We start from the raw sequence: 100,358 nt of genomic DNA on the forward strand, positions 1-100,358 counted from the left end.
ATCGGTGGTGTCCTTCAGGTTGGATCTAAGCAACCCGACCCTACCGGAAATCACCGATGGCTATGAAATCCAGCTACACCACGCGCTGGGACACGATCCGCTTTGTTGCCAGATGGCGCTTTCACGGCTAATTGCATGGCTGCAGTAGGAGTGAACTGGATCCGAATGAAAGAAGACTCACATGATCGTGCTTCAGATCGACCGGAGCGAGGTGTGAGGCCGACGGTTTTCCTGATTGGCTTCAAGCCGTGGAAGACGTTCATGCCTCGTTGGCTGCCGGAAAGCCGCGTGATTCGCTGCGTGACCGGGGTACTGTCCTTGCCCGACTTTCTCAGACGGATCCCGCAGATACTACGGGGCAGCTCCTCCAGCATTTGCGTCTGGAGCTATAGCGCACCTTGGTACGTCGAGTTTCTTTGTCGCTCTTACTCCGTACCTCTGGTGCGGGTCGAGGACGGGTTTCTCCGCTCTGTCGGATTTGGATCGGAGCAAACGCCACCACTTTCGCTCTGTTTTGCCGAAAAGGCGCTCTACTTCGATGCGACCGTCGAAAGTGATCTGGAGCACATCCTCCAGACGTACGATTTCAAAAACAACCCGGAGCTGATTGGTCGTGCGCGCCGGGGAATCTCCACCTTCGTTTGGTCGCGGCTCAGCAAATACAACGCAGGCCGAGCTACGGACGTGCAGGTTCTCTACGGACCGAAGACGAAGCGTCGCATTCTGGTCGTCGGGCAGATCGAAGGCGATATGTCCATGATAAAAGGCATGACGCGGCGAATGACGAACAATGACTTCGTCCGCGAGGTGGTCGGGGAGAATCCTGATGCCCAAGTGATCTATAAGCCACATCCAGAAGCCCTAAAGGGTCTTCGCAGGCGACCGCGTCAGTCAAATCCGAACGAGGTCCGGGATATCTGTCTCGTGCTGGACGAAGACATCGCATTGGCTGACGCGTTCGAAACCGTCGATCGCGTCTACACGATGACCTCTCTCTCCGGTTTTGAAGCTCTCATCCGGGGTATTCCGGTGACCTGTTTCGGGTCACCGTTTTATTCAGGCTGGGGGGTCACGGAGGACAGAGAACATTGCCCCCGCCGCACGGCGCGCCGGTCAGTCGAGGAGATATTTGCCGCCGCCTATGTTCTGTACCCCCGTTATCGACATCCGATATCGGGCGAGCCCCTCGAGTTTGAAGGAGCCCTTGACCTCTTGCAGCGAATGGTGGCGGACGAACGGAGCGGGACCGCCTGAGAAAGCGGAGCAGGAGACCTAACACGACACGTAGCAGAGATGCCGTCGTCGTCAGCTCTCAACTCTTTGCACGATGCTCCATGATCATCTTGATGATATCAAAATCCAGTTCTTCATCGACATCGATCGAGCGATCCCGCGGCATGACATAGAGCTTCGTGTCCGGGTAGAAGATACCCGGATCCACCCGCAGAGCCTCGCGCCTCCAGCCATAGACGGAGCCGTTCATGTCGAAGCACTCCGGGCTGTCCTGACGGCGCAACACGGGGTCTGGAAGTTGTTTGCTGAGAGAGATGCTACCATCCTTGGCTCGCTCCAGCAGATTAAAATACGGCGATCGATGGGCGGGATAGCCAGTTAGCACGCAACTGCATCCGGTTTCGGTGAGAATATCGGCGCACGCCTTGATATCTTCAGGAAAACGAAGCGGCGACGTGGCGTCCAGATCGATCAGATAGTCCGCCTCGAAACCAAGCTGACATTCGACTTCTGCGAGGGCGTGCAGGATTGCCGGCAGCTTGCCGGATTCGTCGGTCGCCAGTTCATCCGGACGCCGGATCAGGATATCGGCACCGTATTGCCCCGCAACTTCGAGGATCTCGGGACTGTCGCTGCTGACCGCTACCGCTTCGAAAAGGCCCGTTGCCTTTGCCTGAGCGATCGAGTGCGCGATAAGCGGCTTGTCGACCAGCATGCGGATGTTCTTGCCCGGGACGCCTTTCGAGCCGCCGCGAGCGCAGATCGTGCAGACGAACCTGGGGGATGAACTAGTACTGGTCATAAAGATAGTATCCTGTTGATAGGCCATGCCGCGCTCACGCGAACTGCATGATTTCTGTGCTCGTCAACGCTCGCTGATCGCGTGCCGTGAAACATGCTCAGGCGAGCACCTGCTTTATCCAGGCGTCGGCCAGAAGCTCGTGCCCGACCGGGGAAAGATGCATGCCATCCTTGTTCAGTGTACGAGCCACGTTGTTCTGCCACATCAGCCGGTCGACGTCCAAGACATTGGCCCCGACCTCTGCGGCAACGTCCATAATCGCCAAATTGTACGTGGTGAAGTTGTGGCATACGCCGGGCGTTGCCGGCCAAAATTTCCAAGGCACGACGATGACTGTCGTGAAGGTGAGGCTGGCCGCGCCTGCATCGTACGCGATAGAGGCGATGCGATGTAGATTGGCACGGTATTGTGCGACAGGGACATAACAGAAGCCGGGAAAGGCGTTGATGATTTCTCGGCGATACTGGCGACTGAATGCCAAGATCTTGTCGGAAATCGGCGGCGGCAGTAGCGCAATGGCTAGCCTCTGGTTCTCCATGAACATGCGTAGTGCTGCATCATTCAATCCTAGATGCAACAAGACATGGGCGTCTGCGAGGACGTCTGAATTTGCCTGGAGCAGTTCCACTGCGTCGTTCGTCGTGAAATATCGCTGGCAATGCGCCCAGACACTCGCCTTCTTATTCTCCTCGGGAACCTGCAGGCGGTTCAGCACGATCCCGGGATAGGCTTGATCCAGACACGCGGGAAAACTCTCCATCTCTTCCGGACGCGGCAGGGCCAGAGAGTCTCCGATAATGACCATTCGGGTGGTGGCGTCATGGGTTGCTGAACGCTTTAACAGGGCCTCGTGGCAACGCTCGGCCTCCTCGGCGATGCTCTGCATGTTCGCGTCGAGGCGCAATTTCAGCTTCACCGCGGGCGCGGAAGTGGTCAAGAGCGTGCGACAAAGGTCAAACCACCGAACGGCTTCATCGAGGGCACCAGCTTCAGCAGCAGCCTTGGCGGCGTCGATGGCGAAGTCGATCGAGTCGGGATGGCCCATATCTGAAAAACTCGTCCGCGTCATCTCGTTCATTCGGTGGGCTCCAATCCAAGCACGGCGCTGCTGGGAATGTTGACCAGCCGCTGCTCGATGGCGCGGGCGACCGGCAGGGGCATGGAGGGGCTTGTTTCGTACATTGGCAGGTCGCACATCAACGCCCAGCAGGGGCGGGTCATCAGGCCGGCATCGTTGGTGGCGGCCAGGAAGTCGTCGCGTTGCGAGGCCTCGTCGAGGATCACGGCATTCAGCCAGTAATTGCTTTTCGCGTTCTCAGGCTCGGTGAAGAAGCGGAGCCCTTCCACACCCTCGAACGCCTGCCGATAACGTTCGGCCAGTCGACGTTTGGCGGCGAGGAAGATGGGCAATTGCTGAAGCTGAGCGCAGCCGAGTGCCGCATTCAGGTTCGGAAGGCGGTAGTTATAGCCAAGCTCGTCATGCCAAAAGGCCCAGCGGTGCGGGCGTTTAGCCGTCGTGGTCAGGTACTTGGCGCGCGCGCCGAGCTCCTCGTCGTTGGTCAGGACGGCACCGCCACCGCCGGTGGTGATGATCTTGTTGCCGTTGAAGCTGGTGATGCCGAGCTTGCCGCGCCCACCGAGCGGGCGTCCGTTCGACAGGCTTCCGAGCGATTCCGCTGCGTCCTCCACGACGGGAATGCCCCATTTTTCGCTGACCTCGAGCAGCCGGTCGATCGCCATCGGATGGCCGAAGGCGTGCATCGGCACGACGGCGGCCACGCGGCGGCCGGTCTTCCGGTTGATCGGACCGTCTTCGCCCGGTTCGGCGATTTCGGAAAGCCCGGCGTCAAGCGCGTCCGGATTGAGCCCGAGGGTTTCCATCGAGCCGTCGACGAAGTGCGGGATGGCGCCGCAATAGGCAACGGCATTGGCGGTCGCGGCGAAGGTCAGCGCGGGAACGAGAACCTCGTCGCCGGCCTTCACGCCTGCGAGCATCAGTGCGATGTGCAGGGCGGCGGTTCCGTTGACCGCGGCTACCGCGCGACGAACGCCGAAGGCGTCGGCAAGTTCCTTCTCGAAGCGGTCGACATAAGCGCCCACTGACGAGACCCAACCGGTGTCGAGGCAGTCCTTGACGTATTCCCACTCCGCGCCGGCAAAGCGCGGCTCGTGCAGGACGACGGACTTGCCGTCGGGCGCGGCCGTTTCGCGCAACACTTGGACGGCACGTAGGATGTCGAGGTTTGCCATTTCAGATCCCGTAGGTGTCGGCTTTGTACAGAGCTAGGTTGGCCGGGTTGCTGAACCAGTCAATCGTCTCGCGAATGCCGCGGGCGAAGCCGTCGCGGCCCGAATAGCCAGGATTCCAATCAGTGAGGCGCTTCGCCTTCTCGATACCAGCCCAGAGGCGATCGACTTCGCTGAGTTCAGGACGCTGACGCTGTTCTTCAGAGACGATCTGCGCGTCCACGCCCATGATGTCGATGATGGTGCGGACACTCTCTTCGATCGAGATCTCGAAGCCGCTGCCGAAGTTGACAACCTCGCCGAGAACGTTGGGGCTTTCTGCCATGGCCTGGAAAGCTTTAACCGTATCGGCAACGTAGGTGAAGTCTCGGGTCGGGCTGAGCTTGCCGAGATGGACTTCTTTCTTGCCTGCCGCAAGCTGGGTGATGATTGTTGGCAGGACCGCACGTGTCGACTGGCGCGGGCCGAAGGTATTGAACGGGCGGATCACGGTCACTGGTGTTCCGAAAGAGCGGTAGAACGACAGCGCAAGCTGGTCCGCGCCGATCTTCGATGCGGAGTACGGCGACTGGCCGACCAGTGGATGCTCTTCGGTGATAGGCACGAATTGAGCGGTGCCGTACACTTCGCTGGTAGAGGTATGGACGATCCGTTCAGTTTTCAGCAGGCGGGCCGCCTGGAGCACGTTGAGCGTGCCCTTTACGTTCGTGTCGATATAGGTGTCGGGCGAATGATATGAATAAGGAATCGCGATCAGGGCTGCCAGGTGCAGTACGATATCGCAGCCGCGCATGGCGGTTGCGACCCCGTTCGGATCGCGAATGTCCCCGCTGAATACTTCGAAAGAACCCTGCACGTCCGGCGCGACACGGTCGAGCCAGCCCCAAGTGCCGAAACTGTTGTAGAGCGAGAAGGCGCGAACCTTGAGGCCTTGGCGCACCAGATGTTCGACCAGATGCGAGCCGATAAAGCCGTCGGCACCGGTCACAAGGATTGTTTTGCCAGACAGGTTGCTCATGACCGGTTTTCTCCTTCGGATTTCGGACTGTTTCCGTCGCGTATGACGGTATAGACTTGGAAAGTCTTGGCCTGTTCTGACAGGCGCATGAGGCGGGGATCTGGGTTGCCGGATAGAAACGCCTCGGTTTGCCTGTAGAGGCCGGGCTTGAATTCTCGATCCAGCGCGTCGTCAATGGCGACCGGTTCAACAGCGAAACTGCCCTGATGCTGCAAGAACAGCTGCTCCATCGGTTGCAGGATGAGGCGGCTTCTGGGGGTCATCAACTCGACGCCCCAGCGCCCTGGGGCAAGCCAGTTCGCGTGATAGGAAAACGTTGCACCCCGGTCGGTCGTGCCGGAGCCGGCGAAGACCGCGCCCGACGGATGCCAAGCCAGACCGCCACGGCTCTGGGCAAAGATCGTCTTCGGGTGGCCGCCGAGGAAGAAGGCGAGATCGATAACGTGGGTCGAATTGCCGTAGAGCCAGCCCGCAAGTTCGGCCGGATCCTTGTCCAGCGCTTCGATGCGCGTGCGTGCCTCGGTGAAGTCGAACTTGACCGACAGCACGCCGCCGTCGGCGTCGATGATCTTCCGCGCGGCCTCGACCGACGCGTAGAAACGGCGGTTGTAGGCGACATGGACTTCGGCGCCCGCATCTCGTGCGAGGGCGTCCAGCTTTTCGGCATCGGCCTGATTGAGGGCGACTGGCTTTTCCACCAGCAGTCGGCGCACGCCGGCCTTGATGAGTTGCGCGGTTGCTTCGGCAAGGTTGACCGCGCTGACGGCGACGATCGCGGTTTCTGGAACGGTATCAAACCTTGCGATCTGCTCGGGCAGTGGGCCGTGGCCGGCCTCAACGCCCCATTCCTGGGCAAAGGCCTCGGCGCGCTCTGCGCCGCGGCCCGCCGTGACGAAGGGCTGACCGAGCGCTTTGAGCACCTTGGCATAGGCGCCCGACATCGCGCCGGTGCCGACAAGGAGCAGGGGGGTCAGCTGATCGGGCAAGGCACGTCCTCCGATGTAGAAAGGCCGAGGCGTCGACGGAAGGCGTCGAGGAACAGCGCGTGCTGCGCCGCCGACTGTTCGTAGGGCGTCAGGCGACATCCCTTGCCGTCGAGGATTTCGGTGTAGAGATGGGGCATGCCGCTGACGAAGAGGGTTTCGAAGACCTGTTCGTCCTCTTCTCCGGCCGCATTGCGATGGATGAGCCTTTTCGCGCCTTCCTCGACGCGCCAGCTTTCTCCGTCACCGAAGAAGGTGATTGAAACCGGGGCGCCGGGCGCGCGATCTTGGGTGATGGCGATCGTGCCGCCGCCTGCCAGTTTGCCGCGCAGGGTGCCGAAAAGGTCGACACACCCTGCAATGCGCGCCGGCTCGGGCTTGGGGTTGAGGCCGGTTTCGTCGAGCGTAACGGTGTGGTCACCGAGGACATGCTCGGCAAGGTCGATGAAATGGATGGCATTGGAGCCGAGATTCCAGCCGGCACCCATGACGTCCATCGACAGGCCGCGCCGGCCTGCCAGCCGCTCGCGCAGCCGGTCATAGGCGGGAAATCCGCGGCGACCGCAATTGACGAAGGCGGGGATTGCCCGCGCCGCCAGCAACTGGCCGACGGCGTCCAGGTCGGCACGTGTCGTGAAAAGCACCTTTTCGAAGATCACGGCCTTGGGCGCGCAGCGCGCAAGCAAAGCCTCGAAGGCCGACCGGCGATGGGCTGCCGAGGTGGCGATAATCGCAAGGTCCGCGACGTCCGGCACTCCGTGCATGTCGGCAAGCACCGTCGATCCTTCAGCGAAGGGAGCAAGGAGTGCCGCCGCCTGGGCACGGGCGGCTTCGCCCGGCTCGATGCCGATGACGCGCAGCGGCCGGTCAGCCGCTGCAAGCGCTTCTATGTGTCGGCGTCCGATATTGCCGCAGCCAACGATCAGAACTGTTGGTATCACGCGGATATGACCTCGCTCATGAGTGACTGGAAGAAAGCCTGCTCGGCCTGCCAGTTGTGGCGGCTGGGCCAGGATCCGGTATGGCGCTTACCATAATAATGCGAGACGGCGGAAGTATTGCGCTCGAGCGAATAACCGAAAACCTGTCCCGGAGACAATTTTCTTCCAATCTCGCCCTGCACCCAGGCGAGCCCGATCAGACCGGCGCTTGGAGAGGCGTCCAGGGCGGCAAACAGGTGCCGGTACAGTCGCGTCGGCACCAGTTCGACGGGCAGTCCCGCCTGCACGTGGGGCTCGAGAAGCTGGAGGCCGTTCGAATACCGGTTGCGGATGTTGCAGCCGGTCAGGGCGATGAGCCGGACCGCGGGCGTCTCGCATCTCGGTACGTGGGTGAATTCGGCCGGACGGAACCAGATGTCCGTCCGTTCACCGAGGTCGACGGATCCCGGCATCGCGGCGTGATTGTTGAAGCGAGCGACCAGTTGGTGCGAATCAATCGTGCCGCCGAGGCGAGCGCCCAAGAGCGAAGGGCCGTTTGCGACCACGGCCACGTTGCCGGAAACGGCGGCGGTCATCTCGGCGAAGCGGCCTTCGAAGCGGGACAAGTAGTCGGCAACGGTACGTGCGCGGGGCGCCTGCGGAAGCTCTGCGGCGCCGGCGTCCGCCGCAGCCAGGATGAGGTCGACGTAGCCCATGGAGGCAAGCGCAGAAGGATCACTGCGGCCGACCCGGGCAAGCAACGCGAACGCCTCCGTCGTGTGCCTCGCTTCATTGGCAAGAGCGGCCGCGCGCAAGAGCAGGCGGGGCGATTTCTCGCTTTCTCGGACGAGATGCGGAAACCAGGCCATGGCCGTCTCGGCCCCCTTCCGTTCCCACAGCAGGTTGAAAAGCTGGATCAGCGCCCGGCGTGCCAGCGCCGGCGGTGCCTTGGAGATCACGTTCCGGAGCAGGGGCAGGGCGTCTTCCAGGGGCAGGAGGCCGAAGCGCGAGAGGTTCGCCACCTGCAGCGTCAGCTCCGAATCGTTGGGCGCGGCGGTCAGCGCATCGCGAAGGGCGAGCGCCGCCTCCTCGAACTCCCCCTGCTCGTAGAGCCGGAAATATTTCTTGCGCTCCTGCCTGCCGGGCGCACCTTCCATCCACCAGCGCACGGTCTGGCCGATCCTGCGCAATCCATCCTCCAGGCTACGTTTGCCGGGTATTCGGGGGTAAGTGGGAAGCATGTGGTTCGGGTTGTTCCTGTGGCCTTTGCTGCGTCTCGCGACGTTTTGAGGCGCCGCCTTTCTGACGATCAAAGGCTTAGTGGATGCATCGTTGAGTGGCAAGTTTCGAGGGCTTGTAGCAGGGGCTGTTCCCGCGGCGCCCTGGGGGTCAGAACCGGCCGCGCAACAGTATGAAGGCTTCCGCCGCTCTGGTTCCCGACGCGGCTCCGCGTGTCATCGCCAGCGCTCGGATGGCCTCGAGGCTGCGGGGGAAGGGGAACTCACCGATCTCGTCGTTGAACATCGTGGTGATGCGGAGCTTTTCCTCCAGCTGTTCGCTGATGTCTACGAAGATGTTGGGAAGGAAAGGATCGCTGGCGAACAGGCCGGCATCGGTCTCGGACAGGGTCTCGTAGACCAGGGTCCAGCGTACCGAGGGATAACGGAACCATTTTGCGCAAGCCGTTGCCGCCGCATGGACCACGTGGTGGTCCGAATGGGCGTCGCCGCGATGCGGAACGAGGATGATCTCCGGCTTGACGGAGTTGACGACCTTGCCGACGCCGCCGATCACGTCGCCGAGCGGAAGGGTTTCGAGCTTGGCCGAGGGCAGGTCGAGCCGGTGGACGCCGGCAAAGCCGAATGCCTTGGCGACTGCGTCGATCTCGGTTTCGCGACGAGCCACTTTCTCGGCCGGCCAGCCCTGTTCGGTGGTGATGCCGGTGACGATCAGCCAGTGGATCGGCCGGCCGGCCGCGCGCGCGCGCAGCAAGAGGCCGCCGGCGCCCAGCGTTTCGTCGTCCGGATGGGGGGCCACGACCAGAATCGGTCCACGTCCGCTTTCCAACAGCATTATCATACTCCCTGAACCCATTTCTTATCGAGCAGGCCGCGGCCCAGCTCGACCGTGCGCAAGACCTCGGTAATCCGCTGCCCGGCCTTGCCATCTCCATAGGGCGTTCGTCGCTGCGCCACCAGGGCGCGGAAGCTCTCGTCCGTTGTGGCCCTGGTGATGGCCGCGGCGATTTCCCCGGCGTCGTACTCGGTAAAGATCACGTTGTCGCCATGCTCGCGCCCTCTCTGGCGGATGCCGATATTGACCACAGGCAGTCCCATGCTGGGGGCCTCGAGAATGCCGGCGGACGAATTGCCCACCATTACGCGCGCGTGGCGCAGCATGTTGATGAACACCTTTCGCTCGAGGAAGGTGAAGGCTTTGGCTTTGGGGCAGCGCGCAATCAGTGCATCGATCTCAAGACTGATCGCCTGATTTCCCGGATCGGAATTGGGCGCCATAACCGCGATATTGAGGCCGCTCCCCTCCAGCACGCGTGTAATCGAGGCCATGTGAGCTCGTGCCTCGGCAAAATCGGTGATCGTCGGATGATAGAGCAGGACCGCAAAGGGCTCACCGTGCCACACCACACCGAGTGCGCTCTCAAGGTCGGCTCGCGTCATGTCGGGGGTCGCTATGATCCGATCGAGACCAGATGCGCCCGTGACGTGGATACGCCAATCTTCCTCTCCCAGTTGCCGCAGACGGTTGCCGCTGAGCTCCGTAGTGGCCATGTGCAGGTGCGCCATCTTCGACACGGCGTGACGGACAAGATTGTCGACATTGCCGTCATCGGCGTGGTCGCCACCGCCGACGTGCACGATCGGTATGTGATGATAGATGGCCGCCACGGCGCCGGTCATCACCTCCTCGCGGTCCCCCATCACGACCAGGAAGTCTGGCCGCTCGCGGGCGAACAGGTCGGTCAGGCCGGCCAGTTGCAGCGCCATGCCTTTCACTCGTCCGCCCAAGCCATCGGAGGCAAGCAACGAATCGATGCGTGCGGCGATGCGATAACCGTCGGCTTCGATCTGGCGCACGGATTGGCCGTGCAGATCGGTCAGATGGGCTCCGGTGACGATTACGCCGGCCTCGAGATCCGGTTGCGCATCAACTGCCGCAATGATCGGTGCGAGAATGTCGTATTCGGAGCGAATTCCGGTCAGGAAATGGACTGTTCTGGTCATATTGCTTTCATTCAGTATAGATCGGAATCCAACATCGAGAGCCGCCATAGCCGGCTGTCGGTCAGGTCGGCTGGAAGTGTCTTGAATATCCGACCGCCGAAATACGTCACCGGCGCAGCCGCCTTGAAGCCGGCCACTTCCAGCGGCAGGCGATGAACATCCGCCGGAAGGCACCAGGTTGCAATTCGCTTTCGACCTTCGGCTGCCGCACGGGCAGCGATCGTATTGATCAGTGCTCGGGCCGCGGCGCCGTCGGCACAACGCATTTCCACCAGATCGATCATGTCAGTGCCGTAGAGCTTGGTAATCGCATAACCGGCAATGTCCTCACCATCCTCGAGCACGAAACGGGTGTAGGTATTGTCAGGATTACGATCGACTCTCCAGGAGAGGATATCAGCGCTTCGGTGGGCGATGATGGGTAAGTCAGCAGCTACCCTCGTGTTGAAGCGGTCGAACCTCTCGTCGATGCGGTTCGCGACGCAGACGGACGAATCCTGTCTTGGCGAATGGCGTGCAGTCTCCACGTCAAGGATCAGCGTCGGAACTTCATAGGTGTCACGCCAACCCGCCCGCATGAGGCGAAGGGCATGGACGGCAGCATTGGGAAAGCCATAGACTGCCGATATTCCGCTCCCGGGAAGGGTGGCGTAGAACGCTTCGGCGGTTCTCTCGAACAACCGTCGGCCACGCCACTCCGGATGAGTCATCGTGGTCATGGAGAGGGCCGCTGGATAGTATTCGCCGTGAATGCTCAAGGGAGCATGACTGGCTGCATAGTGTCCGACGAGCGTGTCGCCGGCAAATGCCAACATGACCAACGGGCCGCCGGCAGGATGGTCAAGAAAGCGCCAACGCCAGAAGTCAAGGCTCATCGGCCGCCCGAAGACGTCCTGAAAGAGAGCGGTAATCGCCGGCTCGTCACCGGCACGATATGGTCTAAACTCGAACATCATCTACCCCGCGGTCGAGGTGCCATGGGTTCGTCGCGACGCTTTCAGTTGCGTTCCGTCGCCCAGATCGTTGACGACGGTGGTCCCCGCGCCGACAAACGCACCCTTGCCGACACGGATACCTGGCACGAGTACAGCGCCGGCTCCTACGAAGGCATGCTCTCCAACGTGTACGCCGCCGCACAGTATCGCACCGGGAGCAATCATTGCGCCCGCGCCGATCTCGCAATCGTGATCCACTTGGGCTCCGGTATTGACGATCACCGCGGGACCGATCATGGCGTCTGCCTGGACGATCGCACCTGCCATTACGACTACCCCCGCCTCGACCCGAGCCGAGGACGAGACGACTGCATTTGGATGGACGAGCGACGGAATGCGCGCCCCGACAGCAGTAAGGCGCACGAACTCCCGCCAACGAACCTCGCTATTACCGATGGCGGGAAAGAGGTCGTGTTCTTCGAGCCAACGCGGATCGGCCGTCAAATCGCGACCGTCGCCCAACAATGGGGCATCGAGATTGCTTCCGCCTTGTCCGCTCGCTGGCGCAAGAAAGCCGGCAACGTGCCAGCCCGTCGAGCGGGCAAGCTCGGCGACCACCTTCGCGTGCCCACCGGCCCCGAGCAGGATCAATCCGATCGATTGTCTCATGCCAGATCCTCGAACGCGATCAGCGTATTCACGGAGACCGGCCGGCTCAGAACGCGACCGACGAGTGCACGCTCCATCCGGGGAGCGAGGCCTGTTCCCGGCCGCAGTAAAATGAGATCATCGGGCGTCAGCCTGTGTCCCGCGGGTAGGTCGCGACTGACTGCGACGCTGCGTCGTCCGAGCTGCCTAGCCGAGGTCTCGCAGGGCTGAGGCGCTTTGACTGGGCGACCGAGTGCTCGCTCCACGTTGCGGATGCCCGACACCATCGCGGTGAACTCGTCAGGCTCGAGTGACGCCTTGTGATCGGGGCCAGGCAGGTTTCGGTCAAGCGTCATGTGTTTTTCGATTACACAGGCGCCGAGAGCGACGGCAGCAATCGAGACGGCAATGCCGTCGGAGTGGTCAGAGTAGCCGACCGGCAACCCGGTAATATCCGCAAGCGCCGGAATGACGCGGAGGTTCAATTCCTCGGGCGGTGCCGGGTAACAACTCGTGCAGTGCAACAGCGCGATATGCTCGCTGCCGGCATTTGTCAGTGTCTTGACGCCAAAGGCGACCTCTTCGAGATCGCACATTCCAGTCGACAATATGACTGGTCGCTTCTTGGAGCCCATGCGTTCTAAGTAAGATTGCGAAACGCAATCGGGCGAGGGGACTTTGAAAACCGGAACATCGAGCCTGTCGAGCATATCGATGCTGTCCAGATCGAAGGGCGAGGAGAGGAATATGATGCCCTCTCTGCGGCACTGCGCCAGCAATTCGAGATGAGCTGCTTCGCTGAGTTCCAGTGCGGCCAACATCGCGTGCTGATCGGTGAGGTTGGTGTTGGCTTTCTGGTATTCGGCAGTGGGTGTCGCACGAACCACTAGGCGATCGGCGCGGAAAGTCTGAAACTTCACGGCGTCGGCCCCCGCGTTCCGGGCGGCGGTCACAAGCTTAGCCGCGAGGTCAGGATCGCCGTTATGATTGACCCCAATCTCTGCGATGATGAAGCAGGGGCTGTCGCGGCCGATGGTCTTGTCGGCAATGGAGAAGGACTCGTTCATACCAGATATTCTCGGAAAGGAGCTGTCACAAAGAGGGAGGAGGGGAGTTCGTCGGTGGCGCGGATTCCTTCGCGGCCCTTTGCAATGACATCTTCGACGGCGGCTGTCAGGTTTTCAAAAGTCGAATTGTCGAAAAGATAAGGGTTCTCCGCCCTGAATTCTCTCGCTGCGGAGCGCGCTTCGTCCTGCAGTGTCAGTGCTTCCCTGATCACGGCCGTTGTTTCCTGTTCCGTACGGCAGAATGGAACACCAAGAATCTTGTCGTACTCCATCGGATAGGGAACGTCGAGGCGCCCAACGATCACGACGTTGCGTTCGAGAACGGCTGCTTCGAGGGCCGTCACGCTGTAGGTTGTTAGCACCAGTGAGCTCGCGATCAGCAAGTCCTTTATGTCCAGGTCTGCGACGTAGCAAAGTGCTCCGGCGTCTTCCTCGGCGATAATCTGCCGATAGCGGTCGATGTGCCCCGGTCCCTCTTCCGGATGGGGTTTAAGAATGACGCGTACGGGACGATCGAGCGCCTTGGCAGCACGAATTATCATGCGCCATACAGCAAGTATGTGATCGGCTGGCATTGGCTGCGTCGGCACCGCAATAACTGGCGGGTCGCCGTCGTGCAGCCCGATTCGCCGGCGCGCTTCCCGTCGCGAGGAAACCGGGTCGTAGCCTATGGGGCGCAGTACTCGCGGTGAACCGAACGGATAGCAGCGGTCTTTCGGTATGCCGAAATACCGGTCGTATTCCTCGGCGAAGTATTCTGAATAAACTGCCGCATAGTCGCTCGGGACAGAGCCGTAGCGGCAATAGGCTGCGTTCAAGCAGTGAGGTTCCACGGCTAGGCTGGGTATTCCTGCTTCTCGCGCGAGGGTAACAAACTGCTGGTTCCGAGGAGTACGGATCGGCGATATGGCGACCGCCGAGTACTGCTGTCGCGAGAAAAGAGCAGCGATTGCTCGTGCATTCGCTGCGGTGCTCAATACGGTTTGAGGAAGCCCGTCGGCCAGCAGGAAGTCGATTGCACAACGGACCGCCTGGTCATCCCTGCTTTCCCACAGCAAACCCCGCACGGTCGGGCCCACAGCCAAATAGAAAAGCTCGCAAAAGGCCGTTTTAGCCGCCGAGTTCGGAGCCGGTGCAGCCAGTTTCATGTAGGACGGTTGGCGCCCCCTGTTCTCCTTCCTCAGGTAAGGGTCCTTTTGGGCGGTCGCCAGGGTCTGACGAAGTCTGTCTACGTTGCCCATCGTCAGAACGATATCGACGTTGAACCGTGCATGAAGGTGTGTTGCCATCTGCACAGCCGTGTAGCCATAGGCTCGCCCCTCCTGTGCGACGAACAAAACATCTGGCCGATCTGCAACCTTGCCGGTGTCCACCAGCTGCGAGACATTGGTTGCCGCTTCCAGATATTCCCGTACTTTGCCCGGTACATGGTCCCGATCGATCGTCTTTTCTCTTTCCTCGATAGCAGCAATGACATCGAGGACCGGCGCCACACTTCCGACGGCTGCTCGACGCTGCATCTCGGCAATGCGGCTGGCATACCTGACGGCGGTTCTTATTTTGCGGGATCGGCAACATCCCTTTACGCGAGGATCCCTCCAGAGCCGCGCGTCCGCGAAGAAGAGCCGGTATAATTCGAAGTTGTCTCCGAACGAGACCACGACGCTATCGAAATCCGGGTCCAGGGCCGCCCTTCGCACACTCTCCAGGCGGAGGGCCTTGAAAAAGAGCTTGTCACTGAGTTCGAAGGTCAGATCTTTTTCGAATCCTTGCATGTCGGATAGGAATTGTCGGAGCCAAGGAGAGCCTTCAATGAAGCGCGTGGAAAGCGCTTCTGCGGCATGAAGTGTCTTCTCATGAAGTTCGAAATACCGTCTATGAAAGCGATCGACTCGAGAACGCGCATGCTCGACTACGATCTCGCAGTCCGGGATTTCGTTCTGAATCGATGACAGATCAATCCGGCCGTAGAGGTCGTTGCATTGCAGCAACGTCAGTCTCCTGGCACCCTTCGCAAGGCTCTTGATCGCTGCAGGAGAGAGCTCTTCATCCATCACGATCAGGCGATTTCTACTGTCGCCTATCTTTTTGTTCACTGTCGAACCGAGCGGCTGGCTCTCCATGTTGAGGTCGGAAAGGGAATGGGGAACGAGGGAAAACAGCAGCGCAGACCAATCCACCGCCTGTTTACCATTTGCACTCCCGCTGTACTGTTCGACGACCTCAAGGGCCAAGTCGACATCACCCCGGGAAACGAGCGCGGAGACGAAAGAGGCGGATGTGTCGGCACTCTTTGCCGAACTCGCGACTAGACGCGGAAGGGCCTGGGCGACCGCAGCTTCGCCTGGACGGTCAAGACCTGTGGACGCCAGCGCAATTTCGTAGTCCTGCGGGCGCGGACGTGAACAGAGGTAGTTCATCGCGAAGCGATCGGCGCCCTCCTTGCCATATCTCTCCAGGATCTTGTTGTGCAGCCAAATGAAGCGCGCTCGCGTTCGGCGTACGATGGGAAAATACGAAAAATAAAGTTCGGTGATTCGTTGTCCGAGAAGCCGCAAAAGAAGTGCAAGGGACACGCGCGTGACGTGCCGCTCAATCATTCCTGCAAGGTCCAGCAATGACTTAGGCAGAACTTTGATTTTACGATACATCAGGAGTCCATAGTTTAAATGAAAAGGAGATATCCGTGCGTATTGCTAGATATGCGAAGTCATGCCTTCTTGTGTCTTTTTTGCCTCTTCGCCGACGCAACTGTCCTCTGTGCTGCATCAAAACACGGCAAGTCTTGCAATTTCGCTGCGAGCGCGTTCGAGATCCGATACCTGACCGATGTCACACCAGTATTCGCGCAGTGGGAAAACTGCAGCGGCGCTCGGGTCCTTCTTCATAAGGCCATCGAACAGCGATGGCATATCGAAGTACCCGTTCTCGGGCAGCAAGCTCAATATCGAGGCATTCAGGACATAAATGCCACTGTTAACGTAGTGGCGGTGCATAGGCTTCTCCTCGATTCCGACGAAACGGCCTCCGTTTTGTTCGACGACACCGTAGGGTACCTGGACGGTATATTCCCGCAGGCACATCGTCGCCTCGGCGCCTGTCTCGAGGTGGTAGTCTGCAATTGCTGCAAAATTGGCCGCCGTCAGGAGATCCCCGTTCATCACGAAGAATGGCCCCTCCAGTTCATGCGGCAGTAGACGCAGACTTCCGGCCGTGCCCAGTCGTTCCGTTTCCTCAAGATAGTGAATCTCCGCCCCGAAAGCTTCCCCCGTGGCAAAATAGTCCTTGATGACGTGCGAGAGATAATTGACGGAGACATAAAAGCGCTTGAAGCCTTGGCTGACGAAGCGCCGGATGATGTGCTCCAATATAGGCCGGCCACCGACGTCGATCATTGGTTTTGGAATAGTGTCGGTGAACGGGCGCAGCCGGGTTCCAAGACCGCCCGCCATCAGGACGACCGGAAAATCACGGGCGAAGTGTTCATCGAGGAGATCTTCGGTACGGTAAAGGCCGACGACACGGCCTTGGGCATCGATCGCCGGCAGACGTGTAATCCGCTGCTGCCCGAGCAGTGTTTTCGCAAGTTCGTCATATGGCGCAGGATACCTGCACACGACGGGGGTTCTGTTCAGAATCTCGTCAAGGGGAGCGGAGAGTTCGATTCCGCGCAATATGGCTCTGCGAATATCGCCATCGGTAACGACACCGAGAAGCCTTCTATCTGCATCAACGGCCAGCGCAATTTGCTGTGTTCCGGCATCGATAGCGCGAATTGCGTCCAGGATGGTTGCATCGACGCTGACGAAGAACGGTTCGACCGAGTGTACAACGGGTGCGAGGTGCTGTGTGTCGTACATGGATGTCCTCTGGTGAACTTGCTTCAACGAACCCAAACGGAAGACTCGTGCTGCATGGCTCTTTCTCTTCTCTCGCTGCGAGAGATTACTCGATCACTGTGACGGCGGCTCCCGATGGAGAAGAGTTCGTCATTGTTCACAACCGCGGGTCGTCCTTGTTCGGCAATGAACCTCCGGATTGGTTTAATAGTCCGTTTTCGTCGTGCGTCAAGGCACGTTCCCGCGTCTGTGGCCATGCGGCTCCGCCACTCCTTCATAGGCTATGGCACCGCCCGACCTCAGTTCGGAGGATCTCAACCGGTGCAGCAACTCCAGCGCCTCTTCAAGCTCCACTTTTCTGCCACTCCTGATGTCGAAGTAGCGAGGATAAAGAATATATGCGGCGGCGAAGATCTCCAGCGGGGAGCGAAGCGCAGTTCTGCGGGGAACTGGTTGACGATCATCAGTTGCCCCCCACCCGGCGTAGAAGGGTGCGCCGAGACAGGTGACCTTGATACCGCGGACGAGAGCCTCAAAGCCCGCGAGCGACGTCATTGTATAGACATGGTCGATAGTCGCGAACGCGTCAGCAAGCGCGATGTCTTGTTCAAGTATCTGACAGATATCGCTAACGTCATTGGGATCAGACTGCGGTGGTTCTGTGCGTGTTCGATGAAGAACCTCCGGATGAGGCTTATAGATTATATGCGCGCCGGGGTTTTCACGAACGGCGATACGGACCAGTTCGTTGTTGTCGATGGTGTGTGTTAGGCCCTTGACGAGAGACATGTCGCCTTCAACCTGCCCCAGGACGAGTATTCTCTTGCCCTTCTTCGGCCCGTATATATCAAGAACGTCCCTTTCGGGCGATGCATTGTACTTGCTGAATCCCTGTTCAATAAACTGCTTCAGGCAACGTTCGGCCCGTTCCATCAATGCGTGATCAGCTTCAAAATTATAGGATTGGATAATGCTCTCGAGATCCGATGGGCGAGACGGGTCGAAATAGATTCCTGTCTCGTCAAAGCAAATAGAGAGCGGCGCCACACCTTGGCGTCCAAGATAAACAGAACGAACAAACCCGTCTTCTAGCCGAATAAGTCGAATTCCGAACTTCGAGCAAAAAGTATCGATGAATGGCGGATGCTTGAAACCCCATACATAAACGTCAGCCTTTCGGTATACGCACAGTATGCAAGCCAACAAGAGAGATGCGATGGTGCTTTTGTTGCCAATCCGATAGATTCGTCTATTCGGCAGCCAAGGCTTCAAATTCCGTCGCCAAGGGCGAAGCCCTACGACGAATGCCGTCGGCATAGCCCTGTCACCGCTGTTGTTAGCTTCGGTGGAGGGAAACGGAGTTGTGTGGGGAGAGGTGCGCTTCTCAGTTTCGATGATTTTGTTACTTGAAAGCCATTTCAGGCGATCTCGCAAGCTCCAGTCCGACGTCACGGAAAGTTCTTTATCGGGCTGAACGCCGTGCGTGTTGCTCCGACCTCCCGGAGCATTCCTGCCGCGACACATATCCTTGGTTCCGCGACTCAGTTTCGATCCCGAATATTATAGTACCCCATAACGATGACGCTCCATACGAGCAGTGCGCCGAGGAGTACGAGAAGAGAGTTGGTCAAGCGGCTGGGGTACTGGGCCCATTCAGAGAGGGTGGGCTGGATGAATACTGCGAGGTATCGCTGCTTTGCGCTAGCCTCCAGTCTCGCCTTCTCAAGGCCCGCAAGGGCAGCGGTGTACGCTCGTTCTGCAAACTCACGGTCCGTCTCCAGCGTCTCGTACTGTTCTATGCGCCCAGCTACATCCGACACCGATCCGGTTCCGTTGCGGGCCTGCTTGGTTGACGTGCCGCTGCCAAACCTCGCCTTCTCCTGTTCGATCTGCTGCTCTAGGCTCGCGATCTGCGAGCGCATCAATCGTATGCGAGGCGTATCACCGTCCATCTGCGATAGCGCGGTGGAAAGTTCAGTTTTCAATACAACCAGTTGCTTCTCCAGCGCAGCAACCAATTCCATCGCGAGCTTTGCGCCTTCGACAGGATTGGCTTCCTGCGATATATCTCGGTACATCCGAACGGCCTCTCGCGCCTTCGCCAAGCGTCCCTCTGCCGTGCGAACTTCATCTTGTGCAACACTCAAGACTTCGTCCCGCGCCGAAAGCGAAAGGTCATTTATCAACTTCTCGCTCTGAGAGATGACAAACGCGGAGATGTTCTGGGAATCTTCAGGCGTGAACGATCTGACTTCCAAATTTATGATGCCGGAAGTAAGGTCGAAATTCACGGACACCATGTCCCTCCAGTATCGAACTTTGTCTTCGATGGGTAGACCTGCGTGCAACCCATAGTAGTAGTCCAGGCCGCGGGGTGCGAAGATCGTCTCCAGACCGAATGTCTCGTCCACCATCTGTGCCATCCGCTCGCTCGATATGAAATCGAGGAGAACGTAGGAGTCCGAAACCGTGCTGCCACTCGACGTTTGCGCAAACATGCCAAGGATGTCGGCGGGCTGCGCAGAATTCATGCTCCGAACTGAGAAGGACGATGAGCTGTGGTATTGGTCGGCGGCAATGAACGCCATGTAAAGAAAAGCCAACATCGCGGGCACAGCGACGATCGCTACGAAGCTGCCGCCGATGATAAGGTGGCGGAGACGCAGTTTGCCGAGCTTGCCAGAGACCAACTTTCTTTTTGTTGCTCCCGGTGCAATCTCGTCGATACGGACAAGAGGGTCTGCTTTGGAGTAGACCTTCAGGAAACGCTCCGGCAGAGAGGGTTTCTTGGATTTCGGCGAAGCCCTTTCGGGACTTACTACGCGAAGATTGGCGTTCACGTCTCCGGTTTTCTTGTTTGGAGCCAGCTCGGTCACGTTCATCGCCTTTTCAAATTTTCTTCGTGGACGACTATCGCATCCTCGATGTCGTTATAATAGGTGAGTTTTCCGTTCTCGAGAACTATTCCTGACTGGCAATAGTCCCGGAGCGTTTCTGGGCTGTGCGAAACCATGATGACGTCTGAGTCGGCCAAGCGATCTGTGAATACCTGATGGGATTTCCGCTTGAAGTTAGTATCGCCAACCGCGGTTATTTCATCAACCAGATAATAGTCGAACTTCACACCCATACTGACTCCGAACGCAAGCCGCGCCTTCATGCCCGACGAGTAGGTCCGTACTGGCGCGTTGTAGAATGCGCCGAGTTCCGCGAAATCTGCAACATAGTCAACTAGTTCGTCTGTGTCGACGCCGTAGATCCTGGCGACGAAACGGACGTTTTGCTCACCGGTGAGGTTGCCCTGGAAACTGCCCTGAAAGCCGAGTGGCCAAGATACCTTGCCGCGGCGTATCACCCTGCCCTTGTCGAGGTCTAGAGTCCCGGCGATGATCTGCAAGAGTGTCGACTTACCGGCCCCGTTTCGTCCCAACAGACCGACGCTCTTTCCGCGTGGTATCATAAATGAAACGTTATCGATAATTGTCTTCGATACGCCTTTCATTCTCACGTGCTTAGTCGCTCTCTCCAGCTTGATCATCGACCTCTCAACACGCTTCGCGAACTGGTGAAGACAAACATTCCGGCAAAAAGGACAGTAAACGTCACTCCGTAAAGATATGCGGGATTATACGCGAGGGCGCGATACTCTGGATAAAACCCCTTACGAAACAACATGAGAACATGTGCAAGCGGATTCAGGAGAATAACTTCCTTGGCAGGATGCGGCAACGAGTCTGGCAGATAGAACACGCCTGACACCATAAACAGTGGTCGCATAATGATCTCGTAAAGCTTCTCGTAAAGAGGATACTTCGCGAACAACACGTTGTTCGCAAGACTGCTCCCTAACGCGAGCAAGCTGGCGGCGAGGGCCGCCTCGATAATGAATGGCCAACGGATGGTCAGAGATGACCGCAACCCCAGTGCCAGCACGGAGAACACGCAGATGCCAACTACGGCTGTTGTTCCAAGTTGGAGAATGTAGCGTGCGACCACAGTGTCGATTGGGGCGACGTTTGGATAGGTGAGGAGCGCTCGGTTAGCATTGACGGCCCCATTCAAGTAAGTCGCCATCGCTTGATAGAACTGAAAGGCAATATAGCCCGTCGCGAAGAACAAAGGGAAGCTCGTGCCCAGTGCTGGCATATGGGCGATGGTCATGAAAATCAATGACAGGAACGCGATATGCGAGGCAGGGTCCAAAAACGCCCAGATATACCCGCCGGGCTTGGTCCCAAACCGCGTCGACATCTCGCGGATCACGAGCGCGGCGACAACACGAATGTGGGTTACGAAATAGTACACGTGTCCTCGTCCAGCTGCTGGAGATCGACTCCGAGAGTCCTTTTAGCAGCTTTCGTGTCAAAAATATGCACCCAACCGTATCCGTCGCCGTAATGCCGTCCGTGGATGACTTTCAATCTTGCCGGAGACGGCAAGGTCCTGCAGACGGGAAACGACAGCTCATGCCTATTTTGTCTCTCTTCCGATCCCTGTCTGAAGTCAAGACCTAGCTCCCCTTTTTGTGGCGATCGCACGAGGTGCGCATTCCATGAGAGCAACCCTGCCTCACCCGTCACAAGTCCGGGACAGTCGCTCTACTCCAGCCGTCTCCGGAAGAGCCAGGCGGCGGCGGTGAGTGTCACGCAGGCGATGGCGAGGAGGGGGAGGGTGTTGCGCACGACCTCGCCGAAGGGAATGTCCTTCAGGAAGACGCCGCGGACCACCACTAGGAAATAGCGCACGGGATTGATCGCCGTTACCGGCTGCAGCCAGCCCGGCATGTTCTCGATCGGGGTCGCGAAGCCGGAAAGCAGGATCGCAGGCACGATGAACAGGAGGGCGCCGAGAATCGCCTGCTGCTGCGTCATCGAGATCGCCGAGATGAAGAGCCCGATGCCGACCACCGAAAGGAGGTAGAAGAAGGCCGTGCCGTAGAGATAGAGAAGCGAGCCTTCGAGCGGCACATGGAAGAAGAACACCGCAGCGAGCACGTAGACGGTCGTGTGAAAGGCGCCGATCAGCATCGGCGGGATGACCTTGCCGATCAGGATCTCGTGGGTTCTGAGCGGCGAGACCATCAACTGGTCGAAGGTGCCGAGCTCGCGCTCGCGGGCAATCGACAGCGCCGTCACGACGATTCCCATCAGCATGGCGATCACCGCGATGAGATTGGGTACCATGAACCATTGATAGGTGAGGTTCGGATTGAACCAGTTGCGCGGCGCCACCTCCACCGCACGCGTCTTCGGCCGGCCCCCGGCCGGGATGTCCGCCGAGAGTCCGGCGACGATCTCTCCGAGATAACCGGCGACGATCTGCGCGGCGTTCGAGCGGCGCCCGTCGAGGATGACCTGCAGGTCGGCGGGCCTGCCGCCGTCGATGTCGCGGGAGAACGTCGGGCCGATCACCACTGCCGCGATCGCCTGCTGCCGGTCGATGCCTTCCCTGATCTCCGCCGGCGTCTCGACGCGGATGATCTCTCGGAAGGACGGGGCGCCGTCAATGCGCTGGACGAGCTCGTATCCCCATCGTCCCGCGTCCCGGTTCAGCATCAGGACATCGACGTTGCGGACCTCGAGCGTTGCCGCATAGGAAAAGACGAAGAGCTGGATGATCGGCGGGCCGATCACGATCGCCCGGCCCTTGGGGTCGCGAAGCACCGCAAGCAGTTCCTTGACGATCAGGGCCTTCAGTCGGAGCCACCACATGTCAGGCGATCCTCTTGCGGGTGCTGCGGGCGGCGAGCACGAGCAGGACGGCCCCGATGAACAGCATGATCGCCATCGAACGCAGGAACATCGGCCAGATGTCGCCGGCGAGAAAGACGCTCTCCAGACTGGGGATCAGGTAGCGGGCGGGCACGATCGCCGTGATGAGCCGGATCGGCGCCGGCATGGAATCGATCTCGAACAGGAAGCCCGACAACAGAAAGGCCGGCAGGAAGGCGGAAAGCAGGGCGAGCTGGGAGGCTAGGAACTGGTTCTTGGTGGCGGCGGAAATGAGGAGCCCCTGGCCGAGCGCGGGAACGAGGAAGCTCGCCGACAGCGCATAGAGCGCCACGAGCGAGCCGCGGAAGGGCACGCCGAAGAGAAGGACCGCGACCGCGACGCAGAGGCTCATCGCGATGAGGCCGAGGAGGAAATAGGGGACGACCTTGCCGGCGAGCAGTTCCAGCGCGCCGACCGGCGTCGCCATCACCGCTTCCATGGTTCCGCGCTCCCATTCGCGGGCGACGACGAGCGAGGTCAGGAGCGTGCCGACCAGCGTCATGACGATGGCGACCGAGCCGGGCACGAGGAAGTAGCGACTGCTGAGCTCCGGATTGAACCAGAAACGCTGCTCGACGGTGATCTTCGGGGGTGCGAGCGCCGTCTCGGCCGAGCGGATCGCCGCCCAGGTGGCGACCACGCCTTTCGCATAGTTCTGCACGAAACTCGCGGTATTCGGATCGGTGCCGTCGACGATCACCTGTATCCGGGGGTTGTCGCCGCTGGCGGCGTCGAGCGTGAAGGTCGAGGGGATCACCAGAATCCCCCGCACCCTGCCGAGCACCAGGTCCTCCTCGAAGGCGCGGCGGTCGCGGTCGATCACCGCATCGAAATAGCGCGAAGCCCTGAAGCTCGCGGCGAGGTCGTCGGCAAGCGGCGTCGAGGCTTCGACAACCACGCCGATACGGGCGCGGGTCGCATCGAGCGACACGCCGTATCCGAAGATGAAGAGCAGGACGAGCGGCAGCACGAAGGCGATCAGGATGCTGCTCGGGTCGCGGACGATCTGGTAGGTCTCCTTGCGCATCAGTGCGAGGAAGCGGCGGTGCCGGCCGGAGGCGGCGGACGGGGCAGGGTGATCCGTCATGCCGCGTCCTCCAGGTCGGAATTGCGCACCAGCGTGACGAAGGCATCCTCCATCGTCGGGTCGGGATTGTCGGCGCCCGCCACGCGCGCCTTGAGCTCGTCGGGTGAGCCGAGTGCGATCGAGCGACCGCGATAGATGAGCGAGATCCGGTCGCAATATTCGGCCTCCTCCATGAAATGGGTGGTCACCAGAACGGTGACGCCCTTCTCGACGAGGCCGTTGATATGGGTCCAGAATTCGCGCCGGGTGATCGGGTCGACGCCGGAGGTCGGCTCGTCGAGGAAGAGCGCTTCCGGCTCGTGCAGCGCGGCGCAGGCGAGCGCCAGCCGCTGCTTGAGGCCGAGCGGCAGGTCCTTCGCCGACATCTTCAGGTGGCTGCCGAAATCGAAGATCTCCGTCATCAGCGCGATGCGCTTGCGCCGCCTCTGGCCGCCGAGGCCGTAGACGCCGGCGAAGAAATCGAGGTTCTGCGCAACGCTCAGGTCGCCGTAGAGGGAGAATTTCTGGGCCATGTAGCCGAGGCGGTTGCGGGCTTCGGCCGTGTCGCGGCGGAGGTCGAAGCCGGCGACACGGCCGTCCCCGCTCGTCGGCCTGAGGAGGCCGCAGAGCATCTTGAAGGTGGTCGACTTGCCGGCGCCGTTCGGCCCGAGGAGACCGAAGATCTGGCCGCGGGGAATGCTGAAGCTGATGTTGTCGGCGGCGGTGAAATCGCCGAAGCGCTTGGTGAGGCCGCGCGCCTCGATGATCGGGTGGCCGTCGGCGGCTGGAAGTGCTGTCGTCGCCTCGGCGAGCTTCGAGCGCCCGTCGGGTCCACCGCCGAGAAGGTCGACGAAGGCGTCCTCGAAACGCGGCTCGGCCGGGTTGAGGCGGGCGCCGGCCCCGGCGATCTCGTCCACCGCGGGCGGCACGTCACTCGCAAGCACCAGACGGATCGCCTCGCCCTGGATGACACCGTCCACCGTGCCGGGCCGTTGCAGGACGCGAGTCAGCACCTGGCGGCGGCGCCCGTTGACGTCGAGAAGCCTGTAGACCCGTCCGGCGACGCGGCCGGTGAGTTCGGAAGGAGGCCCGCTGAAGAGCAGCTTGCCACCGTTCAAGAGGAGGACGCGGTCGCAGGCTTCCGCCTCATCGAGATAGGCCGTCGACCAGACGACGCCAATCCCCTCCATCGTCAGGTCCTCGACCATCGTCCAGAGTTCGCGGCGCGAGATCGGATCGACGCCGACCCCCGGCTCGTCGAGCAGCAGCAGGCGCGGTTTCTTCAGCAGCGCGCAGGCGAGCCCGAGCTTCTGCTTCATGCCGCCCGAAAGCTTGCCGGCGAGCCGCCCGGTGAAGCGCTTGAGGTCGGTGAAGGTGAGCAGCTCGTCGAAGGCGGACGGCCGCTCGTCTCGCTGCAGGCCGCGGAGATCGGCATAGAGGTCGAGGTTCTCCTGAACGGAAAGATCCTCGTAGAGCCCGAAACGCTGCGGCATGTAGCCGATCAGGTCTTGGATACGCTGCGGCGAGCGGGCGGTATCGACGCCGAGCACCTCGACGCGGCCGGTATCCGGCAGCATCAGGCCGGTCATCAGCCGGATCAGTGTGGTCTTGCCGGCGCCGTCCGGGCCGACGAGTCCGGTGATTTCGCCGCCGCCGATCTCGCCGCTCACGCCGTCAAGGGCGGGCGGCCCCTTGCCGAATCCTCGGGTGACGTTCTCGAAGCGGGCGAGCGTCTCACCCATCGTCTCACTCCGCCCGCTCGGCCGCGGGGATGCGGACGGTGACCGGCATGCCCTGGCGCAGACCGGTGTCGGCGTCGTCGATGATCACCCGGAGCCGGTAGACGAGGTCGGTCCTGAGTTCCGGCGTCTCGACCGATTTCGGCGTGAATTCGGCCACCGGCGAGATGAAGCCGATGCGGCCGGCATAAGGTCTTTCCGGTGCGCTGTCGGAATGGACCTCGACCTGCATTCCCGGACGGATCAGCCCGAGCATCGGTTCGGCGATGTAGGTCCGGACCCAGACCGGCTCGGCGAGTGAAAGCACGTAGACGGTGTCGCTCGGCGAGATGATCGATCCCGGCTCCCGGACACGGGAGAGCATGATCGCATCCGCCGGAGCCTCGAGCTCGGTATCGGCAAGCGCGGTGCGGGCGCCGGCAAGGCTCGCCTCGGCGGCTTCAAGGTTTGCTCGGGCGACGGCGATGTCCTCAGCACGCGACCCCTCTTCGAGGAGACGCAGCGATTCCCGCGCGGAGGCGAGACGCGCCGTCGCTGCGGCACGGTTTGCCGCCGCCTGATCGAGGTCGGCCTGCGAAATCGCGTCCGACGGCCGCAATTGGCGGGCGCGATCGAAGGCCTGCTGAGCGAGCTGCAGTTCGGCGGTTCGTTCCTCGTGCACCGCACGGGCCTGATCGATCTCGGCGGGCCGCGGGCCGGCGACCAGCTTGTCGAGCGTGGCCTTCAGCCCCGCCACCTGTGCCTCGGCAGCGCGCACGGAATCCTCGTAGGGGCCGGCGTCGAGGCTCGCGAGCGTCTGGCCGCGATGGACGGCGTCGCCTTCCTCCACCTTCATCGCGGCAATGCGGCCACTGACGCGGAAGCCGAGTTGCACCTGGCGGATGTCGACATTGCCGTAAAGCGTCAGCTCGCCGGCCTCTGTGCCCGACCAGTCGAGCCCCGCTGGCAGGTCCGTCCAGAAGGTGGCGGCGAGACCTGCGGCGATGACGAGTGCCAAGGCGGGGATGACGAGGGACTTATTCATGGCCTTGCCCTTTCCCGAACGATGCTGGCGGCCAATTCCCGGGCCAGAGCCTGGACGGCTTCAGTCTCGCGTGTTCCGAAATCCTTCCAACCGAGGTGAGCCTGCACCGCTCCCTGTCCGACACGGAAGATGATCAGCCCGCCGACGAGCGACAGGGCTCTGAGCCGCACGTGTTCGGATGCCGCGTCCTCACCGAGCAGGCGCGCGACCAGCTTGCCGACCACCTGGAGGATGGGCCTCATCGCGTTCGTATAGACCCGCTCGAAGGCCTCCGTCGGAGCCATCTGCTCACGCACCATGAAGCGCACCCACACCTCCGATTCGCGGCTGGTGAAGAGCCTCGCCATCGCGGCGAGGATGTCGGCGAGCATGGCCCGCGTCTCTTCTTCCGAGGGAAGAGCGCCGGAACCGTCGGCCGCCGCGAGGCGGACCTCGAGGCTCTCGCGGACTGTTCCGACATGGATCGCGACGGATTGCGCGATGTGGTCTGCGGCGGCGAGATAGAGGCCTTCCTTGCCGCCGAAATGGTAGCCGATCGCCTGCAGGTTGACGCCGGCAGCGTCTGCGAGCGCACGCGTGGTCGTCGCATCGAAGCCGTAACGGCCGAAGACGTCGATCGCCGCCGCCAGCAGCCGGTCGCGCGTCGCGTCCCCGCGCTCGGGACGTTTGTCTCGGGGGGAGGGCTTTGTCTTCTTCATGAAACAAAATTAAATCAAACGAATGAATTAGTCAATGTCGCGACGAGAAGAAGACGACAGGCCTTCAAACCCTGACGAGTCGTGCTTGCTCGAGAGGGAGTGCGCATGCATCGTGGATGCCGAGACGAGGTGAGTGAATGCCGAAGAGATCCGCACCCCAGAGGCCGCCCAGTTCCTTGCTGAACCAAGCCCCGCCCAATGAGGCGAGATCACGTCACGTGACCCTCTCCGAGACTGCGGAGGCCGCGCCGCCGCGGGCGGTCGCGACGGCGACGGCCGAACGGTGGCGGCGTGAAAACGCTGACGCGCTTGCCAGCTCGAACGCATGGGCCAGTCAAAACGGCCTGCCTCTGGATCGATATCGACGGTTCTGAGGGGCCAATTGAATCCGAAGCCCGCGCTGGTCTTGTCGGTCTTCCCTCCTAAACCGCTAACCCACACCCCACCTGATGCGGGTCGACGTAGCCACGGCGGCGTTTGACGCGCTCGAGGCGCCGATAGGCGCGGTGGGCGTCGTCCGGCCGGTCATAGGTCTCGACCTTGACCTGGCCGCTCGTGCCGATCCGGCCCCAGTTGCGGATGAGGGAGACGCCGCCGAAGAGGGTCGGCTGGATCGCGAGCAGGTAGAAGCGGGCCATGTTGCGTTCAGGATCGATACGGCGCAATTCGGTGGAGTGGGTGTCACAATGGGTCATGGCGGGACTGTCGCGAAATCGATTCGCGACGTCCAACGACTTTGTTGAATCGGTCCGGGTCGACCGATTCATTTTAGTTATGAATGGCTTGACGGCGGAGGTGAGAGGTGTGCCGCCGTTCGGTCGGGTGAGCGACGGCAGGCTCGACGACGGCATCCCGTCACACGATCGGGGGAGGGGAGCTGCATCCCTCCCGCCCCTTCGTGCGAGGCGGGGCGCGCAAACACGCTCTCTGAAGAACCGTCAGCAGTCGGCCGGACGAGCGAGATCAAACGCCGGGCGGGCGCCCCTGAGCTGCGAGAACTGTGTATCCTGCATGTCGGAGAAGAACGCTACGTGGCCCGTTAGTTGTAGTCCTTGCCGGCGGGGTCTGCGCGTTCGTCGGAAAAGAAGCGGGAGGCGGCTTCGGTGCGGTTCTTGACCTTCATCTTCTTGTAGATGCTGCGGATATGCGCCTTCACCGTGTTTTCGGAGAGGTGAAGCAGGTCGGCGATCGTCTTGTTCTGCGTCCCCTGGCAGATGAGATTGAGGATCTGCACCTCGCGCGTCGTCAGCACGGAAATCCGGTGATCATGAACGGTCACCTGCCCAATGCTCTCGATGAGGCTGCCTGTCCGGGCCGTCCCGACAAGAGGTGGTCCGACGTCGTGGAGCCGTTGCAGGAGGGCCGCCGGGAAATGTTCGCCGCCCTTCGCCAGCAGGTCGATGGCCGCGAGGAAGACGTCGAGCCGGAGGCTGAGCGGCAGGATGCCGTCGATCGCACCGGTTGCGACGAGGTGCTTCAGGTATTCGTCATGGACATTGCCGCCGTCGAGCACAATCGCGATCGAAACCTCGGGCGCTTCCTTGCAGGCGTCCTCGACGATCTCGTGAATATCTGTCTCGGCGAGGTCGTAGAGGAGAAGCAGCCTGACAGTCTCCCATTCCTTGCGCGTGATCTCGCCGGCGCTGCGATAGACGGTGATCTCCGTCTCGGGAAAATGTTTCGACAGAACCTCGGCGAGGCATTCCGACAGGAGATCCTGCTTGGCCACCATGACGAACAGATTGGGCGGGGAGCTGCGCTGTGTTCGGCGTGCAGCATCGTGTAGGGCAGATTCGGTCATTAACATACAAGGCTCCCGTCCGTTTTCGACGCAATACAGTGATATTCCCGGGAGAGCCCGCGATTGCCCCAGGTCCTCATCTGACGGATGATATTGTGCCAAATATGTTAGCTCTTTGTGGCGCGAAAGAAAATAACCAGTTCGGGTTAGGGTTGCGAAAAGAAATCGCACTTTCGTGTGAAGGCAATGCATCGATATACTGTAATTATTCTACTAAACCACCAATTTTCCATAATTGACGCAATGCACTCTTGTCGGGTGATCCTTCCCTTCCTCCTGTTTTTGCGGATCTTTTGCGGTCGGTAAGAGAAGAGGGGTTGGTCGCATCGCCGCCGGACAGCGGGGACTAATCCCATTTCGCGGCTAGGAACGTTGCCGTTTTTGATGTTCAGTTCTGTTCCGCACTGAGGCTCGACGGGATCGGGAATGACGATCCACTCGGTTTCGCAGGTCTCATGCGAATTGCACGAAAGAAAGAATGACTGATCCGGAAGCGAGTATTCGCTTCCGGGAATGGAGAATATTGCCTCTTTCGAGGTTTCTATTCTCGAATGACTTGCATGACTTGTGACGGAGCAGATGAACACGTGAAGCGTACATCTGTGGATTTCAACAGCATGGAGCAGGCGAGAAAAGATCCCAGTCGAGATGAGAGGGATTTCGAGGCTGCTCCTCTTTTTTGGGAGAGTTAGAAATGTCTTACGACCCGAAGGGTTCCGATACCGAAAACAATGTTGGCGCATTGGCCGACGGCTTTGCCAACAGCGCCATCAACTCCACGGAAGTCGATGACGGCTCCACCGGCTATGTCGGCGGAGTCGCCAATGGCGACAACCGCAACAACACCGACAACTCGACCGACGTCGATGTCGATGCGAAGGTCGATATTGCGGCGAACAACGGCGACAATCGCGACAACGAGTACGACTGGAGTTACGACAGCAAGTCCTACTCCAACACCGAGACCGACACCGACATCAAGATGATCTCGGACAACGACACCAAGACGGTGACCGACACCGACATCAAGACGGACTACGACTGGAGCTATGACAGCAAGTCCTACTCCAACACCGAAACGGACACCGACATCAAGACGGTGACCGATACCGACATCAAGACCGTCACGGAAACGGCCACCGACAGCTACAACAGCACCGACACCGACTTTGCCGTCCTGGACGACGTCAAGGACAACGGCAATCTCGGCATCGCGGGCGGCGACCTGACCTTCAACCTCGGTGACGACTTCTCGTTCACCCTCAACGTCGACAACATCCTCAACGACTCGCTGAACGGCCAGGGCAACGACGCCGGCTTCAGCGCAGTACAGGCGAACCACCTGGCCGACCAGGACAGCGCCTGGAACGTTCGGATGGACAATGGCGGTGCCATGAACCAGCTCTCCTCCAACGGCGGCATCGCCGACAGTGCGGAGGGCGTGGAACTCGACGGCAAGTGCTGGGATCTCAAGGCAGGCGACGACGTTGCCGGCAACAGCACGGCGGACGCCTCGGCGATCCTCGCCAACTCGGGCTTCCACTTCGAGTTCGTCCAGGGTGCGAACCTGCTCGGCAACACGATCGACAGCAGCATCATCGGCGGCGACTCGCATGTCAGCGACGTCGGCGAAGATACCGGCGCCTGATCTCCAAATCCCCCAACCAAGAAAAGCTGCACCGGCCGCGGCCGGTGCAGTTCGGCGGTTAGACACCGAAACGAGAGGAACCGGCCGGAAAGCCGGCATCCCTTCGGGCGGAAGATCAACGGGAGGCGGCAATGCACACCGAGAGGATTTCCGACATCATCGCGCACTTCATCGGCTATTTCGATGCGGCCGTCGAGGATGCACGCATGCGCATCGCCTATACCGAAGGCAAGGTCGCGCTGGATTCGCGCGACGATGCGCCCGACCTTGCCGCACTCGACCCCGACTTCGCGTCGAAACTTCTGCTGAAGGACTACGACCCCGGCGTTCGCCATGTGCTTTCCGACGAGGACCTCGCCGGTGGCGGGCGGCATGTTCCCTTCGGCACCGATCTGCAACTCGCCATCAACAGCCTTCCGGGTGCAGACGCAGGAGACATGCCGTCGCATCATCTGCCTTGGGACGTGCCGGCACCGGATGCGCCACAGGTCCTGCCGATCTTTATCGGTCCGGGTTCGGCCATCTCGCACATCACCCAGGTCAATCTCCTGCAGGACGACGATTATTTCGACATGACGGGCACGGGAGCCCCTCCGCTCGACATGCGCTTCGTGGTCGAGCGTGTCACGGCTTATGCGAACGAGGCGGAGGCCTATACCCCGTTCTCCGGCTATGAGCGGACGGACAGCTACGAGGGCTTGCAGGCGATCGCCGACGACGCGCACACGCTGAAGGAAGATCTCGCCGAAAGCGGGACCACCTCGCTCGGTATCGGCAATGCGGTGGACTTCGTGGCCGCAGGCGATGCGATCGAGGGTACCGTCGTCAACGGCGCGGTCGTCGAAGAGGTCCCCGTTCTCGATGATTTCCTGCCGGACCGCGGTATCGCCGCGCCACCGGAAGAGCCTGTTTCGGAAGGCGACAGCGCTACGCAGACCGGCGGCCCCGAGGACAGCCTCGAAATCGGCGCCGGCGCCAACATGGTCGCCAACATCGCCGGGGTTACGACCACCGGAATCATAGCGCCGGTGAGCGCCGTCATGGGCGACTATCACCAGGTCGACATGATCACGCAGGCCTATGTCTACAGCGACAGGGATAGTGGTCCCGAAGGACCGCTCGGCAAGAGTGCGGCAGAAGATGCCGGCACGCTCGCCTTCAACATCGCGACATTCGGCCGCTCGAGCCTGGTTGATCCCGCCGCGGATACGGCGAGCGACGAGAGCTCGGGCGATCCGGTCTTTCCGACCCAGTGGCGGGTGAGCGTCGTCGAAGGCGATGTCTGCTTCGTGCAGTGGATCGAGCAATACAACTTTGTCACCGACAACGACCAGATGGTGGTGACGACGACCGGCTGCGAAACGACCATCCTGACGGGCGGCAACTCCGCGATCAATTTCGCCGGTCTTCTCGGCCTCGGCATGCAGTACGACCTGGTGATCGTCGGTGGCGATGTCCTCGACATGAACATCATCAGCCAGCTCTCCGTGCTCTACGACAACGATTGGGTGGTCGGCAGCGGCAGTGGCGGCGCGGACGTCCGGTCGGGCGACAACCTGCTCTGGAACGAGGCGACCATCCACAATGTCGGCGCCAACGACCGCTTCGAGACCATGCCGGACTACATCCCGGAGACGATCCAGGCGATCGAGGACCGTGACCCCGGGATGCCGAAAGACCTCGCCCACGACGCCAATTTCGAGGGCTATGAAGGGCTCAACGTCCTCTACATTACCGGCAATCTCTTCGACGTGACGTTCATCAAGCAGATCAACGTGGTCGGCGATGCAGACCACGTCGATGCCGTCGCGAAGGAAGTGCTTGCCGGCGCCGGCGCGGAGGACGCGACGGTGACCATCGGCACCGGGGGCAACGCGGTCGTCAACGTCGCGGAGATCGTCGATTACGACAGCTTCGGCGACACCACCTATCTCGGCGGCAATCTCTATTCCGACGCCGTCCTGATCCAGGGCGGGATCATCGAGGACGACGATACCCAGCCGCAGCCGGTCCAGAACGGGCTTGCCAACGAGGTGATCGCCTTCCTCGACGACGATGCCGGCGGAGACGGCGGCACGGCGGACGGCGTGATCAATGCGGGACACGACCTTTCCTGGTCGAACGCGACCCCCGTCGACGTGATGCAGACGGCGGTCGCGTGAGCGCAAGGGCAAGGGAGAGCACATGAACCACATATCGAAGAACACCTTGGCCGGGAGCAGGCTGATCGCGCCGGGCATTCCCCGGGACATCACCGCCGCCCATGAAGAAAATGCACTCACCGACGCCTGTATTTCGGCGATCGAGGAGGCGGTCGAAACGCTGAGAACGCTGGCAGACGGTACGGCCGTGCCGGCCCGGCAAGCGACTGCCGTCTCAGGGCGGGGTGGACCGGCGTCAGGCGTTGCCGGTCGCCCCGCCGACCCTGAAAGCGAAGGTTCTGCCCCGGCGGAGGCGAATGTCACGACGGCTCGCCTGCCGGGAGCGATGCCGCTGGGAGAAGAGGACGAGCCCGAACCGCAGGGCGACGAGCAGGTCGTCCGCGATCGGATGCCGGATCCCGGTCCGACCGAGGTCGAGGGGAAGACCATAGAGGACAAGATCGGCCAGGAGCCGGACATCCGGTTCGGCAAGACGATCGATGCCGACAATGGGCCGATCCGCGATGAAGACCGTCGCCCGACCACCGGGCGCGGCGGCGACGGCAAGGTGCCCGATGCCGGAGGGGGCGGAGGCGGCGGGGGCGGTGACGGCCACAAGGGCTTCCACAAGCGCAGCGGCCCGGTGAACTTCGCCGCGAGCCTGGCGCGCGCCATCGTCGTCATTCGTCGCAACATGGCGATCGTTATGGTCTTCACCGTCGCGATCAACGTGCTGCTGCTCGCGATCCCGCTCTATCTGTTCCAGATTTCCGACCGGGTGCTCACCAGCCGCTCGATGGACACGCTCATCATGCTCACGATCGCGGTCATCGGGGCGGTGCTCCTTCAGGCCTTTCTCGACACCATTCGCCGTTTCATCCTGATGCGGACGGCAGTCGAGCTCGAGGTGCAACTCGGCTCCCCGATCCTCAGCGCCGCCGCACGCGCCTCGCTGCACGGCACCGGCAAGGACTACCAGACGCTCCAGGATCTGCAGCAGTTGCGATCCTTCCTGACCTCGGGCACGCTGATCGCCTTTCTCGATGCACCGCTGATGCCGCTCTTCGTCGTGGTCGTCTATCTCGTCCATCCGCATCTCGGCATGATCATCTTGGCCTGCTGCGCGGTGCTCTTCATGATCGCCTACCTCAACCAGAAATTCACGGCCCGCCACTTCGCGGACGCGAACGGCTATCTCGGCCGCGCCAATTTTCACCTCGATTCGATGTCGCGCAATTCGCAGATCATCAACGCGCTCGCGATGATCCCGGAGGCGGTGAGAATGTGGGGGCAGGAAACCGCGGGCTCCTTGAAATCTCACGTCGCCGCGCAGGACCGGAACATCGTCTTCGCCGGGCTTTCCAAGGCCTGCCGCATGATGACGCAGATCGGTCTCCTCGGCTGGGGTGCGCATTTGTCGCTCTCCGGTGAACTGACCGGCGGTATGGTGATCGCCGCCTCCATCATTTCCGGGCGTGCGCTCGCGCCGATCGAAGGGGCGATCGAGGGCTGGAACCAGTTCAACAAGTCGGCCGCCGCCTATGGCCGCATCAAGCAGCTGCTCGTCAGCTCGCCGCTCAATTTCCCGCGGCTGCGGCTGCCGAACCCCGAGGGTCGCCTCGACGTCGAGCGCGTGCTTTTCGTGCCGCCGCCGCAGAAGAAGGTGATCCTGAACGGCATCTCCTTTTCTCTCAAGAAGGGCGAGGCGCTCGCCATCATCGGCAATTCCGGTTCCGGCAAGACGACGCTCGGCAAGATGCTCGTCGGCTCGATCCTGCCGACCTCGGGCAATGTGCGGCTCGACCTCATGGATCTCCGCAACTGGGACCAGCGGCAGTTCGGCGAGAGCATCGGCTACCTGCCGCAGGACGTGCAGCTCTTCCCCGGCACGATCAAGGCAAATATCAGCCGCATGCGTGACGACGTCGATGATCGCCAGATCTACGAGGCGGCGGTGCTCGCCGACGTGCACGAGCTGATCGCAACCTTTCCGCAGGGCTACGAGACGGTGGTCGCCGCCGACGGTGCACCGCTTTCCGGCGGGCAGAAGCAACGCATTGCGCTGGCTCGCGCCTTCTTCGGCAGTCCGAAATTCGTCGTTCTCGACGAACCGAATTCCAATCTCGACACCCAGGGCGAGGCCGCCCTCGCCAAGGCCCTGCTGCATGCGAAGAAGCAGGGGATCACCACCGTCACGATCACGCAGCGCCCGTCGCTCCTTCAGGCCGTCGACAAGATACTGGTGCTGAAGGATGGCACGGTCGCGATGTTCGGCGAGCGTGTCGACGTGCTGAAAGCACTGTCGAAGAACAACGGCGGCGATGCCGGACAAAAGACCATCGAGGGCAGGTGAGCCATGACACGCGATATCAAAACCAGGGATGGTTCCGGTCAGGTCGAGTGGTACAGCGAGGTGCCGCGCTCGATCCGCCTTCACACCGTGGTCGGGCTCGGCGTGCTGCTGAGCACCTTTGGCGGCTTCGGGCTCTGGGCGGCGACGGCGCCCCTTGCTTCCGCGATCATCGCGCAAGGCAGTTTCGTCGCCACCGGCAACAACAAGATCATCCAGCATCTCGAAGGCGGCATCATCAAGGATATGCGGGTCAACGAAGGCGACATCGTCAAGGAAGGGGATGTGCTGCTGACGCTCGATCCGACCGCGGCTCTCGCCAACGAACGCATGGTGAACCTGAAGCGCCTGCGGCTCGAGGCGGTGGTCGCCCGCCTGAGGGCCGAGGCGGAAGGTGCCAAGCAGTTCAAGATTCCGAAGATCGTCATGGACGAGGCGAGCGATCCCGACGTCAACACGATCATCCAGAGCCAGAACGTCATCTTCCACAGCAAGCAAGTGAAGCTCGAGGAGCAACTCAACCTCATCGAGAAGAACATCAAGTCGCTGGAGTTCCGCTTCAGCGGCTATGAGGGGCAGAGGCGGGCTTTCGAGCGGCAGCTCGCCCTGTTGGAGGAAGAGCGCGATTCCAAGGCCAGGCTCGTCAATGTCGGATACATGCGCAAGATGGACCTGCTGGCGATCGAACGGGCGATTGCCGACGCCATGGGCGACATCTCCCGCCTGCAGGGAGAGATGAACGAAAGCGAAGCGCAGATCGCGCGATTCCGGCAAGAGGCGGTCATCGCGGTCAATGCGAACAAGCAGGCCGCGCTCGACGCGCTCGAAACTGCCGCATCCGATCTCGACAGCATTCGCGAACAGATGCACGAGGTGGCGGGCGTTCTCGAACGCACCGTCATCCGGTCGCCGGTCACGGGTACGGTCGTGCGCTCCTACTACCACACCGCCGGCGGCGTCATCACCACCGGCAAGCCGATCATGGAGATCCTGCCGGCCGGGGTGCCGCTGATCATCGAGGCACAGGTGCTGCGAACCTCGATCGATCAGGTGCGTGAAGGCCAGACCGCGGCCATCCGCCTCTCGGCCCTCAACCGCCGAACGACGCCGGTGCTCGACGGCAAGGTCTTCTACGTTTCAGCGGACTCGATCGATGAAGGCTCGATCGCGGCTCCCCGCGACGTCTACATCGTGCGCGTCGCGCTCTCCGAGGCGGAGATGGCGCGTGCGCACGATTTTCATCCCGTTCCAGGCATGCCGGCCGACGTGCTGATCCAGACCTCGGAGAGGACCTTTTTCGAGTACATCACGAAGCCGATCACCGACAGCATGTCACGGGCGTTCAAGGAGCGCTGAGGCCGATGACAGGGAGGGCGCCATGGGCAGTATGACCGATGTCCTGCTGAGAGTAGGGCGGCTCAACTATGTCTGGACGAATACCGAGAGCCTGCTGATCTACATCATCGCCCACATGCTGGCGGTGGACAAGGAGACGGCCGTCGTGGTGTTCCTGACGCTCAACACCACCCGTGCCCGCATCGACCTCGTGGAGCGGCTTGCCAAGCGCGCAGCCACGCCAGCCGCCGAACGGGATATCGTCCTCGCTCTGATGGCGCGACTGAAGAGGGAAGCGAAGGTGCGCAACAAATACAACCACAGCATCTATTCCTTCGATGAGCGCGGCGACATCTCCAGCACCCAGCTGATGCGGCTCGTCGAGACCGACAGCGAGATCCGATACGGCAAGGTCGAGCAGATGGACGCACGGGAACTGCGCCAGCTCGAGCGGTCGATTGCCGAGATCGCCGAGATCAGCAAGGCGCTCTGGACCTTCATCCATGCGAGCCCACGCCTGCAGGGAGAGCTGTAAATGGCCCGTGCTCTCTGCCCCCGACGTCGTATCCCACCTCCGCCGCGCCCCGCCCGGCGTCAGTCCCTTCGAACCTTTGTTCCTCCGATCCTTGTAACGCGTCACGGGAAGGATGAAGTGCCATGCTGATCGACGTCATAGATACGCCGCAGGCCTTCGAGGCCGTTCGCCCGCAATGGGAAGAGGTTTTCGAGGCCGATCCCCATGCCCAGCATTTCCTCTCCTGGGTCTGGCTCAACCGTTATCTCGGACGTCGCCGCCGCTGGTTCATCCTGGCGCTTCGGGAAGACGTCGACGCCTCCTATGTCGCCTTCTTCCCGCTTCGCCTGCAGACGCGCCGCGACAAGGACGGGTTCTTCTATGACGAGATCATCATGGCGGGCAATTATGCCGCCGACTATACCGGTTTCATCGCCGATCCGGCCTTCGAGGACCGGGCGGTCGCAGGCTTTGCGGCCTATCTGAAGCGGCAGAACTGGACGGAGATCAAGTTCGACTATTTCGGCGGCCCGCCTTCCCGCCGGATCGCCCTGATCAAGGCGCTGCAGGGACCCGAGGTGATGTTCCGCGACAGCAAACGCTCGAACCCGCACAACATCGACAACTGCATCTGCCCGGTCATCACTCTGCCCGAGACATGGGAAACCTACCTCGAACAGCACATGAGTGCGCAGAGCCGGCAAAAGCTGCGGCGCTTCCTGCGCAAGGTGGAAGACGATCCGGCCTATCGCATTACCTGGGCGACGCCGGAGACGATCGACCGCGACCTCGACATCCTCTTCGATTTCTGGCGCATCCGCTGGCAGCCCCAGAAGGGTGCCGAGATGACGGAGCGATTGATCAGGGCCTCGCGCGAAATGCTGATGGACTGTTTCACCGACGGCAATCTCGACGTGCCGGTGCTCTGGTACGAGGATCGTCCGCTCGGCGCACTCGCAAACATCATCGACCGGCAGAAGAAGACTGTGCTCTTCTACATCACGGGTCGGGACGAAGAGTGGAAGCTGCCATCGCCGGGCCTTGTGCTCCATGGCACCTGTATCCGTCGGGCGATCGGCGAGGGCTTTCGTTTCTACGATTTCCTGCGCGGCAACGAGCCCTACAAATACATGTTCGGTGTCGAGGAACGGCCGATCAGTTGCACGCTCTTTCGCACCCGCGACGGCCGCAATCTCGGCGGCGTGCTCAACCCGCGCAGCATCCGCCATGTCTACGAAATGTCGCTCGATCATTATCACACGGGAAAGAAGGCCGATGCGGAGATCGGCTTCCGGCAGATCCTGCAATCGGCGCCGGCCCATCGCGGAGCGGAGTTCGGGCTCGCCAACCTGATGTTCGAGAAGGGCGACCTCGCGGGGGCGGAGGCGTCCTACCGCTCCCTCGTGCCACGGCTTGCCGATCCGGCGCCGGTGCTCGTGCGCCTCGGCGACGTGCTGCTCGCAACGGGGCGCAACGGCGAAGCGGCCGAAGCCTTCCACGACATCTGCCGGACGGCGCCGGGTCATCGCGAGGCGCGGTACAAATGGGGCGTCGCGCTCGTCGCCGAGAAGCGCTTCAACGATGCAGCGGCCGTGCTCGAACCCCTCGTCGCCCTGCCGTCGGCAGAAGACAGCGGTCGGCGCTATGCCGAGAAGGCCCGTGCCCTCATCCTGCGGATCACACCGGCACTGACGCCAACGGCGCCGCGGGTGTTCAAGGCGGCAACGCCGGCCTTCCTCAGTCCCGAGGTGTTTTCGCAGTCGCCGGTTCCGCTTCCCGTCTGAGCGCCGCTCGCCGCCTCTCGTTCAGTTGTCGAGGATCGCCGGCAGGCGCAGGCCCTTTTCCCGCGCGCAGTCGAGCGCGATCTCGTAACCGGCATCGGCGTGGCGCATGACCCCGGTCGCCGGATCGTTCCACAGCACACGGCCGATGCGTCGGTCGGCGTCCTCGGTCCCGTCGCAGCAGATCACCATGCCGGAATGCTGGGAAAAGCCCATGCCGACGCCGCCGCCGTGATGCAGCGAGACCCAGGTGGCGCCCGAGGCGGTGTTGAGCAGCGCATTGAGGAGCGGCCAGTCCGATACCGCGTCGGAACCGTCCTTCATCGCTTCCGTCTCGCGGTTCGGTGACGCGACGGAGCCGGAATCGAGGTGGTCGCGGCCGATGACGATCGGCGCCTTCAATTCCCCGGTTCTCACCATCTCGTTGAAGGCGAGGCCGAGCTTGTGGCGGTCGCCGAGCCCGACCCAGCAGATGCGCGCCGGCAGGCCCTGGAAGGCGATGCGCTCGCGCGCCATGTCGAGCCAGTTGTGCAGGTGGGTGTTGTCCGGCAGCAGTTCCTTGACCTTGGCATCGGTGCGGTAGATGTCCTCCGGATCGCCGGAAAGGGCCGCCCAGCGGAACGGACCGATGCCCCGGCAAAAGAGCGGGCGGATATAGGCCGGCACGAAGCCGGGGAAGGCGAAGGCGTTTTCCAGGCCTTCCTCCTGCGCCACCTGGCGGATGTTGTTGCCGTAGTCGAGCGTCGGCACGCCCATGTTCCAGAAGTCGACCATGGCCTCGACATGCACCTTCATAGAGGCCCGCGCCGCCCTCTCGACCGCCCTCGGATCGCTCTCCTGCTTGGTGCGCCATTCGGCGACCGTCCAGCCGATCGGCAGATAGCCATGCAGCGGATCATGGGCGGAGGTCTGGTCGGTGACGATGTCCGGTTTCACGCCGCGCCGCACGAGCTCGGCGAAGATCTCCGCGGCATTGCCGATGAGGCCGACCGACTTCGCCTCGCCGGCATGGGTCCATTCCTCGATCATCGCGAGCGCCTCGTCGAGCGTATAGGCCTTGGCGTCGAGGTAGCGGGTGCGCAGGCGGAAATCGACGCGGGTCTCGTCGCACTCGACGGCGAGGCAGCAGGCACCGGCCATGACGGCGGCGAGCGGCTGGGCACCGCCCATGCCGCCGAGGCCGCCGGTCAATATCCAGCGCCCCTTGAGGTTGCCACCGTAGTGCTGGCGGCCGGCTTCCGCGAAGGTCTCGTAGGTGCCCTGTACGATGCCCTGCGTGCCGATATAGATCCATGAGCCTGCGGTCATCTGGCCGTACATGGCGAGCCCCTTGCGGTCGAGCTCGTTGAAGTGATCCCAGGTGGCCCAGTGCGGCACGAGGTTCGAATTGGCAATCAGCACACGCGGCGCGTCCTTGTGGGTGCGGAACACGCCGACCGGCTTGCCGGACTGGACGAGCAGTGTCTCGTCCTCTTCGAGCGTCTTCAGTGTGGCGACGATGCGGTCGAAATCGTCCCAGGTGCGCGCCGCCCGGCCAATGCCGCCGTAGACGACGAGTTCGTGCGGCCGCTCGGCCACCTCCGGATCGAGATTGTTCATCAGCATCCGGAGCGGCGCTTCGGTCATCCAGCTCCGGGCGCTGAGTTCGGGACCGCGCGGCGCACGGACTTCGCGAATGTTGTGACGCGGATTGGTCATGGCGTTCTCCTCAGTGTTTCAGGTCGAGCGCGACCGCTTCGATGCGCTCCAGAATGGTCTTGAGATGGACGCGCAGCCGCTCGGCCTTCTCTTCGTCATAGGCAAACGGCGGTGCCTCGGAGGCGAGATGAGTGATCTGCGCGAGTTCCATCTGGATCGCGTGCATGCCCGTCTCCGGCCGGCCGTAATGACGGGTCGTCCAGCCGCCCTTGAAGCGGCCGTTGACGACGGAGGTGTAGCCCGCGGCAGAGGCGGCGACCTCGAATGCAGCCGCCTCGATACGCGGATCGCAGGTCCGGCCCATATCAGTGCCGATGTTGAAATCCGGAAGCCTGCCCTCGAACAGGAAGGGGATCAGCGAGCGGATCGAGTGGCAGTCATAGACGACCGCGAGGCCATGGAACGCCTTCACCCGTTCGATCTCGGCGGCGAGCGCGGCGTGATAGGGGGCGTGGAACTGCTCCAGGCGTTCCTGGATCTCCGCCTCGGTCGGCTCTTGCCCGGCCTTCCAGATGGGAGCACCGTCGAAATCCGTCTCCGGCACCAGGCCGGTCGTGTTCTGGCCGGGATAAAGGCTGACGCCCTCCGGATCGCGATTGGCGTCGATCACATAGCGGTGGAAGGTCGCCCTGACCGTCGTCGCGTCGGCCAAGAGGCCGGCGTAAAGCTCGTGGATATGCCAGTCGGTATCGGCGAGCAGCTTTCCGTTATCGTTCAGGCGTGCCCGGATGTCCGGCGGAACTTCGGTGCCTGTATGGGGCAAGGCGAGAATGACGGGCGAGGTGCCCCGTTGGAGCTCGAAGACTTGCGTCATAGGGGGCGCTCCCTGATGCGTTCCGGATTACCCCCCTCTGGTCTGCCGACCATCTCCCCCACAAGGGGGGAGATCGACTCGCGGCGGATGCCTTGCACTTCTCCGGTGACAAATGAAACGACCAGCGCGTTGTCGCCATCCGCAGCGATCATGGTCCAGCTGGAGCGCCGGCTGCAGCCGATCTCCCCCCTTGTGGGGGAGATGCCCGGCAGGGCAGAGGGGGGTGAAAAGAGATACATGCCCTGCTTACCCCTCCAGCCCCGGAAGGATGCCCGTTGAGACGGAGGCGTTGAGCCTGCCGCCGCCCACCAGCGCGGCCGCTGCGGCGAGGTCCGGTGCCATATAGCGATCCTCCTCGAGTACAGGGACCACGCTGCGCAGCGTCGAGATGGCCTTCGAGAGCTCCGGGCTGGTCGTCAGCGGTGCGCGGAACTCCACGCCCTGTGCCGCCGCGAGCAGCTCGATGCCGACGATGGCGAAGAGGTTCTCCGTCATCTGCAGCAGGCGCCGGGCGCCGTGGCAGGCCATCGAGACGTGGTCTTCCTGGTTGGCGGAGGTCGGCGTCGAATCGACCGAGGCCGGATGCGACATCTGCTTGTTTTCGCTCATCAGCGCAGCGGACGTCACCTCGGCGATCATCAGCCCGGAGTTGAGGCCGGGCTTTCTGGCGAGGAAGGCTGGCAAGCCGTAGGAGAGGGCGGGGTCGACGAGAAGGGCGATACGGCGCTGGGAGATTGCACCGATCTCGCAGACCGCAATAGCGATCTGGTCGGCCGCAAAGGCGACTGGCTCGGCGTGGAAATTGCCGCCCGAGACGACGCTGTCGTCGGAGAGCACCAGAGGGTTGTCGGTGACAGCGTTGGCTTCGATTTCCAGCGTGCGGCCGGCCATGCGCAGGAGATCGAGGCAGGCGCCGTCGACCTGCGGCTGGCAACGGATGCAATAGGGGTCCTGCACCCGCTCGTCGCCGTCGATGTGGCTCAGACGGATCACCGAGCCGGCAAGCAATCCGCGCAGCGCTGCGGCGGTGTCGATCTGGCCCTTGTGGCCGCGCAGCGTGTGGATATCGGCGGTGAAGGGAGCGGACGAGCCCATGGCGGCATCCGTCGACAGCGCGCCGGTGATCAGCGCCGACTGGGCGGCGCGATGAGCGCGGAACAGACCGGCCAGCGCGAGTGCCGTCGAAGCCTGGGTGCCGTTGATGAGGGCAAGGCCCTCCTTGGCCGCGAGCACGACCGGTTCCAGCCCCGCCCGCTCGAGCGCGGCGCGACCGGGGAGTCGGGCACCTTCGAAACAGGCTTCGCCTTCGCCCATCATCACGGCGGCGAGATGGGCGAGCGGTGCCAGATCGCCGGAGGCACCGACCGAACCCTTTTCCGGGATAACCGGCGTTACACGCCGCTCCAGCATGGCCTCGATCAGGCGAATGAGCGCCAGCCGCACGCCGGAAGCGCCACGCCCGAGTGAAATGAGCTTCAGCGCCATGATCAGCCGGGTGATGTTTTCCGGCAGCGGCGCGCCGACGCCGCAGCAGTGAGAGAGAATGAGGTTGCGTTGGAGGGTCGCCGTATCGGCCGCGTCGATCTTGATCGAGGCGAGTTTGCCGAAACCGGTGTTGACGCCGTAGACGGGCTCGTTACCGGCCGCAATCGCGGCAATCCGGGTCGCCGCTTTCTCGATGGCCGGATCGAAGCTGCGGTCGAGCACAGCGGATTTGTCGTTCCAGTAGATGGCGGCGAGATCCGAAAGGGTGACGCTGCCGGGATGAAGGGTGATGGTCATGGGCGGTTTCCAATGCTGGCGTCTCGTGACAGGCGTGGGCTCGCGGTTTCTGCGCTGATCCTCGGGGCGGGTGAGAAGAGGCAGCGGTCGTGCGTAGAATGTCGGTCGCGCCTCATTCGCCCCTCCAGACGCGCCGGTGCAAGGGGGTGAAGCCGATGCGGTAGACGAGTTCGGCCGGCTCCCCGATGTCCCAGAGGCAGAAGTCGGCCGACTTCCCGACCTCGAGCGTCCCGGTGTCCTCGATCCTGCCGAGCGCGCGCGCCGCCTCGCGCGTCACGGCGGCGAGGCATTCGGTGACGGTCAGGCCGAAGAGGGTCGCGCCCATGTTCATGGTGAGGAGCAGAGAGGTGAGCGGCGAGGTGCCCGGATTGTTGTCGGTTGCAAGTGCCATCCGCACGCCGTGCTTGCGGAAGAGATCGACCGGCGGCTTTCGCGTCTCGCGCAGGAAGTAGAAGGCGCCGGGAAGAAGGACGGCGACGGTTCCGGCTTTCGCCATCGCGATCGTGCCCGCCTCGTCGGTATACTCGAGGTGATCGCCCGATAAGGCATCGTAAGACGCTGCGAGCGCCGCACCGGAAAGATTCGAGAGCTGGTCGGCGTGAAGCTTGACCGGCAGGCCGAGCGCCCTTGCTGCGTCGAGGACGAGCCGGATTTCGTCCGGCGAGAAGGCGATCCCTTCGCAGAAGCCGTCGACGGCGTCGATCAGTCCTTCGGCGTGCGCCGCCCGCAGTCCGGGGATCACCACGTCGTGGATGAAGTCGCGGTTGCGGCCCCTGTAGTCGGCCGGTGTCGCGTGCGCCCCGAGATAGGTCGTCGTGATCGATACCGGCCGCATCGTGGCGAGCCTGCGCGCCGCCCGCAACATCTTCAACTCGTCGTCGACGGTCAGGCCGTAGCCCGACTTTATCTCGATCGTGGTGACACCCTCTGCGAGCAGCGCATCGAGGCGTGGCAGGGTCTCGCGGACGAGATCGTCCTCGCTTGCCGCACGGACCTTGCCGACCGACGAGACGATGCCGCCGCCCGCCCGCGCGATTTCGTCGTAGCTCGCCCCGGCAAGCCGCATCTCGAACTCGTTCGCGCGGTTACCGGCATGGATGAGATGGGTGTGGCAGTCGATGAGGCCGGGCGTGATCCAGCGCCCCTCGCAATCGAAAAGGTCGGAGGAGGTGAGCAGCGTGGAGGGCAGGTCGGCAGCCGGCCCCGCATAGGCGATGCGTCCGTCACGGACGACGAGTGCGGCCTCTTCGACGATGCCGAGCCCGGAGAGCTTCGGATCGAGTGTCGCAAGCCGCGCATTGGTCCAGATGCGAACCGCCGTCGCCATGTCGTTCCTCCTCCTCAAGGATGTTGCGTGACGCCTGTTTCTGGAATATGTATATACTTAATCGGAAGCGATGCAAGACGAAAAGCGATCAAAGAGGGAGGATGGGCCGATGGCCTCGATACATGCGAAGCTGGCGCTCCTGCCGGACGGCTGGGCGAGCGACGTCCGGATCGGCTTCAATGGGCGTGACATCGAGACGGTCGAGACGGGCATCGAAGCCGGCCCCGACGATGAACGCCATGACGTCCTTCTTCCGGCGATGTCCAATCTTCACAGCCATGCCTTCCAGCGCGGCATGGCGGGGCTCGCCGAGATGCGCGGACCGGCGGAGGATAATTTCTGGAGCTGGCGAACCGTGATGTACAAGTTCGCCCTTTCGATGAACCCCGACCAGATGCAGGTGATCGCGGCACAGCTTTATGTCGAGATGCTGGAGGCGGGGTTCTCACGTGTCGGCGAGTTCCACTATCTCCACCACGACAAGGACGGCCGGCCCTATGCCGACATCGCCGAGATGGCGGTCCGCATCGTCGCCGCGGCGGAGGAGACCGGCATCGGGCTCACCCTGTTGCCCGTCTTCTATGCCCATTCGAATTTCGGCGGGCTTGCCCCGACCGACGGTCAGCGGCGCTTCATCTGCGACCTCGACGCATTCGGCCGCCTCTTCGAGGCAGTTTGCCGCGCCGCAAACCGCCTGCCGGGCGCCGTCACCGGGATCGCCCCGCACAGCCTGCGCGCCGTCACGCCCGACGAGCTTGCCGCTCTGACAAGGCTCTCTCCCGAAGGACCAATCCATATCCATGCGGCGGAGCAGGTGAAGGAGGTGGAGGATTGCATCGCCGCGCTCCAGAGGCGCCCGGTCGAATGGCTGCTGGAAAATGCCGGCGTCGATGCGCGCTGGTGCCTGATCCACGCCACCCACATGACGGCGGAGGAGGCGCGGGGGCTCGCCCGTTCCGGCGCAGTCGCTGGCCTCTGCCCTGTCACCGAGGCCAATCTCGGCGATGGTTTCTTCGAGGCGGAGACTTATCTCGCAAACGCAGGCGCATTCGGCGTCGGCTCGGATTCCAACGTGCTGATCGGCATCCGTGACGAGTTGCGGCAGCTCGAATATGCGCAGCGTCTCGCAAGACGCGCCCGCAATATCGTCGCCGTTCCCGGCGTGTCGACCGGGCGGCGCCTCTTCGACGGTGCGATTGCCGGCGGTGCGCAGGCGCTCGGTGTGCGGTCGGGGCTGGCAGCGGGTGCGCCGGCGGACATGATGACGCTCGACCGTTCCGCCGCCCCGTATGTCGGCGCCGACCATATCCTCGATCACTTCATCTTCGCGGACGGCATTCGGGTCGGTTCGGTCTGGGCGGGCGGACGCAAGCTCGTCGACGGCGGGCGGCATGTCCATCGCGAGGAGATCGCCGCGCGGTTCCGGCGCGTCATGGCGGAACTCCTCTCCAACTGAGCCCACGCGGCCTGGCCAAGATTCCGGTTCAGTCCGGTCGATGGCTGCGCTAAAGCAGGGCGACCATGCGTGGGAGCGAGCGATCAGTGAAGACGAAGACCGGTTCAGGCAAAGAAGCGACCTTGCACCAGCGCATCCTGGGCGACATCGAGAACCGGATCCTGACCGGTGAATGGCCGCCCGGGCATCGTATTCCCTTCGAGGTCGATCTCGCGACCGAGTATAATTGCTCCCGCATGACGGTCAACAAGGTGATGACCCAGCTCGTCAAGGCGGGGCTCGTCGAACGGCACAGGAAGGCAGGCAGTTTCGTCCGCCAGCCGCAGGCGCAGTCGGCGGTGCTGGAAATCCACGACATCGAGGCGGAGGTCAAATCGCTCCACCTCGCCTATGCCTTCACCCTCGTCCGCAAGGTCGAACGCATCGCCGCTGCCGACGACCGCAGGCTCCTCGAGGTCGGGGAGGAGGCATCGGTGGCGGAGGTTCTCTGCATCCATTTCGCCGGAGAGCGTCCCTTCTGCATCGAGGAGCGCCTGATCAATCTCGGCGTTGTTCCCGAGGCGGCAAGTTCGGATTTTGGCGGAATGCCGCCCGGACGCTGGCTGCTGCGCCAGGTGCCCTGGACGACCGCCGAACACCGGATCAGCGCTGTTCCGGCGGAGGCCGAAATGGCTCGCATGTTGCGGATCGCGAAGGGCACGGCCTGCCTCGTCGTCGAGCGGCGGACCTGGAGCGGCCAGGGGCCGGTGACATGGGTGCGCTTCACCTATCCCGGTGACAGCCACGCGCTCGTCGCCCGCTTCACACCGGCCTCGAACCAGCCGGAACGCTCGTGAGGTTGTGACCGGTGAGCCGAGTGGCCGGGGTCAAGCCAAGCGTCACCTATTCGTCATCGGCTCGGAACATCTGACCATGATAGAGAATCCGAAGGACGACCACAACGTCTGCCTCCACGACAAATGCCACGCTGGCATTCCGTTCAAAACCAACGATCCGCAAATCAGGTCGAATATCGTGACGCAACGTTCCCCGCATGGGAAAGGTTGCGAAGTCAGTAAGGAAGACTTCAATCCTGCCGACATAACCACGAGCCACGTCTCTGGAACCCGATCGCTCCAGGATAAAGCGATAGATATTGACCAGATCCGCTTCGGCCTCTGCCGTCAAGCGAACCTGATAATGCTTCATCAGGAGTTGCCTTTGTCGACAGCGTCCAGTCGGGCTTGAACACGCCGAAAGGCGTTGTCGATCGGTGCGGCTTTCTCGGGATTGGCCTTGTAGCGATCGTAAGTGCTCACGACCTCGTCGCGAAGCCAGGCGTCAAGGGCGGCGTCCCGCGCCGCGAGGGTTCGTAGGCCGTCGCGGACAACCTCGCTTTCGGTCGCATATTCGCCGGACGCGACCTTAGCCTTGACCATCTCGGCCATTTCGAGGGGAAGTGTGATGCTGAGAGACCTGGTTGTGCGCATGGGAGCTGCTTTCGTTCGTTGCCCTTTTGTAGCATACGACACGATTTAATCCTACGCCCTAATGCCGAAGCCCCGTTTGCGGGTCGGGCACGCTTGAGATTACGTATCAGCCTGTCTTGAAACTGAGGCCGAAGGTCCGGCGCGCCGGAGCATGGCGGTGCGCCGACCGTCCGCGCCCCAGGGGTCGCGATCTGTCAAAGGATGATTTGTCCCGGCCGGGCGTCGGGCGTCAGCCTGTCCCGCAGTTGTTCGACCGTCATCGGCTTTCCGCAGAGATGTCCCTGCAGCAACTGGCAGCCCGCTTCACGGGCGGTCCTTGCCTGTTCTTCCGTCTCAATTCCTTCCGCCGTGACGGGAAGATCGAGGGCGGATGCGAGGTGAATTGTGGCCTTCAGCACTTCGCCGTTGTTCGAGCTCATCAGGGACCGGTCGATCTTGACCTTGTCGAACCCGAACTGCCTGAGCGTGCCGATGCTCGCATGCCCGGTGCCGAAGTCGTCCATCGCGAAACGGACGCCGACGGCGCGCAGCGCATCGATCGACCGACGGGCGCGGTCCGGCTTCGAGATCAGGACACCTTCGGTGACTTCGAGAATGAGGCGGTTGGCGTCGAAGCCTTCCTCCGCCAGCATCTTCTTCACCTCTCCGGCGAAGTTCGGGTTGCAGAGCTGGATCGGTGAGACGTTGACGGAGAGCTCCAGAGACTGCCAGCAGGAAACAGCCCGGATCGAACCCAGAAGTATCTTCCGCGTCAATGCCTCGATGAGGCCGGACTTTTCCGCCAGGGGAATGAACACTTCGGGGCTGACGGTGCCGGTCGGCGGTACCCATCGTGCCAGGGCCTCGACGCCGTTGATTTCTCCGTCAGTCGCCGCAATGAGCGGCTGGAAGACGATCTTTATCTCATCCTGCTCTATGGCGGTCTTCAGGCGGTTTTCCGCGAAGGCCAGCTCTTCCCGCTCCCTGTCGAGCTGTTCGTCGAATGCAACCACCTGTCCACGTCCGTCTTCCTTGGCGCGGTAGAGCGCCATGTCCGCACGGCGAATGATCTCGAGTTCGGGGAGATCCGCAGTCTTCACCGCAAAGCCGACACTCGCCCCGACCTCGACTGTCCGACCATCGATGTCGAAGGGTTCGGCGAGCGATCGTACGATGCGGTCGCCGAATTCGACCGGGCTGGTCGAACCTTGCTGGATGACGGCGAATTCGTCGCCGCCGAGGCGCGCCGCAGCGACGATGTCGGGATGAATGGTCGCGAGCTTTTCGGCGACAAGGCGGATGAGCGCGTCGCCGACGGCATGCCCCCAGGTGTCGTTGACCGCCTTGAAGCCGTCGAGGTCGATGAGATGGACGACAGACGATCCTTCCGGGGCCTCGCGGATCGCCCGGATGAGGCCGACTCTGTTCAGGAGTCCCGTCAGGTAATCGTGGCTCGCGTCATGGGACGCTTTGGCAGCGGCCGCGCGTTCCTTGCGCAGTTCCAGGGCAGAAAAGGAGACGACCACCAAGAGGAAGAGGACGAACAGCCCGACCAGCATGGCCAGTTGCGGCTTCACCTGTTCGTAGACGGTGGAGCCGGGGCGCTGTTCGGGCCAGTTCAGATATCCGACGGCCCGCCCGTCCGTTCCGTGGAGAGCCCGGATGAGATGCCCCGGCTGCGGCGTGTCGCCGAGCGCGAGCCCTTCGATCTGGAAGTCTTCGGAGATGGCGGCGACGTATTCCGGTGTCAATTCCTTGAAGAAGGTGAGGGACTTGTAGTCTGCGTTATCTGGTTGATCCGCGAACGGCTGGATTGCCATTGTGGCGAGCATCATCACGCGACCGGAAAAGGGGTAGAAATTGATGAGTGGGTCGGAACCGCGATTGCCGGACGCCTCGACTGCCCGCCGGACGAGTTTGGGCCCAAACGCCGAGATCGCGTCGAACTCCTCGCCCTTCAGATAGGCTTTGACCTGAATGCCTTGCTGGTCGAGGACGATCGCCCCGTCGTAGAGCGGGTAGTCCTCGCTCGTCGATCCCCAATTGTCGTAGATCCATGCGTCAGCCTCTGGCGAGGAGACTGCGGTATAGGCGTCGTCCCAGACGGCGTTGTCCCTGACGGTCGCCCCCAGTCTCTTCTTGATCGACGACACCGCCGCCTGCACGGCGTTCACGGACCGGTTGGCATCGATGGCGTCGGCGGCATCACGCATCGCCGTGACGATGTTCGCCGAGAGAAATGCCACGGCGAAGGCGATGGCAAGCACGAAGGTCGTTGCCAGGATCACACCACGGGTCTGTTTTATTGCGCGCTTCTTCTTCACCGGAACCATGTCGGAGGTCTTGCTGATTACATCGTCATGTCCGGGTGGACCGCAGGAAACATCATGTCCGCCGAGCGCTGCATCCTTCCGATTAGCAGGAATTCCTTTCCAAATTGGTACGAATTGCCGGGCAGGTCTTCTTCGGCCGCATTTCCGCTGCGACCGAAGCGCTTTTTCCCTTGCTGTTTCGCTTCAGTCCGCCGCGTTCTTCTCCGCGCAGATCGCGTAGCGGTGCTGGGTCGCCCGCTCGAGGCCCTTGAGGAAACCGAAGTTCTTCTTCTGGGTGCGATGGATCGCCCGCATGTCGGTATCGATGGTGATCGTCTCGAAGCCGGCCTGGCGGAGGAGGTCGACGACAGCCTCGGCCCGCGCGCCGCCGGAGAAATAGACGCGGGAGAGGATACCCTGGTGCGTCTCGGCAAGGGCCTCGGTCGACGGCCCGTTTTGCGCGTTCCCGGCGGAGGTCAGCCAGCGAGAGACCCTCCTTGCGAGATGCGCGACGAGGCCCGGATTGACGAAGTCTCCGTCGACGATGAGCAGCCGGCCGCCGGGCCTCAGCAGGCGGTGCCACTCGCGAAAGGCCGAGAGGGGATCGACGAGCGTCCACACGAGATGGCGGTTGGTGATCACGTCATAGGAGTCGTCGAGCTCCATGGTGTTTTCGGCGTCGCCCATCAGGAAGCGGATCGCCCGACCGCGAGCCCTGGCCTTCGCGCGGGCCCGCTCCAGCATCGGCTCGGCCCAGTCCATGCCTGTCACGCGGAAACCGAGATCGTCGAGCAGGTGCGAGACGACGGCGGTGCCACAGGCGAGGTCGAGCGCCTCGCGGCCGTCGCCGTCTCCGATATGCCGCCGGAAGAGTGCGTGCCACGCCGCCCGTTCGGCCTCGGAGAAGATCTCATGGCCCGGCTGGCTGTCGAAGGTCTCGGCCCGCGCCGACCAGTAGGCTTTGATCTCATCGCGAAGATCGTGATTTGAAAAGGTCGTAACCGTCTGCATTCCGGGGGCTTTCCTGAAAAAGTGGAGTGATACTGGAAGCTTTCTAAAAGATAATTCTTGACTCGAAAAGTCATAAAATCATAAATCGCCTCAACACACATCGTAGGAGAAATAAATTGTTCGGATTCAACAAGGTGGCCTCCGCCGCCGCGTTTTCGCTCGCTCTTTTTTCTGGCGCTGCCTTCGCCGAAACGGTGACCGTCAAGGACATCACCGGCCGGGAAGTCCAGGTGAACGTGCCGGTCGAGCGCGTCATCCTGGGCGAAGGCCGGCAGATCTATTTCACCGCTGCCCTCGATACCGATGCTCCCTTCCGGCGCGTCGTCGGCTGGCGTGACGACTTCAAGAAGGCGGATCTCGACGGCTACAACATCTATCTCGAAAAGTTTCCCGAGATGGCGAAGATCCCGACCTTCGGCGGCATGAAGGACGGCACCTTCGACATCGAGCAGGCGGTCGCCCTGAAGCCCGACGTCATCATCATGAACACCGAAGCGAAATCGGCGACCGAAGAGTCGGGCTATATCGAAAAGCTCGCCAAGGTCGGCATCCCGCTCGTCTACATCGACTTCCGCGAAAAGCCGATGCAGAACACCGACGAGTCGATGCGCATCATCGGCAAGTTGTTCGGCAAGGAGGCCCGTGCCGAGGAATTCGTGAAGTTCCACGACGAGCAACTCGCCCGCGTCACCGAAGTGCTCGCCAAGGCGGGGGAAATCGACAAGCCGGTGGTCTTCATGGAACGCGCCGGCGGTTACAGCGACGATTGCTGCATGTCCTTCGGGGACGAGAACTTCGGCAAGATGGTCGAGCTCGCCGGCGGCGTGAATATGGCGAAGGACATCATTCCCGGCACCTTCGGCACGGTCAATCCCGAGCAGATCATCGCTTCCAATCCGGATCAGGTCATCGTCACCGGCTCCAACTGGGAGCTCTACGTCCCCGGCGGCAAATGGGTGGGTGTCGGCCCCGGCGCGGATGCGGCGACCGCCACGCAGAAGCTTGCGGCCCTGATGCAGCGCCCTGCCTTCACTGGAATCAAGGCCGTCGAGGAAGGCAATGTCCACGCGATCTGGCACCAGTTCTACAACAGCCCCTACCAGTTCGTGGCCGTCCAGCAGATCGCCAAGTGGCTCCACCCCGAGCTCTTCAAGGATCTCGACCCGGATGCGACCTTCAAGGAACTGCACGACTGCTTCCTGCCGGTCGCCTACCACCCCGGATACTTCGCCTCCCTGAAGGCCGGTCTCTGAAAGTGACATCGGGGCGGCGATATTCGCCGGCCCCCATCCCACCGAGGTCAGAAATGCGCATTTCCACGATTTCCAGCGAACCTATCGCGTCCCTGTCGGGCATTTCGTCGACCAGGGAGGGCATCTGATGGTCGCCCTTGCGGACATGCGCGTCGCACGCGAGGGGGAGATGGCAACCGGGCGACAATACCGCGCGCTCGCCGGCCGGCGGTTCGCGATCCTCGTCCTGCTTTTTCTCGCCCTGCTGCTCTCGGTCGCCGCCGACATGGCGCTCGGCCCTGCCCGCTATACCCTCAGCCAGGTCGTTTCCGCCGTTCTGTCGCCTTCCGAGGTCGGAAACCAGCTCCGCGTCGTCATCTGGGACATCCGCATGCCGATCGCGCTGATGGCGGTCACCGTCGGCGCCTGCCTTTCGGTCGCCGGTGCACAGATGCAGACCATTCTCGCCAATCCGCTCGCGAGCCCCTTCACCCTCGGCATCTCGGCCGCGGCGGGTTTCGGCGCCGCGATGGCGCTCGTCGCGGACGTGGCGATCTTTCCGGCGGCCGTCGAATACATGATTCCGATCAACGCCTTTCTGATGGCGATGCTCGCCTCGCTCTTCATCTACGGCGTCTCGACGCTCCGCGGCGTGACGGTCGAGACCATCGTGCTGCTCGGCATCGCGCTCGTCTTCACTTTCAACGCGCTTCTGTCGCTGCTCGAATATCTCGCCTCCGAACAGGCGCTCGCCGCGGTCGTCTTCTGGACCATGGGCTCGCTCACCAAGGCGACCTGGCCCAAGGTCGCGGTCACCGGCGCAGTGCTCGTTTTCGTCATCCCACTCTTTGCCCGCAATGCCTGGGCGCTCACCGCACTGCGCCTCGGCGACGACAAGGCAGCCTCCTTCGGCGTCAATGTCCGGCGGCTCAGGCTCGAAACGATGATGCTCGTGAGCCTCCTTGCTGCAATCCCGGTTTCGTTCGTCGGCACCATCGGCTTCATCGGTCTCGTCGGGCCTCACATCGCCCGCATGGTCGTCGGCGAGGACCAGCGCTTCTTCCTGCCGGGCTCGGCGATCTGCGGTGCGCTCCTGCTCTCGGTCACCTCGGTCGTCTCGAAGGTGCTGATCCCCGGTGCCATCCTGCCGATCGGGGTCATCACCGCACTCGTCGGGGTTCCCTTCTTCTTCTCCCTCATCTTCACCAACCGGAGGCGCGCATGGTAGCCATCAGACTGGAGGGCCTCGGCGCCCGCTACGGCCGGGCGCAGGTCTTCGAAGGCATCACCACCGATCGCCTGCCGGGCGGTGAGCTCACCGCCGTCATCGGGCCGAACGCCGCCGGCAAGTCGACGCTCTTCAAGCGTATTGCGAGCCTGCTTTCGGGTCCCGGAACCGTGCATGTCGAAGATGTCCGCCCCGAGCGGCGGGCCGTCTGCTACATGCCGCAGGACACCGGCGCCAATGCGGTGCTGACCGTCTATGAATCGGTTCTGCTCGCGGCCAAGCAGGGGGGAGGCTGGCGGGTTGCCGAGCGCGACCTTCGCACCATCGACCGGTTGCTCGAGGACCTGCGGATTTCCAACCTCGCCTTCCGCGATCTCGGCGCGCTCTCCGGCGGCCAGCGGCAACTGGTGGCGATCGCCCAGGCGCTGGTGCGCCGGCCGGAAGTGCTGCTGATGGACGAGCCGACCTCCGCACTCGACCTCTTCCGGCAGATCGAGGTGCTCGATTTCATGCGCAGGACCGCGGCCAGCGAAGGCATGGCGGTGCTGATCGCCCTCCATGACCTCAACCATGCGCTCCGCTACTGTACGCGCACCATGGTGATCGCCGAGGGCCGGCTGGTCGCGAGTGGCCCGACGGACGAGGTCATCACGCCCGCCATGCTGCGGGACGTCTACAAGGTCGCCGCCCGCGTCGAATGCTGCAGCGAGGGCCGGCCGATGATCGTCGTCGACGGAACGGCGTGAGCCGCAAGGCGAACGGGAGTCCTCAGCGCCACTCGTGCAACTTGGCACCCACCAGCGGCCGGGACGTGACCAGCGGCAAGGTGCTGGCTGGGCGCTCCGCATAGGCGAGTGCCTCGGCTTCGTCGTTGAGGCCGATGAAGATCATCGACAGCGAGCGGGCCTTTGGCGCGCCCTTCTTGCGGTAGGAAAAGCGCACGGCGCAGTGGGGAAAGGCCTCGTCCAGCACGGTGCCCTCGGGCAGCGCGTCGGCGAGTGCCAGATGGGCGCCGAGCCCCAAGAACCGGTCGATTGCGGCAAAGGCGGTCGCCTCCGGCAACTGCTTGTTCTCGGTCGATCCGGGCGCGCGACCCCAGAAGAGGCTGTCGACGACACCCTTGGCCCGCTTCGTCTTCAAGACCACCAGCCCGCCGGCGGCGGCGAGCTCCATATGGGCGTCCCAGGTCTGGAAACGCTCCGGATGTTCTCCGAGTTCGGCCACCAGCGGGCGGAGGTCGGCGATCAGGTCGGCATAGAGGGCAGGGGGCATGGTGGGGTCTCGGGGCGCGCGGGTGATGGGTTGTGTCAGTTGGGCCTCCTAGCATGGCGGGGGCGGGGTGGATACGGGGGAGAGTGTGCGCTGGCACTCTTGTTGCCGTTCTACCGAAGGCTTCTCATGCCGTTCGTCGAGGAAAGGGGGCCGGCTTGTTCCCGTTTGCCCGGATTAAAATCCCGCCCTTCCTGACAGAAGGCCGTTAGGAAGGGGGCGACTGCCTCGGGACTGGCATGGCAGCTTGGCGATCGGCAAGGGAACGGTCCGCAACGGTTTCCTTCGTTGTTTATTGATTTCAATCAACGCGCGATATGTGTTCCTATGAGATCATGTCACGGAAGTTGTGCTGGAGGATGCCATGAGAGATATGTCAGTTCTCTGTCTTGGCGGCGGGTCTGTTGCCTGGCAGGCGGAATACCGTGGATCGAGCCAGAGCGGGTATCTGGAAGAAGGGGCCGATGTCAGTCCTTTGGATGCTTTCGTCGTGATCCTGACGCCCCTTGAAGGCAACACATCGCGGATCGCCATCGAGAGCCGCGATCAGAGCATTCGTATCGATCTTTATCGGGTGAAGGAGGATGCCGTATCGCGTCTGTCCTCTGTGATGCCCTTGCAAGCCCGAGACCTGGTTCTGGAGGAAGGGGAGCGCATTCTTGCGATCCCTGTCAAACGATAGGAGGTACGTCATGGCGGATGCATCTGAAGCAAGCATGGGAGATGTGGACCTGAGGTCGGTCATGACCCGGGGCGACGAGAGCGGCTTCGATCTGGCGGCTTTGGGCCGGCTGGCGGATGTCCGGCGCATGCTCAATAACAGCCTTACGGTCAAAAATCTCGATCCGGGAAACCATCTTCTGGGAACCTGGATCGACTGGGGTGTCGGGTCGAACGGCAATCCGATCACCAGCCAGCTCCATATTCCACCGGGCGGGCAGCAGCGGATCGAGAATTGTCAGTACATGACCATCATGTTCCACCAGATCCAGATCGATCCGCCGGTGGAATTGATCAACAACGGCAATTACATCTGCTTTTACGAGGTGACGAAGCTGCTCGGCAACGGGGTCACCCAACCGCAGCAGATCGTCAATCCGTGGCCCGGAGCCAGTTCCAAATATGAGCTGGATGTGGGGCAGCGGCTGCTTGTCGCTCCTCAAGGTATGCACCGGTTTGTCCTGAACTACGACCCTCGGCTCGCCACGCTGGATTTGCCGGCCGTGCAAAAGGCGCGCAAGCGCCTGTAGGTCGCGCGACAGGGAGGCGGCGATGTCTGGCGTTCTGACCGCACTGGAAGACGCGCGGCTCGAAATCGGGAACCCGGCGCATTCGCCTGCCCTGATCATCGGGCGTTTCGACTATGCCCAGGCCGAGGATCCGGCGGTGGTGAATATCGCTGCCGGGTCGCAGATGCATTTTGAAAAATTCTCCCGGCTGACCGTCAAGGCGAGCGGAAAGGGTGGACAAATAACTGTGCGGAATACGTCTCCGCTGGTGATCGATGTCTACCGCGAGGCTCCGGCCAGCCGCGTGCTGGAGCGAACGTTAGGGGTCGGGGAAGGTTGGAACGCCGGGATCGGCGAAAATGAGCAATTGTTCTTCCTGCCGCGAACCGATCCCTATATTCCCCCGCAGCCCATCATCGCCGAAGCCCGTTACAATCGCGGCAATCCGGCGACCAGTCAGGACAATTCGGTGTTCCTGCGCTGGATCTATCCGCCCGACCATATGGGCAGGATACAGGGCTTCAACGTCTACAAGGCCTTTTATGACGGCGCGATGCCCATCGCGATCCACCGCCTCAACCTGCAGCCGCAAACCGGCGTGACTGCCGTGATTGCCGACTATGGAGTCTCCGGCCGGGAGAACCACCGCTACGCGATCACGGCAGTGGGCCGGAACGGGGTCGAAGGGCTTTTCTCCAACATCATGGTCCTGGATTCCGGTTCCCTCTGGGGGCTGAAAGATGCTGGCATGATCCCGCTCTGACCTTCGAGATCATTCCTTTTTTGCCGGCGAATGCCCCAGGGCCTTTTCCAGGCTCAACTCCCGCGGCTGCAGCCGGCACTTCGGTCATCCGCCATCCGAAAGCCAGTCCTTTCAAGGCATCAAGGCGTGTGCCATTTCTGCCTTGCCCTTGCAGTAAACGGCGACCGGTGCTGCGCAGAACCTTGCCGGTCTTCGGGGATCATCGCTTTGCCGTCGATGTATCAACCTTCTCGGCAAGCCAGATCTTGATCAGCGATTGATAGGGCACGTCACGCTTGCCGGCGGCGATCTTGATCTGCTCCAGCAGAGAGTTGGGCAGACGTAGCGAGATCGAGGTGGATGATGGCTTCAGGTTCGGCAGTCGCACCTTCGCTGCCTTGCTCCAGTCGACATGATCGGCGGAGTCATGATGTTCCCAATAGGTCCGCTCTTCTGCTTCAGTGCTGAAGTGCGGCACGGGCTCAGGCTTCCTGCTCATAATAGCTCCGCTCCTTTCGGCTCATATCCCGGGCTGAAATCACCCGGATTCTCGTTTCTTTTGCCCGAAGTGTGAAGGTAACATGGAGCAACCTTCCGTCATCGGCGCGACCGAGCGCATGAATCCGCGGTTCGCCGATACTATGCCTGAGATCGGGAACCATCAGCAGAGGTTCGTTGAAAAACACCTGCTCTTCAAGATCGGAGACTAAGGAAGGACGAAAGAAACCTCTCGCGCGCCAACCGGTGGAGACTGAAAACCCCGCCGAATTTCTCCGGCGGGGTCGTCATTCCCTCAAGCCTCAAGCCCTCAATCGGCTCAGAACTCGACAGCCCTATCACCGTTCTCGTCCTGGATGCGGGTCGGCAGGCCGATCTTGTTCAGGAGGTTGATGAACGGCTTCGGCGGCAGTTCTTCGACGTTCGCCATCTGCTTCACGTCCCATTCGCCGGTGGCGACCAGCATCGCGGCGGCGACGGGCGGGACGCCGGCCGTGTAGCTGATGCCCTGGCTGCCCACTTCGTTGTAGGCTTCTTTGTGGTCGGCCACGTTATAGATGAAGACGGTCTTTTCCTTGCCGTCCTTCAGGCCCTTCACATAGTCGCCGATGCAGGTCTTGCCTTCGTAGTTCGGGGCAAGCGAGGCCGGGTCGGGCAGGCAGGCCTTGACGACCTTGAGTGGTACGACTTCGGAACCGTCGGCGAGCTTGACCGGCTGTTCGGAGAGCAGGCCGATCGACTTCAGCACGGTAAAGACGTTGATGTAGTGGTCGCCAAAGCCCATCCAGAAGCGGACGTCCGCACCGTCCATGTTCTTCGCCAGCGAATGCACTTCGTCATGGCCGCAGAGATAGGCGCGGCGGGTGCCGACGACCGGCAGATCGTAGTCCTTGCCGATCTCGAACATCTTGTTGACCTTCCATTCGCCGCCCTGCCAGGAATAGACGACGCCGGTGAACTCACGGAAGTTGATTTCCGGGTCGAAGTTCGTCGCAAAATACTTGCCGTGGCTGCCGGCATTGATGTCGACGATGTCGACGTCGGTCACCTTGTCGAGGTACTCGTCCTTGGCAAGCCGCGCATAGGCGTTGACGACGCCCGGGTCGAAGCCGGCGCCGAGGATGGCGGTAATGCCCTTTTCCTTGCACTCGTCCGCGCGCTTCCACTCATAGTTTCCGTACCACGGCGGGGTTTCGCAGATCTTGTTCGGCTCTTCGTGGATCGCGGTGTCGATATAGGCCACACCGGTGTCCATGCAGGCGCGTAAGACCGACATGTTGAGGAAGGCCGTGCCGACATTGATGACGATCTCGGACTTGGTCGAGCGGATGAGCGCCTTGGTGGCTTCGATGTCGAGGGCGTCGAGCGCATGGGCTTCCAGAACGCCCGGCTGCTTCATCGCCTTCTTCTCGTGAACCGAGGCGATGATCGCGTCGCACTTCGCCTTGGTGCGCGAGGCGATGTGGATGTCGCCGAGTACGTCGTTGTTCTGCGCGCATTTGTGCGCGACCACCTGGGCGACGCCGCCGGCGCCGATGATGAGCACGTTCTTCTTCATAATGGGACCAACTCCTATGTCCAATCGTCAGAACCCGTTCCTGAGGGAGTTCAGGACAGGCTTTGTTCGTAGTCCGTGTAGGAAAACTCGCGGACCGTTCTGATGCTGCCATCCAGTTCCCGGATGGCGATTGCCGGCATTTTCACGCCGTTAAACCAGTTTTTCTTGACCATCGTGTAACCGGCTGCGTCCTGGATCGAAATCCGGTCACCGACCTTCAGTTCGTCCGGAAAATCGAACTCGCCGAAGATATCGCCGGCGAGGCACGACTTGCCGCAGACCATGTACCGATGTGGTCCCTGGTTGGGGGAGACCTTCGCGCTTTCACGATAGATCAGAAGATCCAGCATGTGCGCTTCGATGGACGAATCCACCACGACAAGGTCCTTGCCGTTGTAGAGCTTGTCGAGCACGGTGACTTCGAGCGTGGTCGACCTGGTAATGGAGGCTTCGCCGGGTTCCAGGTAGACCTGGACGCCGTAGTCGCCGGCAAAGCGCTTCAGCCGTTCGGCGAAACGGTCGATCGGATAGTCCTCGCCGGTGAAATGGATGCCGCCACCGAGGCTGACCCAGTCGGCCTTTTTCAGGAGCGGGCCGAACTTTTCTTCGATGTCGCCGAGCATCCTGTCGAACAGGTCGAAATCCTTGTTCTCACAGTTGTTGTGGATCATGAAGCCCGAGATCAGGTCCATGACCGGCTCGACCTTGGCGAGGTCCCATTCGCCGAGGCGGGAGAAGGGACGGGCCGGGTCGGCGAGATCGAAGGAAGAAGAGGAGACGCCGGGATTGAGGCGGAGCCCGCGGATGATGCCGGCGGACTGCTTCTCGAAGCGCTGCAACTGGCCGATCGTGTTGAAGATGATCTTGTCGGCATGGGAGACGACGTCGTCGATCTCGTAGTCGGCATAGGCGACCGAATAGGCGTGCGTCTCCTTGCCGAAGCGCTCGTGGCCGAGGCGCACCTCGTTGAGCGACGAGGAGGTGGTGCCGTCCATGTAGTCGCGCATGAGGTCGAAGACCGACCAGGTTGCGAAGCACTTGAGCGCCAGAAGAGCCTTCGCACCGGATGTCTCGCGCAGATACGCAATCTTCTCCATGTTGCGGAGGAGCTTCGTCTTGTCGATCAGGTAATACGGAGTCTGGATCAAGGTTTGCCACGCCTCTCTGGTGAAAAAGGTTGCGGATTCTTTGAATCCGCGTTCCCACCGGCGCCCTCACGGCGCTCGATGGGAAGGCCGATCCACCGCGCTAGCGGGGTCCTAGGGAATTTGGGGCAAATAGGCAACCCGAGTCCGACATATCAGGCGTTTTTGGCGCGATCGGGAGATGGTTCACCGTGACGACGACTGGCGGTGCCGTCACGGTGAACCCGCAGGCGGGGGGCATTCCGATCTCTCGAAATGCCGCCCGCCGGCAAAGGCGCGGGAGACCTTATCGCAGCGTCTTGCCGCTCTGTGCGTCGAAGAGATGCAGCTTGTCCGTTCGGGGAGAGACGACGACTGCCTCTCCGGGGGCGAAGTCGTGCCGTTCCGTCAGGACCGACACGATTTCGCTGCCGCCGTAGCGCAGGAACACCATGGTTTCGTGACCGGTCGGTTCCGTCACGACGATCGTCGACTTGAGACCGGTGGCGCCGAGTGACAGGTGTTCCGGCCGGACGCCGAGCTGCACCGCCTGACCGTCGGTCGCTTTCGGCTCAAAACCGAGCGCAATCTCGTCGCCCGTCTCGGTCACGAACAGATTGCCGTCGGCTTTATACCTGCCACGAATGAGATTCATCGAGGGTGAGCCGATAAACGTTGCGACAAACGTGTTGTTGGGCCGGTCGTAAAGCTCCAGCGGAGAACCGATCTGCTCGACGTTGCCGCCCTGCATGACGACGATCTTGTCGGCCATCGTCATCGCCTCGACCTGGTCGTGGGTGACGTAAATGGTCGTCGTCTTCAGGCGTTGGTGCAGTTCTTTGATTTCCTTGCGCATCTGCACACGCAGCTTGGCATCGAGGTTCGACAGCGGCTCGTCGAACAGGAAGACTTGCGGCGATCGGACGATGGCACGGCCCATCGCTACGCGCTGACGCTGACCGCCGGAGAGCTGGCGCGGATAGCGGTCGAGATAGGGGACGAGATCCAGCGTTTCGGCGGCTGCCTGCAGGCGCTGCCTGATGACATCGGCGGGTTGCTTTTGCAGGCGTAGCGCAAAGACCATGTTCTCGGCCACGGTCTTGTGCGGGTAGAGCGCGTAGCTCTGGAACACCATCGCAATGTCGCGATCCTTCGGCGGCAGATTGTTGACCGCCTTTCCGCCGATCGAGATCGTGCCGCTGGTAATGCCTTCCAGCCCGGCGACCATGCGCAAGAGCGTCGACTTTCCGCATCCGGACGGGCCGACGAGAACGACGAATTCTCCGTCGGCTATGTCGACATCTATGCCGTGAAGCACGTTGAGGGCGCCGTAGGCCTTTCGAACGCCGGATATTTTGACTTCCGCCATTTTTCTCCTCCTGCCTGACATCCGGCCTGGCGGGCACGAACATGTTCGGCGATCCATTTCTGCCGAACTGCCTGGCGTAAATGCGCGCGGAACTCCTCTCCGCACCGCCGCCTGAAGGCCTTCGGCACCTCCTCCATGAAACGTTTCATTTTCTGTTGACTTTTTCCTCCGGGCGTCTGATGCTCGACATCGAGGCTGAGAGGAGCGGCTTCACTCGAAATATGAAACGTTTCATTTCTTGCTTACCAGATACTTTTGTCCGTGGCTAGCGGCAAAAGGAGGGCCTGCAAGAACCCCGTCACCGGCGAGGCGAAGCGTCAAACGGATATGTGGAGGAGAACACACAAATGAAAGTCGAAATCTATGATGCGCTGATGAAGCGCCAGGCCAGCCGTCGCGACATCCTGCGCGGCACGGCGAGTGCGGCTGCCCTGCTCGGCGTTTCGGGCGTAATGGGTGGCATCCCGGGTATGGCCTTTGCGGCAGACGATCTGCGCGCGCAGCTCTTGCAGATCCCCGGCGTCGGCAAGGGTTCGCCGACGGACGCGGACTGGCAGAAGGTTGGTGAGCTCTGCCTCGGCCCGACCAAGGCGAACGTTGCCGAGGGCGAATTCGCCGGCGTCGAGCTGACGTTCATGGGCCTCAACAACCAGAACCTTCACAACTTCCTGTTCCGCGGCTTCCTGAAGCCCTGGGAAGCCTATACGGGTGCGAAGATCAACTGGATCGACCTCGCGCAGGCCGATTACAACGCTCGCCTGCAGCAGTCCATCGCGACCGGCACCGTCGATTTCGACATCATGGAAATGGGCGCGCCGTTCGAAGGCGACACGGCAGGCCGTGGCCTCCTGGACGAAATGCCGGAATGGGTTGCCGCACAGATCCAGGCCGACGACCTCGTCGGCTATCTGAAGCCGCCAGTCGGCACCTGGGACGGCAAGACCTACCGCGTCACCATCGACGGCGACTGCCACACCTTCGCCTACCGCAAGGACTATTTTGGCGAAGGCTCGATCAGCGGCATGGCAAATCCGCCGAAGACCTGGCAGGAAGTCAATGCCGCCACCAAGGCGCTCGCCGGCAAGACCGACCCGCTGACCGGCCTGCCGGCCTACGGCTATCTCGACCCGCTGAAGGGCTGGGGTGGTTTCGGCTTCTACTTCATCGAGAACCGCGCAACGGCTTACGCGAAATATCCGGGCGATCCGGCATGGCTGTTCGATCCGGAAAACATGAAGCCGCTGGTCAACAACCCGGCTTGGGTGCAGGCCATCCAGGACGTGATGGATCTGATCGCCGCCAATGTCTACCCGGCCGACCAGATCAACGCCGACCCGGGCACCACTGCCTTCTCGCAGTTCCTCGCAGGCACTGGCTCCATGCTGATGTGGTGGGGTGACGTCGGCTCCAGCGCCCGCACGTCCGACACGTCCGTCGTCGGCGATGTCGTCGGCTTCGGCATCAATCGTGGTTCCGACCGCGTCTACAACCGCAAGACCGGCGCCTGGGAAGATAAGTACAACGAAGCGCCGAACATGGCCTACATTGGTTGGGGCATCTACGTCACCAAGCGCGTCACCGGCGACGAGAAGAAGCGCAAGGCCGCGTGGTCTGCCGCAGCCCATCTCGGCGGCAAGGATATCTCGCTGTGGACCTCGGCCTATCCGTCGGGCTTCCAGCCCTACCGTCAGTCGCACTTCAACTATGACGAATGGGCGGCGGCTGGCTACGACCGGGCCTATGTCGAGGATTACCTCGGCTCCAACGCGGACAGCTACAACCATCCGAATGCGGCGATCGAGCCACGTATTCCCGGCATCTTCCAGTACTACTCCGTCGCGGAAGACGAGCTCGCCAAGGGCTTTGCCGGCCAGTACAAGTCGGCCCAGGAGACGGCGGATGCGATTGCTGCGGCATGGGAAAAGATCACCGACCAGATTGGACGCGAAAGCCAGCTGAAGCTCTACCGGGCGAGCCTCGGGCTTTGATTGATTGAACCGGCCGGCCGGCGGAAGCCTTCCGCCGGCCGGCATTCGTCCAAACGAGGAAATCCATGTCTATGGTCGACGGCGATCTGCTGCACACGGTGGAGACGGACTCCATTTCCCAAAGCCGGAAGCTCTGGGGCAGGGCAGCTCTGTGGTTGAGTGTCCTCTGGCTTCTCACATCCTTCTGTCTGCAAGCCGCGCATGATCTCGGCTGGACGAGCCTGGGCTTCGAGAACTGGCGCCCGGTTCTTTATGCGTATTTCATCTGGGCGTGCATTCTCTGCGTTACCCGGGTGGTGATCTATGGCGAGACCGGGAAGAAAGCGCTGTTCGTGCTGCCCGCGGCACTCTTCGTCATCTCCATGGTGGTGTTCCCGCTTCTCTTTGCGTTGTGGATCGGCTTCTCCGACTGGAACCTCGCCTCGCCGACGGGACGGCGTTTCAACGGCCTCGACAATCTGCGGCGGATGATTTCCGATCCGTTCTACATCAACGCGCTCGTGAACATGATCTATTACTGTCTGGCGATCGTGGTGGAGTACGCGATCGCGTTCGGGCTGGCGCTGTTGCTCAACCAGAACATCGTCGCGCGAAAGTTCTGGCGGGTCACCTTTCTGGTGCCGCTGATGCTGTCGCCGGTCGCCGTCAGCTGGATGGTCGGCAAGTCGATGCTCGAAACACGCTTCGGCCCGATCGCGCGATTTGCCCGTTGGCTCGGCTGGGAAAATCCATCCTTCTTCGGGGACCCCCTGACGGCAAGGCTGTCGATCATGATCATGGACGCCTGGACCTTCATCCCGTTCATGATGATCATGCTGCTCGCCGGGTTGCAGGCTCTGCCGAGAGAAGTCCTCGAGGCAGCCGAGGTCGATGGCGCGACGAAGTGGCAACGTTTCTGGAAGGTGATCTTCCCGCTGATGCTGCCGGTTTCGGTAACGGCCGTCATGATCCGCATCATCTTCAAACTGAAGCTCGCCGACATCATCATCACGGTCACGACCGGGGGGCCGGGCGGTGCGACCGATTCCGTGACGAGCTTCATCTATCGTGAATACCGCGACCGATCGAATGTCGGCTACGGCACCCTGCTGGCGCTCGCCTATCTGGTGATCATCGTGATTGGAATGACGCTCCTGATGAAGATTGCCGACCGTGTCGTGCAACGTATGACGGGAAGGCTATGATGGTTTCTGTTGATCTGGACAAATTCGATCGCCGGCAGCGCATGCGCTGGTGGGCCATGCGCTTCGTCGTCTATGGCCTCCTCGCGATCTGGGCGGTCATCTGCATCTTCCCGGTGTTCTGGACTGTCACGACGTCCTTGAAGATCGCTGCCGATGTGATGCGCGGCAATCTCGTTCCGCTCCTCGACTTTCAGCCGTCCTGGCTCGGCTGGCGTTCGCTCGGGCTTTCTCCCGACACGATTTTCGAGACGTCCACGGTGCGCGCCGAATTCATGCGCCGGTTCTGGAACAGCGTGGTCATATCGGGGATGTCGTCGACGCTGGCGGTCTTTCTCGGAACACTCGCCGCCTATGGTCTTAGCCGCTTCAGCTACAAGTTCGGCTATATGCGGAACTCCGACATCTCCTTCTTCTTCCTGTCGCAGCTCATCATGCCGCCGGTCGTGCTCGCGCTGCCGTTCCTCGTTCTCTACAAGCAGCTTGCGCTTCTCGACACTTACGTCGGCATGATTGCGGTCTATACGCTCATGGTTCTGCCGATCGTGGTCTGGATCATGCGCGACCAGTTCGCCACCATACCCGTGGAGCTTGAAGAAGCCGCCCTGGTTGACGGTCTTTCGATCTGGGGGGCCTTCTCGCGCATCATCGTCCCGCTGGTTCTGCCGGGCATGATCGCGGCGTTCATCCTGGCGTTGATCCTCTGCTGGAACGAGTATTTCTTCGCCGCCCTGCTGACGTCGACCAACACGAACACGCTACCGGTGATGATTGCCAGCCAGACCGGCAGCCAGGGCATCAACTGGTGGTCGATGGCGGCCCTGTCCACGGCCGGCATCCTTCTGCTGGTTTTTGTCGGTGTCCTGCTTGAAAAGCACATCATCGCGGGTATGACTGCCGGGGCCGTCAAGTAAGAGCGGGAGCTGGCATGCGAAAGACGCCCACGGTCAAGGATGTTGCTGTTGAGGCGGGCGTTTCCGTGGGTACGGTCTCGCGTGTTATCGCGGGGGAGGCGGCGGTAAGACCGGCTCTCAGGGAGAAGGTCAACGAGGCGATCGCGAAACTGGGATACCGCCCCAACGTGACCGCGCGTGCCTTGCGTACCAGCAAGACGGACGTGATCGGCCTGGTCGTTCCGGACATCACCAACCCGTTCTTTGCGCAGCTGGCGGCGAGTGTTGAGCGCGCCGCGCTCGAAGCCGGTCACATGGTGATGCTGGCCAGTTCGCATGAGGATCTCGAGGCCGAACAGAGCCACATCCTGGCATTCCTGGACCGCTCGGTGCGCGGAATCATCGTCGTCGCGTCCAACGGCAACTCGGATCTGGAAATCGATGCGCCGGTGCCGATCATATCGCTTGACCGCCGCTTCGGCTCGTACCCGCTGGTCTCGACCGACCACGCGCAGGCCGCGTCGCTGGTCGTCGATCACCTTTACGCGCTGGGGCACCGCCGGATTGCCTATATTGCCGGTCCCCCTGAAACCGAGGCCGGGCGCATGCGCCGGAAAGGCTTCGTGGACCGGGCTCAGCAACTGAGCGAGGCAGGCGAGGAGATCGAGCTCGAAATCGTCGCGGGCCGCTTTGACTACGAATCCGGCGAAAGAGCCGCACGCGCACTGCTGGCGCGGGAGCCCGGCGACCGGCCGACGGCAATAGCCGCCGCCAGCGACCAGCAGGCCATCGGGGCGTTGCGGGCTGCCAGAGACTTCAAGGTCGACGTGCCGGACGAATTGTCGGTGGCCGGGTTCGACGACATCACGCTGGCCAAACTTGTCGTGCCGCGCCTGACGACGGTTCGTCAGCCGACCGAGCGGTTGGCTGCACGCGCCGTCGAGCGTCTCCTGGATCAGAATTCCCCGGACGAGGACGAAATGGTCGAGGGCTCGCTGATTGTTCGCAGATCGACGGGGCCTGCGCCAGGACGCGGGCCGAGCCTCACCTGAAGAACGACCAGAAACATGAAGAAAACCCGATAACTGCGGAAAAAGAGGGACAAAGGACATGTTGAAAGGGATCAGGGCCGAACTGAACGGCGCCATTCTCGAAGCACTGAGCACCATGGGACACGGCGATTTCCTTGTGGTCGCCGATGCGAACTTCCCGTCCGATGCGATTGCCCGGCAAACCCGCATCGGCAAGCTCCTGACGATGGACAACATTCCCGCGCCGCGGGCCATCGACGCGATCCTGTCGGTCTTTCCGCTGGACACGCCGGTTCAGCCGTCGGTCGGCCGCATGGAAGTGATGGGCAAGCCCGACGAGATCCCCGGGGTTCAGGCGGAGGTACAGGCCATCGTCAATCGCGTGGAAGGCCGCCCGTCTCCCATGTACGGCGTCGAGCGGATGGCCTTTTACGAGGTGGCGAAGAAGGCCTATTGCGTGATCGCGACCGGCGAACTGCGTTTCTACGGATGTTTCCTGCTGACGAAGGGGGTCATTCCGGCCGAGGACGTCGTCAGATGAGCGCGCGCCGCGGTATTGTCATTCTCGGAATTTTCGCCGCCGACACGGCCTACAAGGCAAAGCGCCTGCCGCGGATCGCCGAAACGATCATGGGTTCGGGCTTTGCACTGGGGCCCGGTGGCAAGGGCTCCAACCAGTCGATCGCCGCTGCCAAGGCCGGCGGGGAGGTGACCTTCATCTCGCGGGTCGGCAGGGATCCGTTCGGCGAGATGGCGCTCTCGGCCTACAAGGCCGCCGGGGTGAGGGCCAATGTCATTCAGATGGACGACGTGCCGACGGGCGCCGCCTTCATCTTCGTGAACGAGGAGAATGGCGACAACGCCATCATCGTCGCTGCCGGGGCCGCAGGTCTGATCGGCATCGAGGACGTCGATGCCAACCGGCAAGATATCGAGAATGCCGCGATTTTCATGACCCAGCTCGAGCAACCGATCGAAGCGGCCATCCATGGCCTTTCGATCGCCAGGGCGGCAGGCGTGACGACCATTCTCAATCCCGCGCCCGCCCGGCCGCTTCCCGATGACATATACCCCTTGTGCGATTTCTTCGCGCCGAACGAGGTGGAAGCGGCCGAGATCGTCGGCCATCCCGTCGAGACGGATGAACAGGCCCGCGCCGCCGGCGATCTGCTGCTGCGAAAAGGTGTCGGAGCTGCCATCATCACCCTCGGGGCCCGTGGCGCACTCTATCACACGGCGACGACGAGCGAGTTCGTCCCTGCCTTTTCCGCCGGCAAGGTCGTCGATACGACGGGCGCGGGCGATGCATTTCTCGGCGGGTTCGCAACCGCGCTCTCCGAAGGCCGGGATCCGGTGGAGGCCGTGCGCTTCGGCTGCGCAACGGCGGCAATCGCCGTGACGCGGCCGGGCACGGCCCCGGCGATGCCGACGCGCGCCGAGATCGACGCGCTTCTTCCAAGAGTCTAGTCGAACACGTTATCCGCCAAGACACGTGCGCCGCGCCGACGCTTGAGCAAGCGGTCGGCGCGGCGCTCTCTCGGGAGACTTCTTTGATCGTCAGGCGGTCAGAGCCGCCTGCCTGATCCGCTTCTTCGCACGGTACGACAGATACCACGGCAGGATCGCAACGCCTGCGGCCATGAGCCAGAGAACGATCGAGATCGTGCTCTGGAAGAGGATCGAGGGATCACCGCCGCTGATCGCCAGCGCGTTGCGCAGGTTCACCTCCATGACGCGGCCGAGCACGAAACCCAGGATGAGCGGTGCCATGTCGAAGCCCGCCTTGCGCAGGAGCCAGCCGATCATGCCGATGCCGAGCATCAGGAAGATCGAGAAGACCGATGCGTGGGTCGAATAGACGCCGACGATCGAAAGCACCAGGATGCCCGGAACCAGAAGCCAGTTCGGAACGGTCAGGACGCGGGCGAAGATGTTGACCAGCGGCAGGTTGAGGGCGAGCAGGATGAAGTTGCCGACGAAGAGCGAGGCGACGAGACCGCCGACGATCTCTGGCCGTTCGGCAAGCAGCATCGGGCCCGGCTGGATGTTGTAGAGCATCAGCGCGCCGAGCATGACGGCGGTTGTCCCTGAACCCGGAACGCCGAGGGTGAGCATCGGCACGAAGGCGCCGCAGGCGGTCGCGTTGTTGGCCGCTTCCGGGGCCGCCAGGCCGCGGACGTCACCCTTGCCGAAGGTTCCTTCGGTGTCGGAGATGCGCTTTGCGGTGGTGTAGGAGATCGCACTGGAGACCGAGGCGCCGGTTCCCGGCAACACGCCGACGACAAAGCCGATCACCGAGCTTCTGAGTGCGGTGCCGGTGCACTTCACGACATCCGCCCATTGGGCGGTCATCCGGCCGAGATCGCGGATCATGGTGAAGCCGCGCCCCTGGTGTTCCAGGATGATGAGGGCTTCGGAGATCGAGAAGAGGCCGATGACCAGCACGACGAATTCGATGCCGTCACCGAGCTCGGGCTGGTCGAAAGTGAAGCGGTATGCGCCGGAGGTCGCGTCGATGCCGACGGTCGCCAGCATCAGGCCGAGCGTGCAGCCGATCAGCGTCTTGACCGGCTGGTCGCCCACCATCGAGCCGAGGGTGGCAAAGGCGAAGACCATCAGCACGAAATATTCCGCCGGGCCGAAACCGATCGCCAGCCCCGCGAGGAGCGGCGCGAACAGGGCGAGTCCGATCGAGCCGAGGATACCGCCGACGAAGGAGGAGAGGCCTGAAAGCGCCAGCGCCTCGCCGGCGCGGCCCTGTCTCGCCATCGGATAGCCGTCCATCGCGGTCATGACGGCGCCGGCATCGCCGGGGACGTTGAGGAGGATCGAGGAGATGCGGCCGCCGTATTCGGCGCCGCAATAGACGGAGGCGAGCAGGATCATCGTGCTCTCGGGCGGCAGCCCCATGGTGTAGGCGATCGGCAGCAGGAGCGCGATGCCGTTGATCGGCCCGATCGCCGGAAGCGCGCCGACCATGGTGCCGATGAAGCAGCCGACGAAGCCGATCAGCAGGTTCTGCCAGGTCAGCGCGACGCCGAAGCCTTGGGCGAGATATTCGAAGTTCATGACTATGACCTTTCCCGGTTAGGGGAGACGTGTTCGGTGGTGCCGTCGGCTCAGCCGAAGAGCGCGCCGACCGGCAGATAGACCTCGAGCAGCCAGGCGAAAATGACCCACCAGAGCGCGGCATGACCGGCAGCCCCGATCACGGCCTTGAGCGGCGGGGCCCCGAAGATCATCCCGGTGCCGAAGGTTAGGAGGAAGATCGACGCGGCAAAGCCCGCAGGCTCGAAGACCGCAACGCTGGCGATCAGTATGACCGGAACGGCCAGCACCCGCAGCAGAAGTACCCCGGAAGGGAAGCCTTCCGCGCTTCCCGGCGAACGCAGATAGAAGAGCGCGAGCACACCGAGAATGCCGGCGAGGATCAGGGGCACGGCCCGCGGCCCCAGCGGATCGGAGGAGAAGGAATAGTCGATGCGGCTCGCGCCGATGCCGTAGGCGATCGCGAAGGCGAGCACGCAGATCGCGCCGATGCGTCCGGTGAGGAGGGTTGTTCTGCTATGGTCTGACATGGATCGGTCTCCACTCTTCGAGAGGGAACAGCTTGCACGAACGGACCGAATGTGCGTGCGACGGCTCTGCCGTGCGGCACAAACCGTGCCTTCGGGTCGCGGCATTTCGGGCATGACGCTCTCGCGGCGACCAAGCGGGCCGGCCGGAAACGACCTTCCGGGCTTTCTCCCGGAAGGTCCCGTCGTGCGGGTTCAGGCGGCAATTACATGCCGGCTTCCTTGGCGAGGATCTTGAAGCGGGCGACGTCGTCCTTCACGCGCTTGTCGAAATCCTTGCCGAGCAGGGTGAATTCGAACAGGCCGCGGGCTTCACGCTCCTTGGCGAAGTCAGGCGTCTTGCTCATCTTTTCGAAGGTGGAGACCCACCAGTCGTAATCGGCGTCGGATACGTCCTTGCCGACATAGTAACCGCGCCAGACCGGCCAGTCGATATCGAAGCCCTGTTCGCGAGCAGTCGGGACGCCGGAGAGTTCTCCTGACAGACGTTCCGGTGCCATGACGGCGAGGATGCGGACCTTGCCTGCAAGGTGGTGCTTGCCCATTTCGGCGGCGTCACCCGAGCCGACCTTGATGTGGCCGCCTTCGAGCGCGGTCAGAACCGCACCACCGCCTTCGAGCGCGACGTAGCGCATGGCTTTCGGATCCTGACCGGCGGACTTGGCGAGCAGCGAGCCCTTCATCCAGTCCTGCGAGCCGACGGCACCGCCGCCGCCGATGGCGAAGCTGTTCGGATCAGCCTTGTAGGCTTCGACGAGTTCGCCGAGCGTCTTGTAGGGGGAATCGGCCGAGACGACGAGCACGCCGTAGTCTGCGCCGAGAGCGCCGAGCCAACGGACGGCGTTTTCGTCATACTTGCCGAACTTCCCCTGTGCGATGAGGAGTGCCGAGCCGGACGAGGCGGCGGTGATCAGGTTGCCGTCCGTCGCGCGCTTGCCGATGACGTGGTTGTAGGCGACCGCACCGACGCCACCTTCCATGTACGTCACCGCCATCGGCGTTGAAATTTCCTTGGTTTCGAGCAGCGCATTGGCGGCGAGCCGGCAGGTGAGGTCGAAACCGCCGCCGGGCTTGGCGCCGGCAAGGCATTCCGGCTTCGCCGGTTCGGCGAATGCGGCCGTGCCGGCGGCGAGCGTCACCAGTGCGGCTCCCGCCAGGGTCTTGGTCAGAAAACGGATCATCATCTCTCTCCCATGTGATCTTCGGCGCCCGGCGATCCCGTTCCTTTCTCGGGACCGCCTCGCGCGGTTCGTCTTGCGGCGCGTCCCTCGTCGCGTGAAGAAGGTGCTCCATGATCGGGGAAGAGAAACCATATGCCTTCGGTCGCCCGTCTGCGGGGCGTCGTCGCGACGAGGCCTGGCCACGGGCGCATTCGGCAGTCGTTTTTCGGAGTGCTCCTCCCCATACCTGCCCGGCACTCTCTCCCGGATCAGGCACGCCTGTTTTAGGGCGCAAACCTGTCACAATGCTGTCACGGGTGTTAAGAAGCGTTAGGCATGCCCCGGCCCAAGCCTGTGCTTGATCGGCGGGGCCATCCGTGCCACGGTCAGTCATGCGCATTCTGCTGGTGGAAGATACTCACGATGTCGGTGAAGCGATCATCCGTCGTTTCGAGGCGATCGGGCATACGGTCGACTGGGAGACGGACGGTCGTGCGGCCTCCGACATTCTCGATTTCACCGAATACGACCTGGTCATTCTCGACGTGATGCTGCCGGGCCTCGACGGCTTCGAGATACTGAAGCGGTTGCGCCAGAGCCGCAACGCGGTTCCCGTGCTGGTGCTGACGGCCCGTTCCGAGATCGACGACCGGGTGAGCGCGCTCGACCTCGGCGCCGACGACTATCTCGTCAAACCCTTCGATTTCCGTGAACTCGAGGCGCGCGCCCGCGTGCTCATGCGCCGGCGAAGCGGCGGCGAGGCGACCAACATCATCGCCTGCGGCGACATCGTGCTCGACCGCGCCAACAGGAGCGTGCGCGTCGGCAAGCGGGAGGTGCAGCTGAAGCGCCGGGAGATGACGTTGCTCGAAATCCTGGCGACCCGCCCCGGCCGGGTGTTCAGCAAGGATCAGCTTCTCGATCAGCTCTTCGGCTTCGAAGAGCCGGCCGGCCCCAACGCGATCGAGCTTTATGTCGGCCGGTTGCGCAAGAAACTCGAAGGAGCCCACGCGCGCATCGTCACCGTCCGTGGCGTCGGATATCAGCTGGTTGCCGATGTACAGGCCTGAATCGTCCCTCTTCTCCCGCCTTCTGCTGCGTGTCGCCATCGTTCTCACCGTCGGCGCAGCGATCCTGATGAGTGCGGCGTGGCTCTACGTGCGGACGGCCGCCGACGAGGCCTACGACCGCCTTCTGCAGGGAGCCGCGCTGCAGATGCTCGAAGGGCTGACGGTCGAGGACGGCAAGCTCGTCGTCAACCTGCCGTCATCGGCCTTCGAACTGCTCGGGCTTGCCGGGCGCGACCGCATCTTCTACCGCGTCATCGACGCCGGCGGCCAGACGATGACCGGTTACGAAGACCTCACACCTGACGTCGATCTCGCCGGGGCGCGGCCCGGTCCGGTTCTCATCAACATGCGTTACCGTGGCGAGCCGCTCAGGGTGATCGTGGCGGGCAAGGCGATCTCGGACCCATCCACCTCCGGCTGGGCTCACGTCGTGATCGGACAGACGACGCAGGCGCGGCAGGCGCTCGCCTCCGAGCTCTCCACCCGGGCGCTGGCCTTGGTCGCGGCCATGAGTGCGCTTGCGCTGGCCGGCACGGCGCTTGCGATCCGCTATTCGCTCAGGCCGGTCTCTGCCCTCGGAGAAACGCTCGTCGCGCGCGATCCCCAGGATTTGACGCCGCTTGCGGTCGACGTACCGCGCGAGCTTTCGCCCTTCGTGTCCTCGATCAACCATTTCGTGCGGCGGCTCGACGAGCGCGTGAAGCTCCTCCAGCGCTTCATCGCCGACAGCGCTCACCAGATCCGCACGCCGCTCACCGCGCTTTCGGCGCAGGTCAGCCTGATCGACGAGAACAACCTGCCCGACAGCGATCGCCGGCATCTGGAGCGGGTCCGCAATCGCGCCGGCGAGCTTGCCCGCTTCACCAATCAGCTGCTCAACCATGCGATGGTCATCCATCGCTTCGATTCCGCCCAGCTCGTGCCGCTCGACCTGACGCGGGTCGCCCGCAAGGCATTCCGGGCCGCCATCCCGATCACCATAGACCCCGACATCGTCGTCTCCTTCGAGGCACCGGACGAGGATGTCGTCGTGCTCGGCGACGAACTCAGCCTGCGCGAGGCGATCGTCAACGTGATCGACAATTCGCTGCGCCACGGCACGGTCTCGCGGCTGGAGGTGCGGGTGGTCCATATTCCGGAATTCGGGCTGGTCGAGGTCGAGGACGATGGTCCCGGCATCCCGGAAGCGGACTGGGGTCAGGTGACGAGGCGGTTCGTGACCTCGAAATCGGGCGAGGGGAGTGCCGGCCTCGGCTTTGCCATCTCCTCGGAGGTGGCGGCAGCCCTCGGCGGCGAACTCACCTTCCGGTCGAGGAACGAGGAGCACGGTTTCACCGTCGTGCTGAAGCTGCCGCTGCGCGGCAAGGGGAAATCATGAACCGTTTCTCTGCCGCCCTCGTGGCCGCAATCGTCGCCTGCTTCCCGAATGTCGCGGCCTTCGCCATCGAAGGCGAGCGCGCCGTCTTTCCGGCGCCCGCGGGCGAAAAGGCGAAGCTCGTCATCCACGGCGCGACCGACCTCAACGCGATCCGTCCGCTGATCCTCGACTTCCAGGAGACCATGCCGGAGGTCACCGTCGAGTTCACCGATTACGTGACGAACGACCTCTTCCGTGAGGCGGAAGCGGCCTGCCGCGAAGGTCGCGTCAACGGCGATCTCTGGCTGTCCTCGTCCGTCGACCAGCTCGTCAAGCTTGCGAACGATGGCTGCGCCCGGCCGCACCGCTCCTTCGTGACGGCGCAGGTGCCGGACTGGGCGAACTGGCGGGAGGAGGTTTACGGTTTCACCTTCGAGCCCGCCGTCATCGTCTACGACAGTTCGCGCGTGCCGCCGGAGGATGTGCCGCACACCCATGAGGAGCTTTCCGAGCTCCTGCGGCGCAAGCCGGATGTCTACCGCGGGCGCATCGGGACGTATGACGTGCAGGCCTCCGGCATCGGCTATCTGCTCGCCTTCAACGATGCGCGCCAGGCGCCGACGGTCTACGGGCGGCTGCTGGAGAGCTTCAGCCGTGCGGAAGCCGTTACCCGTTGCTGCAACAGCGAGGTGCTCGGCGGGATCGCGAGCGGCAATCTCCGCATCGCATACAATATCCTGGGCTCCTATGCGTATGCAGCTTATCTGCAGAATCCGAATCTGAAGATCGTCGTGCCGCGCGACTACACACTCGTGCTGTCGCGCGGCGTGCTGATCCCGGCGAGGTCCGCTCGCCCGGACCTGGCGGCCCGGTTCCTCGACTACCTGTTGTCCGGCCGCGGCCAGCGCGTCGCCCGCGAGAAGGCTTTCTTCTTTTCCGAGCGGGCACCACTGCCCGCCGGTGTGGATGGTCCGCCGGCACTGATGGAATCAGGCATCGGCCGACCGATCCGCATCGGGCCCGCCCTTCTCGCCGCTCAGGACAAGGCGCAGCGCGAACGCTTCATCGCCGGCTGGATGGACCTCTTCGCACGGCCGGTGCGTTGAGCCAAAATGCCTTCCAAGAAAAATGCCGCGGGAAGCGCCGGCATTTTTACCTCTGGCATGCGGAGGAGGTCGCCTCAGAGCTCGACGCGGACCACCTTGTTCTCTTTCGCCGATTTCAGCGCCGCATCGGCGAGCGCCAGTGCGATCAGCCCATCCTCGGCCGAAGGCGACGGCGCGGTGCCCTTTTCGAGGCTGTCGATGAAGGCGGAGATTTCCGCCGCATAGGCGGCCGTGTAGCGGGTCATGAAGAAGTCGTGCAGCGGCGGCCGGGTATAGCCGTCCTTGGTCGCCACCTCGATCGAGACCGGGCGCTGGTTTTCGGCCGAGACGGCGCCGAGCGAGCCGTGCACCTCGATGCGCTGGTCGTAGCCGTAGGACGCGCGCCGGGAGTTGGAAATGACCGCCTGGCGACCGCTCTTCGTGGTGAGGATCAGCGAGGCGCTGTCATAGTCGCCGAGTTCGCCGATCTTCGGATCGACGAGGACAGAGCCGGTCGCGACGACCGTCTCGATTTCCTCGCCGAGTAGGAAACGGGCCATATCGAAGTCGTGGATCGTCATGTCGCGGAAGATGCCGCCCGAGACCTTGATGTATTCGGCCGGCGGGGCGCCGGGATCGCGGCTGGTGATCGTCACCATCTCGACCTTGCCGATCGTGCCGGCGTCGATCTCCCGGCGCACGGCCTGGAAGTGCGGGTCGAAGCGGCGGTTGAAGCCGAGCATCACCTTGGCGCCGGTCTGGCGCACGGTTTCGAGGCACGCCCTGGCGCGGGCGACGTCGAGGTCGATCGGCTTCTCGCAGAAGATTGCCTTGCCCGCCTTCGCAAAGCGCTCGATGAGGCCGGCATGGGTGTTGGTCGGCGTGCAGATGACGACCGCGTCGATATCCTTGTCGGCCTCGATCTCGTCGATCGTCCTGACGGCGCAGCCGGCGGCGGAGGCGATGGCGTTCGCCGCTTCGGGGAAGGCGTCGGCAACGGCGACGAGCTTCGCCCGCTTGTCCTCGGCGATCGCCTTCGCATGCACCTTGCCGATTCGTCCCGCACCCAGAAGGGCCAGTCTCGTTACCATCTTGCTTTCCTCCCTGCGCCGCGTCCTATAAGCGGGCGGCATCGCTGGTCTGCGGATAGATTCCGTGGCGCGCGACCGCCGCCGAAAATCTCTGTTTGGAATATATGTTCCATTTTGCTAGATTGCGGCATCGTCTATGTCAATAGGCTTATGGGAAAGGATGATGATGGGAGAGACGGGCGCCCCGACCAGTATCAAGGCCTTCGAGGAAAGGCTTCTCCAGGTCTCCGAAAAGCTGCCGAAGCGGTTGCGGCAATGCGCCGATTACGTCGCTTCCAACAAGGACCGGATCGCCGTTTCGACGGTCGCCGAAATGGCAGAAGGTGCAGGCGTGCAGCCGTCGGCATTCATGCGCTTCTGTCAGATTCTCGGCTTTTCCGGCTTCTCCGAAATGCAGAAGCTCTTCCGCGAGTCCTATGTCGGTGGCTGGCCGGATTATTCGACCAGGCTCCATCACCTGCGCGAAAAGGCGGAGGGTAGTCCCTCCGCATTGCTTGCCGAATTCGTCGAAGCGGGCCGCACGTCGCTCGAAGGCCTACTGAAGACCGTCGACCCGGCGGCTCTCGAAGAGGCGGTGAAGACGCTCGCCGCCGCCGACATGGTGCATATCATCGGGATGCGCCGGTCGTTCCCGGTCGCGAGCTACATGGCCTATGCGTTCGAGAAGATGGGCGTGCCGGCCATGCTCCACAGTGCCGTCGGCAAGCTCGATAACCGCCATGCGGTCCGCCCCGGCGATGCGCTGCTCGCCATCACCTTCGCGCCCTATTCGGCCGAGACGCTGGACATCGTCGAAGCGGTTTCCGCGCGCGGCATTCCGGTGGTGGCGATCACCGACACGATCGTCAGTCCGCTGCGGAAATCGAACGCCCAGACGCTGCTCGTCTCCGAGGTCGACTTCGGTGCTTTCCGCTCGCTTTCGGCTACGCTCTGCCTTGCCATCACGCTCTCGGTCGCGGTTGGAACGGCTCGGCAAGAAAATTGAATATCTGTGTTGAAATTTCCAAAAATGGAATATAAAGTTCAAAACCTGTGAGGCAGCGGCCTGTCGGGGAGGGCTGCGTGAACGGCAGGGCGGCCGCACCGTCCGCGAACAGGGAGGCAGGCTTTGACATCACTCGATCTGATCACGATTGGCCGTTCGTCCGTCGATCTCTACGGAGTACAGGTCGGAGGACGGCTTGAGGATATGGCCTCCTTCAACAAGTATATCGGCGGTTCACCGACCAATATAGCCGCCGGTACGGCACGGCTCGGCCTCAGGTCGGCGCTTTTGACTCGCGTCGGCGACGAGCATATGGGGCGTTTCATCCGTGAGCAACTGGTCCGCGAAGGTGTCGACGTACGCGGCGTGAGGACCGATCCCGAGCGCCTGACGGCGCTCGTCATCCTCGGCATCCGCGACCAGGACCAGTTTCCGCTGATCTTCTACCGCGAGAACTGCGCCGACATGGCGCTCTGCGAGGACGACGTCGATCCGGCCTTCATCGCCGATGCACGCTGTGTCTGCGCGACCGGCACGCATCTTTCCCATCCGAACACCGAAAAGGCAGTCCTCAAGGCGCTCGGGCTCGCGCGTGAAAACGGCGCGAAAACCGCGCTCGATATCGACTACCGGCCGAACCTCTGGGGCCTTGCCGGCCACGGCGCCGGCGAAAGCCGCTTTATCGAATCCCGTGCCGTCACTGCCAAGCTGCAGTCGACGCTGCCGCTCTTCGACCTGATCGTCGGTACGGAAGAGGAATTTCATATCGCCGGCGGGTCGACCGACACGCTGGAGGCTCTGCGGGCCGTGCGCCGCATCACGCCGGCGACGCTCGTCTGCAAGCGCGGCCCGATGGGCGCCGTGGTTTTCGAGGGCGAGATCCCCGACAGCCTCGACGCCGGCCAGAAGGGTCAGGGCTTTCCGATCGAGGTTTTCAATGTTCTCGGCGCCGGCGACGGCTTCATGTCGGGCCTCTTGAAGGGCTGGCTCACCGGCGAGGACTGGCCGACGAGCCTCAAATACGCCAATGCCTGCGGCGCCTTCGCCGTCTCCCGCCACGGCTGCACGCCGGCCTATCCGAGCTGGGAGGAGCTCCAGTATTTCTTCGAACGGGGCATCCGCAACAAGGCGCTGCGCAAGGATGCCGCCCTCGAACAGGTGCACTGGTCGACGAACCGCAAGACCGACTGGCCGGTCATGCGCGTCTTCGCCTTCGACCACCGCATGCAGCTCGAAGCCTTGGCCGAGGAAGCGGGTGCCGCGCCGGAACGCATCGGCGCCTTCAAGGAGCTCTGCCTGAAGGCGGCCCAGCAGGTTGCGGGAGGCGGCAGCGGCTACGGCATTCTCTGCGACGGCCGGCTCGGACGCGACACGCTCTACCGTGCCGCCGGCTCGGGTCTCTGGATCGGCCGCCCCGTAGAATGGCCGGGCTCCCGGCCGTTGACACTGGAGGCGGAGATCGGGCCCGACTTCGGTGGCCTTTGCGAGTGGCCGGTCGAGCATGTCGTCAAGGTGCTCTGTTTCTACCATCCTGACGATCCGCCGGAATTGCGGGCAAACCAGGAAGAGACGGTCGCAAGGCTTTTCGCCGCCGCCCGGCGCAACCGGCTGGAGATGCTGCTCGAGGTCATTCCGTCCAAGGTCGGCCCGACCGACGACGATACGGTGGCAAAGATCATCGACCGCTTCTACGAGATCGGCGTCTATCCCGACTGGTGGAAGCTGGAGCCGATGAAGACCGAAGCCTCCTGGGCGAATGCCTGCGAGGCGGTCCGCCGCAACGACCCCTATGCCCGCGGCATCGTCGTGCTGGGGCTCGACGCTCCGGCCGCCGAGCTGGAGGAGAGTTTCGCGCTTGCGGCCGGCTTTGATCTGGTCAAGGGTTTTGCCGTGGGGCGCACGATCTTCGGCGATGCCGCCCGGGGCTGGCTCGCCGGCACGATCACCGATGCCGAGGCGATCGAGGAAATGGCGGCGCGATACAGCAGTCTTTGCGCGGTCTGGGACAAGGCGCGCGCCAAGGGAGGAAAGGCATGAAAACGGTGCGATTGACGGCCGCGCAGGCGATGGTGCGCTACCTCGCCAATCAGATGAACGAGCACGGCGAGACCTATATCGCCGGCGTCTGGGCGATCTTCGGCCACGGCAATGTCGCCGGCATCGGCGAAGCGCTCTACGGGGTCCGGGATCAGCTTCCGACCTATCGCGGCCAGAACGAGCAGTCGATGGCCCATGCGGCGATCGCCTATTCGAAACAGCTTCGCCGCCGCCGCGCCATGGCGGTCACGTCCTCGATCGGGCCGGGTGCCGCCAACATGGTGACGGCCGCCGCACTCGCCCACGTCAACCGCCTGCCGGTCCTTCTGATACCCGGCGACGTCTTCGCCAATCGTGGTCCCGATCCCGTCCTCCAGCAGCTCGAGGATTTCGGCGACGGCACGATGTCGGTCAACGACTGCTTCAGGCCGGTCAGCCGCTATTTCGATCGCATCACCCGCCCGGAACAGTTGCTGACCGCCCTGCCGCGGGCGATGCGCACGATGACCGACCCGGCCGATTGCGGGCCGGTGACGCTCGCCTTCTGCCAGGACGTCCAGGCCGAGGCCTATGACTATCCCGAAAGCTTCTTCGAAAAGCGGGTGTGGCGCCAGCGTCGCCCGGAACCGGATGCAGCGGAATTCGAGGCGGCCGTCGCGGCGCTGAAGGCGGCGAAGAACCCGGTCATCGTCGCCGGCGGCGGCGTGCATTTCTCCGGCGCGACCGAAACGCTCAAGGCCTTCTCCGAAAAGCACGGCATTCCCGTCGTCGAGACGCAGGCCGGAAAGTCGGTGCTCGCCTGGGACCACCCGCTCAATTTCGGTGCCGTCGGCGTGACTGGAACGGGCTGCGCCAACATCGTCGCCGAGAACGCCGATCTCGTCTTCGGCGTCGGCACGCGCTTCCAGGATTTCACCACCGGCTCCTGGGCCCTCTTCAAGAACCCGGCGCGCAAGATCCTCGCCCTCAACGTCCAGCCCTATGACAGCGCCAAGCATGACGCGATCGCACTGACCGCGGATGCGAAGATCGGGCTCGAACGCCTGTCGGCGGCGCTCGGCGACGCGGTCTTCCCCGCACCCGATGCCGACCTCAAGAACGCCTGGTTCGCCAGGGCGGATGCCGTCACTGCTGCGCCGAAGGACGGCAATGCGCTGCCGACCGACATGCAGGTGATCGGCGCCGTGCAGCGTGCCTCGCGCGACAACACGGTCGTCATGTGCGCGGCCGGCACCATGCCGGGCGAGTTGCACCAGCTGTGGAAGGCGAAGCTGCCGCTCTCCTATCACATGGAATACGGCTTTTCCTGCATGGGCTACGAGGTTGCCGGCGGCCTCGGCATCAAGATGGCCGAACCGGATCGCGACGTCGTCGTCATGGTCGGCGACGGCTCCTACATGATGATGAATTCGGAGCTCGCGACCGCCGTCGCGATGGGCGTCAAGATCACCGTCGTGATCACCGACAACCGCGGCTACGGCTGTATCAACCGGCTGCAGATGGGAACCGGCGGCGCGGAGTTCAACAATCTCTATGCGCATACCAACGTGAACCCGATCGCCATCGATTTTGCCGCGCACGCGGCGTCGATGGGCGCCGACGCCCGCAAGGTTTCGTCCATCGCCGAGCTCGAAGAAGCGCTGGAGGCCGCGCGCGAGGCCACGGCTCCGACCGTCATCGTGATCGACACCGATCCGTATCCGACACCCGACGCCGGTGGTTTCTGGTGGGACGTTGCGGTCCCCGAAGTCTCCGCCCGCCGGGAAGTCAACGAAGCCCGTACCCGTTATGAAGCAGCGCTGAAGGAAAGACGCTAGACATGATCCTCTACGGAACCAATCCGATCGCATGGTCCAACGACGACGACCGCACGCTCGGCGCCCATATCAGCCTCGACCAGTGCCTGGACGAGACGGCGAAGATCGGCTTCGACGGTATCGAGAAAGGCCACAAGTTCCCGACTGATCCGGCGGGCCTCAAGGCCGTGCTGGAGCCGCGCGGCCTGCGCTTCGTCTCCGGCTGGCATTCGCTCAACCTGCTGACCAATTCGATCGAAGAGGAAAAGGCGGCGATGCAGCCGGCGCTCGACCTCCTGAAGGCGATGGGTTCCAAGGTCATCATCGTGTGCGAGACCTCGAACGCCATCCACGGCAATGACGCGGTGGCCGTCAATGCCCGGCCGAAGCTCTCCGACGCCGACTGGAAGACCTTCGGCGCCGGGGTCGAGGCACTCGCGGAATACGCCGCGGGGCAGGGCATCACCCTCGTCTACCACCATCATATGGGGACGATCGTCGAGAGCGAGGAAGAGATCGACCGGCTGATGGAGAACACCGGGCCGCACGCCCATCTCCTCCTCGACACCGGTCACTGCCTGTTCGGCGGCGGCAACCCGGAACGGGTCGCGAAGAAGTATATGCACCGCGTCGGCCACATCCATGCCAAGAACGTTCGTCCGGTCGTTGCGAAAGCGGTCCGTGACGAGAACCTCTCCTTCCTCGAAGGTGTTCGCCGCGGCGTCTTCACCGTTCCGGGCGATGCCGAGGGCGGCGTCGATTTCCCGCCGGTCTTGCGGATTGCGGCCGAGCATGGTTACGACGGATGGCTGGTCATCGAAGCCGAGCAGGACCCGGACGTCCGCAATCCCTTCGAATACCAGAGCCTCGGACTGAAATCGCTGAAGGCCATGGCGAAGACCGCCGGCCTGGACAAGGAGACGGCGTGAAATTTCTCGACCCGCAGCATCCGTTCTTCCGGCCGCTCTGGCTACGTATCCTCACGGTCGTTCTTCCGGCGATCTGGGCCGTGGTCGAATGGTCGAACGGCGCGGCGGGCTGGGCGATCATCTTTCTCGCTGCGGCCGGCTATGCCGGCTGGCAGCTGTTCCTGTCGCCGGACGCAAAGGCCCCGTCGACCAACGAAAAGCCTGCCGAAAGCCGGGAAACCGACAAGGGAGACGAGGCATGAGCGATCTTCTGCGCAAACCGCAGGGCACGAACGGCAAGGTTCACGACATCACGCCGGAAAGTGCGGGCTGGGGCTATGTCGGTTTCGGGCTCTACCGCCTGAAGGCCGGCGAAAGGGCAGCCGAGAAAACCGGCGAGACGGAGGTGATCCTCGTGCTGGTCGAGGGCAAGGCCGAGGTTTCGGGCGGCGGCAAGGCCTTCGGCGAACTCGGCGACCGCATGAACGTCTTCGAGCGCAAGCCCCCGCATTGCGTCTACGTCCCGGCCGGCAGCGACTGGTCGGCGACGGCGACGACGGACTGCACGCTCGCCGTCTGCACCGCACCCGCCATGCCGGGCCGCGAGGCGCAGGTGATCGGGCCGGAAGGCATCGCGCTCACCGAACGGGGCAAGGGTGCGAACACCCGCTACATCTATCCTATCGCCATGGAAGACCGCGACGTCGCCGACAGCCTGCTCGTCACCGAGGTCTTCACGCCGTCGGGCAACTGGTCCTCCTATCCGCCGCACCGGCACGACGAAGACAACTATCCCGAGATGACCTATCTCGAAGAGACCTATTATCACCGCCTGAACCCGGCCCAGGGCTTCGGCTTCCAGCGCGTCTTTACCGAGGACGGTTCGCTCGACGAGACCATGGCGGTCTCCGACGGCGACGTCGTCCTGGTGCCGAAGGGTCACCATCCCTGCGGTTCGCCCTACGGCTACGAGATGTATTACCTGAACGTCATGGCGGGACCGCTCCGCAAATGGCGGTTCAAGAACCATCCGGACCACGACTGGATCTTCAAGCGCGACAATCCGTAACCAGGCCTGCATGACGGCGTTCATCTAACCCTGCTTCTGGGAGGAAGGCATGACGGGTCTCGGAATCGGTCTGATCGGCACCGGTTACATGGGCAAATGCCATGCGCTGGCGTGGAACAATGTCGCGAGCGTCTTCGGCGACGTGGCACGGCCGCGGCTGGTGGCGCTCGCCGAGATCAACGTCGAGCTCGCTGCGAAGAGAGCCGCCGAATTCGGCTTCGAGACCGCGACCGGCAATTGGCGCGACCTCCTCGACAATCCGGAAATCGACGTGATCTCGGTGACGACACCCAATGCCTTCCACGCGGACATGGCAATTGCGGCCCTCGACGCCGGCAAGCACGTCTGGTGCGAGAAGCCGATGGCACCCGCCTATGCCGATGCGGTCCGCATGCGGGATGCGGCGGCACGAGCCGGCCGCACCGCCGTCATGGGCTACAACTACATCCAGAACCCGATGATCCGCCATATCCGGCGGCTGATCGACGAGGGTGCGATCGGCACCGTCAACCACGTCCGCGTCGAGATGGACGAGGATTTCATGGCCGATCCTTTCGTGCCGTTCTACTGGAAGAGCGAGGCGGCCTCCGGCTACGGCGCGCTCGACGATTTCGCCGTCCATCCGCTTTCGCTGCTCCTCACCCTCTTCGGCCATGTGGAGACGGTCGTCGCCGATCTCGTAAAGCCGTATGCGGAGCGGCCGCTGAAGGGCGGGGGAACCCGGTCCGTCGAGAACCACGATGTCGCAAGCGTGCTGATGACGCTGCAAGGCGGCCTCTCGGCCGTGCTGATGGCGAACCGTTCGGCCTGGGGCCGCAAGGGGCGCATCGCGCTTCAGGTCTTCGGTTCGGCAGGCTCGATTCTGTTCGACCAGGAGCGGATGAACGAGTTCCAGATCTACGAGACGGGCGGCCGGGCCGAGGAGCAGGGATTCCGCACCGTGCTCGCGGCACCCCACCATCCGCCCTACGACCGCTTCATTCCTGCACCCGGCCATGGCCTCGGCTTCAACGACTTGAAGGTCATCGAATGCCGCGAACTGATCGCGGCGATCGGCGGTGACAAGGCCCATGTGATCGACTTCGAGGACGGTTTGCGCATCGAGCAGTCCGTCCACGCCATGGCGCGCTCCTTCGCCGAGCGGCGCTGGGTCGCCGTCTGACGTCCACTGTCGGAAGATATCTTCGCGCGGCTCACCCCTTGATGCAGACAAGCGGGGAAAGCTTCGCCACGCGGCGGGCAAGGCCGGCCTTCTCGGCGGCCACGACCACGGCGCCCACGTCCTTGTAGGCTCCGGGTGCTTCTTCCGCGACCCCGCGCATCGAAGGGCTGCAAATGATGATGCCGCGGTGGGCCAGCTCGTCGACCACCTGGCGGCCGCCCCACTGTTTGGCTGCCGCATGGCGCGACATGGCCCGCCCGGCGCCGTGGCAGGCGGAGGAGAAGGACTTTTCTTCGCTCGTCGCAAGGCCGGCCAGCACATAGGAATTGGTGCCCATGCTGCCGCCGATCAGCACCGGCTGACCCACCGCCTTCAGTGCTTCAGGCAGGTCGGGATGGCCCGGGCCGAGGGCTCGTGTCGCGCCCTTGCGGTGGACATGCAGGCTGCGGCGCCTGCCGTTGACCTCGTGCTCTTCGGCCTTGCAGGTGTTGTGCGACACGTCGAAAAGCAGTGTGAGTTCGTTGCCGGGGAAGAAATGCCGGAAGACCCTCCGCGTGAAATGGCCGAGGATCTCGCGATTGGCGAGTGCGCAGTTGATGCCGGCGCGCATGGCGCCGAGGTAGCGACGGCCCGCGTCCGAGTTGATCGGCGCGCAGGCGAGTTCCTTGTCCGGCAGGACGATGCCAGCCTCCTTCGCCGCGCCGACCATTTCGAGCAGGAAGTCGCTGCCGATCTGATGACCGAGCCCGCGCGAGCCGCAATGGATCGTAACGACGACCTCACCGACCTGCAGTCCGAAGATGCGTGCCGCTTCCGGGTCGTAGATCTCGTCGATTGCCTGCACTTCGAGATAGTGGTTGCCGGAGCCCAGAGTTCCCATCTCGCGGCGCTGTCGTTCCTTGGCACGGTTGGAGACGAATTCAGGCCGGGCGCCGGCCATGCGGCCGTTCTCCTCGATACGTTCGAGATCGCGTTCCTCGCCCCAGCCCCTGTCGACCGCCCAGCGCGCACCGCCCCGCAGCATGTCGTCCATCTCGATGTCGTCGAGGCTGATCGTGCTTTCACTGCCGACACCGGCCGGGATGTCGCGGTAGAGCGCCTGGGCAAGGCCATGCGCGACCCGTTTCAGGTCTTCGACGGGAATGCTGGTCAGCATGGTGCGCACACCGCAGGAAATGTCGAACCCGACGCCGCCCGCCGAAACGATGCCGCCATGATCGGCATCGAAGGCGGCGACCCCGCCGATCGGGAAACCGTAGCCCCAATGGGCATCCGGCATGGCGTAGGAGGCTCCGACGATGCCCGGCAGCGATGCGACGTTCGAGGCCTGCTGATAGACCTTCTCGTCCATCCCCTCGATCAGCGCCTCGTCGGCATAGATGATCGCCGGAACGCGCATGGCGCCCGTCGGCTCGATGCGCCATGTGAACGGATCGACCTTCGTGAAACGTGCCGGGTCCATCGTCACCTCCCTCAGACATCGACGATGCAGGCGGCCGACCAGCTGCCGTCAGCGGCCTGTTCCACCTGCAACTCGCCATAGGTCGCACCCTTGGGTTCCGCCGCCGGCGCATGCCGCAGCACGTCGACCGGCTCCCCCCAGAGCGTGCCTTTCAGGATGTCTCCGTCGATCCTGACCTCGAAGCGGCTGAAGAGCATTCGGCGGACCGCCATTTCGTAGATGATCGCGTTGAGCCACTCCACGAAGAGCAGGTCGAGGGCCGGCGCCCTGCATTCGACCTCGACCATGGTTCTGGCTTCGACCGGTTCGTCTGTCACAGCCGCCGTCAGCGCAAGGGCCGCCTGTTCGAAGGCTTCCGCCGGGGTCGCGCCGAAACCGCGCACGCCGACATCCGCGTCATGCGGGAATAGCTCCCACATGCGGGCCGGCCCGGTCTTCTGCCCATGCCCTTCCATCGCCGCCTCCCGGCCGGATCGACACCCGACCCCGTGACCTGCACATTCCTTCTATTAGCTCTATCAAAAATAGACGACGGTTCCTACCTTCGCGCATTGATGTCCGTCAAACGTCGACCTCTGCGAAACGGACGCAAAAACAAAAAGGCGGCGCCGGGGCGCCGCCAGTCGGTTTGACGGGGAGGAGTTCGTCAGACCTTGCGCTTCTTCTGGCGATAGACGTCGGCCACGACCGCGGCGACGATGATCATGCCCTTGATGATTTCCTGGTAGTAGGCGTCGACGCGCAGGAAGGTGAAGCCGGAGGTCATCACCCCGAGGATGATGGTGCCGATCACCGTGCCGGTGATGCGGCCGGCGCCGCCCGAGAGCGAGGTGCCGCCGATGACGGCCGCCGCGATCGCGTCGAGCTCGTACATCACGCCCATGCCGGCCTGTGCGGTCTGGGCGCGGGCGGCGGTGACGACGCCTGCGAGACCCGCCAGCATGCCGGCGATCGCATAGACCTTGACCAGGTGTCTTTCGACGTTGATGCCGGAGACGCGGGCCGCCTGCACATTGGCGCCGATCGCATAGGTGAACTTGCCGTAGCGGGTGTAGCGCAGCGCGATATGGAAGATCAGCGCGACGACGAGGAAGACGATGACCGGCCAGACGCCCGTACCGATGAAGTTGAACTGGTCGGTAAGACCCGAAACCGGCTGGCCCTTGGTGTACCACTTCGAAATGCCGCGCGCCGTCACCATCATGCCGAGGGTGGCGATGAAGGGCGGGATCTTTGTTCTGGCGATCAATTGGCCGTTGATGAAGCCGGCTAGAAGCCCGATCAGGATGCCGACGCCGATCGGAATGAAGAAGGGCAGGTCGGTGAGGCTCGGATAGAGTGCGCGCGACCAGGTGGAGGACTGGGCGAGGCTCGCAGTGAACATCGCCGTCATCCCGACGACCGACCCCGAGGAGAGGTCGATACCGCCGGTGATGATGACCTGCGTCACGCCGACGGAGATGATGCCGATCACCGACACCTGCAGGATCATGATGGTCAGGCGCTGCGGGTTCATCAGGAAGCTCTGGCCGACGAAGAGCCAGCCGAGCAGTTCGAAGACGAGCGCGATGCCGATCAGCACGAGGAAGATGTTGGCTTCCGGCGGCATCCGGCGCGCGCGCGGCTGCCCCGTCTTCAGGTCGACATCGCTCTTGGTCGCGGTCTGTTGGTTCATTCTAACCTCCCTGTCGGTCCCCGGACGGCGTCAGCGCGACGCCAGGTCCATGACCTTGATCTGTGTGGCTTCCGCCCGGTCGAGGAAGCCGGTGACGCGTCCCTCGTGCATCACCATGATGCGGTCGCTCATGCCGAGGACCTCGGGCATTTCCGATGAAATCATGATGACCGCGACGCCCTTCCGGGTCATCTCGGAGACCAGGCGGTGGATTTCGGCCTTGGCACCGACGTCGATCCCGCGGGTCGGCTCGTCGAGGATCAGGATTCGCGGGTCCGTCAGCATCCATCGGCCGATCAGCACTTTCTGCTGGTTGCCGCCCGAAAGGTTCTCGATGCGCTCGTCGAGGCTCGGGGTCTTGACCCGGAGCTTGCGGCACATCTCCTCGCAGTCGGCCGAAAGTTCGCTCTGCTGGACGAAGCCGTTCTGGACATAGCGGTCCTGAAGGACCGCGAGCTGCATGTTCTCCAGAACGCTGAGGATCAGGAGGCAGCCCGTGTCCTTGCGGTCCTCGGTCAGGAAGGCCATACGGTTGCGGATCGCTTCCGTCGGGCTGTCGATCGAGACGCGCTTGCCGTCGATCGAGACCTCACCGGAGGAGGCGGGCGTCACGCCGAAGAGCGTCTCGGCGACATTCGACCGGCCCGAGCCGACGAGGCCGGCGACGCCGAGGATTTCGCCGGCGCGCACGTCGAAGGAAACATCCTTGAACACGCCGTCGAGCGTCAGGTTCTTCACCGACAGCACGACCTCGCCGAGGGGAACGTCCTCCTTCGGGAACATCTGGGTGATCTCGCGGCCGACCATCATGCGGATGATGTCGTCGCGGGTGACGTCGCTCGACGCATGCGTGCCGATATACTTGCCGTCGCGGAAGACGGAGAACTCGTCGGCGATCTCGAAGAGCTCGTTCATCTTGTGGGTGATGTAGACGATGCCGATCCCCTGCGCGCGCAGGTCGCGGATGATCCGGAAGAGGTGTTCCACCTCGCGGTCGGTGAGTGCCGAGGTCGGCTCGTCCATGATGAGGACGTCGGATTCATAAGAGACGGCCTTGGCGATCTCGACCATCTGGCGGTTGGCGACGGAAAGCTCCCCGACGGGCGTCTCGGGATGGATCGATATGTTGAGGCGGTTGAAGAGTGCTGCCGTGCGGCGGTTCATCTCGGCATGGTCGATGAAGCCGAACCGGTTCAGCGGCTCGCGGCGGATCCAGATATTCTCGGCGACCGTCATGTAGGACATCAGGTTCAGTTCCTGATGGATCATGGCGATGCCGTTTTCCAGTGCGTCGAGCGGCGAATTGAGCTCGATTTCGGCACCTTTCAGCCGCACCGTTCCCTGGTCGGGCTGGTAGATGCCGGCGAGGATCTTCATGAGCGTCGACTTGCCGGCGCCGTTTTCGCCCATCAGCGCGTGAACGCTGCCGCGCTTCAGGCGGAAGGACACGTCGTCCAGCGCGACGACGCCCGGAAATTCCTTGCGCACGCCTTCGGCGGCCAGAAGATACTCGGCGTTCGGAACCGCACCGCTCTTGCGGACGGCGGCCATGGTGGACGGACTGACCATCGCGACTTCTCCTCCCTAAACATCGGGAATGCGGGCGAACCCGCATTCCCGCACTCTCGCTGGCGAAATCAGTTCTTCGCCTGATAGTCCTTCAGGTTTTCCGGAGTGACGAGTTCGAAGGGAATGTAGACCTTCTTTTCAACCGCTTCGCCCTTGGCGAGCTTCAGGGCGGCATCGACGGAGCCCTTGCCCTGGCCGGCCGCGTTCTGGAACACGGTGGCGTCGAGGTCGCCGGCTTCCATCGCCGCAAGCGCGTCCTGCGTGGCGTCGACACCGGCGACCACGTAGTCCTTCATGTCCTTGCCGGCGGCCTTGAGCGCCTGGATCGCACCGATCGCCATCTCGTCGTTGTTGGCGATGACGGCGTTGAACTCGAGGCCGGCGGAAAGCCAGTTGGTCACGAGGTCGGCGCCCTGGGTGCGCGACCAGTTGGCGGTCTGTTCTTCTACGATCTCGATGCCCTTGCACTCGTCGGTGGCGACGACGTCATGGACGTCCTGGGTCCGCATGCGCGCGGCCTGGTTGGAGAGTTCGCCCATCATCAGGACGGCCTTGCCCTGGCCACCGAGCAGGCGGCAGACTTCCTTGGCTTCGAGCGTGCCGGAATCGGCTTCGTTGGAGGCAACGAAGGCCTGCTTGTCCGGCAGTTCGTTGACGTTGACCGGCTCGCGGTTGACGTAGACGAGCGCAACGCCGGCATCGGCGGCGATCTTCGACATTGCGGCGGTGGCGTCGGTGTCGACCGGGTTGACGATGATGGCGTCGACGCCGGCGGCGATGAAGTTCTGGATCTGGCTCTGCTGCTTGGCGACGTCGTTCTGGGCGTCTTCGATCTGCAGGGTCACGCCGTCGAGCGTCTTGGCATAGTCGGACATGCCGTTGCGCAGGACGGTCAGGAAGTTGTCGTCGAACAGCGCCATGGAGACGCCGATGGTTTCCGCGTGGGCGGCCGTACCCATCAGGACGGACAGCGCAGCGCCAAGAATATACTTCTTCATTTCTTTCCTCCTCAGTGGTGCCCGGCTTCACCTTGCTCCTGCCGGAAGCCGGATTTTCCGGCCCTGTGCATTCGGCCCGCGCTCCCCGCGCGACATGCAAAACGGAATAAACAGACCGTTCGCGTCAAAATGCAGATAATTTATTCCATTTTTTGCGAAGGCCGTCAACGGGCGAAAGCCGGCCTGCGACAAAGAATCCGATGAATCGTGGCAAAGGGAGCATCAGGCGCGGATGATCGCTGGAATTCCTGTTCCATTTTCCTGGGAGTATTGTCGCATCACTCGCGAGTGATGGCTGACGGGCAGAGCCTGCGACGCCGTGCCGAGGCCGCTCCGGCATCGGCTCTTCTTTCCGCCCTTCAGCCGAGTTCGAGCGTCGTGATACCGAAGATGCCGTTCATGACGAGGTCCGGCGCCGGGCCCCGGTACATCCGCTTGGTGGCGAAACCTTCCGCGAACCCGAGCGCCCAGAGGTGTTCGGCGAGAGCTTCCTGGCCGACAGGGACGTCGATATGGAGGGTGCCGCCGCCCGCGGCCGCCGCGCAAGCCGCGACCAGCGCCTTGGCGTCTTCGAGGCCGTCGGCGAAGAGCGGCCCGATCTTGAACCCGTCGTGACACTCCCGGACGACGGCATAGCCGTGCACGCTTCCGTTCCGCAGCACCGCGCGGGCATGGCGGGGGTGTTCGAGCCACGTCCGCAGGAAGCCGTCCCGCTCCGCGGGAAAGAAGGGGCGATCATAGGCGAGGACCTGCGGCACGAGGTCCCCGGTGACGGCGACGACGTTGCCGCCCGCTTGCGGATGCGTCGGGCGGCCGCTCCAGCGCAGCGTGTCGTAGGCGGCGACGAAACCCATGCGGGCATAGTTCGCCTGCTGTGCCGGGACGCCGTCGAGCCCGATCGTGCGGTCGCCGAGACGGGCCATGCCGGCATCCCAGACCAGCTTGCCGTAGCCTTTGCCGCGATGATCGGGGTGGCAGATGTAGAGCCCGATGAAACCGAAGTCCTGCCCGTAGGCGACGGCGGATATGCCGGCGACGAGTTCATCGTCGAGAAAGCAGCCGAGAAAGCCGTCGGGGTCGGCTGTGCGGAAGGCGGCGGCGTCGGCAAGTCCGGGATTCCAGCTTTCGTCTTTCGCCCAGCCGACGAGGCGTTCGACTCCGGCTGCATTGAGAACGCGGACTTGGACACCCGGCTGATCCATCACACCCCCATGGCTGACGGCGCAAAGGCCTCCATCGCCCCGTCATATCGTTTGTCGACCGGCCGAGCATAAGCGCTTCGCTTTGCCGTGGACAAGCCCATGGCCACCAGCGCCTCCGCCTGCTTGACGGCGGCGGCGACGCCATCGACCACCGGCACGGAGAATTCGCGCCAGAGATCGAGGCAGAGATCGGCCATGCCGGCGCAGCCGAGCACGATCGCCTCCGCCCGGTCGTCCTTCAGCGCCGCCGCGATTTCGCTGCGCAGACGGTCGCGGGCGTTCGATTGCGGGTCTTCGAGCGAGAGCACGGGGATGTCCGCGGCGCGCACCCTGCATCGCCCCGTCATTCCGTAGCGGTGGACGAGCGCCTCGATGGGAATGCGCGAGCGTTCCATGGTGGTGACGACCGAGAAGCGCTGGGCGATGAAGGCGGTGGAGGCGAGCGCCGCCTCGCAGATGCCGACGACCGGGATTGCGGCGAGCGCACGCGCTGCGTCGAGACCCGTGTCGTCGAAACAGGCGATGACCGCCGCCGCGGCGCCCTGTTTTTCCGCCCTGGCGATTTCGACCAGGAGCCCGGGCACTGCGAGCGCCTCGTCGTAATAGCCCTCGATCGAGGCCGGCCCCATCGAAGAGGTGATCGCATCGATGACGGTCGAGGGATTGGCGACGCGACGGGCGGCATCGCCGATGGTCGCGGTCATGCTGGCGGTTGTGTTCGGATTGATGACGGCGATGCGCATGAACGGGTAAACCTCAACCGTCGCGACGACGGCGATTGATGAAGGAGATCAGCGCCAGCGTCCCGCCGATCACGAGGAAGGAGAAGAGGGTGGTCACCGTGCCGAGCGCGTAGAGGACTGGCGTGGTGACGTTGGTGGTCATGCCGTAGATTTCGAGCGGCAGCGTGTTGTAGGTGCCCGACGTCATCAGCGATCGGGCGAACTCGTCATAGGAGAGGCTGAAGCCGAAGAGACCGATGCCGACAAGCGAGGGTGCGATCATCGGCAGCACGACATGGCGGAAGGTCTGCCAGGCGCTCGCCCCGAGGTCGCGGGCGGCCTCTTCATAGGCGGGCGAGAAGCGGTTGAAGACGGCGAACATGATCAGGACGCCGAAGGGGAGCGTCCAGGTGAGGTGCGCGCCGAAGGCCGACGAATACCAGGCCGGCTGCAGCCCGATCTGCTGGAAGAGAACACCGATCCCGAGCGAGATGATGATCGAGGGGACGACGAGGCTTGCGACGGCAAGATAGAAGAGCGCCGAGGCGCCGATGAAACGGCGGCGGAAGGCGAGCCCCGCAAGCAGCGAGACGAGGACGGTGACCACCATCACCATCAACCCGAGTGTGAGGGAGCGACGGAAGGAGCCGCCGAAGTCGCCGACGGCCTGCTGCTCGAAGAGATTGACGAACCAGTGAAGCGATATGCCGTTGAGCGGGAAGGTGAGGCCGCCGTTCGGCCCCTGGAAGGAGAGGATGAGGATCGCCGAGAGCGGACCGTAGAGGAAGAGCACGAAGAGGGCGAAGAAGGCGGCGAGGACGTAGAATTCGCGCGAACGCTTTTCCCGGTACATGTCAGAGCTCCTTGCGGATGTCGACGACGCGCAGGATTGCTGCGACCATCAGGAGAACGAGGACGAGCAGGACGACCGCATTCGCCGCGGCGGCCGGGTACTGCAGCAGCGACATCTGGTTCTTCATCATGAGGGCGACGGAAGCGCTCTGGCCGCCGGACATCACCTGCACGGTCGAGAAATCGGCCATCACCAGCGTGACGACGAAGATCGTGCCGATCGCCATGCCGGGTTTTGCGAGCGGAATGACCACGTTCGCCAGCGTCTGCCAGCCGGATGCGCCGGCGTCACGCGCCGCCTCGAGAAGGGACCGGTCGATGCGCATCATGGTGTTGAAGATCGGTGTCACCATGAACAGCGTGTAGAGATGCACCATGGCGAGCACGACGGCGAAATCGGAATAGAGGAGCCATTCCACCGGTTCGGCCACGATGCCGGAGGAGACGAGGGTACTGTTGATCAGCCCGTTTCGCCCGAGAACCGGAATCCACGAGATCATGCGGATGATGTTCGAGGTGAGGAAGGGCACCGTGCAGACGAGGAAAAGCACGGTCTGGATGGCGGCGCTGCGAACATGGAAGGCGAGGAAATAGGCGACCCAGAAGCCGATGAAGAGGGTGATCGCCCAGACGATTGCCGCGAACTTGATGGTGTTGAGATAGGTTTTCCAGGTCACCCAGGAACCGAGCGTTTCCGAATAATTGAAGGTGACGAAATCCGGATACATCTGGGCGAAGTCGTAGTCCCAGAAGCTGACGATGCCGATCATGACGATCGGAACGAGAAGGAAGGCGCCGAGGATGAGCGCGAGCGGCGTGGCCTGCAGATAGGAGGCGAGCCAGCCGGGCAGGCGGATGGAGCGCTTGGGTCTGTCTTCGCCGACACCCAGGAATCGCACTGTGGTCATAGCTCGTCTCACCCTTATACTTCGATGGAATGAAAGACCCCCTCTGGCCTGACGGCCATCTCCCCCACAAGGGGGGAGAAACCACGCCGAAATCTTTCACCTTCCACGGGCGGTGGAGGAAAAGCCCCTCCCCCTTGTGGGGAGGGGTTGGGGAGGGGTGTTCCCTTTACGCCGCGATGAACTCGTTCCAGCGGCGGACCATGTAGCGGTCCTCGTCCATGACGGAGTTCCAGCAGGCGACCTTGCCCATGCGCTCTTCGAACGAGCCGCCGTCACGCACGGCACCGGCCTTCTCCATGACCTTGCCTTCCGGGGACATGATGTCACCGGTCGCCGGCTTGCCCTCGATCCAGTAGCCCCACTCGTCGGCGGACATGAATTCCTTGGCGGTCTCCATGCAGGCGGAATAGTAGCCCTGGCGGTTGAGATAGCCGCCGACCCAGCCGGACGTGTACCAGTTGATGTATTCGTAGGCCGCGTCGAGCTGCGCGCCCGAAAGGTGCGAGGCGAGGCCGAGACCGCCGCCCCACGAGCGGTAGCCTTCCTTGAGCGGCTGATACTTGCAGGCGATGCCCTTCGAGCGGACGGCGGCCACGGCCGGCGACCACATCGACTGGATGACGACTTCGCCCGATGCCATCAGGTTGACGCTCTCGTCGAACGACTTCCAGAAGGCGCGGAACTGGCCGGCCTGCTTGGCCTTGATCAGGAAGTCGATCGTGGTGTCGATCTCGGCCTTCGTCATGTTGCCCTTGTCGGCATATTTGATGATGCCCATGGCTTCGCAGATCATCGCCGCATCCATGATGCCGATCGACGGGATGTTGAGGATCGAGGTCTTGCCCTTGAAGGCCGGATCCATGATGTCGGCCCAGGTGGTGATCTCGCGGCCGACGAGGTCCGGACGGATGCCGAGCGTATCGGCATTGTAGATCGTCGGCATCATCGTGAAGAACTCGGTCTCGCCCTTGGCAAAGGTCTTGGCGTCCTTGCTTTCGACATAGCCGACGGTGTGCGGCGCGGTCCCTTGCGCGATCACGCTGTCGGGCAGGAGCTTGCCGGTTTTGAAGAGCGGCACGACCTTGTCGTAATATTTGAGCTTCTTCGTCTCCATCGGCTGGATCACGCCGGTCGGATAGACCTTCTTCAGGATCCAGTATTCGATGTCGGCGATGTCGTAGGAGTTCGGCTGGGTGACGGCGCGCTGGGCGGCGGCGTCCGAATCCGTCGCCGTCATTTCGAGCGTGATGCCGAGGTCGGCCTTGCACTTCTCGGCGATGGCGTTGATGTTCGAAACACCCGTGCCGAACTGGCGCAGCGTGATCGGGTTCTGCGCCCAGATTGTCGGGAAGCCGGTGATGGCGCCGGAGCCGGCTGCGAGACCGGCCGCGGCGGAGGCGGTCTTGAGCAGGTTGCGGCGGGTGATGCCCGTCTTCTTGGTATTGGTCTCGGTCATGCGCAGTTCTCCTCTGTGGTTTTTTGGTTGCTCAGGGATTGCGGTGTTGCGGGCGGCCGAGGACGATCACGTCGCCCGGGTCCCAGGAGAGCGGAACGGCCTCGCCGACCTTCGGCTGGCGGGTGAAGAAATCGGTATCCCGCGCCACCACGGTGAATTCATCGAGGCCGGCCCCGGTGATCGAAAGCCGTACGGTCGCGCCGAGATATTCGATGTTGCCGACGATCCCCTGGAAGCCGTAGCCCTCCGCGATCGGATCGCCGAGGCGGATACGGTCGGTGCGGACCGCAATGTCGGCCGGCGCTCCGATTTCCGTCGCCGGTCCATTTGCGTGGAAGCGGCCGCCGCTCGGCACCTCGATTACCGGTCCCGAGGGATCGGAGGCGACGACGCGGCCGGAAATCACGTTATGATCGCCCATGAAGCGGGCGACGAACGCGGTCGCGGGCCGCTCGAAGACGGTGCGCGGCGGCGCGGCCTGCTCGATCCGGCCCTCGTTCATCACCACGATGAGGTCGGCGAGCGCCATCGCCTCTTCCTGGCTGTGGGTGACGTGGACGAAGGTGATGCCGAGCGAGGTCTGCAGCTTCTTCAGTTCCGCGCGCATGCGCACCTTGAGGAAGGGGTCGAGCGCCGAAAGCGGTTCGTCGAGGAGCAACACCGCCGGATCGGTGATCAGGGCGCGGGCGAGCGCCACGCGCTGCTGCTGGCCGCCGGAGAGTTGCGCCGGCTTGCGCCCCGCATACGGTTCGAGCTGCATGAGCGCCAGCATCTCCAGCGCCTTCGCACGGCGTGCCTCCCGCCCCATCCCCTTCATCTTGAGGCTGAAGGCGACGTTGTCGACGAGATCGAGATGGGGAAAGAGCGCGTAGGACTGGAACATCATCGCCGTTCCGCGCCGGGCGGGCGGCAGGTCGGTCACCATCGTGTTGCCGAGCAGGATGTCGCCGCTGGTGACCGTCTCGTGGCCGGCGATCATGCGCAGCGTCGAGGTCTTGCCGCATCCCGAAGGGCCGAGCAGGCAGCAATAGGTGCCGGCACGGATTTTCAGGCTGACGGCATCCACGGCCGTGGTGGTGCCGTAGATCTTGGTGATCGATGCGATGTCTATGTCTGCCGCTTTGCTCATGCACGCCCTCTCCAGGTCCGCAAAAGAGCATGCATCGTGCGTGCCAGTTCTTGTCGGCGTGCGTCAACCGATTGAAACGGAAAGACTATTCCGCTTCGATTAACGCATCTCGCGCCGCCGGCCGGACGCTGTGCGCAGATTCTGGGCGAATGGTGGCGATCTTATGGGCAGATTGTACACAATCTTGTGCGGTCTTTGCATTCACTGTCGGATCAGCTAGTCTGGGGCGAAATGCGAAGCGGGACACAGGCCATGGATGCAACGGAAAAAGCGGGTGCGATCGAGAGTGCCCAGGACGACCGGTCGGCAGCGATCCGGGAGTCGCTGAGGAGTGCGATTATCGACAGGCGTCTCGCGCCGGGCACCAAGCTGACCGAGAGCGAGGTTGGCGCCCTGTTCGACGCGAGCCGGACGGTCGCACGGGCTGCGCTGCAGATGCTCGCCTTCGAGGGACTGGTGAAAATGGAGCGCAATCGCGGCGCCTTCGTCTCCAGCCCGTCGCCGGAAGAGGCCCGTCAGGTCTTCGCCTCGCGCCGGCTGATCGAACCGGGGATCGCGATTGCCGCCGCCGCGCGTATCACTTCCGGGGATGTCGAGCATTTCCGGCGGCATCTCGAGGACGAAACCACCCATATGAACGAGCGTGGCCCCGCCGCCCGCCGGGCGGAGATCAAGGCCTCCGGTGATTTTCATCTGATGGTGGCCTCGATTTCCGGAAACCAGATCCTCAAGCGCTTCATGGAGGAACTGATCGCGCGTTCCTCGCTGGTCATCGCCCTTTACGGACGCACCGGGGTTTCGAGCTGCGGACACAACGAGCACGCCGACATCCTCGACGCCCTGGAGCGGCGCGACGGGGAGAAGGCAGCGCATCTGATGCTGCATCACATCGACCACATCGAGGCCGATCTCGATTTCCGCACCCCGGAGGGACTTGCGCTGCGCGACGCGCTCGGCATCTGAGCCTTCTCGCGGCGTTGACGTCGCTTCTTGGAACATGACTCACGAAACCCTTCCCCTTTCCGCGAGAAAATCGAGGAGGGCGCGCACGCGCGACGAAACGCAACTTGGCCAGATACTCGGCGCCGTCGGCTGAACCTTCCGCCGGACAGGTCGCCCGCCCCGCCGATGGCGGGGTGAGCCGGCCACTCGTCACGGCGACGTGTGCGGGAACCGCTGCCTCTCCTCCAGCACGTTGAGATCCATGTGGTTGCGCATGTAGCGCTCCGAGGCCTTCTGCAGCGGCTGGTAGTCCCAGGGGTAGTAGGAGCCGTTGCGCAGGGCGGTGTAGACCACCCATCGCCGGGCCTGGCTTTCCCGCACGGCGGCGTCGAAGGTTCGAAGGTTCCAGCGCCTCTCGCATTCGGCGGTCAGGCCGGCGAGCGTTTCGCCGTGACGCGGGTCCGCGGCGAGGTTCCGCAACTCGTCGGGGTCCGCCTCCACATCGAAGAGAAGCGGAGGGTCCTTCTCGCAAAGCGTCAGCTTGAAGGCGCCGGCGCGGAGCCCGACGAGCGGCGCCTCGGAGCCCTCGGCGGCATATTCCATCGGCACGGGCCCACGGCTTCTTTCGCCTTGGACGACGGGACCGAGGTCCTCGCCGTCGGTCCAGGGGCGCACGGAGGCGATGTCAATGCCGGCCAACGCCGCGATGGTCGGGGTGACGTCGAGCGTCGAGACGGGCGTTTCGACGAGGGCGGGCTCCCAGCCGGCGGCCGATATCATCAGCGGCACGCGCGCCGATCCTTCGAAGAAGCTCATCTTGAACCAGAGGCCGCGTTCTCCCAGCATGTCGCCGTGATCGGATACGAAGAGGACGACCGTGTCGTCACGCATGCCGGTCCGTTCCAGTACGTCGATGATCTCGCCGATCTTCTCGTCGACATAGGTGATATTGGCGAAATAGCCGCGGCGGGCGCGCCGCACATCCTCGTCGGTAATCTCGAACGCGTCGTGGTCGCAGGCGACGAGGAGGCGTTGCGAATGGGGATCCTGTTCGTCGAAGGGGATCGCGCCGACTTTCGGGTCGAGCGCCGGGCAATCCTCGTAGATATCCCAGAAGCGCTTGCGGGCGACGTAAGGATCGTGCGGGTGGGTGAAACTCACCGTCAGGCACCACGGACGGCCGTCGTTGCCGCGCGCGAGATCGTAGAGCTTGCGGGTCGCGTGATAGGCGACCTCGTCATCATATTCCATCTGGTTGGTGATCTCGGCCGTCCCGGCCCCGGTGACGGAGCCGAGATTGTGATACCACCAGTCGATCCGCTCGCCGGGCTTCCGATAGTCGGGCGTCCAGCCGAAGTCGGCCGGGTAGATGTCCGTCGTCAGCCTTTCCTCGAAGCCGTGCAGCTGGTCGGGCCCGACGAAATGCATCTTCCCCGAAAGGCAGGTCTGGTAGCCCGCCGCCCGGAGATGATGGGCAAAGGTCGGAATGTCGGAGGCAAACTCGGCGGCGTTGTCGTAGACGCGCGTGCGACTGGGCAACTGGCCCGACATGAAGGATGCCCTTGCCGGCGCGCAGAGCGGGCTTGCCGTGTAGGTGTTGGCGAAGCGCACGGAGCGCTCCGCCAAAGCCTTCAGGTTCGGCGCGTGCAGGAAGTCGGCGGGACCGTCCGGAAACAGCGTTCCGTTCAGCTGATCCACCATGAGGACGAGAATGTTCGGTCGCGCCATGATGTCTTTCCTGCTCAGAGCCCGAGGGACGCCTTGACGGCCTCGAGGCCGGGAGCGCCGTCGAATGTCGTCACGCCGTCAAGCCAGGGTCCGAGAGACTGCGGATTGTCCTTCAGCCAGGTGACTGCGGCAGCCTTGGAGTCCTCACCTTCGAGGATCTTCCCCATCAGCGTATTCTCCATGGCGATGTCGAACGAGAGCTGCTTGAACAGACGTGCGGCGTTGGGGCACATCTCCGTCCAGCCGGTCCGCGCCAACGTGTAGACCTCGGCCCCGCCGTAATTCGGGCCGAAATAGGCGTCACCGCCGGAGAGATAGGTGAGTTCGAACTGGTTGTTCATCGGATGCGGCGCCCAGGCGAGGAAGACGATCGCCGCCTTTTTCTCGGCGGCCCGCTCCACCTGGGCCAGCATCGCCTGTTCGCTCGACTCGACGAGCTTCCAGCCGCTGAGACCGAACTCGCCGGCATCGATCATCTTCTGGATATTGCCGTTGGCAGGAGCGCCCGGCTCGATGCCGTAGATCGAATGGTCGAATTCGCCGGCGTGCTTCTGAAGGTCGGCGAAGTCCTTGACGCCCTCGGCGGCGACGTAGGACGGCACGGCAAGCGTGAATTTCGCGCCCTCGAGGTTCCGGCCGACGATCTCGATGGCATCGGCCTTCTTCAGATCGTCGATGAACGCCTTCTGCGCCGGCATCCAGTTGCCGAGGAAGACGTCGATCTCCTTGTTCTTCATCGCCTCGTAGCCGATCGGCACCGAAAGCGTCTTGACCTCGGCTTCGTAGCCGAGGCCCGAGAGCAGGACGCCGGCGACGCCGTTCGTCGCGGTGATGTCGGTCCAGCCGGGATCCGACATCCGGATGGTCTTGCAGGCCGCGTCTTCACCGGCACGGGCTGTCCCCGCGACGGAAACCGAGACAAGGATCGCCAGCGTGACGCCGGCAGCAACAGGAGTCTTCCTCATTTTCATTCCCCTTGTTATTTGATTTCCGTATTCGTGGGTCTATTTTCCTTCCCCGTGAAGATGGGCTTTCTCGATGCTTGCCATAAGGATTTTCGATGCGAAGGCGACCGGTTGACCTCGGCTGGATGCGTGTGTTCGTCGAGGCGACGAGACAGGGCAGTCTGACCGCGGCGGCAAACGTGCTGAACATGTCGCAACCGGCGATCAGCTATCACATCCGGCGCGCCGAGGAGGACGTCGGGGTCGCGCTCTTCGAGCGCGTTCACCGTGGTGTCGAACTCACGCCGGCGGGGCGGGCTCTTTACGAGATCGCCCGGCGGGCGGTCGGAGACATCGACGACGCGGTGCACGGATTTCACGCCGAGCGCGACCGCGCCACGATCCGGCTGTTGACGGACTATGCCTTCTCCTCGCTCTGGCTGATGCCACGGATGCAGGTGGTTCGGCGGCTCCATCCCGAGCTGGACATCCAGATCGTCGCGACGCAGCGGTTCCAGCAGGCCCGCCTCGCCGAAAACGAGATTGCCGTCGTCTTCGGTGCGAAAAGCGATGTGAAGGCGGACGCGCTTCTGCTCGTGCCGGAGGTCGTCACGCCAGTGTGCACGCCCGCGTTCGCCGAGAGGAACGGACCATTCGACGACCCGTCCTCGCTCGCGCGATCGACGCTGATCCATCTCGACAGTCCTTCGCAGGCGCCGTGGTTTAAATGGACTTCCTATCTGTCGCACTTTGGCGCGAAGCGGGAGGCGCAGGCCGGTCATGTCGACCTGACCTTCAATACCTATTCGCTCGTCGTGCAGGCCGCGATTGCGGGTCAGGGCATTGCCATCGGATGGGAGGGTCTCGTCGATGCCTCCATGATGTCGGGCGTTCTCGCCGCCGCCGGACCGACGCTCCAGGCGCCGGGGCGCGGCTACTGGCTGATGCAGCCGGACCAGCCCGGCCGTCATGTCGAATGGCTGGCGAGGTGGCTGGTGAGCGAGGCAAAGGACAATGGCTGGTGTGCCGGCGTCTGAGGGGAACGGCTGCAATCGCATCTCGGCCTCCTTTGCCCGGCTGGCGTCCACTGCCACGGGAAAGACCGGTGACGGTCCGGGGCCCCGCCAGATTGTCAAAAATCCCCCAAAGCTTCGCCGCCGGTCGGGATCGCTCCCTCCGGGTCGGGTCATTTCAGTCTCGGACGCGGCGCCGCAGGGGGCCTGTCAGAGTATGAGTATGTGGCTCCTTGCGGCGCCCCGTTCGGCGTTCTTTCCCGCTGCATGCGTCTCTCTGGCAAGGCGGCGCCTTTGCCGAAACTTGGCGTTTCGACATCGGCCGGCGCGGATCGGCATCGAGCGCGCATCCGTCCGGTGACGGACCTTCGCTGACGCCTGGCCGGTGGCCCGGGAAGATCCCGCCGGATGGTACCGTCCGGCCTGACCCTCGCCGGCAGATGAGCCGGAACCATTCACGATCCTCGGGCT

89 protein-coding genes and 1 pseudogene are annotated in these 100,358 nt (G+C 62.9%); 34 read left to right on the forward strand and 56 right to left on the reverse strand.

Annotated elements, in window-relative coordinates; translation table 11 throughout:
* Positions 1 to 213 precede the first annotated feature (213 nt).
* Positions 214 to 1,254 (forward strand): capsular polysaccharide biosynthesis protein, encoded by a 1,041-nt coding sequence (locus NHF53_RS12945; protein WP_252834515.1) that lies wholly within the window; start codon positions 214 to 216, stop codon positions 1,252 to 1,254.
* 58 nt (positions 1,255 to 1,312) lie between these two features.
* On the opposite strand, the gene NHF53_RS12950 is transcribed toward NHF53_RS12945, so the two are convergent.
* From NHF53_RS12950 to NHF53_RS13060, 23 genes are all read right to left on the reverse strand, one after another.
* Entirely contained in the window at positions 1,313 to 2,062 is a 750-nt protein-coding gene (locus tag NHF53_RS12950; RefSeq protein WP_252834516.1) for a cytidylyltransferase domain-containing protein, read from the reverse strand.
* 70 nt (positions 2,063 to 2,132) lie between these two features.
* The gene (locus NHF53_RS12955) at positions 2,133 to 3,113 is read right to left on the reverse strand and encodes a GDSL-type esterase/lipase family protein (protein ID WP_252834517.1); all 981 of its coding nucleotides are present in this window, start codon (positions 3,111 to 3,113) and stop codon (positions 2,133 to 2,135) included.
* A complete protein-coding gene (locus NHF53_RS12960) occupies positions 3,110 to 4,285 on the reverse strand; it encodes a LegC family aminotransferase (RefSeq protein ID WP_252834518.1) in 1,176 nt (391 codons plus the stop codon). The genes NHF53_RS12955 and NHF53_RS12960 overlap by 4 nt, the downstream gene beginning before the upstream one ends.
* 1 nt (position 4,286) lies before the next feature.
* Entirely contained in the window at positions 4,287 to 5,300 is a 1,014-nt protein-coding gene (locus NHF53_RS12965; protein WP_252834519.1) for an NAD-dependent 4,6-dehydratase LegB, read from the reverse strand.
* Entirely contained in the window at positions 5,297 to 6,286 is a 990-nt protein-coding gene (locus tag NHF53_RS12970) for a Gfo/Idh/MocA family protein (protein WP_252834520.1), read from the reverse strand. Before NHF53_RS12970 ends, NHF53_RS12965 begins: the two co-directional genes overlap by 4 nt.
* Positions 6,271 to 7,224, reverse strand: coding sequence for a Gfo/Idh/MocA family oxidoreductase (locus NHF53_RS12975; RefSeq protein WP_252834521.1), 954 nt, complete (start codon positions 7,222 to 7,224; stop codon positions 6,271 to 6,273). The genes NHF53_RS12970 and NHF53_RS12975 overlap by 16 nt, the downstream gene beginning before the upstream one ends.
* Positions 7,221 to 8,393: a glycosyltransferase family 29 protein gene (locus NHF53_RS12980; protein ID WP_252834522.1), complete on the reverse strand. Its 1,173-nt coding sequence runs from the start codon at positions 8,391 to 8,393 to the stop codon at positions 7,221 to 7,223. Before NHF53_RS12980 ends, NHF53_RS12975 begins: the two co-directional genes overlap by 4 nt.
* Positions 8,394 to 8,592: 199 nt before the next feature.
* Entirely contained in the window at positions 8,593 to 9,276 is a 684-nt protein-coding gene (locus NHF53_RS12985; protein WP_252834523.1) for a PIG-L deacetylase family protein, read from the reverse strand.
* A 2-nt stretch (positions 9,277 to 9,278) separates the two neighbouring features.
* A complete protein-coding gene (gene neuC / locus NHF53_RS12990) occupies positions 9,279 to 10,445 on the reverse strand; it encodes a UDP-N-acetylglucosamine 2-epimerase (RefSeq protein WP_252834524.1) in 1,167 nt (388 codons plus the stop codon).
* A gap of 11 nt (positions 10,446 to 10,456) precedes the next feature.
* The gene (locus NHF53_RS12995; RefSeq protein WP_308218655.1) at positions 10,457 to 11,401 is read right to left on the reverse strand and encodes a GNAT family N-acetyltransferase; all 945 of its coding nucleotides are present in this window, start codon (positions 11,399 to 11,401) and stop codon (positions 10,457 to 10,459) included.
* On the reverse strand, positions 11,402 to 12,049 hold the full coding sequence (locus NHF53_RS13000) for an acetyltransferase (protein WP_252834526.1): 648 nt from the start codon (positions 12,047 to 12,049) through the stop codon (positions 11,402 to 11,404).
* Positions 12,046 to 13,095, reverse strand: a complete 1,050-nt coding sequence (gene neuB / locus NHF53_RS13005; protein WP_252834527.1) for an N-acetylneuraminate synthase — start codon at positions 13,093 to 13,095, stop codon at positions 12,046 to 12,048. The genes NHF53_RS13000 and neuB overlap by 4 nt, the downstream gene beginning before the upstream one ends.
* Positions 13,092 to 15,746: a CDP-glycerol glycerophosphotransferase family protein gene (locus tag NHF53_RS13010; protein ID WP_252834528.1), complete on the reverse strand. Its 2,655-nt coding sequence runs from the start codon at positions 15,744 to 15,746 to the stop codon at positions 13,092 to 13,094. The genes neuB and NHF53_RS13010 overlap by 4 nt, the downstream gene beginning before the upstream one ends.
* 117 nt (positions 15,747 to 15,863) lie before the next feature.
* Entirely contained in the window at positions 15,864 to 16,955 is a 1,092-nt protein-coding gene (locus NHF53_RS13015) for a nucleotidyltransferase family protein (protein WP_252834529.1), read from the reverse strand.
* Positions 16,956 to 17,162: 207 nt separating this feature from the next.
* The gene (locus NHF53_RS13020) at positions 17,163 to 18,386 is read right to left on the reverse strand and encodes a capsular polysaccharide biosynthesis protein (protein ID WP_252834530.1); all 1,224 of its coding nucleotides are present in this window, start codon (positions 18,384 to 18,386) and stop codon (positions 17,163 to 17,165) included.
* A gap of 89 nt (positions 18,387 to 18,475) precedes the next feature.
* Entirely contained in the window at positions 18,476 to 19,816 is a 1,341-nt protein-coding gene (locus NHF53_RS13025; RefSeq protein WP_252834531.1) for an RkpR, polysaccharide export protein, read from the reverse strand.
* Positions 19,813 to 20,472, reverse strand: a complete 660-nt coding sequence (locus NHF53_RS13030) for an ABC transporter ATP-binding protein (RefSeq protein ID WP_252834532.1) — start codon at positions 20,470 to 20,472, stop codon at positions 19,813 to 19,815. Before NHF53_RS13030 ends, NHF53_RS13025 begins: the two co-directional genes overlap by 4 nt.
* Complete coding sequence (locus NHF53_RS13035) at positions 20,469 to 21,239, reverse strand: ABC transporter permease (protein WP_252834533.1); 771 nt, start codon at positions 21,237 to 21,239, stop codon at positions 20,469 to 20,471. Before NHF53_RS13035 ends, NHF53_RS13030 begins: the two co-directional genes overlap by 4 nt.
* A gap of 293 nt (positions 21,240 to 21,532) precedes the next feature.
* Positions 21,533 to 22,645: an ABC transporter permease gene (locus NHF53_RS13040; RefSeq protein ID WP_252834534.1), complete on the reverse strand. Its 1,113-nt coding sequence runs from the start codon at positions 22,643 to 22,645 to the stop codon at positions 21,533 to 21,535.
* 1 nt (position 22,646) lies between these two features.
* Positions 22,647 to 23,792, reverse strand: a complete 1,146-nt coding sequence (locus NHF53_RS13045; protein WP_252834535.1) for an ABC transporter permease — start codon at positions 23,790 to 23,792, stop codon at positions 22,647 to 22,649.
* Positions 23,789 to 25,513 carry an ATP-binding cassette domain-containing protein gene (locus NHF53_RS13050; RefSeq protein ID WP_252834536.1) on the reverse strand — a complete coding sequence of 575 codons (1,725 nt, stop codon included), beginning with the start codon at positions 25,511 to 25,513 and terminating at the stop codon, positions 23,789 to 23,791. Before NHF53_RS13050 ends, NHF53_RS13045 begins: the two co-directional genes overlap by 4 nt.
* Before the next feature lie 4 nt (positions 25,514 to 25,517).
* Positions 25,518 to 26,534 (reverse strand): secretion protein HlyD, encoded by a 1,017-nt coding sequence (gene hlyD / locus NHF53_RS13055; protein WP_252834537.1) that lies wholly within the window; start codon positions 26,532 to 26,534, stop codon positions 25,518 to 25,520.
* The gene (locus NHF53_RS13060) at positions 26,531 to 27,232 is read right to left on the reverse strand and encodes a CerR family C-terminal domain-containing protein (RefSeq protein WP_114364685.1); all 702 of its coding nucleotides are present in this window, start codon (positions 27,230 to 27,232) and stop codon (positions 26,531 to 26,533) included. The genes hlyD and NHF53_RS13060 overlap by 4 nt, the downstream gene beginning before the upstream one ends.
* A 137-nt stretch (positions 27,233 to 27,369) precedes the next feature.
* On the opposite strand from NHF53_RS13060, the gene NHF53_RS13065 reads away from it, so the two are divergent.
* Positions 27,370 to 27,606 carry a type II toxin-antitoxin system CcdA family antitoxin gene (locus tag NHF53_RS13065; RefSeq protein WP_114364684.1) on the forward strand — a complete coding sequence of 79 codons (237 nt, stop codon included), beginning with the start codon at positions 27,370 to 27,372 and terminating at the stop codon, positions 27,604 to 27,606.
* A 48-nt stretch (positions 27,607 to 27,654) separates the two neighbouring features.
* Here NHF53_RS13065 and NHF53_RS13070 read toward each other — a convergent pair whose 3' ends face one another.
* Both NHF53_RS13070 and NHF53_RS13075 read right to left on the reverse strand, forming a co-directional pair.
* A complete protein-coding gene (locus tag NHF53_RS13070) occupies positions 27,655 to 27,927 on the reverse strand; it encodes a WGR domain-containing protein (RefSeq protein ID WP_252834538.1) in 273 nt (90 codons plus the stop codon).
* 344 nt (positions 27,928 to 28,271) lie between these two features.
* Positions 28,272 to 29,039 carry a response regulator transcription factor gene (locus NHF53_RS13075; protein WP_374591100.1) on the reverse strand — a complete coding sequence of 256 codons (768 nt, stop codon included), beginning with the start codon at positions 29,037 to 29,039 and terminating at the stop codon, positions 28,272 to 28,274.
* Positions 29,040 to 29,727: 688 nt separating this feature from the next.
* Between NHF53_RS13075 and NHF53_RS13080 the strand changes: the two genes are divergently transcribed.
* From NHF53_RS13080 to NHF53_RS13105, 6 genes are all read left to right on the forward strand, one after another.
* A complete protein-coding gene (locus NHF53_RS13080; RefSeq protein ID WP_114364681.1) occupies positions 29,728 to 30,681 on the forward strand; it encodes a fibrinogen-binding protein in 954 nt (317 codons plus the stop codon).
* Positions 30,682 to 30,812: 131 nt separating this feature from the next.
* Positions 30,813 to 32,843: a hypothetical protein gene (locus tag NHF53_RS13085; protein WP_252834540.1), complete on the forward strand. Its 2,031-nt coding sequence runs from the start codon at positions 30,813 to 30,815 to the stop codon at positions 32,841 to 32,843.
* A 22-nt stretch (positions 32,844 to 32,865) separates the two neighbouring features.
* Positions 32,866 to 35,175 carry a type I secretion system permease/ATPase gene (locus NHF53_RS13090; protein WP_252834541.1) on the forward strand — a complete coding sequence of 770 codons (2,310 nt, stop codon included), beginning with the start codon at positions 32,866 to 32,868 and terminating at the stop codon, positions 35,173 to 35,175.
* 3 nt (positions 35,176 to 35,178) lie between these two features.
* Complete coding sequence (locus NHF53_RS13095; protein WP_252834542.1) at positions 35,179 to 36,528, forward strand: HlyD family type I secretion periplasmic adaptor subunit; 1,350 nt, start codon at positions 35,179 to 35,181, stop codon at positions 36,526 to 36,528.
* A gap of 22 nt (positions 36,529 to 36,550) precedes the next feature.
* Positions 36,551 to 37,042 carry a hypothetical protein gene (locus tag NHF53_RS13100; protein WP_252834543.1) on the forward strand — a complete coding sequence of 164 codons (492 nt, stop codon included), beginning with the start codon at positions 36,551 to 36,553 and terminating at the stop codon, positions 37,040 to 37,042.
* Between the two features lie 122 nt (positions 37,043 to 37,164).
* Positions 37,165 to 38,805: a GNAT family N-acetyltransferase gene (locus NHF53_RS13105; RefSeq protein WP_252834544.1), complete on the forward strand. Its 1,641-nt coding sequence runs from the start codon at positions 37,165 to 37,167 to the stop codon at positions 38,803 to 38,805.
* Positions 38,806 to 38,826: 21 nt separating this feature from the next.
* Here the strand turns inward: NHF53_RS13105 and hutU are convergent, their stop codons facing one another.
* The 4 genes from hutU to hutI form a co-directional block, all read right to left on the reverse strand.
* Positions 38,827 to 40,500, reverse strand: coding sequence for a urocanate hydratase (gene hutU / locus NHF53_RS13110; RefSeq protein WP_252834545.1), 1,674 nt, complete (start codon positions 40,498 to 40,500; stop codon positions 38,827 to 38,829).
* Between the two features lie 10 nt (positions 40,501 to 40,510).
* The gene (gene hutG, locus NHF53_RS13115) at positions 40,511 to 41,314 is read right to left on the reverse strand and encodes an N-formylglutamate deformylase (protein ID WP_252834546.1); all 804 of its coding nucleotides are present in this window, start codon (positions 41,312 to 41,314) and stop codon (positions 40,511 to 40,513) included.
* A gap of 246 nt (positions 41,315 to 41,560) precedes the next feature.
* The gene (gene hutH / locus NHF53_RS13120; RefSeq protein ID WP_252834547.1) at positions 41,561 to 43,096 is read right to left on the reverse strand and encodes a histidine ammonia-lyase; all 1,536 of its coding nucleotides are present in this window, start codon (positions 43,094 to 43,096) and stop codon (positions 41,561 to 41,563) included.
* A 112-nt stretch (positions 43,097 to 43,208) separates the two neighbouring features.
* The gene (gene hutI, locus NHF53_RS13125; RefSeq protein WP_252834548.1) at positions 43,209 to 44,423 is read right to left on the reverse strand and encodes an imidazolonepropionase; all 1,215 of its coding nucleotides are present in this window, start codon (positions 44,421 to 44,423) and stop codon (positions 43,209 to 43,211) included.
* A gap of 109 nt (positions 44,424 to 44,532) precedes the next feature.
* Here hutI and NHF53_RS13130 point away from each other — a divergent pair, with 109 nt between their 5' ends.
* Together NHF53_RS13130 and hutC are read left to right on the forward strand one after the other, a co-directional pair.
* Positions 44,533 to 45,879, forward strand: a complete 1,347-nt coding sequence (locus tag NHF53_RS13130) for a formimidoylglutamate deiminase (RefSeq protein ID WP_252834549.1) — start codon at positions 44,533 to 44,535, stop codon at positions 45,877 to 45,879.
* 86 nt (positions 45,880 to 45,965) lie between these two features.
* Entirely contained in the window at positions 45,966 to 46,715 is a 750-nt protein-coding gene (gene hutC / locus NHF53_RS13135) for a histidine utilization repressor (protein WP_252834550.1), read from the forward strand.
* 46 nt (positions 46,716 to 46,761) lie between these two features.
* On the opposite strand, the gene NHF53_RS13140 is transcribed toward hutC, so the two are convergent.
* The 4 genes from NHF53_RS13140 to NHF53_RS13155 form a co-directional block, all read right to left on the reverse strand.
* Positions 46,762 to 47,067, reverse strand: coding sequence for a type II toxin-antitoxin system RelE/ParE family toxin (locus NHF53_RS13140; RefSeq protein WP_252834551.1), 306 nt, complete (start codon positions 47,065 to 47,067; stop codon positions 46,762 to 46,764).
* Positions 47,067 to 47,348 (reverse strand): type II toxin-antitoxin system ParD family antitoxin, encoded by a 282-nt coding sequence (locus NHF53_RS13145; RefSeq protein WP_252834552.1) that lies wholly within the window; start codon positions 47,346 to 47,348, stop codon positions 47,067 to 47,069. The genes NHF53_RS13140 and NHF53_RS13145 overlap by 1 nt, the downstream gene beginning before the upstream one ends.
* A 194-nt stretch (positions 47,349 to 47,542) precedes the next feature.
* On the reverse strand, positions 47,543 to 49,660 hold the full coding sequence (locus NHF53_RS13150; protein ID WP_252834553.1) for an EAL domain-containing protein: 2,118 nt from the start codon (positions 49,658 to 49,660) through the stop codon (positions 47,543 to 47,545).
* A 183-nt stretch (positions 49,661 to 49,843) separates the two neighbouring features.
* Positions 49,844 to 50,650 carry a class I SAM-dependent methyltransferase gene (locus tag NHF53_RS13155; protein WP_252834554.1) on the reverse strand — a complete coding sequence of 269 codons (807 nt, stop codon included), beginning with the start codon at positions 50,648 to 50,650 and terminating at the stop codon, positions 49,844 to 49,846.
* A 116-nt stretch (positions 50,651 to 50,766) separates the two neighbouring features.
* Between NHF53_RS13155 and NHF53_RS13160 the strand changes: the two genes are divergently transcribed.
* The 3 genes from NHF53_RS13160 to NHF53_RS13170 all read left to right on the forward strand — a co-directional run bounded on the left by NHF53_RS13160 (position 50,767) and on the right by NHF53_RS13170 (position 53,856).
* On the forward strand, positions 50,767 to 51,903 hold the full coding sequence (locus NHF53_RS13160; protein ID WP_252834555.1) for an ABC transporter substrate-binding protein: 1,137 nt from the start codon (positions 50,767 to 50,769) through the stop codon (positions 51,901 to 51,903).
* A gap of 127 nt (positions 51,904 to 52,030) precedes the next feature.
* Positions 52,031 to 53,110: an iron ABC transporter permease gene (locus tag NHF53_RS13165; protein ID WP_252834556.1), complete on the forward strand. Its 1,080-nt coding sequence runs from the start codon at positions 52,031 to 52,033 to the stop codon at positions 53,108 to 53,110.
* The gene (locus NHF53_RS13170; RefSeq protein ID WP_252834557.1) at positions 53,104 to 53,856 is read left to right on the forward strand and encodes an ABC transporter ATP-binding protein; all 753 of its coding nucleotides are present in this window, start codon (positions 53,104 to 53,106) and stop codon (positions 53,854 to 53,856) included. The genes NHF53_RS13165 and NHF53_RS13170 overlap by 7 nt, the downstream gene beginning before the upstream one ends.
* A gap of 22 nt (positions 53,857 to 53,878) precedes the next feature.
* On the opposite strand, the gene NHF53_RS13175 is transcribed toward NHF53_RS13170, so the two are convergent.
* Positions 53,879 to 54,382, reverse strand: a complete 504-nt coding sequence (locus NHF53_RS13175; protein ID WP_252834558.1) for a hypothetical protein — start codon at positions 54,380 to 54,382, stop codon at positions 53,879 to 53,881.
* A 370-nt stretch (positions 54,383 to 54,752) separates the two neighbouring features.
* Here NHF53_RS13175 and NHF53_RS13180 point away from each other — a divergent pair, with 370 nt between their 5' ends.
* Genes NHF53_RS13180 through NHF53_RS13190 form a run of 3 tightly spaced genes read left to right on the forward strand, consistent with a single transcriptional unit; the run spans position 54,753 to position 56,371 of the window.
* Entirely contained in the window at positions 54,753 to 55,061 is a 309-nt protein-coding gene (locus tag NHF53_RS13180; RefSeq protein WP_252834559.1) for a hypothetical protein, read from the forward strand.
* A gap of 10 nt (positions 55,062 to 55,071) precedes the next feature.
* Positions 55,072 to 55,629: a hypothetical protein gene (locus NHF53_RS13185; RefSeq protein WP_252834560.1), complete on the forward strand. Its 558-nt coding sequence runs from the start codon at positions 55,072 to 55,074 to the stop codon at positions 55,627 to 55,629.
* 22 nt (positions 55,630 to 55,651) lie between these two features.
* The gene (locus NHF53_RS13190; protein ID WP_252834561.1) at positions 55,652 to 56,371 is read left to right on the forward strand and encodes a hypothetical protein; all 720 of its coding nucleotides are present in this window, start codon (positions 55,652 to 55,654) and stop codon (positions 56,369 to 56,371) included.
* 199 nt (positions 56,372 to 56,570) lie between these two features.
* Here NHF53_RS13190 and NHF53_RS13195 read toward each other — a convergent pair whose 3' ends face one another.
* The 5 genes and pseudogenes from NHF53_RS13195 to NHF53_RS13215 form a co-directional block, all read right to left on the reverse strand.
* On the reverse strand, positions 56,571 to 56,849 hold the full coding sequence (locus NHF53_RS13195) for a BrnA antitoxin family protein (protein WP_252834562.1): 279 nt from the start codon (positions 56,847 to 56,849) through the stop codon (positions 56,571 to 56,573).
* Positions 56,833 to 57,042, reverse strand: a pseudogene (locus NHF53_RS13200) (BrnT family toxin); the annotation flags it as partial. The gene NHF53_RS13195 and the pseudogene NHF53_RS13200, both read right to left, overlap by 17 nt.
* Positions 57,043 to 57,167: 125 nt before the next feature.
* Positions 57,168 to 58,406: a saccharopine dehydrogenase family protein gene (locus tag NHF53_RS13205; RefSeq protein WP_252834563.1), complete on the reverse strand. Its 1,239-nt coding sequence runs from the start codon at positions 58,404 to 58,406 to the stop codon at positions 57,168 to 57,170.
* Positions 58,407 to 58,456: 50 nt separating this feature from the next.
* A complete protein-coding gene (locus NHF53_RS13210; protein ID WP_252834564.1) occupies positions 58,457 to 59,554 on the reverse strand; it encodes a carboxynorspermidine decarboxylase in 1,098 nt (365 codons plus the stop codon).
* Positions 59,555 to 59,837: 283 nt separating this feature from the next.
* Complete coding sequence (locus NHF53_RS13215) at positions 59,838 to 60,899, reverse strand: ABC transporter ATP-binding protein (RefSeq protein ID WP_252834565.1); 1,062 nt, start codon at positions 60,897 to 60,899, stop codon at positions 59,838 to 59,840.
* 347 nt (positions 60,900 to 61,246) lie between these two features.
* Here NHF53_RS13215 and NHF53_RS13220 point away from each other — a divergent pair, with 347 nt between their 5' ends.
* From NHF53_RS13220 to rbsK, 6 genes are all read left to right on the forward strand, one after another.
* On the forward strand, positions 61,247 to 62,887 hold the full coding sequence (locus NHF53_RS13220) for an extracellular solute-binding protein (RefSeq protein ID WP_252834566.1): 1,641 nt from the start codon (positions 61,247 to 61,249) through the stop codon (positions 62,885 to 62,887).
* A 65-nt stretch (positions 62,888 to 62,952) separates the two neighbouring features.
* Entirely contained in the window at positions 62,953 to 64,071 is a 1,119-nt protein-coding gene (locus NHF53_RS13225; RefSeq protein ID WP_252834567.1) for a carbohydrate ABC transporter permease, read from the forward strand.
* A complete protein-coding gene (locus NHF53_RS13230) occupies positions 64,071 to 64,982 on the forward strand; it encodes a carbohydrate ABC transporter permease (protein WP_252834568.1) in 912 nt (303 codons plus the stop codon). Before NHF53_RS13225 ends, NHF53_RS13230 begins: the two co-directional genes overlap by 1 nt.
* Positions 64,983 to 64,996: 14 nt before the next feature.
* Positions 64,997 to 66,013: a LacI family DNA-binding transcriptional regulator gene (locus tag NHF53_RS13235; protein ID WP_252834569.1), complete on the forward strand. Its 1,017-nt coding sequence runs from the start codon at positions 64,997 to 64,999 to the stop codon at positions 66,011 to 66,013.
* A gap of 58 nt (positions 66,014 to 66,071) precedes the next feature.
* The gene (locus tag NHF53_RS13240) at positions 66,072 to 66,533 is read left to right on the forward strand and encodes an RbsD/FucU family protein (RefSeq protein WP_114364648.1); all 462 of its coding nucleotides are present in this window, start codon (positions 66,072 to 66,074) and stop codon (positions 66,531 to 66,533) included.
* A complete protein-coding gene (rbsK, locus tag NHF53_RS13245; RefSeq protein ID WP_252834570.1) occupies positions 66,530 to 67,459 on the forward strand; it encodes a ribokinase in 930 nt (309 codons plus the stop codon). Before NHF53_RS13240 ends, rbsK begins: the two co-directional genes overlap by 4 nt.
* A gap of 90 nt (positions 67,460 to 67,549) precedes the next feature.
* On the opposite strand, the gene NHF53_RS13250 is transcribed toward rbsK, so the two are convergent.
* From NHF53_RS13250 to NHF53_RS13260, 3 genes are all read right to left on the reverse strand, one after another.
* Positions 67,550 to 69,061 carry a tripartite tricarboxylate transporter permease gene (locus NHF53_RS13250; protein ID WP_252834571.1) on the reverse strand — a complete coding sequence of 504 codons (1,512 nt, stop codon included), beginning with the start codon at positions 69,059 to 69,061 and terminating at the stop codon, positions 67,550 to 67,552.
* 50 nt (positions 69,062 to 69,111) lie between these two features.
* Complete coding sequence (locus tag NHF53_RS13255) at positions 69,112 to 69,570, reverse strand: tripartite tricarboxylate transporter TctB family protein (RefSeq protein WP_252834572.1); 459 nt, start codon at positions 69,568 to 69,570, stop codon at positions 69,112 to 69,114.
* Positions 69,571 to 69,773: 203 nt separating this feature from the next.
* The gene (locus tag NHF53_RS13260) at positions 69,774 to 70,748 is read right to left on the reverse strand and encodes a tripartite tricarboxylate transporter substrate binding protein (RefSeq protein WP_252834573.1); all 975 of its coding nucleotides are present in this window, start codon (positions 70,746 to 70,748) and stop codon (positions 69,774 to 69,776) included.
* Positions 70,749 to 71,119: 371 nt separating this feature from the next.
* On the opposite strand from NHF53_RS13260, the gene NHF53_RS13265 reads away from it, so the two are divergent.
* Genes NHF53_RS13265 through NHF53_RS13275 form a run of 3 tightly spaced genes read left to right on the forward strand, consistent with a single transcriptional unit; the run spans position 71,120 to position 74,260 of the window.
* Complete coding sequence (locus NHF53_RS13265; protein WP_112687822.1) at positions 71,120 to 71,797, forward strand: response regulator transcription factor; 678 nt, start codon at positions 71,120 to 71,122, stop codon at positions 71,795 to 71,797.
* Positions 71,784 to 73,175, forward strand: coding sequence for a sensor histidine kinase (locus NHF53_RS13270; RefSeq protein WP_252834574.1), 1,392 nt, complete (start codon positions 71,784 to 71,786; stop codon positions 73,173 to 73,175). Before NHF53_RS13265 ends, NHF53_RS13270 begins: the two co-directional genes overlap by 14 nt.
* The gene (locus NHF53_RS13275; RefSeq protein ID WP_252834575.1) at positions 73,172 to 74,260 is read left to right on the forward strand and encodes an ABC transporter substrate-binding protein; all 1,089 of its coding nucleotides are present in this window, start codon (positions 73,172 to 73,174) and stop codon (positions 74,258 to 74,260) included. The genes NHF53_RS13270 and NHF53_RS13275 overlap by 4 nt, the downstream gene beginning before the upstream one ends.
* A gap of 74 nt (positions 74,261 to 74,334) precedes the next feature.
* Here the strand turns inward: NHF53_RS13275 and iolG are convergent, their stop codons facing one another.
* Positions 74,335 to 75,330, reverse strand: coding sequence for an inositol 2-dehydrogenase (gene iolG, locus NHF53_RS13280; protein WP_252834576.1), 996 nt, complete (start codon positions 75,328 to 75,330; stop codon positions 74,335 to 74,337).
* A gap of 166 nt (positions 75,331 to 75,496) precedes the next feature.
* On the opposite strand from iolG, the gene NHF53_RS13285 reads away from it, so the two are divergent.
* From NHF53_RS13285 to NHF53_RS13315, 7 genes are all read left to right on the forward strand, one after another.
* Positions 75,497 to 76,315, forward strand: a complete 819-nt coding sequence (locus NHF53_RS13285) for a MurR/RpiR family transcriptional regulator (RefSeq protein ID WP_252834975.1) — start codon at positions 75,497 to 75,499, stop codon at positions 76,313 to 76,315.
* A gap of 123 nt (positions 76,316 to 76,438) precedes the next feature.
* Complete coding sequence (iolC, locus tag NHF53_RS13290; RefSeq protein WP_252834577.1) at positions 76,439 to 78,352, forward strand: 5-dehydro-2-deoxygluconokinase; 1,914 nt, start codon at positions 76,439 to 76,441, stop codon at positions 78,350 to 78,352.
* Positions 78,349 to 80,169, forward strand: a complete 1,821-nt coding sequence (iolD, locus tag NHF53_RS13295; RefSeq protein ID WP_252834578.1) for a 3D-(3,5/4)-trihydroxycyclohexane-1,2-dione acylhydrolase (decyclizing) — start codon at positions 78,349 to 78,351, stop codon at positions 80,167 to 80,169. The genes iolC and iolD overlap by 4 nt, the downstream gene beginning before the upstream one ends.
* A 2-nt stretch (positions 80,170 to 80,171) precedes the next feature.
* Positions 80,172 to 81,077, forward strand: a complete 906-nt coding sequence (gene iolE / locus NHF53_RS13300) for a myo-inosose-2 dehydratase (RefSeq protein WP_114364637.1) — start codon at positions 80,172 to 80,174, stop codon at positions 81,075 to 81,077.
* Complete coding sequence (locus NHF53_RS13305; RefSeq protein WP_252834579.1) at positions 81,074 to 81,319, forward strand: hypothetical protein; 246 nt, start codon at positions 81,074 to 81,076, stop codon at positions 81,317 to 81,319. The genes iolE and NHF53_RS13305 overlap by 4 nt, the downstream gene beginning before the upstream one ends.
* Positions 81,316 to 82,125 (forward strand): 5-deoxy-glucuronate isomerase, encoded by an 810-nt coding sequence (gene iolB, locus NHF53_RS13310; protein ID WP_252834580.1) that lies wholly within the window; start codon positions 81,316 to 81,318, stop codon positions 82,123 to 82,125. The genes NHF53_RS13305 and iolB overlap by 4 nt, the downstream gene beginning before the upstream one ends.
* 49 nt (positions 82,126 to 82,174) lie before the next feature.
* A complete protein-coding gene (locus tag NHF53_RS13315) occupies positions 82,175 to 83,287 on the forward strand; it encodes a Gfo/Idh/MocA family protein (protein ID WP_252834581.1) in 1,113 nt (370 codons plus the stop codon).
* A 31-nt stretch (positions 83,288 to 83,318) separates the two neighbouring features.
* On the opposite strand, the gene NHF53_RS13320 is transcribed toward NHF53_RS13315, so the two are convergent.
* The 11 genes from NHF53_RS13320 to NHF53_RS13370 all read right to left on the reverse strand — a co-directional run bounded on the left by NHF53_RS13320 (position 83,319) and on the right by NHF53_RS13370 (position 95,260).
* Positions 83,319 to 84,749: an RtcB family protein gene (locus tag NHF53_RS13320; RefSeq protein WP_252834582.1), complete on the reverse strand. Its 1,431-nt coding sequence runs from the start codon at positions 84,747 to 84,749 to the stop codon at positions 83,319 to 83,321.
* 11 nt (positions 84,750 to 84,760) lie between these two features.
* Positions 84,761 to 85,204: an archease gene (locus NHF53_RS13325; RefSeq protein ID WP_252834583.1), complete on the reverse strand. Its 444-nt coding sequence runs from the start codon at positions 85,202 to 85,204 to the stop codon at positions 84,761 to 84,763.
* 191 nt (positions 85,205 to 85,395) lie between these two features.
* On the reverse strand, positions 85,396 to 86,424 hold the full coding sequence (locus NHF53_RS13330) for an ABC transporter permease (protein WP_252834584.1): 1,029 nt from the start codon (positions 86,422 to 86,424) through the stop codon (positions 85,396 to 85,398).
* Positions 86,425 to 86,454: 30 nt separating this feature from the next.
* Positions 86,455 to 87,993 (reverse strand): sugar ABC transporter ATP-binding protein, encoded by a 1,539-nt coding sequence (locus NHF53_RS13335; RefSeq protein ID WP_252834585.1) that lies wholly within the window; start codon positions 87,991 to 87,993, stop codon positions 86,455 to 86,457.
* A gap of 68 nt (positions 87,994 to 88,061) precedes the next feature.
* Positions 88,062 to 88,991 carry a sugar ABC transporter substrate-binding protein gene (locus tag NHF53_RS13340; protein ID WP_252834586.1) on the reverse strand — a complete coding sequence of 310 codons (930 nt, stop codon included), beginning with the start codon at positions 88,989 to 88,991 and terminating at the stop codon, positions 88,062 to 88,064.
* A gap of 359 nt (positions 88,992 to 89,350) precedes the next feature.
* A complete protein-coding gene (locus NHF53_RS13345; RefSeq protein WP_252834587.1) occupies positions 89,351 to 90,193 on the reverse strand; it encodes a GNAT family N-acetyltransferase in 843 nt (280 codons plus the stop codon).
* Positions 90,193 to 90,936: an aspartate/glutamate racemase family protein gene (locus NHF53_RS13350; RefSeq protein ID WP_252834588.1), complete on the reverse strand. Its 744-nt coding sequence runs from the start codon at positions 90,934 to 90,936 to the stop codon at positions 90,193 to 90,195. The genes NHF53_RS13345 and NHF53_RS13350 overlap by 1 nt, the downstream gene beginning before the upstream one ends.
* A 13-nt stretch (positions 90,937 to 90,949) precedes the next feature.
* A complete protein-coding gene (locus NHF53_RS13355) occupies positions 90,950 to 91,768 on the reverse strand; it encodes an ABC transporter permease (protein WP_252834589.1) in 819 nt (272 codons plus the stop codon).
* A 1-nt stretch (position 91,769) separates the two neighbouring features.
* A complete protein-coding gene (locus tag NHF53_RS13360; protein WP_252834590.1) occupies positions 91,770 to 92,675 on the reverse strand; it encodes an ABC transporter permease in 906 nt (301 codons plus the stop codon).
* 166 nt (positions 92,676 to 92,841) lie between these two features.
* Positions 92,842 to 94,131, reverse strand: coding sequence for a PotD/PotF family extracellular solute-binding protein (locus NHF53_RS13365; protein ID WP_114364625.1), 1,290 nt, complete (start codon positions 94,129 to 94,131; stop codon positions 92,842 to 92,844).
* 31 nt (positions 94,132 to 94,162) lie between these two features.
* Positions 94,163 to 95,260 carry an ABC transporter ATP-binding protein gene (locus NHF53_RS13370; protein WP_252834591.1) on the reverse strand — a complete coding sequence of 366 codons (1,098 nt, stop codon included), beginning with the start codon at positions 95,258 to 95,260 and terminating at the stop codon, positions 94,163 to 94,165.
* Positions 95,261 to 95,512: 252 nt separating this feature from the next.
* Between NHF53_RS13370 and NHF53_RS13375 the strand changes: the two genes are divergently transcribed.
* A complete protein-coding gene (locus tag NHF53_RS13375) occupies positions 95,513 to 96,223 on the forward strand; it encodes a GntR family transcriptional regulator (RefSeq protein WP_252834592.1) in 711 nt (236 codons plus the stop codon).
* 189 nt (positions 96,224 to 96,412) lie between these two features.
* Here NHF53_RS13375 and betC read toward each other — a convergent pair whose 3' ends face one another.
* On the reverse strand, positions 96,413 to 97,930 hold the full coding sequence (betC, locus tag NHF53_RS13380; RefSeq protein ID WP_252834593.1) for a choline-sulfatase: 1,518 nt from the start codon (positions 97,928 to 97,930) through the stop codon (positions 96,413 to 96,415).
* 14 nt (positions 97,931 to 97,944) lie between these two features.
* Positions 97,945 to 98,895, reverse strand: coding sequence for a choline ABC transporter substrate-binding protein (gene choX / locus NHF53_RS13385; RefSeq protein ID WP_252834594.1), 951 nt, complete (start codon positions 98,893 to 98,895; stop codon positions 97,945 to 97,947).
* A 95-nt stretch (positions 98,896 to 98,990) separates the two neighbouring features.
* Here choX and NHF53_RS13390 point away from each other — a divergent pair, with 95 nt between their 5' ends.
* Positions 98,991 to 99,911 carry a choline sulfate utilization transcriptional regulator gene (locus tag NHF53_RS13390; protein WP_252834595.1) on the forward strand — a complete coding sequence of 307 codons (921 nt, stop codon included), beginning with the start codon at positions 98,991 to 98,993 and terminating at the stop codon, positions 99,909 to 99,911.
* Positions 99,912 to 100,358 lie beyond the last annotated feature (447 nt).

The organism is Ciceribacter sp. RN22 (assembly GCF_024054295.1).
In the GTDB taxonomy this organism is placed as follows: Bacteria; Pseudomonadota; Alphaproteobacteria; order Rhizobiales; family Rhizobiaceae; genus Allorhizobium; species Allorhizobium lividum.

Bases quoted from the DNA above. Each gene is read 5' to 3' on its own strand.
- NHF53_RS13375 (WP_252834592.1), top strand. From the start codon at position 95,513: ATGGATGCAACGGAAAAAGCGGGTGCGATCGAGAGTGCCCAGGACGAC.
- NHF53_RS13030 (WP_252834532.1), bottom strand. From the start codon at position 20,472: ATGATCAAGCTGGAGAGAGCGACTAAGCACGTGAGAATGAAAGGCGTA.
- NHF53_RS12955 (WP_252834517.1), bottom strand. From the start codon at position 3,113: ATGAACGAGATGACGCGGACGAGTTTTTCAGATATGGGCCATCCCGAC.
- NHF53_RS12995 (WP_308218655.1), bottom strand. From the start codon at position 11,401: ATGATGTTCGAGTTTAGACCATATCGTGCCGGTGACGAGCCGGCGATT.
- NHF53_RS12960 (WP_252834518.1), bottom strand. From the start codon at position 4,285: ATGGCAAACCTCGACATCCTACGTGCCGTCCAAGTGTTGCGCGAAACG.
- NHF53_RS13155 (WP_252834554.1), bottom strand. From the start codon at position 50,650: ATGCAGACGGTTACGACCTTTTCAAATCACGATCTTCGCGATGAGATC.
- NHF53_RS13325 (WP_252834583.1), bottom strand. From the start codon at position 85,204: ATGGAAGGGCATGGGCAGAAGACCGGGCCGGCCCGCATGTGGGAGCTA.
- NHF53_RS13045 (WP_252834535.1), bottom strand. From the start codon at position 23,792: ATGACGGATCACCCTGCCCCGTCCGCCGCCTCCGGCCGGCACCGCCGC.
- NHF53_RS13085 (WP_252834540.1), top strand. From the start codon at position 30,813: ATGCACACCGAGAGGATTTCCGACATCATCGCGCACTTCATCGGCTAT.
- NHF53_RS13145 (WP_252834552.1), bottom strand. From the start codon at position 47,348: ATGCGCACAACCAGGTCTCTCAGCATCACACTTCCCCTCGAAATGGCC.
- NHF53_RS13370 (WP_252834591.1), bottom strand. From the start codon at position 95,260: ATGAGCAAAGCGGCAGACATAGACATCGCATCGATCACCAAGATCTAC.
- NHF53_RS13130 (WP_252834549.1), top strand. From the start codon at position 44,533: ATGGCCTCGATACATGCGAAGCTGGCGCTCCTGCCGGACGGCTGGGCG.
- NHF53_RS13190 (WP_252834561.1), top strand. From the start codon at position 55,652: ATGTCTGGCGTTCTGACCGCACTGGAAGACGCGCGGCTCGAAATCGGG.
- NHF53_RS13075 (WP_374591100.1), bottom strand. From the start codon at position 29,039: ATGTTAATGACCGAATCTGCCCTACACGATGCTGCACGCCGAACACAG.
- NHF53_RS13365 (WP_114364625.1), bottom strand. From the start codon at position 94,131: ATGACCGAGACCAATACCAAGAAGACGGGCATCACCCGCCGCAACCTG.
- NHF53_RS13240 (WP_114364648.1), top strand. From the start codon at position 66,072: ATGTTGAAAGGGATCAGGGCCGAACTGAACGGCGCCATTCTCGAAGCA.
- NHF53_RS13255 (WP_252834572.1), bottom strand. From the start codon at position 69,570: ATGTCAGACCATAGCAGAACAACCCTCCTCACCGGACGCATCGGCGCG.
- hutG (WP_252834546.1), bottom strand. From the start codon at position 41,314: ATGACGCAAGTCTTCGAGCTCCAACGGGGCACCTCGCCCGTCATTCTC.
- choX (WP_252834594.1), bottom strand. From the start codon at position 98,895: ATGAGGAAGACTCCTGTTGCTGCCGGCGTCACGCTGGCGATCCTTGTC.
- neuB (WP_252834527.1), bottom strand. From the start codon at position 13,095: ATGAACGAGTCCTTCTCCATTGCCGACAAGACCATCGGCCGCGACAGC.
- NHF53_RS13195 (WP_252834562.1), bottom strand. From the start codon at position 56,849: ATGAGCAGGAAGCCTGAGCCCGTGCCGCACTTCAGCACTGAAGCAGAA.
- NHF53_RS13010 (WP_252834528.1), bottom strand. From the start codon at position 15,746: ATGTATCGTAAAATCAAAGTTCTGCCTAAGTCATTGCTGGACCTTGCA.
- NHF53_RS13215 (WP_252834565.1), bottom strand. From the start codon at position 60,899: ATGGCGGAAGTCAAAATATCCGGCGTTCGAAAGGCCTACGGCGCCCTC.
- NHF53_RS13335 (WP_252834585.1), bottom strand. From the start codon at position 87,993: ATGGTCAGTCCGTCCACCATGGCCGCCGTCCGCAAGAGCGGTGCGGTT.
- NHF53_RS13260 (WP_252834573.1), bottom strand. From the start codon at position 70,748: ATGATCCGTTTTCTGACCAAGACCCTGGCGGGAGCCGCACTGGTGACG.
- NHF53_RS13060 (WP_114364685.1), bottom strand. From the start codon at position 27,232: ATGAAGAAGACAAAGCCCTCCCCCCGAGACAAACGTCCCGAGCGCGGG.
- NHF53_RS13175 (WP_252834558.1), bottom strand. From the start codon at position 54,382: ATGCCCCCTGCCCTCTATGCCGACCTGATCGCCGACCTCCGCCCGCTG.
- NHF53_RS13065 (WP_114364684.1), top strand. From the start codon at position 27,370: ATGCCGAAGAGATCCGCACCCCAGAGGCCGCCCAGTTCCTTGCTGAAC.
- NHF53_RS13345 (WP_252834587.1), bottom strand. From the start codon at position 90,193: ATGGATCAGCCGGGTGTCCAAGTCCGCGTTCTCAATGCAGCCGGAGTC.
- hutH (WP_252834547.1), bottom strand. From the start codon at position 43,096: ATGACCATCACCCTTCATCCCGGCAGCGTCACCCTTTCGGATCTCGCC.
- NHF53_RS13275 (WP_252834575.1), top strand. From the start codon at position 73,172: ATGAACCGTTTCTCTGCCGCCCTCGTGGCCGCAATCGTCGCCTGCTTC.
- hutI (WP_252834548.1), bottom strand. From the start codon at position 44,423: ATGGCGACGGCGGTTCGCATCTGGACCAATGCGCGGCTTGCGACACTC.
- NHF53_RS13315 (WP_252834581.1), top strand. From the start codon at position 82,175: ATGACGGGTCTCGGAATCGGTCTGATCGGCACCGGTTACATGGGCAAA.
- NHF53_RS13230 (WP_252834568.1), top strand. From the start codon at position 64,071: ATGGTTTCTGTTGATCTGGACAAATTCGATCGCCGGCAGCGCATGCGC.
- NHF53_RS13170 (WP_252834557.1), top strand. From the start codon at position 53,104: ATGGTAGCCATCAGACTGGAGGGCCTCGGCGCCCGCTACGGCCGGGCG.
- NHF53_RS13340 (WP_252834586.1), bottom strand. From the start codon at position 88,991: ATGAAGAAGTATATTCTTGGCGCTGCGCTGTCCGTCCTGATGGGTACG.
- rbsK (WP_252834570.1), top strand. From the start codon at position 66,530: ATGAGCGCGCGCCGCGGTATTGTCATTCTCGGAATTTTCGCCGCCGAC.
- NHF53_RS13165 (WP_252834556.1), top strand. From the start codon at position 52,031: ATGGTCGCCCTTGCGGACATGCGCGTCGCACGCGAGGGGGAGATGGCA.
- iolB (WP_252834580.1), top strand. From the start codon at position 81,316: ATGAGCGATCTTCTGCGCAAACCGCAGGGCACGAACGGCAAGGTTCAC.
- NHF53_RS13235 (WP_252834569.1), top strand. From the start codon at position 64,997: ATGCGAAAGACGCCCACGGTCAAGGATGTTGCTGTTGAGGCGGGCGTT.
- NHF53_RS13330 (WP_252834584.1), bottom strand. From the start codon at position 86,424: ATGAACCAACAGACCGCGACCAAGAGCGATGTCGACCTGAAGACGGGG.
- NHF53_RS13285 (WP_252834975.1), top strand. From the start codon at position 75,497: ATGGGAGAGACGGGCGCCCCGACCAGTATCAAGGCCTTCGAGGAAAGG.
- NHF53_RS13095 (WP_252834542.1), top strand. From the start codon at position 35,179: ATGACACGCGATATCAAAACCAGGGATGGTTCCGGTCAGGTCGAGTGG.
- NHF53_RS13040 (WP_252834534.1), bottom strand. From the start codon at position 22,645: ATGTGGTGGCTCCGACTGAAGGCCCTGATCGTCAAGGAACTGCTTGCG.
- NHF53_RS13225 (WP_252834567.1), top strand. From the start codon at position 62,953: ATGTCTATGGTCGACGGCGATCTGCTGCACACGGTGGAGACGGACTCC.
- NHF53_RS13090 (WP_252834541.1), top strand. From the start codon at position 32,866: ATGAACCACATATCGAAGAACACCTTGGCCGGGAGCAGGCTGATCGCG.
- NHF53_RS13355 (WP_252834589.1), bottom strand. From the start codon at position 91,768: ATGTACCGGGAAAAGCGTTCGCGCGAATTCTACGTCCTCGCCGCCTTC.
- NHF53_RS13100 (WP_252834543.1), top strand. From the start codon at position 36,551: ATGGGCAGTATGACCGATGTCCTGCTGAGAGTAGGGCGGCTCAACTAT.
- NHF53_RS13220 (WP_252834566.1), top strand. From the start codon at position 61,247: ATGAAAGTCGAAATCTATGATGCGCTGATGAAGCGCCAGGCCAGCCGT.
- NHF53_RS13350 (WP_252834588.1), bottom strand. From the start codon at position 90,936: ATGCGCATCGCCGTCATCAATCCGAACACAACCGCCAGCATGACCGCG.
- NHF53_RS13185 (WP_252834560.1), top strand. From the start codon at position 55,072: ATGGCGGATGCATCTGAAGCAAGCATGGGAGATGTGGACCTGAGGTCG.
- NHF53_RS13070 (WP_252834538.1), bottom strand. From the start codon at position 27,927: ATGACCCATTGTGACACCCACTCCACCGAATTGCGCCGTATCGATCCT.
- NHF53_RS13015 (WP_252834529.1), bottom strand. From the start codon at position 16,955: ATGTACGACACACAGCACCTCGCACCCGTTGTACACTCGGTCGAACCG.
- NHF53_RS13320 (WP_252834582.1), bottom strand. From the start codon at position 84,749: ATGGACCCGGCACGTTTCACGAAGGTCGATCCGTTCACATGGCGCATC.
- iolE (WP_114364637.1), top strand. From the start codon at position 80,172: ATGATCCTCTACGGAACCAATCCGATCGCATGGTCCAACGACGACGAC.
- NHF53_RS13250 (WP_252834571.1), bottom strand. From the start codon at position 69,061: ATGAACTTCGAATATCTCGCCCAAGGCTTCGGCGTCGCGCTGACCTGG.
- neuC (WP_252834524.1), bottom strand. From the start codon at position 10,445: ATGACCAGAACAGTCCATTTCCTGACCGGAATTCGCTCCGAATACGAC.
- NHF53_RS13140 (WP_252834551.1), bottom strand. From the start codon at position 47,067: ATGAAGCATTATCAGGTTCGCTTGACGGCAGAGGCCGAAGCGGATCTG.
- NHF53_RS12985 (WP_252834523.1), bottom strand. From the start codon at position 9,276: ATGCTGTTGGAAAGCGGACGTGGACCGATTCTGGTCGTGGCCCCCCAT.
- NHF53_RS13390 (WP_252834595.1), top strand. From the start codon at position 98,991: ATGCGAAGGCGACCGGTTGACCTCGGCTGGATGCGTGTGTTCGTCGAG.
- NHF53_RS13265 (WP_112687822.1), top strand. From the start codon at position 71,120: ATGCGCATTCTGCTGGTGGAAGATACTCACGATGTCGGTGAAGCGATC.
- NHF53_RS13180 (WP_252834559.1), top strand. From the start codon at position 54,753: ATGTCAGTTCTCTGTCTTGGCGGCGGGTCTGTTGCCTGGCAGGCGGAA.
- NHF53_RS12965 (WP_252834519.1), bottom strand. From the start codon at position 5,300: ATGAGCAACCTGTCTGGCAAAACAATCCTTGTGACCGGTGCCGACGGC.
- hlyD (WP_252834537.1), bottom strand. From the start codon at position 26,534: ATGAATAAGTCCCTCGTCATCCCCGCCTTGGCACTCGTCATCGCCGCA.
- NHF53_RS13105 (WP_252834544.1), top strand. From the start codon at position 37,165: ATGCTGATCGACGTCATAGATACGCCGCAGGCCTTCGAGGCCGTTCGC.
- NHF53_RS13080 (WP_114364681.1), top strand. From the start codon at position 29,728: ATGTCTTACGACCCGAAGGGTTCCGATACCGAAAACAATGTTGGCGCA.
- betC (WP_252834593.1), bottom strand. From the start codon at position 97,930: ATGGCGCGACCGAACATTCTCGTCCTCATGGTGGATCAGCTGAACGGA.
- NHF53_RS13270 (WP_252834574.1), top strand. From the start codon at position 71,784: ATGTACAGGCCTGAATCGTCCCTCTTCTCCCGCCTTCTGCTGCGTGTC.
- iolG (WP_252834576.1), bottom strand. From the start codon at position 75,330: ATGGTAACGAGACTGGCCCTTCTGGGTGCGGGACGAATCGGCAAGGTG.
- NHF53_RS13205 (WP_252834563.1), bottom strand. From the start codon at position 58,406: ATGAAGAAGAACGTGCTCATCATCGGCGCCGGCGGCGTCGCCCAGGTG.
- NHF53_RS13360 (WP_252834590.1), bottom strand. From the start codon at position 92,675: ATGACCACAGTGCGATTCCTGGGTGTCGGCGAAGACAGACCCAAGCGC.
- NHF53_RS13025 (WP_252834531.1), bottom strand. From the start codon at position 19,816: ATGAACGTGACCGAGCTGGCTCCAAACAAGAAAACCGGAGACGTGAAC.
- NHF53_RS13150 (WP_252834553.1), bottom strand. From the start codon at position 49,660: ATGGTTCCGGTGAAGAAGAAGCGCGCAATAAAACAGACCCGTGGTGTG.
- NHF53_RS13050 (WP_252834536.1), bottom strand. From the start codon at position 25,513: ATGGGTGAGACGCTCGCCCGCTTCGAGAACGTCACCCGAGGATTCGGC.
- hutU (WP_252834545.1), bottom strand. From the start codon at position 40,500: ATGACCAATCCGCGTCACAACATTCGCGAAGTCCGTGCGCCGCGCGGT.
- NHF53_RS12950 (WP_252834516.1), bottom strand. From the start codon at position 2,062: ATGGCCTATCAACAGGATACTATCTTTATGACCAGTACTAGTTCATCC.
- iolD (WP_252834578.1), top strand. From the start codon at position 78,349: ATGAAAACGGTGCGATTGACGGCCGCGCAGGCGATGGTGCGCTACCTC.
- NHF53_RS13000 (WP_252834526.1), bottom strand. From the start codon at position 12,049: ATGAGACAATCGATCGGATTGATCCTGCTCGGGGCCGGTGGGCACGCG.